General features: G+C 37.2%; 118 protein-coding genes and 1 tRNA gene (2 of these 119 running past the window's edge). 55 read left to right on the top strand and 64 right to left on the bottom strand.

The genetic code is table 11. From position 1 onward, the window contains the following. From dapC to MMY79_RS11290, 6 genes are all read right to left on the bottom strand, one after another. Window positions 1-937, bottom strand: partial view of a succinyldiaminopimelate transaminase gene (gene dapC / locus MMY79_RS11315; protein WP_252613517.1) — the 5' portion only. 233 nt of this gene lie to the left of the window's left edge; only the first 937 of its 1,170 coding nucleotides appear in the window; it begins with the start codon at window positions 935-937; the stop codon falls past the left edge of the window. Between the two features lie 25 nt (window positions 938-962). Then, window positions 963-3,626 (bottom strand): [protein-PII] uridylyltransferase, encoded by a 2,664-nt coding sequence (glnD, locus tag MMY79_RS11310; protein WP_005304499.1) that lies wholly within the window; start codon window positions 3,624-3,626, stop codon window positions 963-965. Between the two features lie 27 nt (window positions 3,627-3,653). Continuing rightward, window positions 3,654-4,871, bottom strand: coding sequence for a formate-dependent phosphoribosylglycinamide formyltransferase (purT, locus tag MMY79_RS11305; RefSeq protein ID WP_252608508.1), 1,218 nt, complete (start codon window positions 4,869-4,871; stop codon window positions 3,654-3,656). 102 nt (window positions 4,872-4,973) lie between these two features. Further along, window positions 4,974-5,363, bottom strand: coding sequence for a tautomerase family protein (locus tag MMY79_RS11300; RefSeq protein ID WP_252608506.1), 390 nt, complete (start codon window positions 5,361-5,363; stop codon window positions 4,974-4,976). A 124-nt stretch (window positions 5,364-5,487) separates the two neighbouring features. Next, the gene (gene ygaH / locus MMY79_RS11295; RefSeq protein WP_252608502.1) at window positions 5,488-5,829 is read right to left on the bottom strand and encodes an L-valine transporter subunit YgaH; all 342 of its coding nucleotides are present in this window, start codon (window positions 5,827-5,829) and stop codon (window positions 5,488-5,490) included. Between the two features lies 1 nt (window position 5,830). Further along, window positions 5,831-6,553 carry an AzlC family ABC transporter permease gene (locus MMY79_RS11290; RefSeq protein ID WP_252613516.1) on the bottom strand — a complete coding sequence of 241 codons (723 nt, stop codon included), beginning with the start codon at window positions 6,551-6,553 and terminating at the stop codon, window positions 5,831-5,833. A 121-nt stretch (window positions 6,554-6,674) separates the two neighbouring features. On the opposite strand from MMY79_RS11290, the gene MMY79_RS11285 reads away from it, so the two are divergent. Beyond that, window positions 6,675-7,145 (top strand): hypothetical protein, encoded by a 471-nt coding sequence (locus MMY79_RS11285; RefSeq protein WP_252608500.1) that lies wholly within the window; start codon window positions 6,675-6,677, stop codon window positions 7,143-7,145. Window positions 7,146-7,219: 74 nt separating this feature from the next. Here the strand turns inward: MMY79_RS11285 and MMY79_RS11280 are convergent, their stop codons facing one another. Together MMY79_RS11280 and MMY79_RS11275 are read right to left on the bottom strand one after the other, a co-directional pair. Further along, entirely contained in the window at window positions 7,220-7,534 is a 315-nt protein-coding gene (locus MMY79_RS11280; protein ID WP_252608498.1) for a hypothetical protein, read from the bottom strand. 171 nt (window positions 7,535-7,705) lie between these two features. After that, the gene (locus MMY79_RS11275; protein ID WP_252608495.1) at window positions 7,706-8,413 is read right to left on the bottom strand and encodes a Crp/Fnr family transcriptional regulator; all 708 of its coding nucleotides are present in this window, start codon (window positions 8,411-8,413) and stop codon (window positions 7,706-7,708) included. A 92-nt stretch (window positions 8,414-8,505) separates the two neighbouring features. On the opposite strand from MMY79_RS11275, the gene MMY79_RS11270 reads away from it, so the two are divergent. Then, the gene (locus MMY79_RS11270) at window positions 8,506-9,027 is read left to right on the top strand and encodes an Mpo1-like protein (protein WP_252608494.1); all 522 of its coding nucleotides are present in this window, start codon (window positions 8,506-8,508) and stop codon (window positions 9,025-9,027) included. Between the two features lie 48 nt (window positions 9,028-9,075). Here MMY79_RS11270 and ychF read toward each other — a convergent pair whose 3' ends face one another. From ychF to MMY79_RS11230, 8 genes are all read right to left on the bottom strand, one after another. Continuing rightward, window positions 9,076-10,167, bottom strand: coding sequence for a redox-regulated ATPase YchF (gene ychF / locus MMY79_RS11265; protein ID WP_252608493.1), 1,092 nt, complete (start codon window positions 10,165-10,167; stop codon window positions 9,076-9,078). Between the two features lie 93 nt (window positions 10,168-10,260). Then, window positions 10,261-10,920: a methionine ABC transporter permease gene (locus MMY79_RS11260; protein WP_252608492.1), complete on the bottom strand. Its 660-nt coding sequence runs from the start codon at window positions 10,918-10,920 to the stop codon at window positions 10,261-10,263. Beyond that, window positions 10,901-11,977 (bottom strand): ATP-binding cassette domain-containing protein, encoded by a 1,077-nt coding sequence (locus tag MMY79_RS11255; protein ID WP_252608491.1) that lies wholly within the window; start codon window positions 11,975-11,977, stop codon window positions 10,901-10,903. The genes MMY79_RS11260 and MMY79_RS11255 overlap by 20 nt, the downstream gene beginning before the upstream one ends. Window positions 11,978-11,982: 5 nt before the next feature. After that, on the bottom strand, window positions 11,983-12,816 hold the full coding sequence (locus MMY79_RS11250; protein WP_252608490.1) for a MetQ/NlpA family ABC transporter substrate-binding protein: 834 nt from the start codon (window positions 12,814-12,816) through the stop codon (window positions 11,983-11,985). 13 nt (window positions 12,817-12,829) lie between these two features. After that, entirely contained in the window at window positions 12,830-13,660 is an 831-nt protein-coding gene (locus MMY79_RS11245; RefSeq protein WP_252608488.1) for a MetQ/NlpA family ABC transporter substrate-binding protein, read from the bottom strand. A gap of 14 nt (window positions 13,661-13,674) precedes the next feature. After that, window positions 13,675-15,087, bottom strand: coding sequence for an LLM class flavin-dependent oxidoreductase (locus MMY79_RS11240; RefSeq protein WP_252608486.1), 1,413 nt, complete (start codon window positions 15,085-15,087; stop codon window positions 13,675-13,677). Continuing rightward, window positions 15,087-16,310, bottom strand: a complete 1,224-nt coding sequence (locus MMY79_RS11235) for an SfnB family sulfur acquisition oxidoreductase (protein WP_252608484.1) — start codon at window positions 16,308-16,310, stop codon at window positions 15,087-15,089. The genes MMY79_RS11240 and MMY79_RS11235 overlap by 1 nt, the downstream gene beginning before the upstream one ends. Window positions 16,311-16,322: 12 nt before the next feature. Continuing rightward, entirely contained in the window at window positions 16,323-17,558 is a 1,236-nt protein-coding gene (locus MMY79_RS11230; RefSeq protein WP_252608481.1) for an SfnB family sulfur acquisition oxidoreductase, read from the bottom strand. Between the two features lie 344 nt (window positions 17,559-17,902). On the opposite strand from MMY79_RS11230, the gene MMY79_RS11225 reads away from it, so the two are divergent. The 5 genes from MMY79_RS11225 to MMY79_RS11205 all read left to right on the top strand — a co-directional run bounded on the left by MMY79_RS11225 (window position 17,903) and on the right by MMY79_RS11205 (window position 22,469). Beyond that, window positions 17,903-18,667, top strand: coding sequence for a glutathione S-transferase family protein (locus MMY79_RS11225; RefSeq protein ID WP_252608477.1), 765 nt, complete (start codon window positions 17,903-17,905; stop codon window positions 18,665-18,667). Window positions 18,668-19,201: 534 nt separating this feature from the next. Next, on the top strand, window positions 19,202-20,095 hold the full coding sequence (locus MMY79_RS11220; RefSeq protein WP_252608475.1) for an amino acid ABC transporter substrate-binding protein: 894 nt from the start codon (window positions 19,202-19,204) through the stop codon (window positions 20,093-20,095). A 94-nt stretch (window positions 20,096-20,189) separates the two neighbouring features. After that, a complete protein-coding gene (locus MMY79_RS11215; RefSeq protein ID WP_252608472.1) occupies window positions 20,190-21,032 on the top strand; it encodes an amino acid ABC transporter permease in 843 nt (280 codons plus the stop codon). A 2-nt stretch (window positions 21,033-21,034) separates the two neighbouring features. Next, on the top strand, window positions 21,035-21,712 hold the full coding sequence (locus tag MMY79_RS11210; RefSeq protein WP_151745161.1) for an amino acid ABC transporter permease: 678 nt from the start codon (window positions 21,035-21,037) through the stop codon (window positions 21,710-21,712). A 13-nt stretch (window positions 21,713-21,725) separates the two neighbouring features. Next, a complete protein-coding gene (locus tag MMY79_RS11205) occupies window positions 21,726-22,469 on the top strand; it encodes an amino acid ABC transporter ATP-binding protein (protein WP_252608470.1) in 744 nt (247 codons plus the stop codon). A gap of 51 nt (window positions 22,470-22,520) precedes the next feature. Here MMY79_RS11205 and MMY79_RS11200 read toward each other — a convergent pair whose 3' ends face one another. Then, on the bottom strand, window positions 22,521-23,834 hold the full coding sequence (locus MMY79_RS11200; RefSeq protein WP_252608469.1) for a DcaP family trimeric outer membrane transporter: 1,314 nt from the start codon (window positions 23,832-23,834) through the stop codon (window positions 22,521-22,523). A 343-nt stretch (window positions 23,835-24,177) separates the two neighbouring features. On the opposite strand from MMY79_RS11200, the gene MMY79_RS11195 reads away from it, so the two are divergent. Further along, a complete protein-coding gene (locus MMY79_RS11195; RefSeq protein WP_252608468.1) occupies window positions 24,178-24,648 on the top strand; it encodes an Lrp/AsnC family transcriptional regulator in 471 nt (156 codons plus the stop codon). A gap of 43 nt (window positions 24,649-24,691) precedes the next feature. Here the strand turns inward: MMY79_RS11195 and MMY79_RS11190 are convergent, their stop codons facing one another. From MMY79_RS11190 to MMY79_RS11180, 3 genes are all read right to left on the bottom strand, one after another. Next, window positions 24,692-25,441 carry a YebC/PmpR family DNA-binding transcriptional regulator gene (locus MMY79_RS11190; protein ID WP_003651352.1) on the bottom strand — a complete coding sequence of 250 codons (750 nt, stop codon included), beginning with the start codon at window positions 25,439-25,441 and terminating at the stop codon, window positions 24,692-24,694. Between the two features lie 161 nt (window positions 25,442-25,602). Then, complete coding sequence (locus MMY79_RS11185) at window positions 25,603-26,148, bottom strand: 1-acyl-sn-glycerol-3-phosphate acyltransferase (RefSeq protein WP_252608467.1); 546 nt, start codon at window positions 26,146-26,148, stop codon at window positions 25,603-25,605. A 177-nt stretch (window positions 26,149-26,325) separates the two neighbouring features. Continuing rightward, entirely contained in the window at window positions 26,326-26,898 is a 573-nt protein-coding gene (locus MMY79_RS11180) for a TetR/AcrR family transcriptional regulator (protein ID WP_252608466.1), read from the bottom strand. A 278-nt stretch (window positions 26,899-27,176) separates the two neighbouring features. Here MMY79_RS11180 and MMY79_RS11175 point away from each other — a divergent pair, with 278 nt between their 5' ends. Further along, a complete protein-coding gene (locus MMY79_RS11175) occupies window positions 27,177-28,040 on the top strand; it encodes an iron-containing redox enzyme family protein (RefSeq protein ID WP_252608465.1) in 864 nt (287 codons plus the stop codon). A gap of 188 nt (window positions 28,041-28,228) precedes the next feature. Here MMY79_RS11175 and MMY79_RS11170 read toward each other — a convergent pair whose 3' ends face one another. The 4 genes from MMY79_RS11170 to MMY79_RS11155 all read right to left on the bottom strand — a co-directional run bounded on the left by MMY79_RS11170 (window position 28,229) and on the right by MMY79_RS11155 (window position 32,936). Further along, on the bottom strand, window positions 28,229-28,945 hold the full coding sequence (locus MMY79_RS11170; protein ID WP_252608463.1) for a LuxR family transcriptional regulator: 717 nt from the start codon (window positions 28,943-28,945) through the stop codon (window positions 28,229-28,231). Between the two features lie 577 nt (window positions 28,946-29,522). Continuing rightward, window positions 29,523-29,930 (bottom strand): hypothetical protein, encoded by a 408-nt coding sequence (locus MMY79_RS11165; protein WP_252608461.1) that lies wholly within the window; start codon window positions 29,928-29,930, stop codon window positions 29,523-29,525. An 837-nt stretch (window positions 29,931-30,767) separates the two neighbouring features. Further along, window positions 30,768-30,844: transfer RNA gene (locus tag MMY79_RS11160), tRNA-Ile, on the bottom strand. Window positions 30,845-32,051: 1,207 nt separating this feature from the next. After that, window positions 32,052-32,936 (bottom strand): LysR family transcriptional regulator, encoded by an 885-nt coding sequence (locus MMY79_RS11155; RefSeq protein WP_252608459.1) that lies wholly within the window; start codon window positions 32,934-32,936, stop codon window positions 32,052-32,054. 89 nt (window positions 32,937-33,025) lie between these two features. On the opposite strand from MMY79_RS11155, the gene MMY79_RS11150 reads away from it, so the two are divergent. Next, window positions 33,026-33,457, top strand: a complete 432-nt coding sequence (locus MMY79_RS11150) for a PACE efflux transporter (RefSeq protein ID WP_252608457.1) — start codon at window positions 33,026-33,028, stop codon at window positions 33,455-33,457. 66 nt (window positions 33,458-33,523) lie between these two features. Here the strand turns inward: MMY79_RS11150 and MMY79_RS11145 are convergent, their stop codons facing one another. The 3 genes from MMY79_RS11145 to MMY79_RS11135 form a co-directional block, all read right to left on the bottom strand. Then, complete coding sequence (locus MMY79_RS11145) at window positions 33,524-34,939, bottom strand: cytosine permease (RefSeq protein WP_252608455.1); 1,416 nt, start codon at window positions 34,937-34,939, stop codon at window positions 33,524-33,526. Window positions 34,940-35,181: 242 nt separating this feature from the next. Continuing rightward, complete coding sequence (locus MMY79_RS11140; RefSeq protein ID WP_252608453.1) at window positions 35,182-35,646, bottom strand: hypothetical protein; 465 nt, start codon at window positions 35,644-35,646, stop codon at window positions 35,182-35,184. Window positions 35,647-35,901: 255 nt separating this feature from the next. Beyond that, window positions 35,902-36,831, bottom strand: a complete 930-nt coding sequence (locus MMY79_RS11135; protein WP_252608451.1) for a DMT family transporter — start codon at window positions 36,829-36,831, stop codon at window positions 35,902-35,904. A 94-nt stretch (window positions 36,832-36,925) separates the two neighbouring features. Here MMY79_RS11135 and MMY79_RS11130 point away from each other — a divergent pair, with 94 nt between their 5' ends. Beyond that, window positions 36,926-37,777 (top strand): LysR family transcriptional regulator, encoded by an 852-nt coding sequence (locus tag MMY79_RS11130; RefSeq protein WP_252608449.1) that lies wholly within the window; start codon window positions 36,926-36,928, stop codon window positions 37,775-37,777. Between the two features lie 57 nt (window positions 37,778-37,834). Here the strand turns inward: MMY79_RS11130 and MMY79_RS11125 are convergent, their stop codons facing one another. The 7 genes from MMY79_RS11125 to MMY79_RS11095 form a co-directional block, all read right to left on the bottom strand. Continuing rightward, the gene (locus tag MMY79_RS11125) at window positions 37,835-38,461 is read right to left on the bottom strand and encodes a sterol desaturase family protein (protein ID WP_252608447.1); all 627 of its coding nucleotides are present in this window, start codon (window positions 38,459-38,461) and stop codon (window positions 37,835-37,837) included. A gap of 103 nt (window positions 38,462-38,564) precedes the next feature. Continuing rightward, window positions 38,565-39,560 (bottom strand): AraC family transcriptional regulator, encoded by a 996-nt coding sequence (locus tag MMY79_RS11120; protein ID WP_252608445.1) that lies wholly within the window; start codon window positions 39,558-39,560, stop codon window positions 38,565-38,567. A gap of 86 nt (window positions 39,561-39,646) precedes the next feature. Then, window positions 39,647-39,826 carry a hypothetical protein gene (locus tag MMY79_RS11115; RefSeq protein ID WP_252608436.1) on the bottom strand — a complete coding sequence of 60 codons (180 nt, stop codon included), beginning with the start codon at window positions 39,824-39,826 and terminating at the stop codon, window positions 39,647-39,649. 561 nt (window positions 39,827-40,387) lie between these two features. Beyond that, the gene (locus MMY79_RS11110) at window positions 40,388-41,407 is read right to left on the bottom strand and encodes a fimbrial protein (protein WP_252608435.1); all 1,020 of its coding nucleotides are present in this window, start codon (window positions 41,405-41,407) and stop codon (window positions 40,388-40,390) included. Next, window positions 41,404-43,860: a fimbria/pilus outer membrane usher protein gene (locus MMY79_RS11105; protein WP_252613514.1), complete on the bottom strand. Its 2,457-nt coding sequence runs from the start codon at window positions 43,858-43,860 to the stop codon at window positions 41,404-41,406. The genes MMY79_RS11110 and MMY79_RS11105 overlap by 4 nt, the downstream gene beginning before the upstream one ends. Before the next feature lie 140 nt (window positions 43,861-44,000). Then, a complete protein-coding gene (locus MMY79_RS11100) occupies window positions 44,001-44,744 on the bottom strand; it encodes a fimbria/pilus periplasmic chaperone (RefSeq protein WP_252608432.1) in 744 nt (247 codons plus the stop codon). A gap of 76 nt (window positions 44,745-44,820) precedes the next feature. Further along, complete coding sequence (locus MMY79_RS11095) at window positions 44,821-45,393, bottom strand: fimbrial protein (protein ID WP_252608430.1); 573 nt, start codon at window positions 45,391-45,393, stop codon at window positions 44,821-44,823. A gap of 412 nt (window positions 45,394-45,805) precedes the next feature. Here MMY79_RS11095 and MMY79_RS11090 point away from each other — a divergent pair, with 412 nt between their 5' ends. Further along, a complete protein-coding gene (locus tag MMY79_RS11090; protein WP_252608428.1) occupies window positions 45,806-46,156 on the top strand; it encodes a hypothetical protein in 351 nt (116 codons plus the stop codon). Window positions 46,157-46,221: 65 nt separating this feature from the next. Continuing rightward, window positions 46,222-46,434 (top strand): hypothetical protein, encoded by a 213-nt coding sequence (locus MMY79_RS11085; RefSeq protein WP_209830644.1) that lies wholly within the window; start codon window positions 46,222-46,224, stop codon window positions 46,432-46,434. A gap of 48 nt (window positions 46,435-46,482) precedes the next feature. Here MMY79_RS11085 and bioB read toward each other — a convergent pair whose 3' ends face one another. After that, window positions 46,483-47,472 (bottom strand): biotin synthase BioB, encoded by a 990-nt coding sequence (gene bioB, locus MMY79_RS11080; protein WP_209733422.1) that lies wholly within the window; start codon window positions 47,470-47,472, stop codon window positions 46,483-46,485. 87 nt (window positions 47,473-47,559) lie between these two features. Further along, on the bottom strand, window positions 47,560-48,660 hold the full coding sequence (queG, locus tag MMY79_RS11075; RefSeq protein ID WP_252608426.1) for a tRNA epoxyqueuosine(34) reductase QueG: 1,101 nt from the start codon (window positions 48,658-48,660) through the stop codon (window positions 47,560-47,562). 26 nt (window positions 48,661-48,686) lie between these two features. On the opposite strand from queG, the gene MMY79_RS11070 reads away from it, so the two are divergent. After that, window positions 48,687-50,144, top strand: a complete 1,458-nt coding sequence (locus tag MMY79_RS11070) for an NAD(P)H-hydrate dehydratase (protein ID WP_252608424.1) — start codon at window positions 48,687-48,689, stop codon at window positions 50,142-50,144. Between the two features lie 7 nt (window positions 50,145-50,151). On the opposite strand, the gene ruvC is transcribed toward MMY79_RS11070, so the two are convergent. Next, a complete protein-coding gene (gene ruvC, locus MMY79_RS11065) occupies window positions 50,152-50,697 on the bottom strand; it encodes a crossover junction endodeoxyribonuclease RuvC (protein ID WP_003651385.1) in 546 nt (181 codons plus the stop codon). Between the two features lie 238 nt (window positions 50,698-50,935). Here ruvC and MMY79_RS11060 point away from each other — a divergent pair, with 238 nt between their 5' ends. Further along, window positions 50,936-51,529, top strand: a complete 594-nt coding sequence (locus MMY79_RS11060) for an XRE family transcriptional regulator (RefSeq protein ID WP_198078649.1) — start codon at window positions 50,936-50,938, stop codon at window positions 51,527-51,529. Beyond that, complete coding sequence (locus MMY79_RS11055; RefSeq protein ID WP_252608422.1) at window positions 51,526-52,071, top strand: GNAT family N-acetyltransferase; 546 nt, start codon at window positions 51,526-51,528, stop codon at window positions 52,069-52,071. Before MMY79_RS11060 ends, MMY79_RS11055 begins: the two co-directional genes overlap by 4 nt. A gap of 66 nt (window positions 52,072-52,137) precedes the next feature. Here the strand turns inward: MMY79_RS11055 and blaOXA are convergent, their stop codons facing one another. Further along, window positions 52,138-52,959, bottom strand: coding sequence for an OXA-213 family carbapenem-hydrolyzing class D beta-lactamase (gene blaOXA / locus MMY79_RS11050; RefSeq protein WP_252608420.1), 822 nt, complete (start codon window positions 52,957-52,959; stop codon window positions 52,138-52,140). A gap of 500 nt (window positions 52,960-53,459) precedes the next feature. Between blaOXA and MMY79_RS11045 the strand changes: the two genes are divergently transcribed. Beyond that, a complete protein-coding gene (locus MMY79_RS11045; RefSeq protein ID WP_252608419.1) occupies window positions 53,460-54,029 on the top strand; it encodes an FxsA family protein in 570 nt (189 codons plus the stop codon). A gap of 65 nt (window positions 54,030-54,094) precedes the next feature. Here MMY79_RS11045 and MMY79_RS11040 read toward each other — a convergent pair whose 3' ends face one another. Next, on the bottom strand, window positions 54,095-54,289 hold the full coding sequence (locus MMY79_RS11040) for a hypothetical protein (protein WP_252608418.1): 195 nt from the start codon (window positions 54,287-54,289) through the stop codon (window positions 54,095-54,097). A 259-nt stretch (window positions 54,290-54,548) separates the two neighbouring features. Between MMY79_RS11040 and MMY79_RS11035 the strand changes: the two genes are divergently transcribed. After that, complete coding sequence (locus tag MMY79_RS11035; RefSeq protein WP_003651396.1) at window positions 54,549-54,797, top strand: hypothetical protein; 249 nt, start codon at window positions 54,549-54,551, stop codon at window positions 54,795-54,797. A 128-nt stretch (window positions 54,798-54,925) separates the two neighbouring features. Here MMY79_RS11035 and metK read toward each other — a convergent pair whose 3' ends face one another. Further along, on the bottom strand, window positions 54,926-56,092 hold the full coding sequence (gene metK / locus MMY79_RS11030) for a methionine adenosyltransferase (RefSeq protein ID WP_252608416.1): 1,167 nt from the start codon (window positions 56,090-56,092) through the stop codon (window positions 54,926-54,928). Window positions 56,093-56,630: 538 nt separating this feature from the next. Between metK and tkt the strand changes: the two genes are divergently transcribed. Continuing rightward, the gene (gene tkt, locus MMY79_RS11025) at window positions 56,631-58,619 is read left to right on the top strand and encodes a transketolase (protein ID WP_252608414.1); all 1,989 of its coding nucleotides are present in this window, start codon (window positions 56,631-56,633) and stop codon (window positions 58,617-58,619) included. A gap of 58 nt (window positions 58,620-58,677) precedes the next feature. Here tkt and MMY79_RS11020 read toward each other — a convergent pair whose 3' ends face one another. After that, complete coding sequence (locus MMY79_RS11020; protein WP_252608412.1) at window positions 58,678-59,085, bottom strand: OsmC family protein; 408 nt, start codon at window positions 59,083-59,085, stop codon at window positions 58,678-58,680. Window positions 59,086-59,303: 218 nt separating this feature from the next. On the opposite strand from MMY79_RS11020, the gene MMY79_RS11015 reads away from it, so the two are divergent. Then, window positions 59,304-59,885 carry a YceI family protein gene (locus MMY79_RS11015; protein WP_005041161.1) on the top strand — a complete coding sequence of 194 codons (582 nt, stop codon included), beginning with the start codon at window positions 59,304-59,306 and terminating at the stop codon, window positions 59,883-59,885. 44 nt (window positions 59,886-59,929) lie between these two features. On the opposite strand, the gene MMY79_RS11010 is transcribed toward MMY79_RS11015, so the two are convergent. Further along, on the bottom strand, window positions 59,930-60,520 hold the full coding sequence (locus MMY79_RS11010; protein WP_016138339.1) for a lecithin retinol acyltransferase family protein: 591 nt from the start codon (window positions 60,518-60,520) through the stop codon (window positions 59,930-59,932). 193 nt (window positions 60,521-60,713) lie between these two features. Between MMY79_RS11010 and MMY79_RS11005 the strand changes: the two genes are divergently transcribed. After that, window positions 60,714-61,460 carry a phosphodiester glycosidase family protein gene (locus tag MMY79_RS11005; protein WP_252608410.1) on the top strand — a complete coding sequence of 249 codons (747 nt, stop codon included), beginning with the start codon at window positions 60,714-60,716 and terminating at the stop codon, window positions 61,458-61,460. 35 nt (window positions 61,461-61,495) lie between these two features. On the opposite strand, the gene MMY79_RS11000 is transcribed toward MMY79_RS11005, so the two are convergent. The 4 genes from MMY79_RS11000 to putA form a co-directional block, all read right to left on the bottom strand. Continuing rightward, window positions 61,496-61,726 carry a hypothetical protein gene (locus MMY79_RS11000; protein ID WP_003651412.1) on the bottom strand — a complete coding sequence of 77 codons (231 nt, stop codon included), beginning with the start codon at window positions 61,724-61,726 and terminating at the stop codon, window positions 61,496-61,498. A 248-nt stretch (window positions 61,727-61,974) separates the two neighbouring features. After that, window positions 61,975-63,060 (bottom strand): tRNA (uridine(54)-C5)-methyltransferase TrmA, encoded by a 1,086-nt coding sequence (trmA, locus tag MMY79_RS10995; protein ID WP_252608408.1) that lies wholly within the window; start codon window positions 63,058-63,060, stop codon window positions 61,975-61,977. A gap of 106 nt (window positions 63,061-63,166) precedes the next feature. Next, a complete protein-coding gene (locus tag MMY79_RS10990; RefSeq protein ID WP_252608405.1) occupies window positions 63,167-63,640 on the bottom strand; it encodes a GrpB family protein in 474 nt (157 codons plus the stop codon). A 105-nt stretch (window positions 63,641-63,745) separates the two neighbouring features. Next, window positions 63,746-67,498: a trifunctional transcriptional regulator/proline dehydrogenase/L-glutamate gamma-semialdehyde dehydrogenase gene (putA, locus tag MMY79_RS10985; RefSeq protein ID WP_252608403.1), complete on the bottom strand. Its 3,753-nt coding sequence runs from the start codon at window positions 67,496-67,498 to the stop codon at window positions 63,746-63,748. Window positions 67,499-67,622: 124 nt separating this feature from the next. Between putA and MMY79_RS10980 the strand changes: the two genes are divergently transcribed. Beyond that, entirely contained in the window at window positions 67,623-68,111 is a 489-nt protein-coding gene (locus MMY79_RS10980) for an Lrp/AsnC ligand binding domain-containing protein (protein ID WP_016138334.1), read from the top strand. Between the two features lie 33 nt (window positions 68,112-68,144). Here MMY79_RS10980 and putP read toward each other — a convergent pair whose 3' ends face one another. The 14 genes from putP to MMY79_RS10910 form a co-directional block, all read right to left on the bottom strand. Beyond that, window positions 68,145-69,635, bottom strand: a complete 1,491-nt coding sequence (gene putP / locus MMY79_RS10975; protein ID WP_252608401.1) for a sodium/proline symporter PutP — start codon at window positions 69,633-69,635, stop codon at window positions 68,145-68,147. A 400-nt stretch (window positions 69,636-70,035) separates the two neighbouring features. Then, on the bottom strand, window positions 70,036-70,743 hold the full coding sequence (locus MMY79_RS10970; protein ID WP_252608399.1) for an NAD-dependent deacylase: 708 nt from the start codon (window positions 70,741-70,743) through the stop codon (window positions 70,036-70,038). Between the two features lie 91 nt (window positions 70,744-70,834). Further along, the gene (gcvH, locus tag MMY79_RS10965; RefSeq protein WP_005069578.1) at window positions 70,835-71,209 is read right to left on the bottom strand and encodes a glycine cleavage system protein GcvH; all 375 of its coding nucleotides are present in this window, start codon (window positions 71,207-71,209) and stop codon (window positions 70,835-70,837) included. A 37-nt stretch (window positions 71,210-71,246) separates the two neighbouring features. Further along, window positions 71,247-72,272: an AraC family transcriptional regulator gene (locus tag MMY79_RS10960; RefSeq protein ID WP_252608397.1), complete on the bottom strand. Its 1,026-nt coding sequence runs from the start codon at window positions 72,270-72,272 to the stop codon at window positions 71,247-71,249. A gap of 107 nt (window positions 72,273-72,379) precedes the next feature. Beyond that, window positions 72,380-72,820 (bottom strand): MaoC family dehydratase, encoded by a 441-nt coding sequence (locus MMY79_RS10955; RefSeq protein ID WP_004792778.1) that lies wholly within the window; start codon window positions 72,818-72,820, stop codon window positions 72,380-72,382. Beyond that, window positions 72,820-74,667, bottom strand: a complete 1,848-nt coding sequence (locus MMY79_RS10950; protein WP_252608395.1) for an ABC transporter ATP-binding protein — start codon at window positions 74,665-74,667, stop codon at window positions 72,820-72,822. Before MMY79_RS10950 ends, MMY79_RS10955 begins: the two co-directional genes overlap by 1 nt. A 366-nt stretch (window positions 74,668-75,033) precedes the next feature. Next, window positions 75,034-75,570: a DUF2058 domain-containing protein gene (locus tag MMY79_RS10945; RefSeq protein ID WP_016138328.1), complete on the bottom strand. Its 537-nt coding sequence runs from the start codon at window positions 75,568-75,570 to the stop codon at window positions 75,034-75,036. A gap of 3 nt (window positions 75,571-75,573) precedes the next feature. After that, the gene (locus MMY79_RS10940; RefSeq protein ID WP_252608393.1) at window positions 75,574-76,254 is read right to left on the bottom strand and encodes a YoaK family protein; all 681 of its coding nucleotides are present in this window, start codon (window positions 76,252-76,254) and stop codon (window positions 75,574-75,576) included. 3 nt (window positions 76,255-76,257) lie between these two features. Beyond that, window positions 76,258-77,460 (bottom strand): serine/threonine transporter SstT, encoded by a 1,203-nt coding sequence (gene sstT / locus MMY79_RS10935; protein WP_252608391.1) that lies wholly within the window; start codon window positions 77,458-77,460, stop codon window positions 76,258-76,260. A 413-nt stretch (window positions 77,461-77,873) separates the two neighbouring features. After that, entirely contained in the window at window positions 77,874-78,185 is a 312-nt protein-coding gene (locus tag MMY79_RS10930; protein ID WP_002121379.1) for a metalloregulator ArsR/SmtB family transcription factor, read from the bottom strand. Window positions 78,186-78,651: 466 nt separating this feature from the next. Next, window positions 78,652-79,215 (bottom strand): TetR/AcrR family transcriptional regulator, encoded by a 564-nt coding sequence (locus tag MMY79_RS10925; RefSeq protein WP_252608389.1) that lies wholly within the window; start codon window positions 79,213-79,215, stop codon window positions 78,652-78,654. A 369-nt stretch (window positions 79,216-79,584) separates the two neighbouring features. Next, window positions 79,585-80,748 carry a cupin domain-containing protein gene (locus MMY79_RS10920; RefSeq protein ID WP_252608387.1) on the bottom strand — a complete coding sequence of 388 codons (1,164 nt, stop codon included), beginning with the start codon at window positions 80,746-80,748 and terminating at the stop codon, window positions 79,585-79,587. Between the two features lie 29 nt (window positions 80,749-80,777). After that, window positions 80,778-81,371 carry a Maf family protein gene (locus MMY79_RS10915; protein WP_252608386.1) on the bottom strand — a complete coding sequence of 198 codons (594 nt, stop codon included), beginning with the start codon at window positions 81,369-81,371 and terminating at the stop codon, window positions 80,778-80,780. After that, window positions 81,371-81,754 carry a DUF2237 domain-containing protein gene (locus MMY79_RS10910; RefSeq protein ID WP_003651438.1) on the bottom strand — a complete coding sequence of 128 codons (384 nt, stop codon included), beginning with the start codon at window positions 81,752-81,754 and terminating at the stop codon, window positions 81,371-81,373. The genes MMY79_RS10915 and MMY79_RS10910 overlap by 1 nt, the downstream gene beginning before the upstream one ends. Before the next feature lie 138 nt (window positions 81,755-81,892). Between MMY79_RS10910 and MMY79_RS10905 the strand changes: the two genes are divergently transcribed. From MMY79_RS10905 to fba, 3 genes are all read left to right on the top strand, one after another. After that, window positions 81,893-83,080, top strand: coding sequence for a phosphoglycerate kinase (locus MMY79_RS10905; protein WP_151768065.1), 1,188 nt, complete (start codon window positions 81,893-81,895; stop codon window positions 83,078-83,080). A gap of 124 nt (window positions 83,081-83,204) precedes the next feature. Continuing rightward, entirely contained in the window at window positions 83,205-83,450 is a 246-nt protein-coding gene (locus MMY79_RS10900) for a hypothetical protein (protein ID WP_252608385.1), read from the top strand. Window positions 83,451-83,571: 121 nt separating this feature from the next. Beyond that, a complete protein-coding gene (gene fba / locus MMY79_RS10895) occupies window positions 83,572-84,609 on the top strand; it encodes a class II fructose-bisphosphate aldolase (protein WP_003651441.1) in 1,038 nt (345 codons plus the stop codon). A 118-nt stretch (window positions 84,610-84,727) separates the two neighbouring features. Here fba and MMY79_RS10890 read toward each other — a convergent pair whose 3' ends face one another. Then, on the bottom strand, window positions 84,728-86,038 hold the full coding sequence (locus MMY79_RS10890) for a peptidylprolyl isomerase (protein ID WP_252608384.1): 1,311 nt from the start codon (window positions 86,036-86,038) through the stop codon (window positions 84,728-84,730). Then, entirely contained in the window at window positions 86,038-88,476 is a 2,439-nt protein-coding gene (locus tag MMY79_RS10885) for an LPS-assembly protein LptD (protein ID WP_252608383.1), read from the bottom strand. The genes MMY79_RS10890 and MMY79_RS10885 overlap by 1 nt, the downstream gene beginning before the upstream one ends. A gap of 120 nt (window positions 88,477-88,596) precedes the next feature. Between MMY79_RS10885 and MMY79_RS10880 the strand changes: the two genes are divergently transcribed. The 28 genes from MMY79_RS10880 (at window position 88,597) to pyrF (ending at window position 110,770) form a co-directional block, all read left to right on the top strand. Continuing rightward, window positions 88,597-89,610, top strand: a complete 1,014-nt coding sequence (locus MMY79_RS10880; RefSeq protein ID WP_252608382.1) for a phosphotransferase — start codon at window positions 88,597-88,599, stop codon at window positions 89,608-89,610. Continuing rightward, on the top strand, window positions 89,610-90,299 hold the full coding sequence (murU, locus tag MMY79_RS10875) for an N-acetylmuramate alpha-1-phosphate uridylyltransferase MurU (RefSeq protein WP_252608381.1): 690 nt from the start codon (window positions 89,610-89,612) through the stop codon (window positions 90,297-90,299). Before MMY79_RS10880 ends, murU begins: the two co-directional genes overlap by 1 nt. 87 nt (window positions 90,300-90,386) lie before the next feature. Then, the gene (rsmG, locus tag MMY79_RS10870; RefSeq protein ID WP_003651451.1) at window positions 90,387-91,019 is read left to right on the top strand and encodes a 16S rRNA (guanine(527)-N(7))-methyltransferase RsmG; all 633 of its coding nucleotides are present in this window, start codon (window positions 90,387-90,389) and stop codon (window positions 91,017-91,019) included. A 21-nt stretch (window positions 91,020-91,040) separates the two neighbouring features. Then, window positions 91,041-91,823, top strand: coding sequence for a ParA family protein (locus tag MMY79_RS10865; protein ID WP_003651453.1), 783 nt, complete (start codon window positions 91,041-91,043; stop codon window positions 91,821-91,823). Then, window positions 91,820-92,707 carry a ParB/RepB/Spo0J family partition protein gene (locus tag MMY79_RS10860; RefSeq protein WP_016138313.1) on the top strand — a complete coding sequence of 296 codons (888 nt, stop codon included), beginning with the start codon at window positions 91,820-91,822 and terminating at the stop codon, window positions 92,705-92,707. Before MMY79_RS10865 ends, MMY79_RS10860 begins: the two co-directional genes overlap by 4 nt. 50 nt (window positions 92,708-92,757) lie before the next feature. Further along, window positions 92,758-93,393: a MotA/TolQ/ExbB proton channel family protein gene (locus tag MMY79_RS10855; RefSeq protein ID WP_013198088.1), complete on the top strand. Its 636-nt coding sequence runs from the start codon at window positions 92,758-92,760 to the stop codon at window positions 93,391-93,393. Between the two features lie 14 nt (window positions 93,394-93,407). Continuing rightward, window positions 93,408-93,836, top strand: a complete 429-nt coding sequence (locus MMY79_RS10850; protein WP_252608380.1) for a biopolymer transporter ExbD — start codon at window positions 93,408-93,410, stop codon at window positions 93,834-93,836. Next, window positions 93,833-95,560: a lipid A export permease/ATP-binding protein MsbA gene (gene msbA, locus MMY79_RS10845; RefSeq protein ID WP_252608378.1), complete on the top strand. Its 1,728-nt coding sequence runs from the start codon at window positions 93,833-93,835 to the stop codon at window positions 95,558-95,560. The genes MMY79_RS10850 and msbA overlap by 4 nt, the downstream gene beginning before the upstream one ends. A 2-nt stretch (window positions 95,561-95,562) precedes the next feature. Then, window positions 95,563-96,573: a tetraacyldisaccharide 4'-kinase gene (lpxK, locus tag MMY79_RS10840; protein ID WP_252608375.1), complete on the top strand. Its 1,011-nt coding sequence runs from the start codon at window positions 95,563-95,565 to the stop codon at window positions 96,571-96,573. A gap of 9 nt (window positions 96,574-96,582) precedes the next feature. Next, window positions 96,583-97,344, top strand: coding sequence for a 3-deoxy-manno-octulosonate cytidylyltransferase (gene kdsB / locus MMY79_RS10835; RefSeq protein WP_252608373.1), 762 nt, complete (start codon window positions 96,583-96,585; stop codon window positions 97,342-97,344). A 13-nt stretch (window positions 97,345-97,357) separates the two neighbouring features. Continuing rightward, window positions 97,358-98,338 (top strand): DNA polymerase III subunit delta', encoded by a 981-nt coding sequence (locus MMY79_RS10830; protein WP_252608371.1) that lies wholly within the window; start codon window positions 97,358-97,360, stop codon window positions 98,336-98,338. Window positions 98,339-98,348: 10 nt separating this feature from the next. Next, window positions 98,349-98,690, top strand: a complete 342-nt coding sequence (locus MMY79_RS10825; RefSeq protein WP_009387057.1) for a PilZ domain-containing protein — start codon at window positions 98,349-98,351, stop codon at window positions 98,688-98,690. Window positions 98,691-98,707: 17 nt separating this feature from the next. Next, window positions 98,708-99,481, top strand: coding sequence for a TatD family hydrolase (locus MMY79_RS10820; protein WP_252608369.1), 774 nt, complete (start codon window positions 98,708-98,710; stop codon window positions 99,479-99,481). 36 nt (window positions 99,482-99,517) lie between these two features. Further along, window positions 99,518-100,126: a TetR/AcrR family transcriptional regulator gene (locus tag MMY79_RS10815; RefSeq protein WP_016138305.1), complete on the top strand. Its 609-nt coding sequence runs from the start codon at window positions 99,518-99,520 to the stop codon at window positions 100,124-100,126. 9 nt (window positions 100,127-100,135) lie between these two features. Continuing rightward, the gene (locus MMY79_RS10810; protein ID WP_252608367.1) at window positions 100,136-100,690 is read left to right on the top strand and encodes a type II secretion system protein; all 555 of its coding nucleotides are present in this window, start codon (window positions 100,136-100,138) and stop codon (window positions 100,688-100,690) included. Beyond that, the gene (gene gspI, locus MMY79_RS10805; RefSeq protein ID WP_004792732.1) at window positions 100,680-101,060 is read left to right on the top strand and encodes a type II secretion system minor pseudopilin GspI; all 381 of its coding nucleotides are present in this window, start codon (window positions 100,680-100,682) and stop codon (window positions 101,058-101,060) included. Before MMY79_RS10810 ends, gspI begins: the two co-directional genes overlap by 11 nt. Further along, complete coding sequence (gene gspJ, locus MMY79_RS10800) at window positions 101,060-101,875, top strand: type II secretion system minor pseudopilin GspJ (protein ID WP_252608365.1); 816 nt, start codon at window positions 101,060-101,062, stop codon at window positions 101,873-101,875. The genes gspI and gspJ overlap by 1 nt, the downstream gene beginning before the upstream one ends. Then, the gene (gspK, locus tag MMY79_RS10795) at window positions 101,875-102,834 is read left to right on the top strand and encodes a type II secretion system minor pseudopilin GspK (RefSeq protein WP_252608363.1); all 960 of its coding nucleotides are present in this window, start codon (window positions 101,875-101,877) and stop codon (window positions 102,832-102,834) included. Before gspJ ends, gspK begins: the two co-directional genes overlap by 1 nt. A gap of 227 nt (window positions 102,835-103,061) precedes the next feature. Next, on the top strand, window positions 103,062-103,658 hold the full coding sequence (locus MMY79_RS10790) for a 6-carboxytetrahydropterin synthase (protein WP_252608361.1): 597 nt from the start codon (window positions 103,062-103,064) through the stop codon (window positions 103,656-103,658). 49 nt (window positions 103,659-103,707) lie between these two features. Then, window positions 103,708-104,421, top strand: coding sequence for a uracil-DNA glycosylase (gene ung / locus MMY79_RS10785; protein ID WP_252608359.1), 714 nt, complete (start codon window positions 103,708-103,710; stop codon window positions 104,419-104,421). Further along, window positions 104,418-105,542, top strand: a complete 1,125-nt coding sequence (locus MMY79_RS10780) for an enoyl-CoA hydratase/isomerase family protein (RefSeq protein WP_252608356.1) — start codon at window positions 104,418-104,420, stop codon at window positions 105,540-105,542. Before ung ends, MMY79_RS10780 begins: the two co-directional genes overlap by 4 nt. A gap of 4 nt (window positions 105,543-105,546) precedes the next feature. Next, window positions 105,547-106,050, top strand: a complete 504-nt coding sequence (gene tadA, locus MMY79_RS10775) for a tRNA adenosine(34) deaminase TadA (RefSeq protein ID WP_252608354.1) — start codon at window positions 105,547-105,549, stop codon at window positions 106,048-106,050. A gap of 69 nt (window positions 106,051-106,119) precedes the next feature. Beyond that, entirely contained in the window at window positions 106,120-106,560 is a 441-nt protein-coding gene (locus MMY79_RS10770; protein WP_252608352.1) for an SRPBCC family protein, read from the top strand. 10 nt (window positions 106,561-106,570) lie between these two features. Continuing rightward, window positions 106,571-107,251 carry a (d)CMP kinase gene (gene cmk, locus MMY79_RS10765; RefSeq protein WP_252608350.1) on the top strand — a complete coding sequence of 227 codons (681 nt, stop codon included), beginning with the start codon at window positions 106,571-106,573 and terminating at the stop codon, window positions 107,249-107,251. Between the two features lie 111 nt (window positions 107,252-107,362). Beyond that, window positions 107,363-109,036 carry a 30S ribosomal protein S1 gene (rpsA, locus tag MMY79_RS10760; protein WP_005041073.1) on the top strand — a complete coding sequence of 558 codons (1,674 nt, stop codon included), beginning with the start codon at window positions 107,363-107,365 and terminating at the stop codon, window positions 109,034-109,036. 156 nt (window positions 109,037-109,192) lie between these two features. Then, window positions 109,193-109,495: an integration host factor subunit beta gene (locus MMY79_RS10755; RefSeq protein WP_003651488.1), complete on the top strand. Its 303-nt coding sequence runs from the start codon at window positions 109,193-109,195 to the stop codon at window positions 109,493-109,495. A 25-nt stretch (window positions 109,496-109,520) separates the two neighbouring features. Beyond that, the gene (locus MMY79_RS10750; protein ID WP_004792713.1) at window positions 109,521-109,886 is read left to right on the top strand and encodes a lipopolysaccharide assembly protein LapA domain-containing protein; all 366 of its coding nucleotides are present in this window, start codon (window positions 109,521-109,523) and stop codon (window positions 109,884-109,886) included. A 185-nt stretch (window positions 109,887-110,071) separates the two neighbouring features. Further along, window positions 110,072-110,770, top strand: a complete 699-nt coding sequence (gene pyrF, locus MMY79_RS10745) for an orotidine-5'-phosphate decarboxylase (protein WP_016138293.1) — start codon at window positions 110,072-110,074, stop codon at window positions 110,768-110,770. On the opposite strand, the gene MMY79_RS10740 is transcribed toward pyrF, so the two are convergent. Both MMY79_RS10740 and MMY79_RS10735 read right to left on the bottom strand, forming a co-directional pair. Then, window positions 110,767-111,678, bottom strand: coding sequence for a lysine exporter LysO family protein (locus tag MMY79_RS10740; RefSeq protein WP_252608348.1), 912 nt, complete (start codon window positions 111,676-111,678; stop codon window positions 110,767-110,769). The two genes, pyrF and MMY79_RS10740, sit on opposite strands and share 4 nt — an antisense overlap. Window positions 111,679-111,727: 49 nt before the next feature. Next, entirely contained in the window at window positions 111,728-113,275 is a 1,548-nt protein-coding gene (locus tag MMY79_RS10735) for an NAD(P)/FAD-dependent oxidoreductase (protein WP_252608347.1), read from the bottom strand. A gap of 121 nt (window positions 113,276-113,396) precedes the next feature. Here MMY79_RS10735 and MMY79_RS10730 point away from each other — a divergent pair, with 121 nt between their 5' ends. Together MMY79_RS10730 and zapE are read left to right on the top strand one after the other, a co-directional pair. After that, complete coding sequence (locus MMY79_RS10730; protein WP_252608345.1) at window positions 113,397-114,419, top strand: AraC family transcriptional regulator; 1,023 nt, start codon at window positions 113,397-113,399, stop codon at window positions 114,417-114,419. Window positions 114,420-114,496: 77 nt separating this feature from the next. Then, window positions 114,497-115,343, top strand: partial view of a cell division protein ZapE gene (zapE, locus tag MMY79_RS10725; protein WP_252608343.1) — the 5' portion only. The gene runs 296 nt beyond the window's last position; only the first 847 of its 1,143 coding nucleotides appear in the window; the start codon lies at window positions 114,497-114,499; its stop codon lies beyond the right edge, outside the window.

Below are 115,343 nucleotides of genomic sequence, written 5' to 3'. Positions count from 1 at the left end.
AGTGATCTAGTTCGTTTTGGAATAAATCAAACTTTGCACGATATTGCTTACGGTTTTCTTCAACATGGTTTTCATCATTCCATGCCGCAATAGATGCAAGCTGATGTTGAACAGGCATTGCTGCACCATGATAGGTACGGTACTGCAAATATGGTTTTAATAATTCTGCATCACCCGCTACAAAACCTGAGCGTAAACCCGGTAAGTTTGAGCGTTTAGAAAGTGAATGAAATACGACACAGTTTTTATAGTCATCTCGACCAAGTTCCGCACAAACTTCTAATAAACCTGTAGGTGCTTGCTCGAACCAAAGTTCTGAATAGCATTCGTCAGAAGCAATAACAAAATTATATTGATCAGATAAGGCAATTAGCTTTTTGAATTGTTCTTTAGAAAGTACCGTGCCAGTTGGATTGCCCGGTGTACATACAAAAAGAAGGGCAGTTTTTTTCCATACTTCTGCGGGTACAGCATCAAAATCACCTAAATAGCCATTTTCTTCGGTGCAATTGATGAAATAAGGTTTTGCACCAGCCAGTAGAGCGGCACCTTCATAAATTTGATAAAACGGATTCGGCATTACCACATACGGTGCGTCTTCACGGTTAATGAGCGCCTGAACAAATGAGAAAATCCCTTCACGCGTACCAGACACTGGCAAAATGTGGTTTTCAGCACTAATGCTATTAAGTTTAAAACGCTTAGTTAGCCACTCTGCAATGCTTTGGCGAAGCTCTGGCAAGCCCTTACTATTTGGGTAAGTTGAGAGGTGATTAAAGTTGTCAATAATTGCCTGTTTAACAAACTCTGGTGCTGGGTGCTTAGGTTCACCAATTGATAGTGGAATCAAGGGAAGATGAGCAGGAGTGATATCCTTAAAAAGTTGGTTTAACTTTTCAAATGGATATGGGTGCAATAACGACAAGCTAGAGTTCATTAAACAGTTACCAGATAGTTGAGTTTCAGTGCTGACAAATTTGATTAGATGCTTCATCTAATGCAGCTTTAAGCTTTTCCGAGAAGAGTTTGACCTCTTCGTTATTTAACGGTTTTCCATCTTTTTTCGTGACAAAGAAAATATCTTCGGCACGTTCACCTAAAGTTGCAATTCTAGCTGAATGGATGTCTAAACCTTGCATCATAAATAAGCCACCTACACGTGCAAGTAGGCCAGGGTGGTCGAGTGTTGAAATTTCAACCATGTTTTGCTGTAACGCTTCATTCAATGTTACGTCGACTGTATTTTCAATATCAAAATGACGTAGTTGACGTGGAATGCGGCGTTGCATGAGTCCTGGGTATTGATCTGGCTGACTAAGCGCCTTCACTAATGCAGTTTTAACTGTTTCTTCGCGTTCAGGGTCGGTTAGCAATGTACCAAAGCGATCAAGCACAACATAGGTGTCTAAGCTAAATGCAGTACTGGCTGTGATAATTTTTGCATCCTGAACGTCTAAGTTCATACGGTCCAAAACTGCTACAGTTGTGGCAAAAAGGTTGGGTTGGTCACGTGTATATATAAAGATTTGTACTGCATCTTGCGCAGCTTTACGGTGAGCACGCAACAGTACTAATGGCTCTGGATTATCGCCGTGTTTCAAAATTGCTTGAGTGTGCCATGCAATTTCATCTGCCGACTCTTTAATGAAGTATTCATCGCCTAGTTCTTGCCATACTTTTTCAACGTCTGCCAATGAGAAGTTATTTACCAGTAATTCACTTGCTGCAAATTTGGTATCTTCAATCAGCATTTGATAGTCAACAGGACGGCTTAAACCTGTACGAATGACATCACGTGCATGCGTATAAAGTTGACGCATAAGCGAGGCACGCCATGTGTTCCACAGTTTTGGATTTGTCGCATTAATATCTGCCACTGTTAAAGTGTATAAATAATCAAGATGTTCCATATCACCAAGTTTTTCGGCAAAATCTTTAACAACATCCGGATCGGAAATATCCTTTTTCTGAGCAGTCAGTGACATGAGCAAATGGTTGTGAATGAGCCATGCAATTAATTTACATTCACGCTCTGTAAAGCCATGCGCCCGTCCAAACTCGATTGCATCTTCTGCACCAAGTTCACTATGGTCTCCACCGCGGCCTTTGGCAATGTCATGAAATAATGCAGCAATAAACACAATATCTTGACGTGCAAGACGTTGGAAAACTGAGCTTACAACAGGGAACTCTTTAGCAAATTCTGGTTCTTTAAAGCGGTTTAAATTTCGCAGTAATAATAATGTGTGTGCATCGACTGTATAGATATGGAATAGGTCATATTGCATAAGACCCATAATTTGACCAAAGGCTGGAATATAGTTTCCTAAAACACCATATCGTTTCATCGCTACCAAAGTATCGTATAGACGATAAGGTGAGCGAATGATTGACATAAATAGGGCTTGATGCTCAGGATTATCTCGAAAATTTTGGTTAATACGTTTTGCAGCAAGAATAAGTAAGCGTAAAGTACGAGCGCGGATTCCTTCAATATCTGGTCGATTAGCCAAAATATAGAATAGTTCTAAAATAGCACTTGGATGTTCTGCAAATATTTTGTGGTGCTGTACGGCAAGTTTATTGTCGACAATCTTAAAGTGGTCATTAACGACTTCAATTTTACGTTCGTAATTTGGTAAACGTGGAGTAATGACCGATTCGCTAAAATAGGCTAACAACATTTCATTGAGCGTTGAAACCTGTTGAGCAGTACGATAGTAGCGTTTCATGAACTGCTCGACACCGTAGTTTACAGGCTGACCTTCTTGGCGAGCGTAACCAAATTGAGCCGCAATTTCTCTTTGATGATCGAACAGAAGGCGGTTTTCATCACGCTTCGCTAAGCGATGTAAATGGTGACGAATTTCCCAAAGAAAGCTTTCAGCTTCTTCTAAAACATTTAATTCGAATTCTGAAATAAAACCTAAATGAACTAAGTCATAAATGCGGTTTACGCGGAAATGACGCTTAGCAATCCAACCAATCTGGTTAATATCACGAATGCCACCAGGCGCATTTTTAATGTCAGGTTCTAAATTGCTTTCAGTGTTGTTGTGTTGGTGGTAACGCTTAGCTTGTTCAGCCATTTTTGCATCAAAAAATGTTTTGTCTGTCCACGTTTGCGAAACAATACGACGCGGCCATTTTGCAAGTTGACTATTGCCCGTAATTAAACGAGCTTCGATGAGTGTAGTTGCAACAGTTAAATCGGTGGCAGCTTGTTCAACACAGCTTTGAATGGTGCGAACGCTAATACCGGGCTTAAAATTGCCAACATCCCATAAAGAGGAAATGAATGTAGAAATACGTTTTTCATTTTCTTCGTTAATTTCATGTTCCGATAAAATCATGATATCAACATCAGAATAGGGCAACATTTCACGGCGCCCATAACCACCCACAGCAAAAAGACCTAGTCCTGTTTGATCAAGTTCGGCATGTTTCCACAAAAAGATCAGTGCTTCGTCAACGAGGTCTGAGCGCGCTTTAATGACTTCCCGAATAGATTGCCCATTTTCATATGAATCCTGCAATTGCTTTTCTACATCCGTTCGCCATTGATTAATGGCTTTAATATCATGATGGCTTGTAACGTAGTTCAGCAATGGCGATGTATTGATCATGAAAATGGGTCTACCAAAAAGTAAATATTAAGAGTTGGTTTTTACGCTTACTTGATCAGCGGTTTCTTTCGCTAAAGTACGAGCAAGATCAGTATTTTCTGCACGAGCAGTTGCCACACCCATACGACGTCGTTTGAAACCTTCTGGTTTACCAAACAGGCGTAGGTCGGTATTTGGGTTGGCTAATGCTGTATTTAAGCCGCTGTAGCTTAAGTTATTGGCATCGACCCCTGCATAAATCACTGCACTAGCAGCAACACTATGGCGAGCTGTGTTCACTGGTAATCCTAAAATTGCACGAGCATGCAGTTCAAATTCGCTTTGAAATTGTGATGCTAGAGTCACTAGGCCAGTATCATGCGGGCGCGGTGAAACTTCACTGAACCAGACCTTGTCGCCTTTAATAAACAGTTCTACACCAAAAATACCACAGCCACCAAGTGCTATTGTCACTTTATTTGCAATACGTTTTGCTTCTTCAAGTGCAGCCGCAGTCATTGGTTGAGGCTGCCAGCTTTCTACATAATCACCAGCATCTTGACGGTGACCAATTGGGTCGCAGTAGTGAGTTTCGATTTCGCCAGTTTCAGGATTTTTAGCACGAACGGTAAGTAATGTAATTTCAAAATCAAAATCAATTTGAGATTCAATGATGACCGTACCTTGGTTAACACGACCACCTTGCATCGCATATTCCCAAGCGGTATCGACTTCATCGAAACTTTTTACACGAGACTGACCTTTACCAGAAGATGACATTACTGGTTTTACAAAGTTTGGATAACCAATATCATCAGAAGCAGCGCGGAAGCTTTCTAGTGAGTCAGCAAAGCGGTAAGCAGAAGTAGGTAAACCAAGTTCTTCAGCCGCAAGACGACGAATGCCTTCACGGTTCATAGTCAGGTTTACAGCTTTAGCAGAAGGAATAACAGTTGCAGTTTGGCTCGCTTCAATTTCAAGCAAAACTTCTGTAGCGATGGCTTCAATTTCTGGAACAATTAAATTCGGTTTAATTTTCTCGATGAGCTGTTTTAACTCAGTTGGGTTAGCCATATTTAACACATAAGAAAAATGTGCAATTTGCATGGCTGGCGCATGATCATAACGGTCGGCTGCATGTACTTCTACACCAAGGCGTTGTAAAGAAATTACAACTTCTTTGCCAAGTTCTCCTGAACCTAACAATAAAACTTTAAATGCAGAAGATTGAAGGGGGGTACCGAGTGTCACGCTCATGCGAATCATCCTGACAAAATTATTTTTTTAAGCATAGCAGAACTTATGGTGTAGTTAAGCCTTATCATGCATAAAAAAGTAATTTTGTCGGACAATTAAGATGTCACTTTTTTAGATATTAACTTGATAATTTAAAAGTAACTCATCTGCATTTTTGCCACGGATACCCCAATTTTCTTTAGGGGTTTCAAAAATCGTAATTTCAATATCTTGAGGTGCTATTTTGCATTGTTCTTCGATATTGCGAAATAACGTTTGAATGAGTTGTTTCTTCGTGGCTGCGCTACGTCCCGAAAACATCGAAAGTTCGATAATAATGTAGTGTTGGCTGCGGTCAGAAGGATAGATAAAATTTCCAGGCTTAAGACTGATAAAACGTTGAAATCTTTTTTCAACAGGATATTTCAATTCTTCAATGAGTGCTTGATGGATTGCATGAGAAAGCAATTCTCGATACTGCATAATCGTTTGTTCATTGGCGTAAATTTTAACTTGTGACATTATTATCTCTATTAAGTAAGGTTATCTTTTTAAACAATTCAAAATTAGTTTTTATGCCAGAAGTTTCAATCTTAAAGGCTTCTGGCTAGGTTTTATTTTATATAAAGAAGATCAGTTTATCTATTTATAAAGGTAAATAAGTATAGATCAGGCCATAAACAATTGCGGCAGTTAACGTTGCCAGAACAATTTTCTTAAATTTAAAATAAAGACCTGCTAAAACCAAAAAACCGATGAGCATAGCTACACTTTTATCTGGATTTTCAAGAAGTGGTGGAAGAGTGGCAACAACAAGCATGGCACTAATTGCAGATATACCAATGCATCCCAAAGCAATTTTTAGCCAGACTGAACCGCGTCTTTGCTGTGTACCTTGTAGTTTTTGTATAACAAAGAAGGGTCCAAAACGTGAGGCGAAATTAGCAATACCAACAATGATGCCGACCAGAATAATCTCTAGATTCATTTTAAACTTCGACCTCTTCTTGTTGTTTTAACACATAATGTTTAAACAAGCCTGCTAAAATGCCTGAAAGAATGCCAATAAAAATAGCCGCAGATAGGTTAATCCAATAGCAGGACAACGCTGAAACGACTAAAGATACAGCGACTACAAGGCTATGTTTGCGTTCAAAAGCAGCCAATAAAAAACTCAAAAATAAAGCAGGTAATAAGAAGTCTAAAGCTGCTTGTAAAAATTTTGGAAGATGAGCGACTTGATCAGCAAATAATCCTCCTAACAATGAGCCAGTTGCCCAAGCTATCCAACTAAATAGACTTAAGCCCAACATCCAAGACTCAGACCATTGTTGTCTGCGCTGTGAAAGTTGGATCATTCCACTGGCAAAAACTTCATCGGTTAAGCCCCAAGCCCACACCGCCGTTTTTTTAAGATTTAATTTGCCTGGAATCAGATTATATAAAGCTGGTCCATAAAGCACATGGCGAATATCGAGTGCAATGACTGTTAATGCAGTTAACCAGATAGATGAACCACTGGCTAAAAGTGCAACAACTAAGAACTGACTGGCACCCGCATACATTGAGCAAGATAGGAAAAAAGCTTCCCACGGTGTAAAACCAAACTGAGATGCAGAAACACCGAAGGCAAAAGAAACGGGTAAATAGGTGAGTACGATAGCTTGACTATCTTTGGCACCTTGCCAAAAAGTTGCCGTTTGATCAGCCATCAATTGTTGTTTGGACACAATACACCTTGGCAATAAACCAAATGATAAAAATACTTGAAAGATTGAGTATTGTAGCCGAATTTAATAGCATAGTGCCGAAATGTTTAATCGGCAGTTTGCTATGTTCAACGCAAAGATTCGTTTAGTTTATATCGCCATGTTGAGTGCAGGTGTTTTTGCATTGCAGGGCTGTGACAATGGTAATCATGAGGCAGAAAAAAAAGTAGAAATTAAGCCAGCACCTAAACTAACCAATGACGCAACTGTTTATGCTCAAAAAGCATGGACTTTAATTAATACGGTTGAGCATTTGGTTTATGAAAAGAAGCTGAGTCAAATCGATGACAACGTTCGTAAACCTTTACGTCAATTGAGCACCGACTGGCGTATTAATGTAAAAATGACGGACTCAGTAACAGAAGGGAAATACGCACTTTGTCGTAAAGCTTTAACGAGTCTAGATGTATGGGCTCGTGAAACACTTGAAAATAATGATTCAGTTGCTAAGAAGCAAGCCGATTATGAGCGAGATAAAGCTCAGTGTAAGGATGCGATCGATACGCCAAACCTTGGAAACACATCTCCAAAATAAAATTTATAAATATAAAAAAGCGAGATGATCAATCTCGCTTTTTTGCTTTTAAAACGATAAGGAGTGAATGTTAATTATGGCTTCGTCGCAGCTTTAGCTGTGTTTGCTGTTTTCACTGCATCATGTTTCATTTGAGTTGCATCGTGCTGAGCATGCATAGATTTCATCATTGCTTCATGCTTTTGTTCAGTCATATCTTTCTTAACATCTTGTTTTGCTTTTACTGCTTCTTTTTTAGCAGTTGCTTTACCATGTGCAGCAACACATTTTCCACCTTTATGATTTGGTCCTGTACCGCCTTGTAATTGAGTTCCTTTTGGACATGCAAATGCCGAAACACTTAACATAGCCAATACGCCTGCTGTAAGAATTGTTGATAATTTTTTCATGTTAATCAGCGCCTTGTTGAGTATTATTGCTCAGCTTGAGTGTAAAATGAAAATATCTGCTTTAAAACATTTATTTTGTGAAATAGAGTTTGAACAATGTGTTGTTTTGCTGCGATATCTATTTTTTTAATTTGGTTTTAAGTTTTTGTCATATAGCTGGTTATGCAAAGACTAGGAATGGGCTTGAGCAAGTACTTTTAATTTCTCAATATCTAAAATTTCAATTTTTCTAAAAGCTATTTTGATGATCTTTTGTTTTTCGAGCAAGCTCAGCTCATGATTAATTGTCTGTCTGGATGTGGTCAGCATATTTGCCAATTGTTCTTGAGAAATATGAATTTGACTATCTTGAATAAGAACATGATTGCCATAACCTTCTAAAATGAATAGAAGACGTTGAGCAAGCCTTTGAGAAATACTGCGTGTTTGGATAGCAATCTGTTCTAAGAAAACGTACCTGAGTTTTTGGCTGGTTAAACGAGCAAAATAATACCAATAATATGGATTGTCTTTGAGTAATTCATTTAAGGGCTTCGCAGGAATATGTAGAACTATACTTTTTTTCAAAGCAATTGCATCGTGCGAACGTGGTTCATGATCAATCAGCGATATTTCACCAAACCACATAATTGGCTCAGCAATAGCAGAAAGTGCTTCATTACCATTTACATCGACATAACCCAAACTAATTGAGCCTTCAAGCACAGTATAAATGCCATCAAACATATCTTGGGCACGGAAAACATAGCTGTTTTTTTCAAAGGTTCTTTGTTTACCATGTTCTAGAATAAAGTTTTGGAATGCTTCTGGAAGCACACTAAACCATGTGTTTTCTTTTAATCGGTTAATATAAATAATGTCCAATATTGGGCCATCCATGAAAAAAATCATCACTTTGTCAAATAGCTGACAACTTTAAGTTTTCCTTATTTGTACAGTATGACTATATGTAGATGAATAGGGAACAACTCATGTCGAATCTGGAGCAACAGCTTAGCAAATATGCGGCTTACCACCTAAATCATAAAAATATTTTGACGCATTTTATTGGTATTCCACTCATCGTGTTTTCAATTCTATGTTTAACAGCGAGAGCAGGAATTGATATTGGCAGTTTTAAATTGACTTTAGCCATGGTGTTGATTGCAGCTAGTACGATTTATTATTTTATTTTGGATAAAGTATTTGGTTTACTCATGCTGATTCTTTTAGTCGCTGTGTATCCACTGGCGAGCCAAATTGCCCAGTTATCTTTAGGAGAATGGTTGGCAGCAAGTATTGGTTTCTTTGTGGTGGGATGGGTCTTTCAGTTTGTTGGGCATTATTTCGAAAAGAAAAAACCAGCTTTTGTTGATGATGTGATTGGACTTGCGATAGGGCCGTTATTTGTATTGGCAGAATTTATTTTTATGCTGGGTTTCAGAAAGCCTTTGCATGCGCGTATTTTACAAGAGGCGCGTAGTAAACGAGAGACGATGGATCTTAGCCATTAACAATAAAAAAAGCCCCAACATAATGGGGCTTTTTTTTAAGCTTTAAACTTAAACGTTGAAACGGAAGTGCATTACATCGCCGTCTTGAACCACGTAAGTTTTACCTTCTAAACGCCATTTACCAGCTTCTTTAGCGCCGTTTTCACCGTTGTATTGTACGAAGTCATCATATGCAACAACTTCAGCACGGATAAAGCCTTTTTCGAAGTCAGTATGAATTACACCAGCTGCTTGAGGAGCGGTTGCACCAACTTTTATTGTCCATGCACGTACTTCTTGTACACCAGCAGTGAAATAAGTCTGTAAACCCAAAAGCGCATAACCTGCACGAATAACCACATTTAAGCCTGGTTCTTCCATGCCCATTGCTTCTAAGAATTCAGCACGGTCTTCATCTTCTAATAATGAAATTTCAGCTTCGATCTGGTTGCAAAGAGGAACAACAATTGCGTTTTCGTCGCTTGCAAGTTTTTTAACTGCTTCTAAATGAGGATTATTTTCAAAACCATCTTCAGCAACGTTTGCAATATACATGGTTGGTTTTAAAGTCATTAAACCAAAACCACGAACTAATTTACGTTCGTCATCAGACAAATCAGCCGCGCGAGCTGGTTTACCTTCGTCAAGTAAAGGTTGGATTTTTTCTAAAACTGCTTTAGTTGCTACAGCTTCTTTGTCACCGCCTTTAGCAACTTTAGTTAAGCGTAAAATTGCTTTAGCAACAGTTTCAAGATCGGCAAGTGCAAGTTCAGTATTAATAGTTGCGATGTCGTCTAATGGATCAATTTTACCATTTACGTGAATTACGTTTTCATCTTCAAAACAACGTACAACATGAGCGATTGCATCAGTTTCACGAATGTTTGCAAGAAATTGGTTACCTAAGCCTTCACCTTTTGATGCACCAGCAACAAGACCTGCAATGTCCACAAATTCCATTGTAGTTGGCAAAATACGCTGTGGTTTAACAATCGCAGCAAGTTTGTCTAAACGTGGATCTGGTACAGGAACAATACCTGTGTTTGGTTCAATGGTACAGAAAGGGAAGTTTTCCGCTGCAATCGCTGCTTTCGTTAATGCATTGAAAAGGGTAGATTTCCCTACGTTTGGCAGACCAACAATACCGCAATTAAAACCCATGAAAACCACTCACAAATGTGTAAATTAAAAATTGTGGCTGATTTTACATGAAAGCCATGACAAAGTCATGGCTAGAGCAGGGTTCTGTTGAGTTTAAACTTTACGTTTATCAAGTTGCTGGGCTAATGCATCACCTGTCGCTTGTATTAACATCACCAAAACAATGAGCACAAAAATCACAGCCAACATAATTTGCATATCAAAACGTTGATAACCATAACGATAAGCAATGTCTCCTAAGCCGCCAGCACCAATAGCACCGGCAATCGCAGAGGAGTTAATCATGGTCACAATAGTCACAGTAAAGCCTGCCACAATACCCGGTAGAGCCTCTGGCAAAAGCACATGCCAAATAATTTGTTTACGGTTACAACCCATTGCTTGAGCCGCTTCGATTAAGCCTTGATCGACTTCGCGTAAGCTGACTTCTGCAATACGGGCAAAGAAAGGAATTGCCGCAATGGTCAATGGAACAATAGCTGCCCAAACGCCATAACTCGTACCCACAATCCAGCGAGTAAGTGGAATGAGTGCAACCATTAAAATAAGAAAAGGCACAGAGCGAGTAATGTTAATGACCCAACCCAAAGCTTGATTAATCTTTTGTGAAGGGTGAATACCATGTTCTGAAGTGCTGACTAAAATGACGGCAATTGGTAAGCCAATTAAAAAAGCAATAAAAGCAGATGCACCTACCATGAGTAAGGTATCTACAGTTCCAGTAATTAATAAATCAATGAGCTGGTCGTGCATAGCCAAGTACCTCAAATTGTGCAATTGCAGTTAATGCATCTTGTCGTATAGATGAAAGATCAATTTCTACATTAGGAATACCGACTAAGAGTGAGCCAATAATATGCCCTTGAATCGTATCGACCTGACTTTGATATAAATTGACAGGCGCTTTAAATCGAGCAAGTAATTCTTGAATATCTGGAACCTGATGAGCTTCAGCTTCATATTTAAGTTTTACGATAATATGAGTCGAATTTTCATCGGGTAGAGGACTGATTTTAAAAGGCAGGGTAATCTGCTCAAGGTTTAGCAATTCTTGAGTAATCTGTTGCTCTGGTCGTGAAAACACAGACCAAACTTGTCCAGCTTCTACAATTTCACCTTGGTCAATCACCACGACTTGATCACAAATTTCTCGAATGACCTGCATTTCATGAGTGATGAGAACAATAGTTAAACCAAGTTCCTGATTAATCTTTTTAAGTAAAGCCAAAATAGTGGCGGTACTCTCTGGATCAAGTGCCGAGGTTGCTTCATCGCAAAGTAAAATTTCAGGGTGGTGAACAAGTGCACGTGCAATACCGACACGTTGCTTTTGCCCACCTGAAAGTTGTGATGGATAATAGCCAGACTTATCTGCAAGACCTACGAGTGCCAGAACTTCATTTACACGTTGGTCGATATCTGTTTTGTTGTAATTGGAAACTTTTAAGGGCAAAGCCACATTTTCCCAAACTGTTTTTGCAGACATTAAATTGAAATGTTGGAAAATCATTCCAATTCGCTGGCGTGTTTGAATAAGCTCGGAATGACTCAATTCAGCAATATTTTGTTGATGAATATGAATACTGCCTGCATTTACTTGCTCTAAGCCATTTAAAGTGCGGAGTAGGGAAGATTTTCCCGCACCACTTTTACCAATAATGCCTAAAATCTTACCTTGAGGAATATCAAGGTTAATCTCTTTTAAAGCATGCAGTTTTTGACCTTGCGATTGGTAAAACTTATTTAAACCACGAATTTTGATATGGGGTAGAGAAAAATCAACTTGTGATCCAAAACTCACCATCGTCATTCTCCTTATTTCCAGCCTTGAAACCACATACCTTTGCCAAAGTCTTTATCCAGAATGTCTTGTGCTTGTTTTGAGTTCTGGAATGCTTTAACAAAGGTTGCAAGTTTTTGGTTCTTATCTTGGTAATCGCGACGGGTCACAAACAAAATTGCATATTTTTTATCGATTGGATCTAAAAATAATGCGCTATGTGGGTCGGTTACCTTTGCCATTTTTAAGTAGTGAGGGAAGCCAAAAATTAAATCGACATCGTTATATGCATGTGCTGTTTGAGGGCCTTCAACCTCAACGAAGCTTAGCTGTCTAGGATTAGCAATAATGTCTTGAGTGGTTGAAAGCTCATTGTTGCTATCTTTCAGCTGAATTAAGCCTGCGCGGTGCAATAAAATTAAAGCGCGAGCTAAATTGACTGGATCATTTGGAATAGCAACACGTGCTTGTGAAGGTAAGTCTTCAAGTGATTTATATTTTTTTGAATATAAACCTACATGACTTCCTGAACCGACGGCAAATGCATGTAAGTCATAGCCTGTTTCCTTAACGGCATTGCGTAAAAATACGCTTTGCTGGAAAAAGTTTGCATCAATATCACCGTTTTGTACGGCAACATTTGGTGCTCGCCAGTCAGAAAATTCAACGAGTTTGACATGAACGCCTTGTTTTTCCACTTCATTGGCAACGCTTTGTAATAGTTCAGCATAAGGCGGGCTAATGCCAATTGTTAACACATCATCGGGTTGCTTATTTTTAATATAACGGTAACCGGCGATACCCAGAACTACGATAACAATCGTAATTCCGAGTAACCAAGGTTTATGCTGTTTGAACTGAATAGCCATAATTTTTCCGTTATTACTTCCAGCCAGGGAACCAAAGTTTTGGCCCAATTTCAGCGTCTAAAACAGCTTTAACTTTTGGCGAATTTTGATAAATCTCAACAAATTTCTTTAATTTGTCGCCTTTATCCTGATAGTCGTCACGCACTACAAACAAAATCGCATAACGTTTATTGGTATTGTCATCCAGTAAAAGCGCGCTTTCAGGATCAGCTGTTTTTGCTAAGCGCAAGTAATGTGGATAGCCAAAAGCTAAGTCAACATCATCAATTGCACGTGCCGTTTGTGGTCCTTCAACCTCGATGAATTGCAAGTTTTTAGGATTTGAAACAACATCTTTGAGTGCAGATAAATGGTTGTTTGAATCTTTAAGTGTAATTAATTTAGCTTGCTGTAAAAGTAGTAGGGCACGACCTTGATTCACTGGGTCATTTGGAATGACTACGCGTGCATTTTGTGGCAATTCATCAAAGCTTTTATATTTCTTTGAATAAAGTCCGACATGTGATGCTGCACCTACTGCAAATGCTTTTAATTTAAAGCCAGTTTCTTTAATTGCATTGTCTAAGAAAGGTTGATGCTGGAAAAAGTTCGCATCAATATCCCCATGATTTAAGGTAATGTTTGGTGTGTTCCAGTCAGAAAATTCGACCAGTTTCACATTTAAACCTTGTTGCTTTGCTTCATCGGCAGCAGCTTGTAAAGTTTTTGCAAATGGTGGGCTAATACCAATTACAAGTTCATTTGAGCCACTTTGACGGTGTTTATTCCAAAAGAATAAAGCAACAAAAAGGACTACAACGACTAAGCCTACGCCTAGCCATTTTTTAGAGGCTGTTTGAGCCATGTCTATCTCCAAATTTAGGCAGTTATTTCTTCAATTTTTGTTAAGTTTTTGCTGTTGTTATAGGGACTACATCGGAACGCTTGAACAGGGTGCTGTTCTGGTAATTGATCGCCGCGATTAAAGATTTTGTTCCGTAGTGAACCCGTTTTATATGCAGTTTTATAGCGACTACGTTGTTGTAGTTCAGGAATGACCAAGCGAATAAAGTCATGGTGAGACTCGGGTGCAACTGTACGTGTCAGATTAAAGCCATCAATATCGGTCTCATCTAAAAGGTGAATTAAGTATTCAGCAACTTCTTCGCCACTACCCACGATGAGCGGATAACGACCACCTAAAACATGCTGAGCTTTTAAATCATTTTTAGTGATTTGCTGTTCTTTAAATTTTTCAGTAATTGAAACAATGCTGTTACTTTTCTGGTAGGGAATTGCTTCATCGTCGGCAAATTTACTTAAGTCGATGCCAGTTGAACTCGCATAATGCGCTAAGCCAGCTTCAGGACTTGCATACTGACGATATTCATTAAGTTTCTGTACAGCCAGATCATGTGTTTCGGCAACAACAACGGTTATGCCGACAAAGACTTTAATGTCATCCGCTGAACGGCCTTGCTGTTCTGCAAGAGCACGAATCTTTTTTACTTGTTCGCGAATTTTTTCGGATTTGTCACCGCCAATAAATACACACTCAGCATGGCGAGTAGCAAACTGTGTACCTTTGGGTGAAGCACCTGCTTGAAACAGTGTTGGGGTGCGTTGCACAGAGGGAGACACCTGAAACACACCTTCACTTTGGTAATATTTTCCGTGATGATGAATAGTGTGAACTTTAGATGGGTCTGTAAAAACACGCTGTACTTTATCTTTTTTTACAGCATCGTTTTCCCATGAACCTTCCCAATATTTGTAGCAAAGCTCTAAAAACTCTTCGGCTTGTTCATAGCGAGCATCGTGGTCTTTTAAACCTTTTTGACCAATCAGGCGTTCTGCACTGTCTAGATAACCTGTAACGATATTCCAGCCAATACGACCTTGAGTTAAATGGTCGAGACTTGCAAAGCGGCGGGCAAATTGATAGGGATGCTCATAACTCAAATTAACAGTGACCCCAAAACTCAAGTTTTGAGTGACTGCTGCCATAGCTGAAATGAGTGTGGATGGGTCATGGCTCGGAAGCTGAATTGACTCTTTTAGAGTCAGATCAATACCATTTTGATAGACATCATACACACCTGTAATATCGGCAATAAACAAGCCATCAAATAGACCACTTTCTAAGGTTTTAGCTTGTTCTGTCCAATAGTTTAGTTCATTAAAACGATGTGATTCATCACGAGGATGTGTCCATAAGCCATGATTGATGTGCCCAACACAGTTCATGTCAAAAGCATTGAGTAAAATTTCTTTCGCTTTGAAATTTGTCATTACAATGTCCCCCGACGAGGTGGTAGAACACCATTAAGAACATAGTTCCCAATAAAGTAATATTTCCATCGTGCAGCATCATGCAACGTATGAACGCGTGCATTACGCCAGAAACGGTCTAGGCCATCTTGTGACTGGCTTCCACGGCTTCCAGCAAGTTCAATCAGCTTTGATGATGCTTTTAGTGCTGTATCACTACTATGAGCACGCACTTTGGCAACATCAATTGATGCTTTAGCAAGATTTTCAGGTGTGGTTTCAATTTTTGCTGCATCAATTGAATGAGCAGCTTGTTTTAATAAGACTTCACTTGCTCGTACATCTACGGCAATGCGGCCTAATTCATAAATTGTCAAAGGATCTTGGTTGGCCGTTGCAACATTTGAATCAATCCATGGACGAGCTTGATGTACTCTTTGCAAGCTTTCTTCAAAGGCCGCACGTGCAATGCCTACCTCAATCGATGCATGCATGATTTGGGCAAAAGGGCCCACTAAGGTTGGTTGTAAAAATGCACTATCAAAAGGAATAACATCATCTGCATCTACAAAAACCTGATCAAATTTAACTGTGCCGCTACCTGTAGTTTTCTGTCCAAAACCAGACCAGTCATCAACAAGTTTCAATCCTTGTGAACCACTTTTTACAAATGCTAGATATTCTCGACCTGCATCGTCTAAAACTAAGGTTGGAATACGGTGCGCAAATAAACTTCCTGTGCAGTAAAACTTTTCACCCTGAATCAAATACCCATTTTCGTGAGGACGGATATTAGTTTGTTTATGGGTTGAAGTTTTAGTTTTAAACTCAGCAAGTGCGTTACCAAAGCGAGTACCATTTAGCACTTCACCATATAAGCGTTGCTTTTGAGCTTCTGTGCCAGTATTGCGCAATACCTCTAAAGCATAAAAATGGTTTTGTGGAATTTGTCCGATTGAACCATCTGCACCACTTAAAAGAGCAATCACTTTAGCAACGGTATGACTTGAAACTTCAGCACCGCCATATTGCTTGGGTACTGTAATTGCCCAAAGACCAGATTGGCTCAATGCATCGATTTCGGTATACGGTAGAATTCGCTTAGAGTCTCGCTCAACTGCGGTTTTTTTAAACTGCTCTGCAAATTGTTTGGCAACGTCTAAAGCTTCAGCATCATTTTGAATAATGTGTGCTTGGCCAGATGCCGAGGTTTGTTTCGTTTGAACCGATTGATATGAAGTCATGACAATTTCTCCTTAAATCCAGGCATGGCGGGCAGGGAAATGACCATTAAGGTAATAATTGCCAATGGCATGTAATTTCCAGCGAACAGGGTCGTGTAAGGTATGCACACGGGCATTTCGCCAATGTTGATCTAAATTGTGTTGACTTAAACTTGAACGGCTACCACCAAGTTCCAACAACTTTTCAGAGATTTGTAGAGCGGCGTCATTGGCATAGACCTTTGCTTCTGCGACTAAAATTGAAGCTTTTGCAGTCTGTTCATCAGTGACATTTTGAAGTTGATCAAGTTCATCTAAATATTCAGCAGCTTCATCAAGTAATAAAACTGCAGCGTCGAGCAAAATATTTAACTTACCTACCTCTTGCAGGGTGTAATGCTCAAAGCTGGCTTTTTCAACATTTGCATCAATAATCGGGCGTGCTTTATGAATGGTCGATAACGTATCTTCGAAAGCAGCTTCTGCAATACCTACATCAATAGCCACTTGTAATAACTGTGAGTAGGCACCTCGATAGGTTGGTGCTTTAGTCAATAAACGTTCATCAAAAATAAGTTCTGGGTTAACTTCAACATTATTTAATTTAACTGTACCACTCGCTGTCGTACGTTGCCCAAAGCCATTCCAGTCATTAATAACTTCAATACCTTGTGCATCTTGATTCACAATCACTAAAACGACATGGCCTTCAGGATGAATCGCTTTAATTGCGAGCCAATGTGCAAAACTGGTTCCCGTCGAATAGAATTTTTCGCCGTTTAAAATATATTTGCCATTTTCAATTGTAAGTGTAGTTTTTAAGGTTTTTGAGTCATGGGTATTACGTTCTGGGCCACCGTTGGCAAGGCGTTTACCTGCTAATATTTCAGAAAAGATAAATTTTTTTTGTTGTTCTGTACCCATAATTTCGATCAGGTTTAAAAGGCTAATCTGATTTTGTGGAATTTGACCAACGTTCGCATCGCCTTTACTTAAAATACGAAAAACGTGCGCTAGTGTTTTATTGGAAACAAAAGCTCCGCCATATTTTTTCGCAATTCGAATTCCACCTAAGCCTTTTTGACTTAAGCTTTCGATTTGCTCATGAGGTAATAAGCGTTGTTGATCACGTGTATTACGACCCTCTAAAGCATAATCCGCCACTTGATAAGCAGCATTAATCGCTTGTTGATCATTTTGAATGATTTGGACGTATGCAGTCGTTTTTGATAGAGAATTAGACATAATGACACCTTGTATTGCTGTCATTACCTTACAAAAGAAATATTTTTCCACTAAACGAGGACTTATGCTCAGCTTATGAAATAAAGTGCAAAGCATTTTTTTTGATTTTTAATGGAGAAATAAAGATATTAAAAATTTATATAAATCAATGTTTTGTTATTTTTATGAGAAAAAAGAATAACAGAATTAGTTTTAATATGAAAAAGAGCAATAAGTACGGTAAAAAAAGATATAAAAAGCTATACCTAAGTGTCAGCAAAAAATGAGCACAATATCCATTGTTTTAAGTAAAAATAGCTTTTAAAGTACCTACTTACCATCGACCATTTTTGTACAAATAGTCAAATAAAAATAAACGTGGAGATTTTATGCGGGTTTTGTATCAGTTTCCTTTGTCCCATTATTGTGAAAAAGCTCGCTGGTTGTTAGACCATAAAGAACTTGATTATGTGGCTCATAACTTAATTCCAGGGTTTCATCGTGCTTTTGCACAACTCAAAACAGGGCAAAATTTACTGCCAATTTTGAAAGATGATCATCAGTGGATTGCTGAATCAACCAAAATTGCACTTTATCTGGATGATACTTACCCAGAACACACGCTGTTGCGTCGTGATGAGCAACTTAGACAACAAACTCTTAAAATTGATAGTTTGGCTGATGAGCTTGGTATACATGTGCGCCGTTGGGCCTTAGCTCACACGTTGGCACAAGGAGACCATGCTCTAGAAATTATGATGGGTGAACAGGGCTATTTACGTCAGTTTGAAAAAATATCGAAGCCATTTCTCAAAACACTCGTAAAGAAGAACTATAAACTTGAAGAGGAATTGGTAAGCAAGTCCAAAGAGAGCATGGACGAACTCATAAATGAACTAAACAACTATTTAATAGAGAATCAAGCGCGCTACATGGTGGGTGATCGCTTAAGTCTTGCTGATATTTCTGTTTGTTCGATGCTTGCACCACTATTAGAGGTGAAAGGTACGCCATGGGAGCATGAAGAAGGAGAGGACGTTTCTGAGGAATGGAGCAACTATCAAAAATATTTACTTGATTTGCCTCTAGGTCAATATGTTTTAAGAATATATCAAACCGAAAGAAATGCACGCGTAGATTGGCGAGGAATTTAAACTTTATAAAATGCCCTGATTTTCTCAGGGCATTTTTGTAATATTTCTAAGTTCACTCATTTATCTAAATATTACTATCAATCTTCTAAATGCTTTTTATTAAAACATTTATATATATTATTTTGATGTAGGAATTTCTTTATTTAGCTCATTATTCAACTTTAGTCTAAATACTTAATAATTTTAATTTTTATGACTTTTCACAAAATACAATTTTTCTAAAAACAGTTTTTAGCTGAAGTTAAGCCACTTTATCGTGCATGTGTTTACATTGTAATCAATAATTGCCACATTTAAGTGTAAATAGATGAGCTTAATAATAGACAGAAGATTAAAACATAGATTAAAGTAGAAACATGTTAGCAGTTTTAAAGGTATTAACTCTGCAAAACAGCTAAATAATAAGTGAAGCAAATGGATGTGTCTGGCTTGGAAAAGTTGGCGCGATAATTGCAATTTAATAATAAATCACTCTATTGCTCTATATGAATGATTCTATAGATAAATAGAGAGAATGATCATCAAGGAGTTCTTATGAAACGTTCTGCAACCTCTCTCATTATTTCAACAGTTATGCTTTGTACGGTTGGCGCTACTTCTCAAATTCAAGCAGCAGATACATTAGCTAAAATTAAAAGTACCGGAAAAATCGTAATTGGCCATCGAGAATCCTCAGACCCAATTTCATATGTTGTTGCAGGTAAACCAGTAGGTTATGCAGTCGATATCTGTAATCAGTTTGCAAATGACATTAAAAAAGAATTGAAAATGCCTGGGCTAAAAGTTGAATACAAGGCAGTCACTTCATCAACACGTATTCCTGAACTTTTAGCAGGCAATATCGATATGGAATGTGGTACGACCACAAACTCTAAGCAACGCCAAGAACAAGTTGGCTTCTCAACAAACTACTATGCGACAGAAGTACGTATGGCAGTTAAAGCGAACTCTGGTATTAAGAGTTTGGCAGATTTAAACGGCAAGGCCGTTGTGACAACTCAAGGTACAACATCTGATAAATACATTAAGATGAATGAGAAGGGTCAGTCAATTAATGTCCAAAATATTTATGGTAAAGATCATGCAGACTCTTTTGCCATGATGGCATCTGGCCGTGCTGCTGCATTTGTAATGGATGATAATATTTTAGCTGGTTTGGTTGCCAAGTCTTCTACACCTAAGGCATTTGCAATTGTAGGGCCAGTACTTTCATCTGAACCTTACGGTATTATGCTTGCTAAAGATGATCCAAAATTTAAAGCAGTTGCAGACCGTACTGTAAATAATTTATGGAAAACTGGTCAAATGGACGCTTTATATAAGAAGTGGTTCCTATCACCAATTCCACCAAAAAACACTAATTTGAACATGCCACAAAGTTCATCTTATAAAAAATTAAAAGCTCACCCAACAGATGCAGGGATCTAACAAGATCTTTTTGTCCTAAATTTCCTTAAGCAAGTGAAAACTCACTTGCTTAAGCGGTCTATTTTTCCTAAAGATATTCATTTAAGGGGCAAACATGTCAGTCGGCTCGCTAAACTGGACTATATTCTGTGCGGAGTCTAATGAATATGGTGTCGATAAAGCCGCATGGGCAGAATCAGTCTGTAGAGTAATTGGTAGCTCAAGTTACAATGCACACGCTGAGGCACCCACATGGTTACAAATGTTAGGTTCAGGCGTCTTTACTATGGTTTGGACAGCTGTTATAGCCTTTCTTATCGCATTTTTATTAGGTTCTCTCCTAGGGGTAATTCGAACATTACCCAACAAACCTCTCGCATTTATTGGCAATTGCTACGTTGAAATCTTCCGTAATATTCCACTTATTGTACAGTTATTCTTCTGGGCATTTGTTTTTCCGGAATTTTTACCGGACAGCTTAAGTGCAGGCAGTGGAGATGTTGTTGCTGGTGGATGGTGGAAAAATCTTTTAAATCATCAACCTGCGGTTATTGGTGTTTTTGCATTAGGCCTCTACACTGCTGCGCGTGTATCTGAGCACATACGTGCAGGTATTAATACTGTCTCTCGCGGACAAAAGTTCGCAGCTTCGGCGATGGGTTTTACTACTGCACAAAGCTATCGTTATGTCATTTTACCGGTTGCATATCGTACCGTATGGCCAACGATTACGTCTGAAGCAATGAACGTTTTCAAAAACTCAGCTGTTTTATATGCATTAAGTGTTTTGAATTTCTTCGCTTATACAAAAACTATGCGGGAAGAAACTTCTCAGGACATCATTATTCTTATTCTCTCTACACCTGTTTATTTGATTATTACTTATAGCATTAAGTTTGTGATGGCATGGATTGAGAAACGAATGGCTGTACCTGGCTTAGGTTCAGGAGGGAAGTAATTATGGATTTTTCTTTATTACACAATCCTGACGTGATCGCGGCACTCAAAGAAGGTTTCGTTTTTACCCTTACCGTGACTGTATTGGCGATGATGGGCGGTATCCTAATCGGAACTCCATTGGCAATGATGCGTTTGTCGAGCAATGCCATCGCAAGTAATTTTGCAAAATTTTATGTTGATCTGTTTCGTGGTATTCCACTGATTCAGGTGATTTTTATCTTTTACTTTTTGTTGCCTAAAATATTTGAGTTTCAATCTGATACCTATTGGGGACCGTTGTTTTCGAGCGTTGTGACTTTTGCCATTTTTGAAGCAGCTTTTTTCTCGGAAATTGTACGTTCAGGAATTCAGTCGATTTCAAGAGGTCAGGTACACGCAGGTTACGCGTTAGGTTTTACCTATGGGCAATCTATGCGCTACGTGGTTTTACCTCAAGCCTTTCGTAACATGCTCCCAGTATTGTTAACTCAAACCATTATTTTATTTCAGGATATCTCATTAGTTTATGTGATTAGTGCACCAGACTTTTTAGGTCGTGCAGATACATTGGCTAATACGTATGGTCCTGAAACGAAAGCAACATTCTATTTAATCGTCGCTGTAGTGTACTTCTGTAGTTCGTTTGTGCTGTCGCAATTAGTCAAACGCTTACAGCAAAAAATTGCCATCATTCGCTAATTGGAGATTTTAAATGCCAATGATAGACATCCAACATATCTCTAAATGGTATGGTGATTTTCAGGTTTTAACAGATTGCACGACGAGTATTGAAAAAGGTGATGTCGTTGTTGTTTGCGGGCCTTCTGGTTCAGGAAAATCAACACTCATTAAAACAGTAAATGCGTTAGAACCATTTCAACAAGGCGATATTATTGTTGATGGAATTTCTTTGAAAGATCCAAAAACAGATCTTGCTAAATTCCGTTCGCGAGTGGGAATGGTCTTCCAACACTTTGAACTTTTTCCGCACATGACTGTTTTGGAAAATTTAACAATTGCTCAAGTTAAAGTATTAAAGCGTTCGGTTGCCGATGCACGTGCAAAAGGCCTAAAATATTTAGAACGTGTAGGTTTACTTGCACATAAAGATAAATTTCCTGGTCAATTGTCTGGTGGACAACAGCAGCGTGTAGCGATTGCGCGCGGCTTGTCTATGGACCCAATCTGTATGTTGTTTGATGAACCAACTTCTGCACTTGATCCAGAAATGGTCGGGGAAGTGCTTGAAGTAATGGTGCAACTTGCACATGAAGGTATGACCATGATGTGTGTTACACATGAAATGGGCTTTGCTAAAAGAGTATCTAATCGTTTAATTTTTATGGATGAAGGTAAGATTTTAGAAGACTGCCCAACCCATGAGTTTTTTGATAATTTAGATGCTCGCCACGAGCGTGCGAAGCTTTTCTTAGAAAAAATTCAAGCCATGCACTAATACTAGTAATAAAAAAGAGCCTTTTGAAAGGCTCTTTTTTACACCCAATTTTTAGAAATTATATTTCGCTAATAAATTGATACGTGAGTAATCACCCTTATCGCCCGCGAAAGTTTCTCGCTGGCCGTAAGTGTATTCTGCACCTAAATCAATATTTTTAACTGGATTCCAGATTAAATTGACCAAGGCATTATAAATTTCTTTGTTATAGCTGGTACTGGTTAAATTGCTATTTGCATAGACACTATCATCTTTATATTGAATACCGCCTATTGCAAAAGTAGAGCGGAGGATAGGGCTCCATTTCCGTTGATAGCCAATCACGGCACTATCAAATTCACCTAAATTAATATCCTGAGTTGTTGTGTCATAGGCATAGGCTGAGTTGCTATAAGATAAATAGCGACCATCTCCTTTTACATGGTAGTAGTTAGCAACCAAGCTATCTTGAGGCGTTAAATCATATTTACCGCCAACCCCAACACCCCAACCAAATTTTTCTTCAGAAGAGCTATCTTTGGGTGCTACACGGTTTTCATGGGCAAGACCATGTAATTGTAATAGGCCTTTATTATCCGTTGTTTTAAAATCATATCGTGTAGTTAAAGCAGGAAAGCGGCTTCCACCAGCAGCATTACTCACTTTTTCAACATCACCGCCTTCGAGGGCAACTAATATTTTTTGCTGAGCATTAATAGGTTGAGTGTAACGAACCTGTACAGTACGAGTGGTTCCTGTTCCGACTGCACCAGTAAAGTCTAGTGTTTCTGGTGATGTATCTGTATTTACAAAAGGTGAAGTCGTTTGACCTGCTAGCCATTTACCTAAAGACATATAAGCATGGCGAACACGGAAGGTACCATTACCGTTATCGCCATTTCCGCCCATGAAATCAGCTTCAATTTTGCCGGTTAAATCTCCGTATTGAGTAGGTCGAGTAATATCCAGCCCAATTCGTGAAGTTGCAGCAGATACATTTAGCGAATCTTGTCTTGGGTCATCTTTATTTAAAGGGTAGTTGGCTGCATTTGAAATGGTACCATTTGAACCTTTAAAGTCATAGGTTGCATCTACTCGGACATTCCCATAAAGCTTAACTTGGGTTTGCCCATCCGCCATTGCCATCCAACCTGGTTTTGATACAGGAGGATTAGAGGTAGCTGGTGCCACGGGAATTGTTGCTGGGGCACTAACTGATAAAGCTGTTTTTTGTTGATCAGATAGTTTCTGGACGAGTTGTTTTAACTCTTTTACTTCATCACGTAAGGCGTTAACTTCAGCATCTGTAGCGGCATGCACAGGCATCGTCACGCTAATTACGCCTAAAGAACTCATTGCTAGCACGAGTGTTTTGATTTTATTCACAGGAACTCCCCGACATGGATAAAAATTTTCCTGCAAATACATAACAATAATAGTGCCAACTTTAAGAATTTAGAAAAATAGTAAAATATCTATGATTATCATTGCTTTATGTTTAAATGATAGTGTGCGTAAAATCTTATATTGAAAAAATAAAAGAGAGCGTGAAATTCACTCTATAAAATGCGCCATATGCTTCATTATTTGCACGGTTAAAATGCACGACTGCAATAAAATGTGTAAAAGAAATAAACGTTTTAGCTATTTTTAAACCTTTGTATTTTAAATGCAGATGAGTTGTATAGGGTATACTGTCCTCACTGTAAAATTCTGGCTGGAGATAACAATGGAGTTAGACCGTTTTGATAAACAAATTCTAGAAATTTTGTCTCATGAAGACTTAAATTTGAATGAACTTTCAGAACGGATCAATCTGTCAGTTAGTTCTGTGCATCGCCGGATTAAGCATCTGATTGAAGCCAATGTTATGGGGCAGCTCAAAAGGGAAATTAATTTTAGTAAACTTGGATTTACCTTACACATTTTATTGCAAGTTTCATTGAGTAAGCACGACACCGAAACATTTGATAAGTTTCTTTCGGAAATAGAAGCAATTCCCGAAGTGACCAATGCATTTCTCGTGACAGGGCAAAGCGCAGATTTTATTTTGGAACTTGTAGCACGTAACATGGATGACTACAGTGAAATTTTATTAAAACGTATTGGAAAAATTGACAATGTTGTTGCGCTGCATTCCAGCTTTGTTATTAAAAAATATAATGTTTTTAACTGCTATAACCTACTCAATAAGCTATAAAAAAACGCACCATTAGGTGCGTTTTTTAATTCAAATGTTTGATTTAGGCATCAAGTTGAGCCAAAACTTCATCTGTGAACTCAACGTTAGTATAAACGTTTTGTACATCATCAAGATCTTCAAACATATCAATCATTTTAAGAATTTGTTTTGCTTGGTCGACATCGGTAATTTCAGCTTTGGTTGATGGACTCATAACCACTTCTGCATTGTCAGATTTTAAACCAGCAGCAGTGAGAGCATCTTGAACTTCACCAAAAGTTTCTGGTGACGTGATTACCAAAATTTCATCTTCAGAAATTTCAATATCTTCAGCGCCAGCTTCTAAAGCAACTTCCATGATTTTGTCTTCTAAAGAAACATCTTCAAAAGTAATTTCACCACGTTTAGTAAATAAATAAGCGACTGAACCCGCAGTTCCTAGGTTACCATTTGTTTTACTAAAACAGTGACGTACATCTGGTACTGTACGGTTTAAGTTATCTGTCATTGTTTCAACAAGAACAGCAACACCGCCAACACCATAACCTTCGTAAGTTACTTCTTTTAAATCATCATTATCTTCACCACCTGCACCACGTTGGATTGCACGGTTGATGGTGTCACGTGTCATATTAACTGAAAGAGCTTTTTCAACTACTGCACGTAGACGAGGGTTACTAGCAGCATCTCCACCGCCAAGTCTGGCAGCAGTCACAATTTCACGAATATATTTAGTAAAAACTTTACCGCGACTTGCATCTTGTTTCGCTTTACGATGCTTAATATTGGCCCATTTAGAATGACCCGCCATGGACGTGAACTCCAAAAAAAGAAAATGCAAAAGTGCTGGAATATTAGCATAGGCTTGGTTTTGTTGAAAACTGTTGCCCTGCGTTTTGTTAGCCAATTGAATAAGAATAATAAGCTTAAGGCCTAATGAATGAGATTAGGCCAAATCAAACCCAATTTGATTTAGTTAATTTTGACGTCTATGTCAAATTGCGCATATAACTCTTTAATCGTTTCCAAATCTTTTTGTAAGTCTGTTGGGTAAATTTTGCCTAGAATCCCGCCTTGCTTGCTTCGAGCGTTGGCATACATGAGTACGATTGGAACATTAGCTGCTTTTGCTATATGCCAAAAACCTGTACGGATAGGTTTACGGTCTGAGCCATCTTTCGCACGAGTAGCTTCAGGAGCAATCACTAAGTTAAAAGTTTCATGAGTTTGAAATTGTTCAACCATTTGAGAAACAATATCTTTACTAGCTTTGCGGTCAACAGGAATGCCGCCAAGTTTTTCTAAAACTGGCTTAAGAGGACCCTTAAAAAGTTCTTTTTTTATTAAAGTATGAATCTTAATGTCTAAAATTTGGAAGAGAGCAATAGAGAGCACAGCATCTAGATTTGATGTATGTTCAAAGCCAATAATAACTTGTTTTTTTTCAAGAATTTCAGGATCTACATTATAGGTCCAACCAGCAGCTTTAAAGATAGAGTTAGCTAGAAATTTTTTCATAGATCAGTGCAAATTGATAAATTTGCAGGATTCTAATATGAGTTTGTAAAAAAGCCTAGAAAAATTATGAAAGCTAACGTAGAGCATTAAAAATGATGATTATCTAAGCTGTGGAAGATTTAAAAAGTTCTTTTTTATTTTTCTTTTAAACTTAATAAACTTAGATAATTTTTTAAATTAAGAGACCGATTGGGGGATCTCTTCATTAATTAAAAATTCAATATATTGCCAAATTTTTTCAGCGTTAATAAGTGTTTTATCTGTTGTTCCATCAATAATCATCCCATCAATAATAGAAATAATGATATGAGTAAGCGGAGTAGGGTTTTCTATACCTAATTGAGTGAGCTGTTCTTGTAATAAATGAGTTAACCACTTCGTATACTCGTAAAATGGTTCACGAATTGAAGTATATTGTTTAGATACTTCAATAAATGCTTTTTTAAATAAACATCCATTAAATGTTTCACTATTGATCCATTCAATATACCAATTAAAAATAATGTGGATTTTCTCAAGCGAGTTAGCATCTTGACGTAAATCTAATTGTTCATTAATTGAATTTTGAATATTTAAATTTCGATGTTGCAAACATTCCATAATTAAATTTTCTTTCGAGGGAAAATATTTATAAAATGTCATTTTTGCAACGTTCGATTCAGCAATAATACGGTCAACACCAGTTGCATTGTAGCCAATCTGATTAAATAAATTTAAAGCAGTATTTATAATATCTTCTTTTTTTGACATTACTATTCCATATAGTTAGAACAAATTATAACTTAATCTAAAAAATTAAAATTTTAATATGAATTATCATAGTAAAAAAAGGGATTGGATACAAGTTTATATTGTGATAATGATTATCATTAACTATATTTTTTTTAAATTTTATATTTGATTTCGTACGATTTTAATTCTAATATGGATTGATGAAGGAATATATTTAAATATTGATTTAAATCATTGTTTTTATAATAAATTATGTAAAAATCGATCGGGCTTCAATAAGTTTAATGAGAGTAGATATGCCTAAGAAATTTGAGAATTTTAATAATCCTAGAAAGAAAGCACTCGCAGGGATGAAGCAAAGCATTTCAGCCGAGCTATGGGAAAAAAATTCAGACTTTTTGACCCGATTAAGAGCAAAAATTGCTAAACATGCAGTTTCACATCATCCTGCAATTGATATTTTAAATAATGGAGAAATTAATAAAGAAAATTTAAAAAAAATACACTTAGAATATCGCCATGCAATTGTACAAACTTTTACTGACGCGTTGCTCATGGCTCAATTTCAAACTAAACAACTAGAGCCAAGATTGCATGCTGGTGCGAAAATGTTTCCACGTTTTCTTTTAAGTTTAAATATTTTTGACGAGTTTGGGTTTCGACCTGGTTTCGACAAAGATGGTTATTATCAGGGGAATCCTGAATATGCTCACTATCCTTTATTTGAAGATGTATTAAATGATTTTGGTATTACGGAACATGATCGTCTGACTTATCAGCCGACTGAAATTGCAGATCAAGTTAGAGTTTTTTTAGAAAATGCTTATGATGACTATAAAGCTGTTTCAGCTTTGTTAGCCGTCGCAGAAGAGGAGGTCATACTTTATAGTCCACCGTTACGCAAAGCGACTAAAGCTGTAGGTTTGGAGGTCGAGGGTGGTGGTTATTATCATGTGCATGGCATTTCTGAGGATGAAAGTGCCGAAGCTGCAGATGATGATCATGAAGAAGACTTATGGTATGTCTTGATGCAAGCTTGTACAGAAGAAGATTATAATTATATCGAAAAATTATGTTTAGAGTATTGTGATTTATGGGAAAAATTTTGGGATGTTCAAATCGAAAACTTAGAGTCAATCCCTAAACAGAGTTTGGCTTAAGAACATGACAAATAAATAACTCAATAATTTAGAACAATCATAGATACTGAAAAGAATGCTCAAAAATATGGGAATAGTAAAAGATCTTTTAAAGTTAAAACGAACAATACAAAATCGGCACACCCTTTATTTTTAACGTGTTGTTTTTATATTAGGTTGCTAATGTCTAAAGGGCTTTCGATGCAGATTTATAATAATCCCAGCATTACTGCGCGAAGGACTGCCGAAATTTTATTATTTACATTGAGTTTTTGCATTACATTCACCACATGGAAAGTCACTGTTCTCTCACTAATAGATAGAATGAGCGCAATTTCTGAAGCAGTTTTTCCTTCAGCACTCCAACGCAATACCTCTTTTTCTCTGCTGGATAACTTAAGATTTAAAACAGCGAACTCTCTGTCATTCACAATTTTGGCAATACTATTATGCAGCATTTGAGCAAGCCAAAACATTTTTGTGGATTGTGATTTTTGTTCCTGTTCAGAAATTGGATCAGCTGATCTGGCAAGTGTGAGCATGCCTTGTGTACCAATTAAATCTCGACATGATTGTGACCAGCCAACACTTAGACCGTATGATTGTGCTTCATCCCAAAAATCTCTTGGTGATTGCTTATTTGCTGTTTGGCTAGACCAAATCATTGGTTTTAATGAGCTTAGGCAATGTCGTACTGTTGGGTCGATAGCAACGTAGTGGCACTCAGTATAACGTTGCTGCCATTCTTCAGGATAATTATTCAGTAAGATTGTTTTGGGTTGAGCAATAGAGAGGGGAATGTGCATACCATAGGCACAATAGTCATATCCTAGTTGTGCGCTAATTGATTTAGCGATATCAAACAGCTGATGGACATCTTTTGCATATAAAGACGCAGAAATCAGATCTTCTTGCCAAATTTCCATGTTTTCCCCTTGTCGTTAATGGATAAAATTTTATTAAAAGTCTTTGATTTTTATGGTCAAGTATTCCCTTGGAAGGGTTTATATAACGGCAAATTTGTGAAATTAATTGATTGATCGGGAAAATGTACGGGTGGTCGTTGGCGTGATGACTTCAGTCTCGTATTCTTATGAGTTCTAAATAAATTATAAACCTTGACGTGCGAACAAGCACTCTATGAGTAGGATTTAAAAGCCCTTTCTTACAACACCTTAGTAACGTAGGTGTATATTTACTCGTTAATAAAGCTTTACTCATCTGATTTACAATATTGGTCGTCTATTGGGGCTAGAAACTTACTGCTCAGTGACCATAAATCAGAGTTTTTATAACTTAATAGCGAAGTCGTGACGGTGATGCTTATACGGTACAGTATTGTGATTTTACTGAGGTTGCGGATAGTAGGAATTAGTAATGTTAGATATAAATGACATATTCATTTGATTTACCTTGAATATAGAATTTAATGTGGGTGACAAAAAGTGTGAATCTGTTGCACTATAAATTTATAGTGCAACAGATTGATATAACTAATTAAATTCAACAAGAACCCCAAACAACACCAGACCAAACAGGGTTGTCATTAAGGTAGAGAGTAATTTTTAAGCCCTTAGGGATACCCCATGATGTACAAACATCACCGCAGACTTTGAGTGTTGCACCAATTGGAATACTGATAGGAGATGGGAAGCAAATTTGCCCAATGATTGGGAAGCTGAAACATATTTTGTTTGTTGTCGGATCGTAAGAAGCTGAAACACAAGCTTGAAGGTTTAGTGCTTGAACTCCAGCTGAATCTAGTTGGCTTTTGAGACCTTCTACAGTTATATTATTTTCAGTTGTTAAGTTGGTATTTTCACTTGCTAAATTAGCGTTTGCAGATTGTTTTTCAAAACCGACTTTTGTGTAGTCAGGAACCACGTCTTTTTCACATTGACATTTGCTCATTTTAATACTTCCTTTTAAATGTTCGTACTCATCTGGCTTTTCCGAAATTCGCCCCATTTATTTTTTGTGGTTTCTGGAATCCACATCCACCCCAATACAGGATGATTTCTTGGAGGTAGATGTATTTCTGCGATCTTTCGATATCAATACATCTGCTTATTCTTTAACCAGAATGTAATGATTTTTTTGAAAGGAAATAACTGTAAGTTCTTACGGTTTTTAAGCAAAATGATGTTTTGAGCTTTGGAGGGTTGAATAACTAAAACTTGTAGAGGGCTTTAAGAATAGGTATATTTCTTAGTATTGTGATGCAATTCACACTCTTATTTTTCTTGATAATTGATACTAGTTACTAAGAAAACTTGCTTTAAAAATAATCAAATTTGAGTCTTAAGCTATAAAAGACATAGCTTTACTAAATAATGAAATAAACTAGCAGATTCATTATGAGTGATTATTTAAAGTGATAAATTCTTGAACTACATTCGGAGGATACGTTGTTAAATTTAGAGTATAGATACTCTTATTACTATCATGTGCCAACAGTTCCAGATAACCTTCTGAAGCCCCTTGTCCTAATAGGAGAAAAGGTCAAATTGCAGAAACTCTAGATTTACCCAATTCTAATTGTTTTTTTATTTTAAGTGTTAACGATTTGGATGATAGAAGATTCATCTTATACTGAGAAGAAAAACAAAGTGCTCAAAAAGTTTAAATGAAGGATAAAGATCAACGGATTATTAAACGGGTGAACTATAAAGTAGATGAAAGCATCTGATAGCCTGAAAAAATATATTAAAAAACCCCATAAACTTTTTAGTTTATGGGGTTTGAATTTGGTGGGCCCACCGTGACTTGAACACGGGACCAACGGATTATGAGTCCGCTGCTCTAACCAACTGAGCTATAGGCCCTATAAGTCAGAAAAGCTTTAAATCTCAAGGCCTTTCAGTGCGTGCAATACTAATCAATTTTTTAATCAAACACAAGTCATTTTCTAAATTAGGCGCATACTAGACCCAAAAAGATTGTGTTATTTTAGTTAAATATTACAAGCGATCATGATTCTAGCGTATGAGTGCTTCACGAGTAAAGTGAAGAAAGTTATTTATCGATCAATTAGATCTTATTCCAGTTTGAAGTTTATAGTGAATGAGATTTAATTGCCTATCCTGTTCAAATTGTTAATTCTTTTAAAACAAATATTGTTTGAATATACAACCAAGTTGAGTGAGGTTAATTGGATACTACTAAAAAATATAAGTTAGATAAAGTGACTCAAACTAGCGAAGTACAAACATAATTTATATATGTGTATTTTATATTTGATTTATAAATATTATTTCAATAATGATTGTAGAGTATTCTAAATTTATTAATAGAATTATTAACTTGTTGTTGTTTTTTTTAATGAAAATTTTTCTTTGATGTTTGATAAAGACTAGAATAAATTTATTGAAGATAAGTATATTTTATAAATTATTCAAATCAGAATAAATAATTTATATTCTAAAAATAAGAATGAAAAATCATAATATTTATGAAATTAATTTTATTTTAGGGTCGGCAAAGGATTTTTACTCTCACTTATAGATATAGGGTTTGGTGGAAATTACTCAGTTAATATTAAAAGCCAAAGTCTTTAACAAGAATTAATCTAACATATACAATGAATAAAGATTTAAGGGTGAAATACAGAAATTAATAAATGAAACTAGAATATATTAACATTAAGAGATTTATCTCAATTTATTAAAAAATAGAATTTTTTAGTGGAGAGAGTAAGAGTTTTTTATTGAAATTTCTTTCTTTTTTAATTTGTTTTTTATATAAAACTTAAAGTGTGACTACTTTCATGTTTTATACAAATTGTTGTATTTTATTGAATTTATTCTTGACTAAAATGCTTGGTTTTAATAAAGTACAAATGTATTTTTCAAAATAAAAAATATTACTTAGTCCTGAAATACAGTAAGAAGCCTGCTTTTTAAAGTAGGCTTCTTGCTTTTTGTAAGATGGAGAAATAGGACAGAGCAATAATCTAAATTATAAAAGTAAGTATATAACTAGAAAATAAAACTATAGAGAGATCATACGTGCTCAGAACTACAGTATAAGAAATTATAAATTCTCTTGAATAATCTGGATGAGTTCTCTAGCTGCTTTAGATAAGGGGCGGTCTTGAAGCCAAATTAAATAAATGGATAGAGGTAAATGATTTCTGGTGTTTTTAAAATCTAAAAGAACTAACTGACCTTGATTGATTTTTTCTTGTACTAATGATAATGGGAAATTTCCCCAACCGAGTCCTGCCTCAACCATATTAATTGCTGTTTGTAGATTATTCGTTTTCCAGTACATTGCACCAATAATTGAACGGGAATCTGTCATTTCATGGTCACTACTCGCCACTACAATTTGTCTAATATTGATTAACTCTTCGATAGAAAACTGCTTTTTTTTTTCTTGTAGAAGACTATGACTAGATGAAATTGTAGCAACGACTGTTTCAGTCATTACCAGTTGCAAGTTTTCACGCATTTTTATATTGAGGTCTGAACCTGCTAAACAAAGACTAATTTCTTCCTTATAAAGTAAATTGACGATGTCATCTTGAGGTGCAGTAATAACCTCGATATTCAGTAAGGGGAATTTATCAGCTAACTTTTTTATTGAATAGAATAATAATTTGGTATTTACATCTGAGACCACGCCAATACGTAATTTACTTTCGAGGCCTAAAGAAAGTTCATGCGCATGAGTACTAAATAGCCTAAGTTGTTCAGAAATAATTCGCGCTTGAGGTTCCAAAGCTAATGCTTTAGCGGTAGGAATGACTTTGCGAGGAGTACGTTCAAATAAGGTGTAATCCAATTCTGCCTCTAGATTAGCAACTGCCATACTGACTGCTGAGGGTACCCGATTTAGTTTGCGGGCGGCTGCTGAGAAAGATCCCGTATCTAGTACAGTAATAAAGAGTTCAATATTTTCGCTGTTAAAATTCATTTTGATATCAGTTGAACTGAAAGCTATTAACTTTATATATGATTTTAACTGAAATTAAAATATAAAGAATTAATTAGAGTTTGCCTATTATGCAAGGTATAAAGCGTCGAATTGTCTATGTTTCTTCATATGAAGTCATCGGAATGATCATTTCATCAGTAGGGTTAGCAATTTTGGCAGGTGATAGTGTGGAACATACTGGTCCTCTTGCTATCATGATTACGACCATCGCTGTAACTTGGAATTTTATCTACAATATTTTATATGAGAAGTGGGAGGCTAGACAAAGCAGTAATGTCCGCACAGTTAAGCGTAGAGTGGGACATGCCATTGGTTTTCAGCTTACTTTGGTTCTGTTTTTGATTCCTCTTATTGCATGGTGGATGGATATTTCTCTGATTGCCTCTTTTTGGTTAGACGTGGCTTTTATTATCATTATTCCTATCTATACTTTTATATTTAATTGGAGCTTTGATAAGTTATTTGGATTGCCTAATTCGGCACAGGCTAAAGCGCTATAAGAATAGTTGCAAAATCAGCTCAATAAGCTATCAAGGTGCGTGACTTTGATAGCTTATCTAGTTTAATTATTTGATTTGATCAATGACTAACGATTTTGAAAACTTGAGTTGAGCTTTCTTGGCGAAAATATAATAAATCACTGCAGTAGAGATCAGTCCTACCAGCCATGATAAATCAATTCCTCCTAACATCTCAGCAATTTGTCCCGTATAAAATTTACTATCAATAAAGGGCAGTTGAATCAAAATACCTAGAAAGTAGCAGGTGATACCAATTCGATTCCAACGGCCATACTTGCCATTTGGATCATAGAGTGCCTCTACATCACATTCTTCTTTAGAGATAAAGTAGTAATCAACCAGATTAATAGCACTCCATGGAATGAAGAAGGTAAGTAAAAACAGAATAAATGCTTTAAAAGCACTTAAGAATGTGTGCTCGCCTATAATTGCAATGAAAGTAGAAATCACAACCATAGCAAGGACAATGAGTAATCTTGTTATTTTTGAAATTTGATTTGTCGATTTAAAACTATTCCAAATCGTAGCAACGCACATAAAACTACCATAAGCATTTAAGGTAGTCAGAGTAACTTTGCCAAAAGCAATACTAAAATATAAAAAGGTTACGACTAGGGCAATTGGATTCATACCCACAACATATTGAACTTCATTTCCAACAAAATTGCCGTTTGCAACCTGAGCGATCAAAACTCCTAAAGTCATGGAAATCTGTGAACCCAATAAAGAGCCTAAGCCAACAGCCCAAAAAACATGAGACGAAGATGTTTTAGTTGGAAGATAGCGGGAGTAGTCTGCAACATAAGGTCCAAAAGAGATTTGCCAAGAAGCAGAAAGTGAAACAGCTAATAAGAATGAAGACCAATTGAAATGACGTACTGCTAAGAGTTCAGAGAAATCAGAAAGCGCTAAGATTTGAGTCAGAATAATGACAAAAGCAATCAGACCAATAATACTGGCTACTTTGCCGACCAAATGAATTAAACGATATCCAATCGTTGCAAATATAATAATTAAACATGCGTAAATTAAGATGCCTGTTGTATTACTGACATGTGCGAGGTGTGCAATTGCTTTACCCGCGAGCACCTCTCCAGTTGCGGTAAACCCAAGATACATGAGGCAGACGAGTATGATTGGAATACAAGCACCATATACTCCAAACTGGACACGACTTGAAATCATTTGGGGAAGGCCTAATTTTGGACCTTGAGCAGCATGTAGAGCCATGACAGCAGCACCAAAACATTGCCCCACAAATAAACCAATAATCGACCAAAAAACATCACCACCTAATACAACTGCTAATGCACCCGTCACAATGGCTGTAATTTGTAAATTGGCACCAAACCAGAGGGTGAATTGAGCAAACACTCCGCCATGTCTTTCATTTTCTGGAATAAAGTCAATGCTTCGGTTTTCAATAAAACTACTATTTGGTTTCTCAGCCGATGAGTCCATTACACTCTCCTTGTCCTTTAAGAGTCCACTCTATTTTTATTAAGTCAGTATTTGTACAAACAAATACAAACATGTATATACAAGTTATTTGAAAAATAATCAAATGTTTTTTGGGTCTTTTGAAGTTAAAAGTAGTTTAAGTATTTAATAAATAATAAAAAAATTTAGTCTGTTTTTATTTTCAATAGGCTTAAATAATGAAAAAATAATATATAAAAAAGCCCTCTATTGAGGGCCATACTTTATACATTAGTGTCTAAGATCGTTTGAAAAAAAGTTGGAAGTTCAGAAAATTGGACGAGTTGGGTTTTATCTTCTTGTTTATAATAATACTGATAGTTTGGAGTTTCTGAATAATTATCTAAATATTGAGTTGCATCGGTAAATTGTGCTTTGGCAACAGGTTTGTCTTTTTTTAATTTGATAATAACAGGGTTTACCGAATTTAATTTTACAGGAACACCATTCTCAAATTTAGCAGTTTCAATCAATAAGGAAATTTTGAAATTTCCAAAATTCACACAAAAATGACCTCCATTTTCTGTTTTAATTTCATACTCAGAGAAAAGATCTTTAAATAAATTCTTTAAAGATTCTCTATGTTTATCTAAAGCCACTTGAAAGTCATGATCTTGTTGCTCTATTTTTTCTTGCTCTTCTTGTAGCAATTTGGCTTGCTTTTCAATGGTTGTGAAATCCAGCTTCATTTTTAATATCTCCGTTGGTTGTTTTAAAACTATATATGGCAATCTTTTATTAATTTTTAAAGAAACATACGTTATTTGTTACAACGGAATAATTAAGAAGAGCTTTTGTTATAAATAATAAAAAATGTAAAAAGATATTTTTAAAATAAATGTTATAAAATTAAATGGTTTAGTAAATAAATAATTTTTCTATTTTGTATTTGAAGATGCTGCTACATGATAAACATAAAATTTTTAAATGTAGCAGCATATTTCCTATTTTGTATAATGTTTGCTTATAAGCGGACTAGTCTTAATTTTTAAAAAACCTCCGCTACTCATTACACCCAGCATGACTAACGCTGTACCTACCAATTGCCAGATATTAAGAGATTGTCCAGTAAGTAAGGCGATCAGCATACTGAACACTGGTACAAAGTTAAAAAAGACGGAAGCACGTCCAGCCCCTAACTTTTGTATGCCATTAAACCAGAATAAATAAGCAATCATTGTTGAGCAAATAACGACATATCCCATGGCTAAATGTGCATTTACAGGTGCAGATGCAATTGCTGACAGAGGGTCTTCAAATATCATACTTAACACACTAAGGGTTATTGCACCGAACATCATAGAAAAAGTTGTTGTTTCTAGCGGAGTGGCATTTTTTACATAGCGGCGAGATAGAACATTAGCTAAGCAAAAACCAAAAGCTCCTAATAATATAAATAGATCTCCAATATCTATTTTCAGGTGAAGTAACGTTGTTATATGGCCCTGACTAATGACCAGCAACACACCACTTAAACCGAATAAAACACCTAAAAATTTACTAGGGGTAAGTTTTTCACCGTCCAAAACAATTGTCATTAATAGAGTCATTAACGGTGTAGTTGCCATAATTAAAGCACCGTTCACGGCAGATGTCGTTTGTAATCCATAAAAACAGCCTATGTTGAATCCTGCAATTCCGATTACCCCAATAACAAGGTAGATAAACAAATTTTGACTTAAGACTGCCCATCTTAGTTTGCCTGTTATTGAAAAGATTAGAAGTAAGCCTAGGCTTGCAATTGAAAATCGTTCAGATGCGGCAGATAGCGGAGGCATATGATGAATGATATAAGACATTGCATTAAATGCTGATCCCCAAAAAAACATCGTTAATACGATACCAGCATAGGCATAAGCCACCGTTCTGTTCATCGACAGGCTCCCACTAAGAAAGGTTTTATTCTGGGCAATTATATAAAGGTGTACAATTCCGTATTAATACACGTCTAATGTGAAAATTTGCACAATGATCGATTGGGAAAATTTACATTACTTTTCAGTTTTTACTGAAGAGAAGTCACTGTCAGCTGCCGCAAGAAAATTGGGTGTAGATCATGCAACTGTATCCAGAAGAATTGCTCAGCTTGAACAAAACTTAAAACTTAAATTGGTTGATCGTAGACCACGGACCTACATTCTTACTCCTGATGGTGAACGTCTTGCACAAGTAGTTGGGCGTATGATGGAAGAAACTTTTTCTATTGAACGTTTAACTCAGGCTGGTCAGCAAGAAGTAATGGGTAGCGTTTCTATTAGTATGCCTCCTTTAACTGCTGCACATCTCATCATGCCTCATCTGGGGGCGTTTTATCGTCATTATCCTCAATTAAAATTGCGTGTACTCGGTGATGTTCATTATGTTTCTTTGCAGCATAGTGAGGCTGATATTGCTGTAAGATTTGGCCGTCCTAAAGATGAAAATTTAGTAGCTCGCAAAGTAGGGGAAATACCTTTTGGAATATATGCAGGCCCAAATTATTTAGCTTCAACAGATCCTGAAAATTATGAATGGATTAGTGTAGAAGTGGGGGGAGTACATGGCCAAAAACAGCAAAAACTAAAAGAAAGATTAAATTATAAAGAACCCATAATGGTTACCAACCATCCTGAGTTACAGTGGAGAGCTGCATGTGGGGAAGCAGGGTTGGCTGTTTTACCTGATTTTTTAGGGGCACTCAGCAGTTTAGAAAGATTGCAGGATGATCATCCTATGAGTGCTGAAATCTGGCTAGTTACACACGAAGATTTACGTCATAGCCCTGCAATTCGAGTAGTGATGGACTTTCTCGTATCTTGTTTTGAGCCTTTGAAAGTTTAGGGGCTATTCATTTGTATAAAAAGCCGCTGAAGTCCGCAGCTTTTTATTTTGATATATTTAAGTCAAATTGACTTCTATTCCATTGCGTAAATTGGATTGATCCTGATTAGAATTTAAATCAATTTTTGTATACGACTTGGAAAGTATCCGTCGAGCAGTAAAATTAATTGGTTTTTCTAAAAACCTTGGTAATTTGATACCTAATGGATTTGTTTCAGTTTGAGATGCTTCGGTAGTGACCCTTGTTCCCATAATATAGTCAAACCAAGGTTTGGTAACACACCAATTAGCATTTTGGTTGCTTGTCATATGATGATCATAGTGCCAAGGAATTCTTTTTTTTGCATATTCTGGATCTAAATGTGATTTTGCATGTACACGCCAATAATTCCATAACCCATAATAAAGCCCAGCTGTAAAAAACGGGGCTACAGGCAAAAAAATTGTAGCAGCGCCAGCTAACCCAATTAATGCTGTTTTTTCATTATAAATTTCTGCATTTTTGAACATCGATTCAGCATAACCTTCATCTTGAAAGCTATTTAAACGAGCGCGTTTATGATGCGCGATATGAGTAAAAAATGGACTATTACGATACTGACTTGGATATTCATGTAACCAAACTTTATGAAAGTACCATTCAAGGCCATTTGCAACAAAAACACCTACGGGAAATCCGAGCATATTCAAAACTTCTTAATTACAATTTAAAGTGATTGTAAAAGAAGAATGTTTTATCCCTTTGACTTAAAAGGCAGCTATATAAGTGTCTTTAGAATCAATTTAACTATTTTTGTTTACGTTGGCGGTAAGCACTAGGAGTTTCACCCGACCAACGTTTAAAAGCTCGTGTAAAGGCAGAGGGCTCAGAAAAACCAGTTAGATAAACGATTTGATCGATGGTTTCTTGTGTGTGAGCAAGTAAACGTCTGGCTATTTTTTCCCGATGCTGATTTAAAATTTTTTCGTAATTTGTATTAATTGCCTGTAAGTCTGCCCGAAGGGTACGGGGATTACGGTTTAATTGTTCAGCAATAAATTTTTGATCAAATTGTCCAGATTCAAGTAATCCATTGCTAAGCAAACTTTCAATAGCATAAACAAGTTGATGCTTTTCTAAAGTTAGTAACTGTTGTCCTGCAAGAGTTTCATGAATTCTTAATAATTCTGGCTCAGCAGCTGGTGAAGCTTTATTTAAAAGTACACTAGGAAAAATGATAGAACCTTCTGTTTGCCCTAAAATCACGGAACAATTCCATATTTCCTCATAAATTTCTACTGATGCACCTTTTTGATATGGCAAGATAATTTGAGTGGGTTTGAACTCATTATTTGTAATATAGTTAAAAAAATTAAGAAAAATACCAATCCCACATTCTAGATAATGTCTTACAGGGTGCTCAAAACCAGACAATATTGCTTTATCGTCTTTAACTGTTAATTTAAGATCAAATACATCTGTAAGTATGGCCTGATATCTAAGAGCCCGCTGCAAACCTTCTCCGAAAGTTGAGCTACTCAAAAATAGATATTCAATTACTAATCCCCTGAAGGGAGGCATTTGCTTTCCTACATGTAGACCAATGTCTGTATCTTGGCTGATTTCTTCAGCTGCTCTCCAAAATCGTTGTTGGGTAGAATTATCTCTACGAATATTTTTATCTGGCGGTTGATTGGGCAAATTCACACTTGCAAAAATAGATGCTGCATCTAAGCCCATCTTTTGCATAGTCTGATAAGTCATCCATAAAAAAATTCCAGCATCTGAAGAACTTTTTGACATATTTAGATCACATATCCCTATAGACTATATGGCGCATTCAACCATGATTTTAGTATGGATGCTATATCCTAGAAATTCATAATATTTTAATTATCAGGGAAGAAACCTGCATCTTCACGTGCTTGCTTTAAAGCTAAGATAAAGGAGGTTAATAAAAGCAAACCTATAAAAAAAAGAAAAAGATCAATGTGACTAATCGCAAAACCTATACTTGTAGCGCCTAGACTTAGTAATAAGATACATAATATTTTCCAAAAAATGAGCATGTTACGTTCTGATAAAAAGTCTAAAGATATTATTTGTAATTGAAGGGGAATTCTAAATTTTTTTATGTTTTTTTTATTATAAATTATGTAATTTAGTAAAATTAAAAAATTTATGATTTTGATTTAACCATATGAAAATAAAATAGATTTTTATTTTATTCGAATTGGAGAGTGAATTTTAATTTTTCTTAAAATTAAGTTTTTATTAATTAATAGAATGATAATTCTTTAGAAACACTATAAAATAGTGTTCATGAATTAAATTTATTTTTTTAATTTATTTAAAACAATGCTTTATGTTATCTATTAGAATCTTTGTTAAAAAAAAGACTTGATCTTTAAGCTATTTTTTGAAATTATACTCATGCAAATTGTGATCTATTTCCCACAATTTGTATTTCAGGTTAAGTGGTTATCACTAATGCTCATTTGCTATTTTTGCTTATGAGCATTTTTTTATGTGATTTTTTAATAGAACTACAAAGTTTGAAAAACATGAGTTTTTTGAGTTCTCTTGATAGCATTAAGCTTATTTATTTTTCGTAATTTTATAGATAGTAGTTAATCATATTGAATCGTAACAGTCGCTGTGGCTTTAACCTCACCTGAGGTTACATTGGTGGCAGTTTGATAATAACGAGCAGTTAAAGGAATATCGTATTCTATAGTTTGGTTGGAACTCACCATACCTATATTTAGTTTGCTTGCTTTTTGAATCGGCTTATTTGCTCCATTCATATTCCATAACAGTTCGACACCCACACCATTAGCTTTGATTGAATTCGCGGCACTGTTGTTAATCACCTGATTATTTGAGGTATCAGAATTATAATCAAAACTTAAACTAATCAGGTTACTTGTGGCAATACCAGAGTTGTTTTCGCCGCCATTACATAAGATTGATAAATTAAAATTCTGTTCCCCTTGGGTTGAACCAATAGTTTTAAAACCTGATTTCATTACGGTTGGAAGTTGAACTGGCGTATCTACACCATTTTGAATTTCACATGATGAAGATGCAATAAGAATAGGGGCATTACTTAATACGGTAGTTGTTAAAAATGGGCGGTTCTGTTGTCCTGATACATAATAGGTGCTGTAACGGCCTGCGACTAGTGCTCCAGAACCTGTTGTCATGGCAGTTTTAATAACCTCCATAACAAAATACCCTGGTGAAAGCGTATATGCTTTATTTGGTGTTAATGTACGTCTATAGGGATAATATCCTGAAAAATCTGAAGCATCAGAAGCTTCACGGTAAAGACGAATACCAATACCGGGAATATTGGTCGCATAAACATTATTACCTATAGGACTAATTGGATAATTTAAGGGGAGAGCTGCAATAATTTGATCACTCGCGCGATTACAAGTTGCAGTCGAATTATTAGGAGAAACTATAAAAGTATTCTTTTGTAAGATCGTTCCTATTGGATCATTTGGTTTTACTACGATTTTACCTATATTCATCGGAATATCGACGGTAGTAAATCCTTTACTTAAATTACAATTTGCATTTGTATTGCTATAAGCAAATAGACTCACTGCCAAAAATCCAATTTTTTTTAAAATATTATTCATTTACAGACTGCCTTTGTCATAATAATTGGTTGGTTGTTATGCTTTATTTGATCCGCTATATCGTATTCAATTTCACATTTTTCAGTACTCGTATTTCCCCATTTCACATATAAATGGTCATGGGTTAAGGGTGTTCGTAAATAAATGCGACTGCCTTGCGCGATAATACCTATTACTTCGTTATTCTGGTTGTATACCTGTGCGGCAAAAGGTAGATGTGAGCCATCTAATGTTGTTGTACTAATAAAAAGTGCATAACCTTTTTTTGTTGAGAATTGAACTTTAGTGATTGAGCCTGCATAGGGGGCAATCCGTAAACTGCTCTCACCAAGTTCAACTTGTGTGGACATGTCTTGTGGGTCAAGACTGATGTCATTCATACGGTAAGGCGTAACATAGGGAATAACGGCATATCCTTTTTTGTTAATACTGAGCCCTGGTGTATTACCGACTTGTGCTCCAGTAGCATCTGGTGCATAGACCAGCACCAGGGTTTGAGCCTGATCTGGCCCAAACAGAATTCCTTGGGAATGTGCAACAATATTGCCACTGAAGTTAAGCATTTCTTGTTGGTATGAATCTGCGTGACTTAATGAAGCACCAAGTGTTGTATAGTTTGTTTTATAGGTGCCATTAATATTCAGGTTGGTTTGACCATGGTCCTGATTAGAAATTGATGCGCCGTAGTTTAAACGACTTCCTGTAAAGCCACTGAAGCTTAAAGTCTGGCTATCCTCACCAATAACACTATTAAAAGTCAGAGAATTTTTCTTAAAATCTAATGGAAAAGATAAAGAAGCAAGGTACTGCGTATCTTGACCTGTGCGAGTGCCACCTTCATCAATCTCGCTGCTAATTGCGGATAAACTATAAGTTAAATCTTTAAATTGATTGCTATAACCTAATTGGAACTGTTTATTGGTCGTGGGTTGATTCCAATAGTTTGTCCATGAACCCACTAAATAAAAATTTCCCCATTGCTTTGGAAGAACTTGATTTAAAGTAATCTGGAATTCACTTTTTTGTTTGCCTACTGAAAAGCTATCAATATTTTGTTGTTGTAAATCTTGAATTAAAATTGCATCACGCAATTTGAGGTAGTTCTCTGTTGAATAGCGATAAGTAGCTAATGTTAAATTAGTATTTGTTGGGGAAAATAATTTGCTGTAACTTAAACGATAACTTTGCCCTGTCATTTTAGATTGATGATCAAACTCAGCTTTTGATTGAGTGGCATCAAAAGAGACAGCTCCAATGGGTGTTGAAAAAGCTGTGCCTAGTAATAACGAGAGATACTGCTGGGTCGCTTGAACCGCACTGTAAGTTGTGAGGTAATTATTAATTCCCCGTTGATACTTACCCTGTATCAGCCATGGAGTTAGGCTAAGGTTTGAATCTCGAAACTGTCCTAAAGTAAAAGAGTATCGACTCATTTGAGGGCGTAGCATTTCGACGACAGAAGCATAGGGAATAGAGAATTTTTGAATTACTCCATTAGATTCAATTACCGAAACTTGTAGCTCACCTCCAAATCCCGTTGGGTAAAGATCATTAATTTCAAAGTTTCCAGGTGGTACCGTTGTCTGATAAATTAAATTGCCTTGTTGCCTAACCTCGACTTTCGCATTGGTTTTTGCATAACCTCTCACTCTGGGAGCGTAACCGAGCATACTGTTTGGAAGCATTCGGTCATCACTTGAAATATTTACTCCGCGATATGGTAAAGAGTCGATAAAATCACTATTGGTAAAATAATCGCCTAAAGTCAGAACGCCATGAATTTTCGGAAATGCTTTTTGTATATATGTATTCGTTGAAGTATAAGAAGAATTATCAGATTGAAAATCAGTATGGTCTTGCCATTTCCATTGTCCATTATGGCGAAATTGCCAACTCGCTAAATTTGCTCCAAGATTCGTCCCCATAAAAGCATATGTACTTTCATGTTGTTCGTTAACTATCCGGTAAGCAGTCGCGTTATATGTCAAAAAAGCTGCATTAATACCTCGATCCCAAAGATGTGGATCGATATTGCCCTGTGCATTTTTTTCTAATGTGACTTGGGGGATAGAAATATCAATTCTTAAACGAGAGCTATCAAATAAATAAAAAGCATTATCTATCCAAGTCCCTAGTGCGTCACAAGAAAGAGAGGATGTATGAGAATGTTGGCTAAGCACGTCAGCTTTTACACCATATTCTAGTAACATGGCTTCCGTAAAACAGGTTTCGGCATTTACGTTAGGAGAGCGAGCATTAAAGCGCATACGTCGTTTACCCAGCCATTGACCATTAATATAGACATCCAAGCTATATTCACCAGCTAAGATGGGGTTTCCATATTTGAAACGACCAATATCAATTTTTTGCGCATTACCTACTAAAAAATTACTATCAAACTCTGCTTTTGAGAAACCTGAAACATCGGTACTATTTTCGGCATATGCAGCCAAAGGCATACATATCGCAATACTTGAGGCCACATAACAAGTAAAAGGGCTTTTTAAACATATATAAGGTATAAACCATTTAGACATAGTTTTAGAGCCTATTCATGATAGGTATTTAGGTTTTCTTAAGTAATACAGTGAGGTTAGAACTTTATTGGGTGCTCAACTCTTCCACCATAATCATTGATATATACAAAGCTCATATCTGCTAATTTTTTATTTTTTATTTTTATTTTATCTTCGGAAAAAGGGGCAACCATTAAACCTTGTTGTAATAAGTCTGTTTTATGGCCTTCACCTCCTTGAAAAATGGAGCTAATAGTTAGGAAAAAGGGTGTCGGGTTCTTTACTACTAGATATTGATCATTTATTTTCCATTGAACTTTCTCACTTAGTTGTTCAATATTTTCTTTTAGATTTATAGGGCGATAAAAAAATTTAATGCGTGAACGAACAGCGAGCTGTAAAAAATTATTAGAAATAGAGGTGGTTTGGTCTTGTTGAGTTTTGCCTTCCGGTTTAGGAGGTATATCTAAAACATTAAGCCAAAAAATAGATTCTTGTTGCTGATTTAATTGAGACGTATTAGGTAGAGCTGTAATTCTTAATGTCTGGCCCTTAGTCGCCTCTACTCGTGAAATCGGGGGAGTAATAATGAAGGGCACATTTGCTTCATCGGGAGTCGACTTTGCATTTCCATCATCGATCCAAGCTTGAACAAGAGAAGGAGCAGTACCGTTATTACTCAGTTGCAAAGTGATCTCACGTGCATTTGAAGGATAAATGACACGAGTTCCATGTAAAACAATTTCAGTATGGCCTGTTGTAGTCAGTGCTACCTGTAGGCAAACTAATCCCCAAAAAAACTTACGACCACGAAAAAGCATGAGTCATATTCTCAATAATTAATAATAGATAGGAGATAGCTTCTATCTCTAAATAGAAGCTTCAATAATTTTAATGTTATTGATAAATAATGGTGTATTTTACTTGCGATGTTACCGTACCCGCAGTAGAAGCACCTGTAGCATAATATTCAGCATAATAGTTAAGGTCAGCATCACCACCTGCTGAAACATTCACCCATTGTGAGTTGGTCTGAGTTCCATTTGTGCTTGTAGCGAGTACAGGGATTACAGCGTTATTACTACCGAGCAACTGGATATTCACGTTTGTTGCCCCGCCCGAAGTTGCTTGGTTTAATAAACGACCAGTATTAAAGTCAACGGTAGCACCAGGCTCAAAATAAGTGGCTACTTTGCCAGCAGAAGAACAGTTCGTTAAATTAATTTGAAATGGGGTACGACCAGCGACATCACCTGCATTTTTTAATGTTTGAGATGAAACTGTAGGCAGATTGATTGTTAAGTTTTTATCTCCAGTATCAATAGTGCAAGTATTATCCGTGACAAGACCATTAATAGTAATTGTGCCATCTGCAGCTTGTGCATTTGCTATATTTAAGAGAGAAACCGCCGCCATAAAAATAAATCTTTTCATAAAACCCCCAGAATAGCCTTTTAAAATAAAATCCATTACTTTTCAGCAAGTTTATTCTGCTTAAGTAAGGCGAGGGAAATATATCACTTTTCAATCAAAAAACAAGGAAAAACATTATATTTATATGTATTTTGATTGGTTTTTTTTATTAATGAATATTTTGGAAATACATTTTTTATCAGTTGGTAAAATAATGTGTGATTCATTATTTAAAATAAAATGAAAAAACTCGTAATATTTAAGTAATTGTATTTTATTTAAATTAATCTAACTTTAAAACATTTAAGATAGGAGTTGTCTATATTTTTGGTATAACTTTATGTTTTTTAACAATAAAATTATTTTTTAATTTATCTTGTGAATATATTTATTTTTTAAGAATTTTTTAAGATTCAATTCCTACTGTTTTAGTTGTAATTCAATAAAAGATAATCTGGAGTTCCGTTCCATGAATAGTATGAAGTATAGCTATAAACCTAATTACTTTTTCTTTGCTCATAAGCTAGTTTTGTTTTTAAAGGATTATCTCATTAAGCACCCAACTGAGCAGCAGACTACGTTTAACTTACAAACAATTTATGACATCTTTAGTCATGATCTTGCCTCAAGTACAACTAATCTTGAGGGTATCTTAAATATTGCAGATGAATACGTCTTTGAAACAGAAGAAGGTTTACTTCCATTGATCAGTAAACACTCTGTTAATCTAAAGAGTCATGTACTTTCTTTGGAGTTTTCACCACAAGCTTTGACAAGCTTATTGTCTGGTCGTTCTTTAGTGAACCCTAAAGCAGCTTAGATTCTCTTTTAAGGTAGAGTTAACTCATATAAAATTCATAAAATTTATTTTTTTAAGAGTGATTTATGAGTAAAGACTTTAAGGCCTTAACTTATATTGTGGATGATAATATAGCAGATACAGTGACTTGGCTTTTACATCATCAGGATGTTTTTGATGCTTTTAATTTTGATGTGTTGAGCCAAGAGTTGTCTGTAACGCATGCAGCAGGAAAAGACATTATTCGAGTAGGGACATTTCTTAATGCTACTTATGGAATTTTAGTTACCTCTGTATAAATAAAAAAGCCCTGAAGAATCAGGGCTTTTTTATTTTACTGTCTTAAGTTATGCACTCATGGCATTTACTGATAAGTCAGCAACTGTTGGTTTTGGTTTTTCTGCAGTTAAGCCTAGTTTATTAAACAACGCTTGGTCTTTACCTTCACCTGCATTTGGTGTGGTAAGTAATTTATCACCAGAGAATAATGAGTTTGCGCCTGCCATAAATGCTAATGCTTGATCTGAATCACTTAATGACTCACGGCCAGCAGATAGACGAATATAGCTATGCGGCATAATAATGCGTGCAACCGCAATAGTGCGGATCCATTCAATTACATCAAGCTTTTCAACATCAGCTAACGGCGTTCCTTCAATTGGAACAAGCATGTTAATTGGTACAGATTCAGGATGGATTGGTAGGGTAGCTAATTCATGTAATAAGCCAACACGGTCTTCACGACTTTCACCTAAACCTACAATGCCGCCGCTACAAACTTTCATGCCAGCTTGGCGAACATAATCTAGGGTATTTAAACGATCATCAAAAGTACGGGTGCTAATGATGTGAGAGTAGTACTCACGAGATGTATCTAGGTTGTGATTGTAATAATCTAAACCAGCAACTTGTAGGCGCTCTGCTTGAGATTGGTTAAGCATGCCTAAAGTCATACAGGTTTCCAAACCTAAAGCTTTTACTTCACGTACCATTTCTAAAACATAAGGCATATCGCGTTCATGTGGGTTACGCCAAGCTGCACCCATACAAAAACGAGAAGAACCTGAATCTTTTGCAGCTTTTGCTTCACTAATCACTTTTTCTACAGCAATACGTTTTTCTGCTTCTAATTTTGATTCGTAATGTGCGGATTGTGAGCAGTATTTGCAATCTTCAGGGCATTTACCTGTTTTAATCGATAAAAGGGTGCTGACCTGAATCGCATTGGCAGTGAAGTGCTCGCGATGTACTTGCTGAGCCTTGAAAACTAAATCCAAAAAAGGTTGTTCATATAAAGCTTGGATTTCTTCACGATTCCAATCATTACGTAGAGTCATTGTCATATCCATGATGATGGCATTAATTCACTACACATAATCATACAGAATTCGTATTAAAGCTATAGGGCAAAAAACATCATTTTTTTAATTTGGTAGCTTAAGTTGATTAAGTTGTTGTTCAATTGCCCAATCAATATGCACGTTGACAATATCATCATGCAAAATTTTGCCATTTTGTAGTTGAGCTACAATTTCTGTTGAATAGGGGGCATTTCCTAAACCGATGGCAATATTACGTTTAAATGATTGATAACCTGTCCTGCGGATTGGGCTACCTTCTGTATTAGCCAAAAAAGTAGCTTCATCCCATTGCCAGATGTCTAGAAGACTGATGTTATCTAAACCATGCCGAGGGTTAAAATCGTTAATAGAAGCAGTTTTGGCAAAACTGTTCCACGGGCAAATTAATTGGCAGTCATCACAACCAAAAATTCGATTACCAATACCAGCACGCAATTCTTCAGCAATGATTCCTTTATATTCGATGGTTAAATATGCGATACAGCGCCGTGCATCAAGCATATAAGGCTCTACAATTGCTTGCGTCGGACAAATATCAATACAAGCACTACATGAACCACAGTGAGGGGTTGTTGGTCCATCAAAAGGTAAATCTAGTGATGTGAATAGTTCACCTAATACAAAAAAAGAACCTGATTTTTTATGGATGAGTAAAGTATGTTTGCCCGTCCAACCCATTCCGGCACTTTCAGCCAACGATTTTTCAAAAATAGGAGCTGAATCAGCAAAAGGGCGTGATTCAAAATCACCCACTTTTTCACGAATTCGTGTAGCTAATGTCTTCAATCTGCCCCGCATGACCTTATGGTAGTCTCGACCACGTGCATATCGAGCAATAATTGCAGAATTAGGTTCAAAAGGTACATAACGTGGTTTTGGTGACTCAACCAGATAATTCATTCGCACACAAATAATGCTTTTTGTACCAGGAACTAATAATGTTGGATCAGCCCGTTTTTCTAGATTTTCCTCTAAATAGGTCATATCTGCATGATAGCCACGTTCAAGATACTCTAAAAAACGTGGCATTTGCTCTTGAGCATCTGGTTTTGCAATGACACAATCAGCAAAACCCAAGTCTAAAGCTTGAGCCTTGATCCATGCTTTTAATTCATGAAGATCAAGTTGTTGCAACGCAATGCGTGATGTATCGGAAGATGTCATAAACCAAAACAGAAGAGGATAATAATATGCAGACGGTAGTTTACCATAGCGATGATATTCAAGCATGGGAGCAACGCTGGTTTGCTGCGCAAAACTCATCATTAGGTTTAATGCAACAAGCGGCTTGGTCAATTGCTCAACAGTTAATTGAACTTTTTAAAGAACAGTCTATTAAAAATATTGCTGTTTGGTGTGGACAAGGGAATAACGCAGGTGATGGTTATTTTATAGCAGCTTATTTAAAGCAAGCGGGCTGGAATGTTGAAATCTTTGCTTCAGAAGTAGGAGCTTCAGCAGATTTACACCAAGCTGTGCAATTTGCAAAAGATCAACGGGTGCAAATTCATCAAGGTTTTGAACTTGCAAAGCGTTTTGATTGTTATATTGATGCTTTATTTGGCATAGGTTTAAATCGAGAATTAAACACTAATTGGCAACAGGCTATTCAACAATTTAATGAACAAACTGGGCTAAAAATTTCTGTTGATATTCCAAGTGGCTTACATGCAAATACAGGTTGTACCTTGCCGTGTGCAATACGGGCTGATCATACATTTACAGTTTTAGGACTTAAAGCCGGATTATTTACAGGTCAAGGTAAAGAATACACAGGCGAGCTTCATTTAATTGATTTAATTCCTATAGACCAAGAGCTGAAACCGTTAGCTTATTTAACATCAACAAATATTAAACTTCCTAAGCGTATGGCATTTGGTCATAAAGGGAGTTATGGGCATGTTTTAGTCGTTGGCGGGCATGAACAAATGGGCGGTGCTGTAATTATGGCTGCCGAGGCTGCTTTTCATGCAGGAGCAGGTAAAGTCACGGTGGTTTGTCATCAAAACCATCATCAGGCTATTTTGTCTCGTTCACCAAATATTATGCTCCGTGATATTAATGGCTTAAATGAAAAGTCTATTAAAGACATTTTATCTCAGGTTGATGCAGTATGTTTTGGGATGGGTTTGGGACGTGATGATTGGGCAAGGCAGATCTACCAACAATGGTTTAATTTGTTAAATCAGAGTACACATCTAGAAATTGTTTTAGATGCGGATGCTTTATGGTTTCTAGCAAAACAACCTCAAAAATTGAATCCGCACATTTATTTAACGCCTCATCCAGGAGAAGCTGCAACATTACTTGAGTGTTCTACTACTCAGATTGAGAATGATCGAATCTCTGCAATTTATGCCTTACAACAAAAATATGCAGGGCAGTGGGTGCTTAAAGGAGCGGGCAGTCTGATTTTAGAAGATGCTCTTTATATTTGTACGCAAGGTAATGCCGGTATGGGAACTGGTGGAATGGGAGATGTACTAGCAGGAATGATTGCAAGTCTAAAGGCCCAATTTCATAAGGCAATTGCGTTACATGAAATGGTTACCCTGCATGCTCAAGCTGGTGACCAACTTGCAAAACAAGGTATGCGAGGTTTACAGGCTTATCAAATGAATGAAGCAATTACTCAAGTAGTGAACTAATAAAACTTTAACGTCTACGACTGCTAGAGCGGCTTCGTCCACGTGCCATACCACCTAAGGCATTAAGGACAGACAGTTTGCTCATACTTCCAGATGCATGAGCATGGCAAATTGCTGCTGCTAGTGCATCTGCTGCATCTGCTTGAGGTTTAATGGTCAGGTTAAGTAATCGCATAACCATCATTTGTACTTGTTCTTTGTCGGCAGCGCCATAACCTACAACAGATTGTTTAATTTGGCGGGCAGTATATTCTGCAACTTGCAAATCTAAATTGACCAAAGCGGCTATCGCTGCGCCACGTGCTTGACCAAGTTTTAGAGCCGAATCGGGGTTTTGGGCCATAAACACTTGCTCAACGGCAGCTTCAGTTGGACCATGAAATTTAACAATACGTTCAATACCAGCAAAGATACGTTTTAAGCGTTCGGGCATTTCCTTAGTTTCTGTTCGGATCGTACCTGCATCGATAAAACGTAATTTGCTTCCATCTTTTTCAATGATTCCATAACCTGTTAAGCGTGAACCAGGGTCAATCCCAATAATCAAAGACATGCGAAGGCTTACATAAATAATTTAAAGGTATTGTTACATACCAAAATATGATCTGCATGAGTTATTTAAGCAAGTCACTTATGAATGGTTATTTTTCGTTTTTAAATAGATTCAATTTTGGTTATTACAAAGAAGAGTTTTGAAGGTTTCCTAAAAGATAAAAATTCTTTAATAATTGACAATATTCTAGTTTAGTGGAATATTTATCTATAATTTTGGAAGCGAAGTTTGTGGGTGTATGGAAGATATTAATATTCGCATTGCACAGCAAGTACGTGAACTGCGTTTAGCTCGTGGATATACCCTGGATGTTCTTGCTACCCGATGTCAGGTGAGTCGTTCTGCAATTTCGTTAATTGAAAGAGGTGAGGCCAGCCCAACAGCGGTTGTTCTTGAAAAGCTAGCAAATGGTTTAGATGTACCTTTGACTCAACTCTTCGCTAACCAGCAAGTTAATCAATCACCTCAGCCCATTGTTCGGCGTAGTCAACAATCAGAATGGAAAGACCCGGAAACTGGCTATATTCGCCGTCAAATTTCACCTCCAAATTGGAAGTCCTCATTTCAAATTGTTGAAATTGAATTTCCCCCTCACTCACGAATTACTTATGAAATTAGTGAAACCTCTAAGGTAGTACAACAGCAACTTTGGGTAGTTGAAGGGAAAATTGATATTCAATTAGGTGAATCTTCTTATGCTTTAAGCACAGGGGATTGTTTGGCAATGCAACTAAACCAGCCCGTTATATATAGTAATAATTCATCTCAAGTCGCTCGCTATATTTTAGTCGTCTCTAGTCAACTCGTCTCTGCTGTTAAGGAATCTTTATGACCTATTCCCTCGATTCTAATTTTCGTTTAATTGATTGTAATGAAGCAGAACATTCAGTAGCTATTTTAGAGATTTTGAATGAAGCAATTATCAACTCTACTGCTCTATATGACTATTTACCGCGCTCCGAAGAGTCGATGAAAAATTGGTTCGCAGTTAAAAGACAAAATGGTTTTCCCGTGATTGGTATTGTTGATGAGACAGACAAATTATTGGGTTTTGCGAGCTGGGGGACCTTCAGGGCTTTTCCTGCCTATAAATATACCGTTGAACATAGTATTTATATTCATCATGAGCATCGTGGTTGTGGACTAAGCAAAATTTTAATGCAAGAGTTGATTCAGCGTGCTCAAGAGGCCGAGTTACATGTATTGATTGGTTGTATTGATGCGACCAATCAGGCAAGCATAGGTTTACATGAAAAAATGGGCTTTATTCATGCAGGCACTTTTAAACAAGTCGGTTTTAAGTTTGGAGAATGGCTCGATGCTGCTTTTTATCAATTAAATTTAAATACACCATTACATCCAGTTGATGGCTAATAAATTAGGTTCAACTTTAAAAATTAAAGAAATAGCCCAATCTATGCTTGGGCTATAGAGTTCAACTTATAAGATACCCAGTTGTTCTAAGCCTTTATAAGCAATTTCCTTGCGAATAGAGCTAGGAGTTCCTTTTTTCATTTCTAAATTAAGTGAGAATGCGACAATTTCTCCTTGTGGTTGAACGACCCAGCCTGTTAACCAACCAACTTGTGGTTCAACATCCCATCCCCAACCACTTTTGGCATAAATTTTACTTCCATTTTTTTCCTCTATGAACACCATTGATTGAACTTGTTCTTGTACATTTTTGCTAAATGGAAGAGTTTTATGGGCTAATTCATAAGCAAACTGGGCTTCTTGATGAGGGGTGATTTTTAGAGGGCCAACAAGCCAAAAATTATCTACTTTTGAACCAATGTTAGCATTACCGAAACCAATACGTTTTACCTCTGTGGACATAAGATCCAGACCAATTCGTCGGGCTAGTTCTTGATAAACTGGAATCGCAGAAGCTTTCATGGCATCGCCCAATGTCATGTCTTTTTCCCAATCAGGAAATAAACGTTTTTGCCCATCCCATTTAAACACTTCAGTTGTAGTTGCCTTATGATGTTCAAGTCCAATTAAAGCATTTAGCATTTTAAAGGTAGAGGCGGGAACATAGGCGGTTGATGCTCTTTTAAGATCATTGCCATAAATTTCTTCTGTTTGCCCTCGGTTAATCACCAAAACACCCGTGGTCTGTGCTTGATCAAACAGTGATTTAATTTCTTCTGAATTTTTATTGGCAGAAATAGAATGTTTTTGATGTTGTTTTGCTGTATTGGAAGAACAGGCGGATAAAAATAGGGCACTTGTTGCAACGAGAAGGGCTTTCTTATACATAATCTGACTAAGTTTAATTTGAAGTATTATTAATTAATTTAACTTGAATAGAACTGTCTTTAGATAGGTGAAATGTAAGCTATCTAGGATAGGTGTTACTATGTAGGTATTACTTTTAAAGCCCCTATAAAGTAAAGCATAAACAAATGAATGTTCCTAACTTTGCTAAGCAAATAAGACTTTATTTGACTAACGACGTTCTTTTTTGAAGAGATTCTCACTCAAATAGAGTAAAAAAATTCAAATCTGATTGAAGTGGCACTTGATAAAGTGGATACAGCACTCATTAATAATAAAGCATGTTTGTTTTTATCGAGTTAAAATCAAATGTACTCCAGTATTGCAGATTCTTATCGATGTAATAGTTTTTGATAATTTTTTAGAAATTAGACAGAACAATCAGAGTTAAGAGGAATGCTTAATCCTTATTTGAAACTTAAATAAGGTTAAGTCAAATAAAACTGCAATGAATTTTCTTTTTGAGATAGATAAAGTTTTACATGAATTTACTTCTTATTGTAGTTCTGGGCGCGATTGTTGAAATTGCCGTATGGATTGGCGTAGCACAGTTCATCAGTGGATGGTATGTGTTCTTTTGGTTCATTATTGCTTTCTTTATTGGTTTGGGGCTTATTCGCAGAAGTACTGCCGGTATTATGCCTCAATTACAGCAAATGCAGATGACAGGCCAGCTAGGTAGTGACCCAACAGTAACTAAAAAGCTTGCTTATGCTTTTGCAGGTTTCTTATTAATGTTGCCAGGCCTTGTATCTGATGTTTTGGCTGTTTTAATTTTGATTCCTGGTGTTCAAACCGCATTTCGTAATATAGCGATGAGAACTCTTGCAAAACGCCAGCAAGCTATGATGAATAAAATGATGGGTGGTATGGGTATGGGCGGTAATGCTTCGGGACAAAACCCATTTGCTGATTTAATGCGTCAAATGCAAGATATGCAGAACCAGCAGGGTGGTGGTCAAGGCCAATACCATGATTCAAACATTATCGATGGTGAAGCGCGAGACGTTACCCCAGACCACAAAAAAATAGAGCATAAAAATAAAGATTAATAAGTAAGTGTGTTATGAAAAAGCTTGAACCTCATGGGTTTAAGCTTTTTTTATTTTTAAAATTATTATTTATTTTGGCAAACTGAAGTAGATGAATCAATATCTTCCATTTCTAATTTAGTTTCGTCTTGTGGTTTTGACTGCGGTTGATATTTATTTGAAGGTAGAGCGGTTTGCTTGTTTTCAGATTGTTGATAACCTCTACTTCGGTTTGCTCTTTCGCGAAAGCCACCCTTATTAATGAGCTGTGTATGTGACATGCATTTGCCTAAAATGTGAGATTATTCGCTTATTTTAGCAAATTTGGCAAAATATCAAAATAAGAAAAATAGTGCCAAAAAAATAATATTTAACTTATCTTATTGTATTTTAATAATGTTTTTTTATTGACTCAATTGTTCATTCAGATTGAATTATCTTTTCATTTCACATAGGATAAATATAAAGGATGTATAAATTAAAAAATGTAGCAAACCTATTAAAACAACAACGGTTGAAATGAGGGAAGGAGGGTTACCTATGCTATATCAATACCATTGTGCGTGTTGCGACAAAGTTGTGGCATCAACTGATAAATCATGTCCACATTGTGGTTCGCAACATATTCGAAGCCCGTATGGTTTGTGGATGTTTTGTGTTATGGCTTGTTTAGCAGTTGTCGTCGTATTTAAAGTTGTCCATATTTATGTCCAGAATCATCAAGATACGCCAATGCAGTCAACATTACTTGATGTGCTAAATCAGGATGATAAAACAACAAGACAATAAATTTTGTTCAGAGCTGCAAATGATATGGCATCAAGGATGGTTGCTAGAAGAGTAAACCCTACATACTATAAAATTTAAACTCTAAATAAAAAAGCCCGCTCATTGGCGGGCTTTTTGATGACTTTATATTAGAGGCCAGCAGCATCTTTAAGGGCATCAACTTTATCAGTTTTTTCCCATGTAAATGCAGTGTCTGATCCTTCGCGACCAAAGTGGCCATAAGCCGCAGTTTGTTTATACATTGGCTGAATAAGATCCAGCATACGAGTAATACCAAACGGTCTTAAATCGAAATGATCACGCACAAGTTGAATAATCAACTCATCAGAAACTTTTGCTGTACCAAATGTATTAATTGAAATTGAAGTAGGTTCTGCTACACCAATTGCGTAACTCACCTGAATTTCACATTTGTCAGCAAGACCCGCAGCTACAATATTCTTTGCAACATAACGACCAGCATATGCAGCAGAACGGTCAACTTTAGATGGATCTTTACCAGAGAAAGCACCACCGCCGTGACGAGCCATGCCACCATAGGTATCTACAATAATTTTACGGCCTGTTAAACCACAGTCACCCACAGGTCCGCCAATAACGAACATACCCGTTGGGTTAATATGGAACTTAGTAGCAGCATGGAACATTTCAGCAGGAATGATCGGCTTGATAATTTCCTCAATGATCGCTTCTTTAAGCTGGCTTTGAGTAATTTCAGGATCATGTTGAGTAGACAAAACGACCGCATCTAGACGTACAGGCTTGCCATTTTCATATGCAAAGGTAACTTGGCTTTTTGCATCTGGGCGTAACCATGGGAGTGCGCCTGAGCGACGAAGTTCAGCCTGACGTTCCATTAAACGGTGAGCATAAGAAATCGGAGCAGGCATTAACACATCTGTTTCACGGCTTGCATAACCGAACATCAAACCTTGGTCACCGGCACCTTGATCTTCAGGTTTTTGACGGTCTACACCTTGTGCAATCTCTGGTGACTGTTTACCAATCATATTGATTACAGCACATGTTGATCCATCAAAGCCAAGATCAGAGTGGTGATATCCAATACCGTTAACGGTATTACGAACAACAGCTTCAACATCAATATTAGCAGTCGTTGTTACTTCACCAGCAAGTACAACAGCGCCTGTTTTTACCAGTGTTTCACAAGCAACACGTGCGTATGGGTCTTCTTTTAAGATTGCATCCAAAATAGCGTCGCTAATTTGGTCGGCCATTTTATCGGGATGACCTTCGCTTACAGATTCCGAGGTAAAAACAGCGTACTCGCGCATGAAAGTCCTATCTTGGTTATTTCAAAAGACATAATATGTTACATCGACTTGAGCTTGAGGACCAGTTCATACTGACCAAAAAGCATGAATTTGTTTCATTTATACTGTGTTTTAATTGATAAGTGTATTAGTAAAATTGATATAAAGAGTTTTTATTTAAAGTATTGGTATTTCAACAACGTGTTGTTAGTGTATTTTTTAGACATATGAATTAACAAAAAGATTATATCTTATAAGTCGGATTTTAAAGAAAAGAAACATGATCGATCTTGATAGAGATTTCACAATATTTTATCTATATATCAAAGTCTAATAGAACTGCCTGTTCGTATAGGGGAGCAGTATTTAAGAAAAGGACCCCTGTTTTGTATAACTTAAAGGTCCAAATGTTTTTTGTGTAACCAAGAAACGGTTAAAAATAAAGAAATATACTATGTTGGGGTTTACCCTCAGCCTTTTTTTTAAGACAATATAGCGGCATTGAATTGTTATTCATCTTCTTCTTTTCATCAATCTATTAAAATTGGATTCTGATCTTATGACGACCCCTTTAAACGAACGTCGTATTGCAAATGCAATTCGTGTATTGGCAATGGATGCTGTGCAACAGGCAAACTCAGGGCATCCTGGTGCTCCAATGGGGATGGCAGATATTGCTGACGTCGTCTGGCGCGAGTTTTTAAATCACAACCCAACTAATCCACAATGGGCAAACCGCGACCGTTTCGTTTTATCAAACGGCCATGGTTCAATGTTGCAATACGCTTTGCTTCATTTAACAGGTTATGATCTTTCAATTGAAGATTTAAAACAGTTCCGTCAATTACATTCTAAAACTCCTGGTCACCCTGAATATGGTTATGCACCAGGTATCGAAACAACAACTGGTCCTTTAGGTCAAGGTATTGCAAATGCTGTTGGTTTTGCTTTAGCAGAAAAGACTTTAGCTGCTCAGTTCAATAAAGATGATTTAAACGTTGTAGACCATTTCACTTACTGTTTCTTGGGTGATGGCTGTTTAATGGAAGGTATTTCTCACGAAGTATGTTCTTTAGCTGGCACATTACAACTTGGTAAGTTGATTGCTTATTATGATGACAATGGCATTTCAATTGATGGTGAAGTAGAAGGCTGGTTCAGCGATGATACAGAAGAGCGTTTTAAAGCCTATGGTTGGCAAGTTCTTCGTGTTGATGGGCATGATGCTGATGCGATTCGTCAAGCGACAATCGAAGCAAAAGCTGAAACTCAAAAACCAACAATCATTATGTGTAAAACAATTATTGGTTTAGGTTCACCAAATAAACAAGGTAAAGAAGACTGTCATGGTGCGCCATTAGGTAAAGATGAGATTACTCTAACTCGTGAAGCATTAGGCTGGAAAGAAGAAGCATTCGTTATTCCTGCTGATGTATATGCTGCATGGGACGCGAAACCAAAAGGTACTGAATCTGAAGCAGCTTGGGATGCGGTATTTGCACAGTATCAAGCAAAATATCCAACTGAAGCAGCTGAGTTACTTCGTCGTATTAGCGGTGACTTACCAGCAGAATTTGCAGCGCAAGCAGATGCATTCATTCGTGAAACAAATGCGAAAGGCGAAACCATCGCAACACGTAAAGCGAGCCAAAACACATTACAAGCATTTGGTCCTTTATTGCCTGAATTACTAGGTGGTTCTGCTGACTTAGCTGGTTCTAACTTAACGCTTTGGAAAGGTTGCCAAGGCATTCAAGAAAACCCAGCTGGTAACTACGTATACTATGGCGTACGTGAGTTCGGTATGACTGCAATTGCGAATGGCGTTGCATTGCATGGTGGTTTTGTTCCTTACGTTGCAACATTCTTAATGTTTATGGAATATGCGCGTAATGCAGTACGTATGTCTGCATTGATGAAACAACGTGTAATTCATGTTTATACACATGACTCAATTGGTTTAGGTGAAGATGGTCCAACTCACCAACCAATCGAACAAATTGCTTCTTTACGTGGTACACCGAACCTAAATACATGGCGTCCTGCTGATACTGTTGAAACTGCTACTGCATGGAAATCTGCTTTAGAGCGTAAAGATGGCCCTACAGCACTTATTTTCTCTCGTCAAAACTTACCATTCCAAACACGTTCTGAAGAACAAATTCAAAATGTTACAAAAGGTGGTTATGTTCTTGCTCAAGAAAAAGGCGAATTGAAAGCAATCATTATTGCAACTGGTTCTGAAATTTCTTTAGCAATGGAAGCTTATGCTCAACTTGATGGTGTGCGTGTAGTTTCTATGCCATGTGCAGAAGAATTTATGAAACAAGACGCTGCATATCGTGAAGCTGTATTACCAGCTCACATTCGTGCACGTGTTGCGGTTGAAGCTGCTCATGTTGACTACTGGTGGAAATTTGTTGGTCTTGATGGCAAAGTAATTGGTATGACAACTTATGGTGAGTCTGCGCCAGCAAAAGATTTGTTCCAATTCTTCGGTATTACAACTGAAGCTGTTGTTGCAGCAGTAAAAGAATTAACTGCTTAAATATTAAAGTAGTGTAAAAAAGCGCTCTTTATGGAGCGCTTTTTTTATATTTGAAAGGTTAAATGCTAAGTTCGGTTTGAATATTGATTTGAGACGTCAGTAATTTATGAATAGGGCAGTTTTCAGCAACTTTTAATAAACGCTTGTGTTGGTCTTCAGTGAATTCACCTTTGAGGGTGATTTTGCGTTCAATATTATTTTGCCCTTTTTCTGGTTCACCATTTGGGTTTAATGCTAAGTCCACTTGAACATGATCAATCTTAATACCTTTAAGATTCGCATACATTTCTAGTGTAATGGTGGTACAAGCCCCTAAAGCAGACAGTAATATTTGAACTGGGTTTGGAGCAGTATCTAGACCACCTTTGTCTGTAGGTTCATCAGCAAACCATTGGTGACCTGAAGGGTCGGTCAGAGTTACTCGATATGGAGTCGAAGTACTTTGTGCTTGAGCAGTATTAGCCATGTTTTACCTTGTTATTGATCAATAAAGTCGAAGTAATAACGAATTAATTTGAGAATCTAAACACGGTACGAAAGTACCTGTACTTTATAATATTGTTTTTAAATAATAACTGTAACGCTTTTATTGTTGCATGGATGAAACATATCGTTTTATAAAGAATAGTGAATTAAATTACTTGATGTATACACTAACGACTATATCAATAAAGGATACGAAAAATGCATCTTAAAACATTAAGCTTCGGTTTGGCAGTAGCATTGGCTAGCTCAGTTACTTTAGCTGCGCCAGTTGACTACAAAATTGATCCTACACATACAGCTACTGTTTTCTCGTGGAATCACTTTGGTTTCTCTACGCCAAGCGCTAACTTCTCGGATATCCAAGGTGTAATTAAAGTTGATAATGCTAAACCAGCAAACTCATCTGTTAATGTGACTATCCCTTTAAGCAGTGTAAATACAAACGTTCCTGCTTTGGATAAAGAGTTCCAAGAAGAAGCTTGGTTTAATGCAGCTAAATATCCAAACATTACTTTTAAAAGTACTAAAGTTGAAACTAAAGACAAAAAGCACTTTAAAATTACTGGTGACTTAACTGTTAAAGGTGTAACTAAGCCTGTAGTGCTTGACGCTGTTTTAAACAAGCAAGGTGAACACCCAATGGCAAAAGTACCAGCGATTGGTTTCAATGCTACAACTTCATTCAAACGCTCTGACTTTGGTCTAGGTAACTACGTTCCAAACGTGGGTGATAAAATCACTGTAAACATTACGACTGAAGCAAAAGTTGATAAAAAATAAGTTTTAAGTTTTTTAAAAAGCCCTCATTTTTGAGGGCTTTTTTATTAAATTGGTTCTTTTTTATCTGGATCTATAAATACTAAAGGGACTGAAGGATCAATATTCCTTTTTTCAGATTTTTCTCTTAGGAATTGGTAAGTAGGGACCTTCATTTTTGCCTGATCGCGTAATTTCTTTTTAATATATAGAACAAGAGCAAAACATGTTGTTGCCACAGTGAGCATCATACCATTCATATAGCTCATGATTGAGCTTACATAGCCAATCGTCGTTAATCGATGCATCATACGTTCAACTTGAGTACTACTTTCTACTCCAGTGATTGCCCAACTACATAAATGTTCACAGTTGTTAATAATTAGGTGGTAGTGGTTTTCATGCATACGTGAACGCATCCGGCGCACGATAGCTTTTCCTTTGTATCGCGGCGTGTCATAAGAGCGAACATGAATTTTTTTGCCATGCGAGAAAGCATCTATTGAAGTGATTTCAATTGGCCGTTTCTTGATGAAATGCGCTAAGCCAGAATAATGGATAACTCGGCCTCTCCCAGCATATATACCATGATGGCTATAGCCGAGATGCTTTACGATGAGATGAGCCCCTAGAGGGTAGCGCTTATTCGGTTGCTGCATGCTTACGCTGATCCAATAAAGTGTAGATGGCTTTTATTGAAAAGCTGCTAACCATTATAACCAATATCAGCAATGCGGAGTGTATTGATTACGTCGAATGAATGAGTTTGATACATACCCAATTTATTTACGTTTATTGTATATAATTTAAAGATTTAATATGAAGGAAAAATGTCATGTCTGGTGGTATTAAATGAAATGGGTGATCTGGTGTTTAACAATATATGGGCTTTTGATTCAGTCTGTCTACGCGATAGAACACCAGCAAATTAAAACCGCAGAAAGTGACCAATATGATGTGCTTTCAATTAGCAATTTAAAACAGTTGCGCTTGTTCCTTAAAAATTCTAATAATCAACAGTATTACAAAAGCTTTAATAATGTTCAGGACCAATTAAAACAATGTGAGCGACTTTCTTTCGCAATGAATGCAGGGATGTTTCATCCCGGATTTTCTCCAGTAGGACTCTATGTTGAACAAGATAAGGTGATTCAACCATTAAATGAAAATAAAGGATTGGGAAATTTCTTTTTACAGCCTAATGGTGTGCTAGCTTGGAATAAAAAACAGGCCTTTATTTTAACAACACAGCAATATAGCCAACGGGATTTTAACGTTGAGTATGCGACACAATCTGGCCCGATGTTAGTAATTAATGGAAAGATAAATTCCCTTTTTTTACCAGATTCTCAATCAAATAAAATTCGTAATGGTGTCGGTATTCGAAATAATAAATTGTATTTTGTAATATCGAAGAATAGCGTGAGTTTCTACAACTTTGCTCAGTTCTTTCAAAGGAATCTTAAGGTAGAGCAGGCTTTATATCTTGATGGTTCTATTTCTAGTTTATATGTTCAAAAGACAAAGCGTAATGATCAACTATTTGAAATGGGCCCAATTGTTGGGTGGGTCGACCAGACAGCTTGTCGATTAAAGTGAAATATAAAAAAGCCAGTACAAGACTGGCTTTTTTATTAGTGAATAGATGGTTTTTGAGTGAGTTCATTTAACTCTTTTCGGCTATAACCACGGGAAATAAGAACTTTTTTGATTCCCTTAATGACATCTTCATCTGTTGCTAGCGCAAGCGCACTTAGAAGTTGTTCATTTGTTTTACATGAGCAGTCATTTTCAACACAAGCAGTTTGGTTTTTATGCTCGTTATGCTGTTGATCTGCTAAGAACAGCTTTTGCCAAAAACTCATAGAGCCTTCATATACAACCTAACATAGCTCGAAATATAGCCAATTTAAAATAAAATACAAGTCTCTATAAGTGATAAATCCACCAATTGAACTCAAGAATTTTCGATAGGAATGCTCGAGTTAAACGAAATTATGACGGACAGATGACTTGATATTTTTTGAAAATTTAAATACTTAACCAATAAATCTTTAAAAAATAAGGAGGTATAAAACCTCCTTATTTAAAAAATTACAATGAAAGATTTTGTTTAAATCTTCTCAAGTAATACACCTGACTCAACATGATGGGTGTATGGGAATTGATCGAACAATGCAAACTTGGTAATACGGTGAGTTAAACCTAATATTTTTAAGTTCTCATGCAGTGTATCTGGGTTGCATGAAATATAAATAATACGCTCAAAGCCTTGTAATAATTTCAAAGTTTCATCATCAATTCCTGCACGTGGGGGATCGACAAATACGGTATCAAAATCATAACTCTGAATATCAATATTCGCTTCTTGTAGGCGGCGGAATTCGCGTTCGCCTTGATAAGCTTGAGTGAATTCTTCAGCTGAAAGACGTGCTACTTGAATGTTATCAATCTGGTTTTGTTCGATATTCCATTGAGCAGCATAAACGGAAGATTTGGCAAGTTCTGTTGCCAAAACGCGTTCAAACTTTAGAGAAAGCGGAAGAGTGAAGTTGCCGTTACCACAGTATAGCTCTAATAAGTGTTTTTTTGATCCTTCTGCCGCATCACATGCCCATTGCAGCATTTTTTTGCAAACCTGTGCATTTGGCTGAGTAAAGCTACTTTCAATTTGTTTGTATTTAAATGAACGGTTTAAAAGTTCGAATTCTTCTACAACAAAGTCATCGCCAATAATAATTTTCTGGCCACGACTGCGGCCCATAATTTTAATGTCTAACTTATCAGCAAGCACTTTAGCCGCTTGTTCCCATTCCTGATCTAGTTTGCGGTGATAGATTAATGTAACTAACATTTCTCCGCTAAGTGTTGCAAGAAAATCAGCTTCAAATATACGGCTAGAAAGCTTTGGTTCCGCTTTAAGTTCTTCCAAAAGTTTCGGCATTAAATTATTAATGCTTTGGTCTGCAATGGGAAACTCATCAATGCGTACAACAGTTTTCTGCTTGTCATCATCGTTACGTTCAAACATAGCATAGAACATGTCATTTTCTGTATGCCAGATACGAAACTCAGCACGCATACGGAAATGTTGTTCAGGTGACTCAAACACTTCTAATGTAGGTGGAGTAAATTCAGAAAATTGGGCAGTAATGCGGTCAATTTTAGTTTGAAGTTGTTGATGATAAGAAGAGGTCATAGACAAAGAAAATTTAGACAGAATCAAATAGTGAATGGTATCAAAAAAAACGAGGTTACAGGAGCCAATTTTAGCTAGATATCAGTAAGGAAAACTATTGTTAAAATTAAGGATGCTTCAAAACACGATTAATAAAATCTGATTTTACTGCTCTATATTGATCGTGGTCTAAATGGCTACACTTTGATTTTAATTGGTTATATTCATTGACTAGAGTTGGAGAAGCCATAAGCTTATTTCTAAATGTTAAGAAAAATGTGAATACTGAATCCGTTACTACAATTTGAAATGCCACATTATCGTTGTTGAGTGATTCGAGCATACAGAGCTCATCTGTTCTTAGCGTATTTTGCTTCTCTACAAAATTAAGTGTTTTTAACTGCGCTATTGCGAATTCAAATTGATCAGGCATAACTTCAACGTAAATATCTAGATCACCTTTTGAAATAGCATTCGGTATGGCAGATGAGCCAATATGCTCAATTTGGGCAAATGGTAGAAGTGTGGAAATATCTTTGTGATATGAATTAAAAAGTTGAGCACATCTTTGTTGATATTGTTCTGGTTCTAAAAAGACCATTATTAGAATCTCGATTTGATAAAATTTATATATTTAAGAATAGATTACCTGATTAAATAAAAAAGCCCAAATACTGAGATTTGGGCTTTTTAGAAAAATTATGGGTTAATCAGACATTGTCATTAAACTTGCGTTACCACCAGCCGCAGCTGTATTCACACTAATTGCACGTTCAATCACTAAACGTTCAAGTGGAATATTCTCATTCGGCTCAACATGTGTAATACCAACAATTGCACCAGAACGCGTAGCAACTTCTTGCTGTAATGAGAAGATTTCTTCACGATTACCATGATGTAAAACTGCATCAAAATCATCAGAACTGATATTTTTGACTGTAGTAATTGCAGCAAGCACATCTTTTGGCAAGGTTTGTTTGTATTTTGCCAATAATGGACTATTTGGCATTACTGCTGCTTGGCTACCAACTGCAAAAATTGCGAGCAATTGATGTAATTGATTTTGTTCAGTGTCTGCAATTGAAAGAACTCGATGACGCGGCAAAATAATATATTGGTTACTTTCCCCAGTAGGGCCTTGTAATTCATAAAACTTACCAACACCAAATGGTTCAATATCACGATTTGCTTGTGGTAAATGCTGTTTCGCCCAATTTTGTAAGCTCTGATAAACCTCACGGTTAAAGTCTTCAAAAGCAGTTTGTTCATTCTTCATAGCAAATGGTGTTGCTAATACTTTGTTTGAACACTGCTGCATTAAGCGATACATGTAAAGCGGACCACCAGCTTTCGGGCCTGTACCAGATAGGCCTTCACCACCGAACGGTTGTACACCAACAACAGCACCAACAATATTACGGTTGATATAAAGGTTACCAACTTCAGCATGTTGAATAACTGTTTGGATGGTTTCATCAATACGGGTATGTAGACCCATTGTTAAACCATAACCTTTGGCATTAATACGTGAGATGAGTTGTTCGAGTTCACCATACTTATAGGTAATGATGTGTAAAACTGGACCAAAAACTTCGCGTTGCAAATCATCAAGATTAGGTAATTCAATTGCTGTTGGTACAACAAATGTTCCTTTATCTAATTCATTTTGGCTTGTCGCACCGAACATCAACTGATGTACAGGGTAGCCTTTAGACTTCATTTTCTGGATATGTTGGTCAATTGTCTGTTTCGCTTCGTTATCAATCACAGGACCAATGTCAGTTTTTAAAATCGCAGGGTTACCTACGATCAACTGCTGCATTGCACCTTTAAGCATTTTAATTACGCTTGTGGCACTGTCTTCCTGCACACATAAAATACGTAAAGCAGAACAACGCTGACCCGCGCTATCAAAGGCAGAACTTACGACATCAAGTACAACTTGTTCAGTTAATGCTGATGAGTCCACAATCATTGCATTTTGACCGCCAGTCTCTGCAATGAGAGGAATAGATTGACCATTATCAGATAAACGTTTCGCAACAGTTTTCTGTAAAATTTTGGCAACTTCAGTCGAGCCAGTAAACATGATGCCATCGATACGATTATCTTGGCTAAGCTGAGCACCTACTGTTTCACCGCGGCCAGGAAGTAGCTGTACAGCACCATGTGGGATACCAGCTTCCCATAAAATCTGAACGGCTTGAGCTGCAATTAAAGGTGTTTGTTCAGCAGGTTTAGCAATAACACAGTTACCGCTGCCTAGTGCTGCTGCAATTTGACCAGAGAAAATGGCAAGAGGGAAGTTCCATGGGCTAATACAAAGTACAGTACCTAAAGGCTGAATTGTCGTATTTGCAGGAAGGTTCTCAACTTGAGTTGCATAGTAACGTAAGAAATCTACAGCTTCGCGAACTTCTGCAATCGCATTTGCATAAGTTTTACCACTTTCACGGCTTAGAAGAACCATAAGCTCTTGCATACGACCTTCCATGAGGTCTGCTGCGCGTTTTAAGTATTGAGCACGCTGATCTTTAGGCGTATTTGACCATTCAGATTGAGCTTGCTCAGCTGCATTAAGTGCAATTTCAACATGCTTAAGATCAGCTTCTTGTATATGCCCAACAATTTCATCATTTTGTGCTGGGTTTGTAATTGCAATAGAATGACCTTGCTCTAATGAATCGTTATTTGCCAATAATGGATGGCTTTGCCAGATACGATTACGGAGCTGTTGAGCTGTGCTATCTAGGACTTCAAGTGGAGCATCATTTGCTAAATCATACCCTTTAGAGTTTTTACGGAGTGATCCGTACATATCTAAAGGTAGTGGAATTGATGGATGTTTTAAACCAACTGAACCTTCGAGTTTAGCTGCTTTGCGAATATCGTAAATTGGAGACTGAATCAGATCTTCAACTTTAAGTGTTTTATCGGCAATACGGTTAACGAATGAGGTATTCGCACCATTTTCAAGTAAACGACGAACTAAATAAGCTAACAACGTTTCATGATTACCAACAGGAGCATAAATACGGCATGGCACACCTAATTTATTTTGCTCACGTGAACCAACGACTTGTTCATAAAGCGGTTCGCCCATGCCATGTAAGCATTGGAATTCATATTGACCTGCATAATATTTGCTCGGATCAGCTAACTGATAGATCGTTGCCAATGTTTGAGCATTATGAGTTGCAAATTGAGGATAGATGAACTCTGGCGCAGCAAGTAATTTTTTAGCACAAGCGATATAAGATAAATCGGTATGTACTTTACGCGTGAAGACAGGGTAGTCATCCATACCTTCGATTTGCGCTTTCTTAATTTCGCTATCCCAATAAGCACCTTTCACAAGGCGGATCATGAGACGTTTTTGGCTGCGTTTCGCAAGATCAATAATATAATCAACCACGAAGAAACAGCGTTTTTGGTAAGCCTGAATAACGAAACCAATACCTTTCCAATCCGCAAGTTCTGGTTCGAAGCAAAGGCGCTCAAGTAACTCAAGGGAAATTTCTAAACGCTCTGACTCTTCTGCATCGATATTTAAACCAATGTTGTAGTGTTTAGCTAAACGAGCGAGTTCAAATACTTTGCCGTAAAGTTCTTGATGAACACGTTCAATTTGCGCACGTTGATAGCGAGGATGTAAAGCAGAAAGCTTAATTGAAATACCAGGGCCATCATAAACGCCTTTACCGTTAGACGCTTTGCCAATTGCATGAATGGCTTGATTATAATCGTTAAAGTAACGTTCAGCATCATGCTCGGTTAAAGCTGCTTCACCCAACATGTCGTACGAATAGCGAAAACCTTTGTCTTCGAGTACTTTCGCATGGTCGACAGCTTCTTCAATGGTTTCACCAGTTACAAACTGTTCCCCCATCATACGCATTGCAACGTCAACAGCTTTACGAATAATGCCACGTCCACTACGTGCTAAAAGGCCAGTAAGTACACTTGAAAGACTGGTTTGCTTTGGTGTTTCCATAAGCTTACCGGTTAACATGAGGCCCCATGCCGCAGCATTTACAAACATTAAGCTGCTTTGGCCAACGTGCTCTTTCCAGTTACCTTGATTAATCTTATCTCGAATAAGCAAATCACGTGTTGCTGAGTCTGGAATACGAAGCAAAGCTTCAGCAAGACACATGAGTGCCACACCTTCTTGTGAAGAAAGAGAGAATTCTTGTAATAACCCTTGAACAATACCTGCTTTACCTGAAGAGGTCTTACGTTCACGTAAATTATTAGCAAGATTAAAAGCAAGGTCATAAATTTTATGATCTAAATCATCAGATACCGCAGCAGCTTGTAATAGCTCTTCTACAGCTTCTGGTTCAGCACGTCGCCAAGCTGTATTGATGCGTTGTTCAAACTCACTTTTATCGTTGAATTCGGTGATATAGCCTTGGTGAGATTTATCCATTTGATGAAAAGTATCCATTGTGTTCATATCTGTTTCCGCCAACCGACTCTCGTACAAAGATCTTGAGTAGAGAGGTTTAGATAATTTATCATTACAGAAGAAACACCGAATAACTCACTATATTTATCCCATTTTTTAGAGGAAAATTCAGATGAATGGCCCATTATTAAGCCTTGATCGCACTGATTTAAAAATTTTGGATATTCTTCAAACAGATGGGCGTATTTCGAACAGTAAATTAGCCGAGCTTGTGAATTTATCTCCTACTGCAGTGATGGCGCGAGTTCAAAAGCTGACAAAAGATGAATTCATCTTAGGATATGAGGCTAAGTTAAACCCTGTTAATTTAAATGCCAATTTTCTAGTGTTTGTTGAAGTATTACTGGATAAAACCACACCTAATGTTCTAGATGAGTTTATTGATGCTGTGGTTCACTATCCGGAAATTGTTGAATGTCATATGGTGAGTGGAGGATTTGATTTTTTAATTAAATTACGAAGTGGCAGTATGGAAGAGTTTAGACGTATTGCGGGGCAGGTGTTATGGCAGTTACCGGGAGTGAAAGAAACTCGGAGTTATCCAGTAATGCAGGTAGTGAAAGATACTTCAAAAATTAAAATTAAAACCAAAAATAAATAAAGGGGTCCAAGCCCCTTTATTTATTTCAATGATTTATACGCTTTCTTTGTAGAGTTTATCTGCTTCTTCAAAGCGTCCAGTTACAGTCGTATTTGGCGCTTTAGTTAAAAGACTCACTACAATGATGCTGATAAATGCAAGGATAAAGCCCGGAATGATTTCGTAAACACCTGTGCTTGCGAAAAGATTTTTCCAGCCAATAACCACAACCGCACCAACGATCATACCTGCTAAGGCACCTTGTAAATTCATACGTTTCCAGAACAATGACAAGATGATAAGCGGACCAAACGCTGCACCGAAGCCAGCCCATGCATAAGCAACAAGGCCAAGAACCTTACTATCTGGGTTCCCTGCAAGAGCAATAGCAAGAACAGCAATGACAAGAACCATTACACGGCCAACCCATACAAGTTCTTTTTGAGATGCATTTTTACGAAGGAAACCTTTGTATAAATCTTCAGTTAAGGCACTTGAACATACTAGAAGTTGACAGCTTAACGTGCTCATAACAGCAGCTAAAATTGCTGCCAAAATGATACCCACAATCCATGGATTGAATAAAATTTTAGTCAATTCCATAAATACAGTTTCAGGGTTTTTGCTAACAACTGCCGCTAATTCAGGATGTTGTTCAAAATAAGCAATACCGAAGAAACCAGCACCCACAGCACCTGCTAAACACAAGATCATCCAAGTCATACCAATACGACGAGCAGCAGGAATAGATTTTACTGAGTCGGCTGCCATGAAACGTACAAGGATGTGTGGTTGACCAAAGTAACCAAGTCCCCATGCCATGGAGGATAAAACTGCTACCACACCAAAATCTGAGATGAGATTAAATGCATGCGGACGTGCAGTTTCAATCAGGGTAACAAAATGAGTTGTGTCCCCGATCGCAAGGTAAGTCACGATTGGTGTTAAGATCAGGGCAAAAATCATCAATCCAGCTTGGAATGTATCAGTCCAGCTAATTGCTAAGAATCCACCGATACAAACATAACTGATGGTTGCAATAGCACTGAGCCAAATAGCTGTGTTGTAAGACATGCCGAATAAATTTTCAAATAAACGGGCACCCGCTACCATGCCTGAAGCACAGTAAATAGCGAAGAAAACCAAGATGATAACAGCAGAGAAAATACGAAGTACTTTTTTCTGGTCATCAAAACGGCTTGTAAAATAATCTGGCAAAGTTAATGCATTGTTTTGAATTTCAGTATGAACGCGTAATCGACCAGCAACCAGTAGCCAGTTAAGCCAAGCACCGATAATAAGACCAATTGCAATCCACGCTTCAGATAGGCCAGAAAGATAAATTGCTCCTGGTAAACCCATGAGTAGCCAACCACTCATGTCTGATGCGCCTGCGGATAACGCAGTAACGAAACTGCCTAAACTACGACCACCGAGAATATAATCTGAGAAGTCGCTTGTAGCACGGTAGGCAAATAAGCCAATAAGTACCATTGCTACGATGTACACCATAAACATGATGAGGGTGGGATCAAAATAACTCATGATGGATGTGTGTCCTTATATCCATAATCCGTGATTGTAACCTAATCCAGGTCGCTGTTTTCTTGTACGGCATTCAAGAGGTTGAGATTCAACCACAAAAGATTTTTTTTGCTCTGTTATTTTTATATTGTACTTTTGTATCTTTGTGTAACTTAAAATAAGTGGATTTTTTAAGTGAAAAATTATAATATTAATCATTAACTTATAATTTTTTAATATTTATTTTTTAAAGATTTTATGAGAAATAAAAATATTTTAAAAAAAATAACTCTAAATCTAATTGTAAAGTGCTTGGAGGATAAAGTTTTTTTGAGCAAAATTAGAACAATGCTAGAAAATTTTATCTAAAAAATAGTAATTTTTATTCAAATTAAATTTATTTGGTCCTTAAAAATAGCGCTTAATGGGTTAAATTCTCAAAAAGTTGATGCATTCCTTGAGTCGCTGACATTATTAACAATTCATATTGTTGAGGAACACGTCCATAATCTGCTTTGGGATCTATATAGTAAGCTTTACATTGATCTGAAATTTCATGTACTAGACCCGCAACTGGATATACGCTTAATGTGGACCCAATGACTATAAAAGTATCTGCACTTTGCACTAATCTAATTGCTTCTTCATAAGCAGGTACGGCTTCGCCAAACCAAACAACATGTGGACGAAGGGGATAACCATCTGGGCAAAGGTCATGTTCTAAATCTAATTCCCAACCGTTAATGTCATAAAACTGAGTTGTAAATTGCGCATTGGGGCCAGAACTTTTTGCTAACCGAATATTGCCATGCAAATGTAAAACGTTGGAACTTCCCGCACGTTCATGCAAATCATCAATATTTTGAGTAATAACATGTACGTCAAAATAATCTTGTAACTTGGCAATATATTGATGAGCTGAATTGGGTTGAGACTCTAAAATATTTTTACGGCGTTCATTGTAAAAGCGTTGAACTAAAGCAGGGTTCTTTTGCCATGCTTCAGGTGTGGCAACTTGTTTGATATCGTAATTTTCCCATAGACCATTATTGTCACGAAAGGTGCTAATTCCACTTTCAGCACTCATACCAGCGCCAGAGAATACAACAAGCTTTGTCATAGAAGTCACCGATTTGTAAAACTGATTTTGAATAGATAAAGAAAAAGCCAGTTTACGACTAAACTGGCTTTTATTAAATATGAAAAGCTATAGCTATCTTTTATAAGCCAGCTTCATATTCTGCATTTGTTAAAAGTTTTTCAACATCTGCAATGTTGTCTGGTTTGATTTTATAAATCCAACCCTTACCATACGGATCATCATTTACAAAATCAGGATCATCTTCAAGGTCAGTATTTACTTCTACTACAGTGCCTGAAACAGGCGCATGGATGTCAGAAGCAGTTTTTACTGACTCAACCACACCAGCTTGTTCGCCAGCAGTAACTTTACTCCCAACTTCTGGAGTTTCAACGTAAACCAAATCGCCAAGTTCATCTTGTGCATGATCAGTAATCCCTGTAATAACAAGATCACCCTCAATCTTTACCCACTCATGTGTACGTGCATACTTCAGTTCCGAAGGATGGTTCATGATAACTCCTTAAGCTTGTGTCCAATATTTTTAAACATTATAAGTATGGGTCTTTACGCCAGTTGCTCGGACTGCGGCCGCTCCAGCGTTTAAAAGCTCGGCTAAAATTTGCAACGTCCGAATAGCCAAGTTCATCTGCAATTTGTTCAAGACTATAATCTGTGCGGGAAAGCAGAGATGTTGCATGTCGATAACGCACTTCATCAACCAAAGTTGAAAAGGAAGTTCCTTCTGCTGCTAGTTGACGCTTGAGTGTGCGATCTGACATATGTAGGTATTCTGCTACATTTTCTATGCTTAAGTAATGTTGTTCAGAATTACTTAAAATATCACGAACTCGCATTGCTAAACGACGGCGTTCACCCAAAGCAGAAAGTTCAGCTTCACATTGGTTAATGGCAACTTGACTTGCGATAGGGTCAGCATTAACTAATTTAAGCCCTAAATACTTTTTATCAAAACTTGAAATTAAATGTGGTTGGTTAAAGCGAATTGTGCTGCTCAGCTTATTTTTATATTTGTCAAAACCTTCTGGTTCTGGGAAATCTAAATCTACATCACCAGCTAAATCTTCAATACCAGTCATCGCTTTCGCCATGCTCATGATACCAATAGTTAAACCTAAAACGATTTCTGTACGTAAAGGTTCTAGTTCAATATCACACTGTAATTGTAAGGTCGCTTTTGGCCCAAAAGTTGAGAAATATAATTGTAAAAAGGGCAAGCGTAGCTGAATAAAGCGGGCTGCAAGAGCAATCGCTTCAGTAATATCTTTGGCTGTCATAATTGCATAGCCAATGAAGCCATGAATTGAGATACGCATTTGAGTACCAAGATGGTAACCCAACGTCGTTTCGCCAGTTAAATTAAGCGCGTGTTTTACCAGTTCATTTGCTACTGGTGTAGAAATACGATAGTCAGGGTCAGCCAGTTGCTCACTGGTAAGATGAAATGGAGCAAATAATGTTTCATCGTTGTATCCCCAACGCGAAACAACATCTAATAGCAATAAGCCATAGACACCCGGAATACCCTGATCTTGACGAGCTGAGGTAATTTTCATATGCGTTCCATTGCTCTCATCAATTTTTCACATGCATTTCTTACACATCTTGTCATGAAATATAATCTGAGTTTATAAAAACTGTTAGACAATCATATCAACCATTTTTAAACATTTTTTTTAAAGACAACAATTTTTGTTGTTGAAATAAGTAAAACATCCCCATGTTGATTTAAGGCTTGTGTAACGTAACTAACAATACCACGATCTAATTTTGTTTTGGATGGTGTGATAGCTGAAATTTCAGCTTCAACATGAATTCTATCACCAGGTCGGGTGGGGCGTGGCCACCGTAGACTAGATTCGGAACCAATTAGACCCCCATGAATAGGCATGCATTCTGTCCATAAACGCATCGTGATGGCTGAGGTGTGCCAACCACTGGCAGCAATCCCCTGAAAAATAGGATCATGCTTAGCTTGCTCTTCATCAGTGTGAAATGTTTGAGGATCATAGGAATTTGCAAATTTTTTGATTTCATCTAAGGTGATTTCATATTCACGACTAATGAAACGATCACCAATTTTCAAATCTTCTAAATAAAGCATTAATCTTGACCCTGTAAAACTTTTTGTTCAAATAGGAAGCCGCCTGTTTGACGTTTCCATAATTGTGCATATATTCCATTTTGAGCAATTAACTCTTCATGTGTTCCTTGCTCAGCAATTCGACCTTCATCAAGAACAATTAAGCGGTCCATTTGTGCAATAGTAGATAATCGGTGTGCAATTGCAATAACAGTTTTATCAACCATAAGGTCATTTAAACTGGATTGAATCGCTGCTTCAACCTCTGAATCCAACGCACTAGTCGCTTCATCTAAAATGAGAATAGGAGCATCTTTTAAGAATACGCGTGCGATAGCAATACGTTGTCTTTGACCCCCAGAAAGTTTTACGCCACGTTCACCTACTTGGGCGTGATATCCATTACGGCCTTTTAAATCAACCAATTGAGGTATAAATTCGGCTGCCTTTGCTTTATTAACAGCATTTTCCATATCGGCATCAGTTGCATCTGGACGCCCATATTTAATGTTTTCAGCCACTGAGCGATGTAATAAAGACGTATCTTGTGTCACTAAGGCAATATTTGCTCTTAGACTATCTTGAGTCACATCTTCAATATTTTGCCCATCAATTAAAATTGCACCTTGCTTAAGATGGTAGAAATGTAAAAGTAACTGGATAAGCGTAGATTTTCCTGCTCCAGAGCGCCCAACAATTCCGATCTTTTCGCCTGCTTTAATATGCAAGTTAAAGTGATCAATTACATTTTTATTGTTATAAGCAAAGCTTACATCTTTAAATACAATTTCACCTTGGGGAACTTTAAGTGTTTTTGCCTCGGCCTTGTCTTGAATATTGATTTTTTTGCCCAATGTTTGCATACCATCTTGAATGGTTCCAACATTTTCAAATAACGCTGACATGTGCCACATCATAAATTCAGCCATACTATTAAGCTTTAAAATCATGGCAGTAGTCGCCGCAATTACACCTAATGCTGCTAAACCTTGAGTCCATAGCCAAACTGAAGTACCAATAACGCCAATAAACAAAACGGCTGATAGCATGTTGATACTTATTTCAAAAAGAGTGCCTAAACGCATCTGCGCATAGACTGTTGTCATAAACTCTTTCATTGATGCTTTTGCATATTGGCTCTCACGTCCCGCATGAGCAAACAATTTAACAGTTTGAATATTGGTATAAGCATCGGTAATGCGGCCAGTCATAACTGCTCGGGCATCGGCTTGTTGCTGTGAAACCTTACTTAAACGGGGAATAAAGAACCATGCACTTAATAGAAATAAAGTTAACCAAACTAAAAGAGGTATTAACAAAATAGGGGAAATAGCCCCAAGGACAATGCTAACGGTAATGAAGTAAATAGCGACGTAAGCTAACATGTCGCCCAAAATAATCCAGAATTCACGGATTGCTAGAGCAGTTTGCATCACTTTTGCAGAAAGTCTTCCAGCAAAGTCGTTATGGAAAAAATCTAAGCTTTGTTTCAATAAAAGATTGTGAAAACGCCAACGCAAACGCATTGGAAAAGTACTATATAAAATCTGGTGTTTAACAATAGATTGAATATTTACGAAAAAGATATTAGCAAATAAAACACCAATTAAAAGCAGTAGATCAGTTGCATGTTGACTGAAAAAACTTTCAGGATGACTTTTACTTAACCAATCTACAAGTTGTCCAATTTTTGAAAAAAGTAAGGCTTCAAAGCTTGCAGCACCTGCTGTAAAAAGAATAAGTAAGAATAAATAAGGGCGTAAGCCTTCCGTCGCTTGCCAGACAAATGGGAAAAAACGAGTTGGTAAAGGTTCATCCAAACCTTTTGTTGGGTAGGGATCTACAAGTTTTTCAAACCACTTCAGCATGAATTACTACCTTTAAGACAAAAGCCACTTAATTAAGTCTTTGCAATTAAATTTACAAAAAGTCAGTCAGATCAATATCACTTAGTTTTCGATCTTTTGAGTATGTGCAAATACACAGAACTGATTACGTTGTGCGTCATTTATTAGTACATGACGTAAAATTTGGATACCTGAAGAAATCTTCAAGAATGTCGCGAAGACTTAAAAAATTATGATTTATTATATCGGGATTAATAGATGAAGTGGTGAAGGAATTTATTCTTTAATTGTTTTTTCTGAATATTTTGAACATTTGTTAAATTAATACTTTTTAAAGTAATTCGAAAAAGGCCTTTATATTATGCATCATAAAGGCCCTTGTCTGTGTTACCACATTAAATCATCAGGAATAACATAGGCTGCATAAGGATCTTCTTCATTTGTGGTTTGTTCATTTGACTCAGCATTGTTCAATAGAATAAAACCTTTCATTTTTTGATCAATTTTTTCAGCTAATGGTTTAGGTAAGTATGCGTATTGATTTTGATCTTTAGCAATGAGCAAACTGCCTGACACAAGGGCATTATATATTTGCTGAGAAATATATACTTTCTTGATCTTACCCTCATCAATAAATTGATAAACACTATCACCATCAGTATTTGAAATCTTATGATGTTTAATCATTTGAATGATGGATGCTTTGAGGGCTTTTTCCTCAAGTTGCTGTTGCTTTTCTAAGTTTAAAGCCTGATCTTTAGCTAACTTTTCTTGTTGAGCTTTTTCAATATTCGCTTTGATTTCAGGTTCATCGCTTTGTCCGATACGCTGTTCGTGGTGAGCTTGTTTTGTTAGTTTTTTTGCTTTTTTATTATCCACTAACCCAGCTTTTAGTAGCTGTGCTTGTAAGGCATTTTTAACCATGACTTAATCCTTATGTGAAGTTGAGGGGCTATACAAGTAAACTACCCAGTAAGAAATACTTAAGACTAAGCTTAAAGTTGCTGGCAATAAAAATGCTTGTAACTTTAAATACGGATGTACCAGCGCAGCGAGAATTCCACCAAGCAGAAAACCCGTAAAAATAAGTAAGTGTAAAACAATACGTCGGTTTTCTACCGGTAAGCCTCTGGCTTTATAACCAAGTGCTAAACCAATATCTGTTAAAACACCAGATAGATGGGTAGTTCGAATAATGGTTCCTTTATAATGGCTTACCATTGCATTTTGTAGCCCCATTGCTGTACAAGCCCATAATAATCCATAGCGTGGAAAATAAGGAAGTAATAGCCAGCAAAGGAAAATGAATAAGGCAACAAGACTCAAAGGTAAACCATAGCGACGACCTAATCGGAAGTGGCTACTGCCTAAAATAAAACCACTATAAAATGAACCGCAAACATAACAAATAATCACCAGAAGCAAGAAAATGATATGTTCTGGTTGCCACTCTACCAAACTCATGGCTAGCATACTAACGTTGCCAGTCATATGTGAAATAGATTGATGCAAAAGGGTAATTAACCCTAATACATTAATCATTCCGGCATTGAATGCCAGTAAAAAGGCTCCGACTTGGAACCAGTTTGGTAGACGTTGAAATGGCATTTTTTAAGAAGCTTGCTTAGAGCGAATATCTACAGCTGCGGTAAATAAAACATCCGTAGAAGAGTTAAGCGCTGTTTCTGTAGAGTCTTGTAATACACTAATGATCATACCAATAGCCACGACTTGCATGGCAATTTCAGTTGAAATACCAAATAAACTACAAGCTACCGGAATCAGAAGTAAAGAACCACCAGCTACACCAGAAGCACCGCATGCTGAAACTGTAGCAACAACTGATAAAATAAGCATTGTTGCAAAATCAACATGAATTCCAAGCGTATGTACAGTTGCTAATGTGAGTACAGTAATTGTTACTGCTGCACCAGCCATATTGATTGTTGCACCTAATGGAATAGACACACTTGCCGTCGATGGATTAACACCTAAGCGTTCTGCTAAATCTAGGTTAACTGGAATGTTGGCTGCTGAACTTCGTGTGAAAAAAGCAGTAATCCCACTTTCTTTAAGACATTTAAACACGAGAGGGTATGGATTCCCACGTATAGTAAGTGCAACAAGAATTGGATTGATAACTAAAGCAACAAAGAACATCGTACCTAACAGTACTATTAATAATTGCGCATAACTTTCAAGGGTTGCGAGACCTGCATCTGCAAAAGTTACTGCAACCAAACCGAAAATACCGACAGGTGCAAAAGCAATTACTTTATGAATAATAGCGCTGACAGCATGTGCAACATCTTGCATTACTTCTTTTGTGGTGTCTGAGCTATGGCGCATCGCTAAACCTAAGCCAATTGCCCAAGCTAAAATACCGATAAAGTTTGCTTCACTAATTGCTTGAACTGGATTAGCAATAAAGCTTAAAAGCAGATTTTTTAAAATGTCAGCTAAACTTCCTGGTGCTTGCAAATCATTGTGCGAAACAGTGTTAAGGAACAAAGTACTAGGAAAAGAAAGACTAACAATCACAGCTGTGAAAGCAGCAAGCAACATACCGACTACGTATAAAATCATGATTGGACGTAAATTTGCACTATGACCCACTTGAAAGTTGGCGATAGAAGAAAGTACCAATACAAAAACTAAAATAGGCGCAACAGATTTTAATGCTTTAATAAAAAGCTCACCAAACAAACTTAAATATGGCGTAAAGTCTGGAAATAATAATGCAACGCCAATACCTAAAATAATGGCGAAAATAATCTTGGCTACCAAGCTTAATCGAGAAAGGAATTCAAGCATATAAAGACCTTATTAACCTATTCATGGCTAAAGGTTGAACAAGCGGAGTATTTTATACTTAAGTTAAGTGAATCTTAAGCTTTTTTATACCAACTAGAGTTTTTTATAATGAATGGTAATATTAAGTTTTTGTTTTAATTTAGTTTTTAATTTAAATTCAACATTTTTGATTGGTGGCTTTGCTTGTTAATTGTTCGTTGGAAAAATGAATTATTTCAAAAACTGTAAAAGTCCCGTATGACTACACTGATATAAATTAATAGAACGGTAAACGGAGTAAATGAAACTTTGGAAAAACTACGCGAATTTTCAAAACTTTGTGCTTGGACTAAACTCTAAGCTTTCAAGCTGAAAAATCGCATATTTCAGGAAATTACTAATATTATTATAAATTTATAATTTAAAGATATTGTTTATTTACTTGCACAGTACAGTTGGTGAAGCGTATTTAAAATTGAATGCATATTGTCATCCTTAATAGAGTAAAAAATTTGCTTACCATCACGACGAGTTGATACAACATCACTTTTACGTAACATCATAAGCTGTTGTGAAAGAGTGGGCTGTGTAATTTGGGTCTTCTCTTCAATTTGCGAGACATTTAGCTCTTCATAAGCTAAGTGACATAAAATTAATAACCGATCTGTATTAGCCAAAGATTTGAGAATTCCAACGACCGAATCAGCCGCATTTTTCATTTCTTCAATTTGGAGTCCATCTTTCATACTTTATACCTATATCAATATAGCGGGCATAGTATAGATTGATCTTGCGGAAATGAATGTAGCAAAACTAATCAATCCAATTGTTTTTGTTGAAAAGCAATATAAGGGGAACTGATAAATAAATAGTATTTTTAATTAAAAACAGTTGTTTGTATTTCTTTTGTGTCTGAAGTGTTGCATTGTGTTATAAGTTTAATTGTTAAGTATAATTGAATTGAAGCTAATGTGAAATAAGTGCTATTTCACTCAGATAAATAGTTAAATCTAATTTATCTCTAAATGAAATATAAAAAATGATTGAGTTTTTATTTTTTAAATATATAATCTGTTCTGTACAGACAGGTCTGTATATTTTGGTTCGGTAGGGTCGAAAAAAACGTCTAATTTTGAACCAAAATGACTTTCAGACGCAGCGTGATAGAGAAGAAGAATATTAATATAAGAAGAATAATATCGCGCTTTATTTTTAAGCAGCTCTTTCAAAGTCGATTAACTTTTCAACTCGATTCCAATAATCATAAATTTTTATTGAACCATGTTCGACTTGAGCTTGAATAGTCATACCTTCCAATATATTAACGAGTAATAAAGATAAAGGGCCTGGTTCTTTTACATCATATTGGTTAAGAAGATTTTGCATCAGTTGAGTTAACCAAGCTTTATACAACGTAGCAGGTTGATGCGTTGACGGATATTGTTTTAAAACTTCTTCCAAAGCTTTTTGAAACATACAGCCATTAAAATCTTCGCTATTAAACCAGTTGGAATACCATAAAAATACTGCTTTAATTCTCGCAAGAGGGTCTAACTCATCATGTTCTGATAAGGCAGCAGTAAGAGAGTTTTGTAAAAGCGTATTCCGTAGAAGTAGGCATTCTTCAATTAACTTTTCTTTCGATGGAAAATGCTTATAAAAAGTCATTTTTGCAACGCCAGATTCATTAATGATGCGATCTACACCTATAGAATTATAGCTATATGAGTTAAAAAGTCTTAATGCGGTGTTAATAATGTCATCTTTCTTCGACATATTTTTTAGCCTCTCACAAATGAATTGCTATTCGCTTGAACTGTGATCTGTATTAATGAGAATCTGGATTTTTAATTTTACAAGGTATTGTTTGTTATTGATAGAAAAAAGATATTATTTTTTTAAACGGTATCGTTTAAATTTTAAGGAAAAAGTAAGTAAGAGCTATGCCATTTCTTTAATAATCAGGTTTTCTATTTTAAATTTTTTGTTCAACATTTCTTAAGTTTAATAACCTTAGTTACGTGTTGTTTAAGGAGTTGTAGATAAATTTAATAAGTAATAATGGAATGTATCTGTGCGTTTGGTTGTTCCTTTTAAAAGTAGACTTTTCCACTTTCATGAAAAAATCTACTTTTATTAAGACATTTATTCTGAAGGAGGTAAAAGCATAAGAATAGATTCATTTAACAAGTGAGCAACGTTCTCTAGTGTTTCATCATCATTAAATTGGCTATCGAATGGCAGGCTCTCTCCATTGGCAATCGCTTTTAATTTTTGCCCAAAAGACTCAGTTATAAAGAGTGCTTCGCCATTTCCCCAAAAGTTTAGGGTTCCGTCTTGTTCTGTATAAAGTAGTCGAGAAGCTGGCTCTAAAAGAACCTCGTATCCTTCTTGTAGGATTTCTTTCAAGTCATCGGCTTCGATTTCATCAGCTTCTGGAATATTATCAGGATATTTAGGTTCACTCATATAAGACATGATCGCGGCATCAAGTGCTGCTGAGTCTTGTAATTGAGCTAATACTAAGTCTTTGAGGTGACCCAGTTCGGTTGCGTTAATTTCACCAATTTGACTCATTTGCTTGCGTGCAATGTCTAAAACCGGATTTTGCAACAAAGTATTAGCTGAAAACTGGTCGCTAATACGCTCCATCATTCCTGCAATGTTTGGCATGCGAAAGCCAAATGAGAATGTTAGGCAATTGTCTTCAGCAACGCCATAATGTGCCATTCCAGGTGGAACATATAGTAAATCGCCAGGCGCTAAAATCTCATCAAATTCCACATCTATTTCAGGCAGAAGTTTTAATGGTTGATTGGGTAAAAATGTCGTATTTGTATCGCACATTTGTCCTAACTGCCAACGACGGTGTCCGTGACCCTGAACTAGAAACACATCATAAAAATCAAAATGCTTTCCAACTGAACCACCTTTGGGAGCGTAAGAGACCATAATGTCATCGCGGCGCCATTGGGGAATAAATGGAAATTTTTTCCAAAGTTCAGAAAGGTCAAATGAATAGTGATCTACAGCTTGTACTAAAAGCGTCCATAGTTTTGGCAGCTTTTGAAAGTCACCCTTAGTTAAAGGTGAAGACTTGACGTGCCATTCATTTGGATTTTTATCTTTTTGGCGAATGAGTCGGGCACTCGCATGTTCTTCCAACGCAAGTTCTTGCACATCTTGGGGTTCTAAAAGACCGACAATCTCTGGTAACCCGTTACGTACTAGTAAAGGTTTTTTCTGCCAATATTCTGCTAAAAATTGTTCGGCAGTAATACCGCCTAAAACTGCTAAAGGTTCTGTCATGGAAATAACCTATTTAATAATATCTAAAATTAAGGAATCTGTAGACCAAGCTGCCTTAAAATATGGCAAAGTTGAATCATTGGTAAACCCATAAGAGTCGTCTGATCTTGGCCTGTCATTTTTTCGAACAAACTAATTCCTAAACTTTCACACTTAAAGCTACCAGCACAATGGAGTGGTTGGTCTAATGCAATATATCGTTCAATTTCAGCTTGAGTTAGGGTTCGGAATTTAACTTGATAATGTTCAACAAGCGTTTGCTCAAAATTCCCATCAACCCATTGAACACTGAGTGCAGTACTAAAAAAGACAGTTTGCCCTGAGTTTTCTGCTAACTGAACTTTGGCATTTTCAATGGTCATTGGTTTACCAATAAAGTCATTAGGGGCGTGCTCTCGCCATGCGACTTGATCGGAACCAATAATAATTGCATGTGGGTTTTGTGCAGCAATCACTTGAGCTTTTGTGAAGGCTAATCTTTTTGCAAGTTCATCAGCATGGGTTTCCTTGCGAGGGCTCTCATCAATATCTGGGCTCACACAGATATAGTTAATCCCTAGGCGATCCATTAAGGCTTTACGCGTTTGACTGCTTGATGCCAAAATAATTTGTGGCTGAACCATTACACTGCAAATTCCATTAAAACATCTAAAGGCACATAGCTTAATACAGCTTGGTGACATGCATGTATTTTGATGGGAGGGGCTTGACCCGCTTGATAAGCTTCTACCCAACGAGTTACACAGATACACCAGAAATCACCAGGCTTCAGGCCGGGGAAATCTACCTCTGGTAAAGGGGTAATAAGATCATTACCTATTTTTTGTGAAAAATTTAAGAAATCAGAGGTCATTTGCGCACATACGGTATGCTGACCAAGGTCTGTTACTGCTGTGTGGCAGAAGCCATTTCTAAAATAGCCAGTAATAGGGTCGAAACAACAGCTTGCTAAAGGTTCCCCTAAAACATTTAAACGATTGATTTGTGGATCTGGATGAATAGACATAATGGATGAAATATCAAATGACTATCTCTATCATAATCAAAACTCAGGCTTTCTACAGCTTTTATGCAAAAAAACTAACCTTTTTTGATGTAATCATTTAAAATTGGCGCGTTTTTAAAATCATAAAGAGAGCTTTACATGAATTTTCAGCGTATGACTGACCTTAACTTAACAGGTAAACGCGTCCTTATTCGTGAAGATTTAAACGTTCCTGTCAAAAATGGTGTGATTACTAGTGATGCTCGCTTACGTGCAGCATTACCAACTATCAAGGGTGCTTTAGAAAAAGGCGCAGCAGTGATGGTATTTTCACATTTAGGTCGTCCTGTTGAAGGTGAACCAAAGCCAGAACAATCACTTGCACCAGTCGCTGCTTATTTAACAGAAGTATTGGGTCAAGAAGTTAAATTGTTAACTGATTACCTAGATGGCGTAGAAGTTGAAGCTGGTCAAGTTGTATTGCTTGAGAATGTACGCTTTAACCATGGCGAAAAGAAAAATAATCCAGAGCTTGCTCAAAAATATGCTGCATTATGCGATGTATTTGTAATGGATGCATTTGGTACCGCTCACCGTGCAGAAGCGTCTACTGAAGGTGTAGCTCGTTTTGCTCCTGTAGCAGCAGCTGGCCCTTTATTGGCAGCTGAGTTAGATGCACTGGGCCGTGCAATGCAAACTCCTGAAAAACCAATGGTTGCAATTGTTGCAGGTTCTAAAGTTTCAACTAAACTTGATGTTCTAAACTCACTATCTAGTATTTGTGATCAACTTATCGTTGGTGGTGGTATTGCAAATACATTCTTGGCAGCTGCTGGTTTCAATGTTGGTAAGTCACTATACGAAGCTGACTTGGTTGAAACTGCAAAACAAATTGCAGCTAAAGTAAGTGTTCCACTTCCTACTGATGTGGTAGTTGCGGATGCTTCGCAAATTAACTTTGAAGATTTCTTGGGTTCTTTAGCAGCAGCGCAAGCAGTTGTGAAGAAAGTAGAAGATGTAACATCAAATGACATGATTTTAGATGTTGGCCCGGAAACAGCTAAAGCATTTGCAAATATTTTAACAACGTCAAAAACGATTCTTTGGAATGGTCCTGTAGGCGTATTTGAAGTTGATCAGTTTGGTGAAGGTACGAAAGCGCTTTCGCTTGCTGTTGCTGAATCTGCTGGTTTCTCTATTGCTGGTGGTGGAGATACTTTAGCTGCGATTGATAAATATAACGTTGCTGATCAAATTGGTTATATTTCTACAGGTGGCGGCGCCTTCCTTGAGTTTGTTGAAGGAAAGACTTTGCCAGCAGTTGCAGTTTTACTTGAGCGTGCTTAATACTGTTATCTAAAAACAAGAAGGGATTGGGTTACCAGTCCCTTTTTTCATGGATAGGTCATTAAACTGTCATATATCTGCAATAAAATAGTGAGCATTAAATCACCAACTGTGGACAATAGTGATGAATTTAAAGCTTACATTTGCTGCTCTGTTAATTGTACCGATGATGTTAACTGCTTGTGCTAAGAAAGACGAAGCATCTCAGGCTGGACAAGAATCGGCAGCTTCTACCGCTGTTTCTGAAAAAGTAACACCTGAGCAACAAGCAGCAATTGATGCGATTGATAAGCCAGTTTTAGATGAAAAGAATACCGATGTGGTTGAAGGTAGTGCATCAAGTGAGGCTGCTGCTTCAGAAACACATTAATTTGTTGTTTTTTGTTAAAAAATCCCTGCATATGCGGGGATTTTTTTTGAAATACTGTGATTTGTTGCTGAATTGAAATAAATGAAAGGGTAGAATAACCCGCACTACCTGGGAGGATATTATGGCACTCATTTCAATGCGCCAGCTCTTGGATCACGCTGCTGAACATAACTACGGCGTACCAGCATTTAACGTAAATAACTTAGAACAAATGCGCGCAATCATGCTTGCCGCGGATGCAACCAATTCACCTGTAATTGTTCAAGCATCAGCTGGAGCTCGCAAATATGCAGGCGCTCCATTCTTACGCCATCTTATTTTGGCTGCAATTGAAGAATGGCCACATATTCCAGTGGTAATGCACCAAGACCATGGTACAAGCCCTGATATCTGTCAGCGTTCAATTCAGCTTGGTTTTAGCTCAGTAATGATGGACGGTTCATTAGGTGTAGACGGTAAAACACCTACATCTTACGAGTACAACGTTGATGTAACTCGTAATGTAGTTGCTTTAGCACATGCATGTGGTGTTTCTGTCGAAGGTGAGATTGGCTGTTTAGGTAGCCTTGAAACTGGTATGGCTGGTGAAGAAGATGGTGTTGGTGCAGAAGGTGTACTTGACCATTCACAACTTTTAACTTCTGTTGAAGAAGCGACTCAGTTCGTTGCTGATACAAATGTTGATGCACTAGCAATTGCAGTTGGTACTTCACACGGTGCGTATAAATTTACGCGTCCACCTACAGGCGATATCTTGGCAATTGACCGTATTAAAGAAATTCATGCGGCATTACCAAATACTCACCTTGTAATGCATGGTTCGAGTTCTGTTCCACAAGAATGGTTAAAGGTAATCAATGAGTTCGGCGGTAATATCGGCGAAACTTATGGTGTACCTGTTGAGCAGCTTGTAGAAGCGATTAAACATGGTGTACGTAAAATCAACATTGATACTGATTTACGTTTAGCTTCAACTGGTGCAATTCGTCAGTTTATGGCAGAGAATCCATCTGAGTTTGATCCACGCAAATACTTTGCTAAAACAGTTGATACAATGAAGCAAATTTGTATCGATCGTTATGAAGCATTTGGTACAGCTGGAAATGCTGACAAGATTCGTCCAATTTCTTTAGAGAAAATGGTTGATCGTTATAAATAATTCCCATTAGGGTTTAATTTAAAAAAACCGGTTATTTATATAGCCGGTTTTTTTATTAAGTAAATTTTATTCATAAAAAAACCTGCGATGAACGCAGGTTTTAATGAAGACAAAAGACTTACTTTTGTAAGTTCTTTTTGTCTAGACTTGGATCTTTAATTTCTACATAAGCATTCGCACGCACTTCACGCAGCCAACTGTCGATTTCGGTATTAAATTGACGTTCACCTAAGATTTGACGTGCCATACGTTCTTGATATTCATGAGTCATATCTTTTTCACGTTTTTCAGTTACTTGTAAGATATGCCACCCGAATTGAGTCTGGAATGGTTCGCTGATTTCACCTACAGGAATTTCCTGCATTTTTTTGTCAAATTCAGGCACCATCATGCCTGGAGTTACCCAGCCTAAACTGCCGCCATCACGCGCAGAGCCGGTATCATTTGAATAGGTCGCTGCAAGAGTTGCAAAATCATCGCCAGCTTTTAAGCGTTTATAGATGTTATCAATAATTTGCTTGGCATTTTCAAGGCTAACCACTTCAGATGGTTGAATGAGAATGTGGCGAGTTTGATATTGAGGTACTAAAGCTTTTTGCTCATTTTGTTTGCGTTCAATAAGCTTTAAGACATGCACACCATCACGTACTGAAATTAAGTCGGTTGTTTGACCTTCTTGTAATGGAGTAATACGTGCTGCAAGTTCGGCAGGAATATCTGAAAGTGGGCGGAATCCCATGTCAGCCCCATCAACTTTTGCATTTGCAGTTGAAAGCTTTTTCAATGCGTTTATATCATTACTTTGTGCAAGCTTCGAACGTACTTCTTGAGCTACAGATTGAACTTCCTGCGGATTATCACCAGTAATACGCATATGAATTACGTGTGCTTGGTTGCCTAAAGCAGCTTGTCCCTGAGGTGATTTCAAGAAGTTTTCTACGTCTTGGTCACTAATTTTAATACGGGACATGACTTGTTGTTGGCGCAAACGGCTAATCGCTAAATCCTCAGCGATTCGGCCACGTAAACTTTCATAAGTTCCTGGTGCCATAGCATCCAACTTTTGCTGGAAAGCTTCTAAACTTTTACTTCCAGATTGACTGGCTACTTTTAAGACTGCTTCATTTAAGCTTTTTTCATCAGGTTTGATGCCATATTTTTTAACCTGTTCAAGTTGTGCCTCACGCAAGATGAGTTGATCTAACACCTGAAATTGTAAATATTGCTGAGGTGGAACCTCTTTTTTTTGTGCTTGTAGTTCGTGAGCGGCTTCAGCCATCCCTTGTTGAAGATCACTTTTTAAAATTACGCTATTGTCCACAATTGCCACAACTTCATCAGCGGGTTGGGCAAAACTATGCATTGATGAAGAGATTAGGGCAGCAAGGGTAGTTGCTTTAAAAAACTGTTTAAGATGCTTTGTCTTCATTAACGTTGTGTCCAAGATTGATTAATTTTGTTAAAACCTAAAACGCGATTTTCAAGTAAAGACGCGAGTTTATTGTTTAAACCACCTAAACCTTTTAGTGTAATTTCGGCCATAATGGCACGTTTTTCACTAACATCTGGAGATTTTGGATCATCTAGATCGTTATAGTATGAGCGACCATAGACAGAAATGCCCCAGCAACATGACTCATAGTTAACCCCTAATAAGATTTCGCGGGCAACATCATTGTCCATGTCATATTGTACGTGGCCCATAATACGCCAATTGTCTTTAACTGGTTGTATAAACGATGCAACAACCTGATCGTAGGTGTCTTGACGTCCTGCAATATCTTTACGATAGAAATAGCCTAAGTTATAAAGATTTCCTTTATCTCCAGTATAATAAACTTGGAAATCACGCTGAGCGTTATCACCATTAGACATCCATGCTGAGTTGGCTGCGATTGTGAAATTTTGGTTTAATTGGCTTGTTAAACTTACAACTGGACCAGTATTGCTTTCGGTATCAATCTCGTCTTGTTGTTTTAATGTCACACGGCGATCTTCAAAATAATAACTTTGACCAACACTCGCACGTAAACGTTCTAAGCCTACTGTGTCAAAAAGGCTATAACTTACGCCAAGTGATAGAAAGTTGTTGTCTTCCAGACGGTCATGTCCATAGAAACGGTAAGGGTTAAATAATTGATCGTAACTTACTGATGCTGAAGTTGAGTCAAAGTTTGGATAGCTGCTTTGGTCTTTGTATGGAGCATAGGCATAAAATGCGCGAGGGGTAAGCGTTTGTAAATACTTGCCTTCACGTTCAAAATTAAGCCCAGTGTCCAGTGTAAATTGAGGTACAACGACTGATTTATTCTCTGAACCACCATCTAGACCTTGAGATGCAATACTGTCCTTATCATAGAATGTTTGAATAGAGCGTACAGAAACTTCAGGTATTACAAATGCTGCTGGTGTGCGGTAATTGTAGCGTGTTGCAAACTGGTTGTAGATACGTGTACCACTACTTTCTTGAGCAGAATCATCATTAATTGATTTCTTGAAGTATGCGGTATCGTTATTGAATTCGTATTGTAAGCCTAATGGATTACCCGTCACATAATTCAATAAGAATTGTGGCAAACGTGCATAAGGCTTATCAACATCGGCAATATCAGGGTCAAGTGTCTGGAAATCTTCGACTTTAAGCTGAGCTTTTAAACCCGGAATACCATGTTGGTAGTTTAGTTCCCATGCTCTACGTAAGTTTAAGTCTGTTTTAGAGTTAGGACTGCTATCTAAGTCTGAGAAATAGTCTTTATCTGAAGCATAGTTATATTCTAGATTAGTCGACCATTGATCGTTGATATTCCAGTTATGTAAGAAATGGAAATCTTTACGATCTTTATCATCATATTCTTTGTCAGATGGCAACATGCCACCCCACATTTCACCCGCACCAAAACCATCGGTTAAATATCTAAAGTCACCTTTTAACATTGCACCGCGGTCTGCTAAATAGCGCGGAGTAAGTGTCAGATCATAGTTAGGTGCAAGGTTTAAATAAACCGGAACAGAAAGCTCAACACCACCATCGTTTGAGAAACCAAACTGAGGATTGAGAATACCTGTAGTTCGGCGATCATCAATTGGGAAGTTAAAGTAGGGAATTGCTAGAACTGGAACATCTTTAACATATAGTTTTGTTCCGTGGGTTGTACCACGTCCAGTTTCCTGATTTAACTCGATTTTATTTGCCTGAATTTTCCAACCTGGTTTTTGACCCGGTGGACAAGTCGAGTAGGTAGCATCGTTAAGAACCATGACATTTGGTGATGTCCTTTCGATTTTCCCTGCGTGACCATGAGCATGTTGTTGTTCAGAAATATAAAAACTATTTTCTAAATGACCAGTCTGGTTTTTTAGGTTGTAATTAATTTCGTCACTCTGTGAAAGTAACCCGCCTTGAGCGAGTTGTACTCGGCCTTGTGCGTGTGCGAAGGTTTGGGTCTTATCAATCGTAACCTTGTCAGCACGAACTGTACGTCCTTCCTGATCAATAACGACGTCGCCTTCTAAAACAGAGTCACCAGCAGGATTATAATGTCCGTAATTAGCCGTAACGACAGAAGTCGTCTTATCGGCATCTAAGGCTTTGGTCTCTGGGTTAATCGGTGTAACCCAAGTACCTTGGCAAAATGCCGAGCTTAAATATTTATTGTCACGAAGCTGTGCCTCAGGTGCAGATTTATCAACATAATACTGTTGAAAGAATTCTTGACCTGGGTAGGCTTCTTTGATGCTCGCTTTAAGTTGATTATTGTCTATATTGGAGACAACATCAGCTGACTCAGCATAACTTGATTGTATGGAGCCACATAAGAGCGTAAAAATAGCTGTCGCTAAAGGATTAAATTTAAACTGATGCTTCATTGTCTCATTAACCAAGTATGCTAATTCACAATTAATTATTGTCGCATGATAGAGAAAAAGTTTATAAGTGGCTACACTTAACCCTTCAAAAATCTCAGCTTGTTTTAGATTTTATTGCAAATGAATACACAACGTGAACAATTGATATATACATGGCTTACATCTGTTCTTGAAAGTGATCAATTTAAGATCGCTTTTTTAGCAGGTGATGCAAGCTTCCGCCGTTATGCGCGTATCCAGTTACAAAATAAAACGTATATGCTCATGGATGCCCCTCCAGAAAAAGAAGACTGTGTTCCGTTTGTGACCATTGACGAATTTTTTGCAGGCCATGGCGTACGCGTACCGCAGATCGTCGCGAAAGATTTGGCTCAAGGTTTTCTGTTATTGGAAGATTTTGGTGATGTGCTGTTGTCTACATTATTAAATGATGAAACAGTTGATAAATACTATGAACAAAGTTTTAAACAACTTATTCAATTGCAATCTATTGATGGCACTAATCAGTTTCCAGCTTATTCTTACGAAAAATTAATGTCGGAAATGCAGTTGCTTACAGACTGGATGTTGCCATCACTTGCTATTCAGCCGACTGCTGAGCAGAAAAAAACGATTGATGATGCATTTGATTTCTTGGCTCGTACCGCAGTAGCCCAACCACAAGTGATTGTACATCGAGATTTTCACAGTCGTAATCTGATGAAAATTGAAAATGAACTAGAGCTTGGAGTAATCGACTTCCAAGATGCTGTTATTGGTGCTGATACATATGACTTAATTTCGATTACTCGTGATGCATATGTTCAATGGAATGCAGAGCATGTTTACCAATGGTTTAGAGTCTTTTATGACTTATTGCCTGAGTCTGCCAAACAAAACCGTAGTTTTGAACAGTTCAAGCGTGATGCAGATTTAATGGCTATTCAACGCCATATTAAAATTCTTGGCATTTTTGTGCGTCTGTTTGAGCGCGATGGTAAATCAGGTTATTTAAAAGATTTACCACGTGTCATGTGGTATTTACTCGAAGAAAGTCGTGGTTATGCTGAACTTGATGAGTTTATGGTATTTATAAATGACATAGTGATGCCTAAATTTATCGAGAAATATGGTAACTACGAGGTAGTAGCATAATGAAGGCAATGATTCTTGCTGCTGGTTTGGGCAATCGTATGCGTCCACTTACGCTATATACACCAAAGCCTCTGCTTGAAGTAGGTGGTAAGCCGCTTATTGTGTGGCATATTGAAAAACTTAAGAAAATTGGTGTGACCGAAATCGTCATCAATTCTGCATGGTTGGCCGATAAACTCATCAGTAGCTTAGGCGATGGTTCTCAATTTGGTGTGGATATCCGTTGGACACGAGAAGATGAAGGTTTAGAAACAGCGGGTGGAATTATTAATGCTTTACCACTGCTTGGAACAGATCCGTTTATTCTGGTGAATGGGGATGTGTGGACCACAATGGATTTTGAAGGTCTACGCCATATTAAGTTAAATGACGATTTAGCACATCTTGTGTTGGTTGATAACCCTAAACAGCATCCTGAAGGTGACTTTACATTATTCGATGGGCGCGCTTTTACATTTGATCAAGATGTAACGGGTGAGAACCTCACTTTTAGTGGGGTATCTGTTATCCATCCTAAGCTTTTTGATGGATTGGAATCTGGCAAACGTCCTTTAGCCCCACTATTGAAGCAAGCGATGCATAATCAAAAAATATCTGGTGAAAAACTTAAAGGTGCATGGGTAGATGTGGGAACACCTGGGCGCTTAATGGAGCTAGATTTGCAAATTCGTGAAGGCTTCTACGATTAAGTGTGTAATCCCTAATCGTTAACTAGTGTTCCACGATGCATAAATGGGTATACTTTGTTTTAAATTTTACTTAGATGTTATCTGTTTATGCATCCGTTTTTTCAAGAGTTACAACAGGGTAGTCAAAAATTAGGTTTATCGCTTAGCGATGAAGCTTTGGCATTATTGTTAAAATATCAAGATGCTTTGGTACTTTGGAATAAAGCATATAATCTGACAGCAATTCGTGATCCGAAAGAAATGTTAGTGAAGCATTTGTTGGATAGTCTAAGTATTTTAAATGACTTACCTGAAGGTAGACTACTTGATGTGGGTACAGGTGGTGGTATGCCTGGCATGATTATTGCTCTTTGTCAGCCTCAACGCCAATGTGTTCTTTTAGATTCTAATGGTAAAAAAATTCGTTTTTTGAAGCAATTTATTGCTGATCTTAAATTGAGTAATGTTGTGGCAGTACAAACACGTGTTGAGAATCAAGATACAATTGATGAGCTTGGCCAGTTTGACGTCATAACAAGTCGAGCTTTTGCTTCTTTAACGGACTTTGTAGATGCAGCTCAGCCATATCTTCATCAGAGCAGTATAATCGCAGCGATGAAAGGTGTAGTGCCAGTTGAGGAAATTGAGCAGCTCAAGCAGGACTTTTCATGTAAAGTGATTGAACTGCGCGTACCAAGACTTGATGAACAACGTCATTTACTTTTACTTCAACGTATCTAAATAAAAAGTATTAAGGTTACCATGGCTCAAATTATTGCGATTGCAAACCAAAAGGGTGGTGTTGGTAAAACAACGACTGCAGTAAATCTTGCAGCGTCTCTAGCTGTATTAAAAAAACGTGTATTACTTGTAGATATGGACTCACAAGGTAATGCTACGATGGGGTCTGGTATTCAAAAGAACGATCTTTTGTATTCAATTACAGATGTTCTTCTTGGCGAAGTTCCAATTGAAACAGCCATTCAAAAAGCAGAAGTTGGATATAAAGTTCTAGGCTCCAATCGTGAGCTTTCAGGTGTAGAGCTCGCTATAGCAGAGCAGGAAGGTCGTGAATTCATTCTAAAGAACGCTTTGAATGAAATCAGGAACTCATTTGACTATATCATTGTGGATTGTGCTCCAAGTTTGAGTTTGATTACTGTCAATGCTTTGGCGGCTGTAGATAGTGTCATTATTCCAATGCAATGTGAATATTATGCGCTAGAGGGTTTGGCTGATTTAACTCAGACTATTGATCGTATTCAAAAAGCACTCAATCCTGATTTAGAAATTATTGGTGTATTACGTACGATGTACGATGCACGAAATGCTTTAACACGCGATGTGTCAGCAGAACTAGAGCAATATTTCGGCAAAAAACTTTATGATACTGTTGTTCCACGAAATGTTCGCTTAGCAGAAGCACCAGCACACGGGTTACCTGTTATCTATTTCGAAAAAAGTTCTAAAGGTGCGGTTGCATACTTAAATCTTGCAGCTGAGATGTTAAAGAGAAGTAAAGTGAAGAAAGGAAGTAAAGTATGAGCATCAAAAAACGCGGATTGGCTAAAGGACGTGGTTTAGATGCATTACTTGGTTCAATTCAAAAAGAAAAACTACAACTGGAAGCACAGGCGTTAGACCACGGACAGTTAAAGCAAGTTGATGTGAATTTACTGAAACGTGGTGAATATCAACCACGTCGTTTTATTCATGAGCATGATTTACAAGAGTTAGCATCTTCTATTGAAAAACATGGCGTGATGCAGCCTATTGTCATCCGTCCAGTTGATGATGAAGCTCATCCATTTGAAATCATTGCGGGTGAACGTCGTTGGCGTGCAGCACAAATTGCGGGCTTAACTGAAATTCCAGCAATTGTTCGTGATTTAAATGATCAGGTTGCAATTGCATTAGCCTTAATTGAAAACATTCAGCGTCAAGATTTAAATCCGATTGATCAAGCAATAGCTCTACAGCGCTTTCATGATGAATTTGGTTTAAGCCATCAGGAAATTGCCGACACGGTTGGTAAAGCACGTACTACTGTCAGTAATCTGTTGCGGTTGTTGAGTTTGGCTGATGATATTAAAGATTTCATGCAGCAAGGCCAGCTTGATATGGGGCACGCTCGAGCAATTTTGACATTGAAAGGTAAAGATCAATTAGAAGTTGCTAAAATTGTAATTGAGAAAGGATTGTCCGTTCGTCAAACAGAGCAATTGGTGCGTGATAGAAGTGAGCCTAAGCAGGAAAAGGAAAAAGCGCCTGTAGCACCAGATATTGAGCAATTGACACAAAAACTATCAGAGCGTTTTGGCGCTAATGTAAAAATTGATCATAACCAAAAAGGTAAGGGTAAACTTGTTATTCATTATCATACCTTGGATGAGTTAGATGGCATTTTAAATATTTGCTTGCCAGAATAATTTGCAGTTGGGTCATGTATTTCTAATTTTATATTCTTGGGGAAGAACATATGTGGGAACTTGTGAGAGCGGGTGGCTGGTTGATGCTGCCTTTAATTCTATGCTCAATTTTAACTGTTGCGATCAGTATTGAACGTTTTGTTCGGTTAAGACGTTCACAAGTTCTACCCGAAGCATTAAGCGGTAAGAGCTCTTTAAGAGCTGAAGATATAGTGGAAAGTTTAGAACAAAATGTAGAAGTGCAAAATAGTGCATTGGGACATATTTTAAAAGCAGGCTTTGAGCATCGCGAACATGGTGAGCAATTTGCTCGCGCGCAAATGGAAGTTGCAGCTTCTCAAGAAATTTCCTATTTAGAAAAAAATATTAATTTCTTGGGTACTTTAAGTGCTGTAGCGCCGCTTTTAGGGTTGCTTGGTACTGTAGTGGGAATTATTGAGTCATTTCTTGTGATTGATTTTGGATCGGCTGGTAGTCCAAGTTTAATGATACCAGGTATCTCTAAAGCATTAATTACCACTGCTGTGGGAATGTTAATTGCAATTCCTGCTTTAATTGCTTATCGCTACTTTCAAAGAGTGGTGCAAGATTATATTGCTGAATTAGAGCAGCAATCGACCTTATTTCATGCCTCATTGTTTTATAAGCGTTCTTCGTCTGTAGCTGAACATCGCCGTGTTGGTTAAGAGGTGGACGCCAGATGAAATTTAAACGTTCTCAGGTTGAAGACATTCATATCAATTTAACGCCTATGATTGACTGTTTGCTATTCATTTTGGTTTTTTTATTGCTGTCGACCACTTTTAATCAGCCAAGTCGGATCAATTTAACATTACCAGATGCACAAGGTGTTCCACCAAAACAGTACGATCATAAAATTGAAGTCGTGGTAGACTCTGCTGGTCATTATGCTGTGAATGGTCAAGCGCTTTCATCTAAAGAGGTTGCTGATCTGAGTACTGTAATTAAGCAAGTTGCTCAAGAGCACCGTGACTTTATGTTCATCATTGCTGCGGATGCCAAAGCGTCTCATCAGGATGTAATTCGCGTTATGGATGTGGCAGGACAACTCGGTTTTGTTAACATCAATATTAGTACCAAAGTTCCTTCTAGAGGTTTTTCTGAGTGAATCAAGATTTTAAGGTTTATACGCGTCTCTTAGCCTATTTAAAACCTTATTGGGGCGTGGCCTTATTAGTACTTATCGGGTTCGGTATTAACTCAGCAACAGAAGTTTCCGTTGCTAAATTGATTAAATTTATTATTGATGCAATCCAAAACAGTAGTAGAGCAGATTTGGATTGGTTCCCATTATTAATTATTTTATTAGTATTCTTCCGCGGCTTAGGCCTATTTATGGGCGGCTACTATACTGCGGTGATTTCCCGTAGTTTAGTTTTTAGTATTCGTCAGGAAGTTTATGCGAAACTTTTAAGACTCCCAGCACAATATTACTTAGATAATTCATCTGGTCATATTACTGCCAAAATTATGTATAACGTTGAACAGCTAACAGCTGCTTCTTCGGAATCATTAAGAACCATTGTTAGGGATGGGATGATTACTATTGGACTATTAGGCTATCTGTTCTATACCAATTGGCGTCTTACCTTATGCGTTTTTGTGTTTTTACCAGTAATTGGTGTATTGGTACGTAAAGCTTCGAAACGTATGCGAAAGCTTTCGTTACAAGTTCAAGATACGATGGGTGATGTGAACCATGTTGTCCAAGAAAGTATTAATGGTAATGCTGTAGTAAAGACTTTTGCTGGTGAAGAATCTGAACAAAAACGTTTCTATAAGTCATCGGAAGAGAACTTAAAACGTGGTTTAAAAATGGTGATTGTACAAAACCTGAATAGTCCAGTTGTTCAGGTGGTAATGGCTTGTGCTATGGCGCTTATCGTATGGCTAGCTTTACGACCTCAAATTTTAGGCACTACAAGTGCTGGTGAATTTGTAGCCTACCTTACAGCGGCTGGGCTGTTAGCAAAACCAGTTAAAAGCTTGACTGATGTAAATGAAAAGTTACAACGTGGTTTAGCAGCAGCTCATTCTGTTTTTGAATTACTAGATTTACCTGAAGAGCAAAACAATGGCCAATTGAAGCCTAAATTAAATGGTGCAATTCGTTTTGATCATGTGACATTAAATTATGCTGATGGTGTATCAGCTATTAAAGATTTTTCTTTGGATATTCTTCCAGGTCAAACTGTGGCATTGGTTGGTCGTTCAGGGGCGGGTAAAAGTTCATTAGTTAACATGTTGGTACGTTTTCAAGAAGTATCGAGTGGACAAATTTATTTAGATGATTTGCCAATTAATGATATTGAGCTTTCTAGTCTGCGTACGCAAATTGCAATGGTAAATCAACAGGTTATATTGTTTAACCGTACCGTTCGTGAAAATATTGCATATGGTCAGTTGGAAGGCGCATCAGATGAAAAAATCTATGCAGCAGCAAAAGCAGCCTATGCACATGACTTCATTATGAATTTGCCAAATGGTTATGACACTGTTTTGGGTGCGCAAGGTCTAAACCTATCAGGTGGTCAGCGTCAGCGAATTGCAATTGCTCGAGCAATTTTAAAGAATGCTCCAATTCTAATTTTAGATGAAGCTACAAGTGCTCTCGATAATGAATCTGAACATTTTATCCAGCAGGCATTTGATGAAGCGATGCAAGACCGTACAACGATCGTTATTGCACACCGGTTATCAACAATTGAAAATGCTGATCGTATTGTAGTGATGGATCAAGGGAAAATTGTTGAGCAAGGTACACATAAAGAGCTTCTTGAAAAACATGGTGCTTATTATCAATTACATCAGCGTAATTTTGAGGATAACTAAGCATGTCATTGGCCCAGCTGATCCAGAATGCATGGAATAAGCAATCGAGTTGGTTGATTGCCTTACGCCCATTATCTTGTTTGTATCGTGCTGGGTTTCTATTAAATCGTAATTTTTATACTGCGGGTTTAAAAAAAGTTTATAAGGCACCTGTACCTGTCATGGTGATTGGTAATATTACTGTGGGTGGAAGTGGAAAAACTCCATTATTAATACAACTGGTGAATTATCTACAACAGCATAATGTCAAAGTTGGGGTCATTAGCCGTGGGTATGGTGGTACAGGTCCTTTTCCAATGTTGGTTACTTCGGGTGCTCAAGCAACTCAGGTTGGAGATGAACCTGCATTAATTGTTCAATCGACAAGTGTACCAATGGCAGTAGGTCCTAATAGGCAGGCTGCAATAGAACTCTTATTAGCATCAACATCCGTAGATTTAATTATTAGTGATGATGGTTTGCAGCATTGGGCACTGGGACGACAAATCGAGTGGATTGTACTCGACCAAAATCGTGGCTTAGGAAATAAAAAACTATTACCTGAAGGATATCTTAGGGAGCCAGTTGAGCGTTTAGAGGCTGGGACAGTAATTGAACATGCGTATAAACCAACTACAGAATTAAATATGCATCTTGAGACTGGACAGCCATATTTACTCAATCCTTCGCCAAGGTTCGAACACAGTTTTAATCCTCAAAGTAATTATCATGCTGTGGTGGGTATTGGCTTTCCGCAGCGTTTTTATCAAACACTTAAAGATTTAGGCTTGAAACAATTTCAAGAACATGCGTTTCGTGACCATCATGATTACTCAATCGATGATTTAATTTTTAATGATGAACTGCCACTTATTACAACTGAAAAAGATGCGGTTAAATTATTACCATTGCTTGAAAAAAATCCGGAATTTAAACAGCCTATTTGGGTTGTTCCTGTTAAAGCTATCCTGTCTGTAAAGTGTTATCAGGTTTTAACGCAGCAACTGCAACAACTTGATATCCAATTATCTTAGGAAGAAAAAATGAAACACATCGTCATTCCAGCACGCTTCTCAAGTTCGCGTTTGCCAGGTAAACCATTGTTGCTTATTCATGACCGTCCTATGATTTTACGTGTAGTGGATCAAGCCAAAAAAGTCGAAGGTTTTGATGATCTATGTGTGGCAACAGATGATGAACGTATTGCTGAGATTTGTCGTGCAGATGGTGTAGATGTTGTTCTCACGAGTCCTGATCATCCATCAGGAACAGACCGATTAAGCGAAGTTGCGCGCATTAAAGGTTGGGATGCTAATGACATTATTGTAAATGTTCAGGGAGATGAACCTTTATTGCCGGCCCAACTTGTTAAGCAAGTTGCAAAACTTTTGGTTGATAAACCAAATTGTTCAATGTCGACGTTGTGTGAGCCTATTCATACCTTAGATGAATTTCAGCGCGATAGCATTGTAAAAGTAGTCATGTCTAAACAAAATGAAGCTTTATATTTTAGCCGGGCAACTATCCCTTACGATCGGGATGGGGCGAAGCATGATGAACCGACTTTACATGCACAAGCATTTCGTCATTTAGGTTTATATGCGTATCGAGTGAGCTTATTGCAAGAATATGTGACCTGGGATATGGGTAAGCTTGAAAAGTTAGAAAGTCTTGAACAATTGCGTGTTTTAGAAAATGGACATCGTATTGCGATTGCTGTTGCTCAAGCAAATTTACCACCTGGTGTGGACACTCAAGCTGATCTCGATCGCTTAAATAATATGCCTGTCGAATCTTTTGAATAAGCGTTAATTTTTAATGAATCCGAATGTAACCTCAAAGGTTTATCCTTGGCAGAAAACAACATGGGATACCTTAACAACAAGGTTTCCCAATATTGGACATGGCCTATTATTTTATGGCAAGCAAGGCTGTGGGAAACATGCTTTTGCTAAGCATTTTTTGGCATGGGTGCTTTGTCTTAATAAGCAGTCTCATGGCGCTTGTGGTGAGTGTAGCAGCTGTCAATGGTTAAAATCAGACACCCATCCCAATTATGTCCATATCACAACAGATGAAGAAAATAAAAAGCAAAATGCAAAAATAAAAATCGAAAAGATTCGAGATTTACTGCCTTTCGTGCAACAAACTGGAGAGGGCTGGAGAGTTATTCTTATTGAGCCTGCTGAAGCTCTTAACTTAGCATCCTCAAATGCATTATTAAAAACCTTAGAAGAACCAGGTGAGCGTGTTGTTTTAATTTTATTGGCTGATCACTACCTTAAATTACCAGCCACTATTCGTAGCCGATTGCAGCACTTTGCTTTAGATCGCATTTCATATGAACAGGCTACTTCATATTTGAATGAGCATTTATCTGAAATTGCAGAAGTACAACCTGATTTATTGCTTGGTCTATCTAATGATATGCCTTTACAAGCAATAGAAATTGCAAAAAGTGATTGGTTTACTAAACGACAGATTTTCTTAAATGACTGGCTAAAAATTGTAGCTCAAAAAAATATGCCTTTATTTTTCTCGGGAAAATGGCAAAAAGAATTAAGTTTTAGCGATTTTATCGTACTTTTTGAGTACTTGTTGGGAGATTTAATTTGTGTCAAGCTAAATCAACCACAAAAAAATACGGATTTAGATTTTGATCAATTGAGTCCATATTACGACTTAGAAAGCTTATTTAATATTTATAGTGAAATACAACAAGCGAAAAAGCTTGTTGAGCAAAATGTACAAAGTCAACTTATTATAGATCAATTGTTTATAACGTTAATGAATATTTAAGGGGAAGATTATGCAGCCGCAAATGGGGGGGATTATTCAGGTAAATATTCCTGATAGAGCTACTTTGCAAGCAAGCTATATGGGATATGTACAAGGTGGAGGCCTATTTGTACCCTCAAAACAAAAAGTAAAAATGGGACAAGAAATTTTCATTTTAGCTACTTTGCCTGAGCAATCTCAAAAAATTCCTCTTACTGGTAAGGTGATTTGGATATCACACAAACAGAGCGGATTTAAACCCCAAGGTTTTGCTATTCAATTAAGTGGAGATAAGGGAGTTTACTATAAAGCTGAGGCAGAAAGAGTTTTGGCTGGTAGTATGTCTCTAGACCGTCCAAGTTATACTATGTAATCAAATAGGATATAAAAGTGTTTGTTGATACGCATTGCCATTTAACGATGTTAGATTTAACGCCCTACAACGGTGATCTGGACCTTGCGCTCGCTGCAGCACGAGCTGAAGGCGTGTCTAAATTTATGGCAATATCCGTTGATCTTGATGACCATATTGCATTAGCAGAAATTGCAAAGAGGCATGAAGATGTTGGATATACGGTAGGGGTGCATCCTTGTGAGGATGTGGATACGATGGCACGTGCAACAACTGAACATTTGATCGAGTTAGCTCGATCAGAAAAAGTATGGGCTCTGGGTGAAACTGGATTGGATTATTATCACAGTATAGATTTTATTGAAGAGCAAAAGGCATGTTTTGCCAGACATATCCAAGCTTCGAAAACTGTAAAAAAACCAGTCGTTGTTCATACACGTTCAGCAAAGCATGATACGGTAGATATTATTCGCGCTGAAAACTCTACTCATGGAATTTTGCATTGTTTTACTGAGGATTGGGAAACTGCTAAAGCTGTGCTGGATTGTGGTTATTACATTTCTTTTTCAGGTATTGTGTCATTTAAAAATGCACAAGACTTGCGTGATGTAGCTAAACAAGTTCCACTAGATCGACTTTTAATTGAAACAGATAGTCCTTATTTAGCACCTGTGCCATATCGCGGTAAAACAAATGAGCCAAAATATGTGCCTTATGTAGCCAAAGCGCTCAGCGATGTATATGATAAATCGGTTGAGGAAATTGCAATGATCACCTCACAAAATTTTGAGAACTTGCTAAAAGCGATTTAAGTTATAGAAACTATATAAGAGAGTAATTGCGTGAAGATGGATCGTCAGGCTCAGTTCCGAGCAAGAGAAGTATTAATATTTCAGGTTGCGGAGCAATTATTGCTAGAAAATGGCGAAGCTGGAATGACACTTGATGTCTTGGCTGCTGAGCTTGATTTAGCAAAAGGAACTTTGTACAAACATTTTCAAAGTAAAGATGAATTGTACATGCTATTGATTATTCGTAATGAACGTATGTTACTCGAAATGGTTCAAGATACTGAAAAAGCCTTTCCAGAACATTTGGCCTTTTTTATGCTGCATCATTTACACCATCCTGAACGGACAGTTTTATTTCATCAAATTGAGGAAAAACTTTCGATTACAGCTCAAGGTGTGCATCACCTTTTTAATGAGCTTTATCAAGTGCGTAAACAGCGATTACGAATTATCATTCGCATGACTGATCACTATTTAGAATCGATTCAAAGCAATATGACAACTCGAGATTATCTGGCATCTATTTGGTCGTTAACTCATGGTGCAGCAGCTATTCTCAACTCAAGCTTTTACCAACGCTATTTAGGTTCAAGAGATACTTTAAGAGTGGCTTATATTGATCAGGCATTAGCCTTACCTAAACAAAGTGTTGAACAATATGCTTAATAGGTCGATATGAAATTTCAATCACTGCCTAAATCACAAAAAGGTTTTACCCTCATTGAAGTGATGGTGGTGATTGTTATTATGACGATTATGACCTCTCTTGTTGTACTCAATATAGGTGGCGTTGACCAGAAGAAAGCGATGCAAGCAAGAGAGTTGTTTTTGCTTGATGCACATAAAATCGGTAAAGAGTCACTTGACCAGTCTCGTGTTTTAGCTCTATCTACTATGAGTGAAACTGATGTTTCTCCATTTTCTTATGAGCTGTATGAATACCACGATCAGAGTAAACTACAGGTTCAAGATTTAAAAAACCGTTGGCAGAAATACCCAGAATTTACTACGCGCCAATTGCCTAAACATGTATCGTTTACAGTACAACCTCTAGATGGTCAAACTTATTCAAAAGCTACGAATACAGATTTAATTGGCGGGCAGGCTCCGCAGTTAATCTGGTTTGGAAATGGTGAAGCTAAAACAGTTAAAATACAGTTTTACTTTGAACAAAAACCAATTGGTTCAGAAATACAAATTGATCATTTGGGTAAAATAAATGAAATCTAAAGGCTTTACTCTATTAGAAGTAATGGTAGCTTTAGCAATTTTTGCGGTAGCTGCCGTCGCGTTAACTAAAGTGGCCATGCAATATACTCAATCTACCTCAAATGCAATTCTTAGAACAAAAGCTCAGTTTGTGGCTATGAATGAAGTTGCTTTAATGGAGATAAATCAAGAATGGCTTCAAGGTACTCAAAGTAAGCAAGTTACTTCTCAAGGTGAAACCTGGCAGATTGATAAATCTGCTGAATCTACAGTCAGCCCGAATGTTCAGAAAGTGGATTTGCAAATTAGCTTATATGATTCTGATAAAGGGAAAGTTCAAAATGGTATTACCCACTTGGTATTTTTTAATTATCCAATGAAAGCAAAATAATGATAAAAAATAAATATCTTCGTTCAAGAAGTCCAGCTTCTCATCTTGCTGCACGATCGGAGCAGATGATGAGGGGTTACTCCGAGCAAAGCTCTTCGTCTTGCGCTCAGACAAAGCGTGGCTTTAATGACTCTCACATTCGAAACACAGTTTCTCGTCTTACGGCACGATCGAGCAGTGCTCGATTAACTCCTGCCTCAGGATTTACTTTAGTTGAGCTTTTAGTCGCAATTGCAATTTTTGCTGTTCTATCTTTGTTGGGTTGGAAGATTTTTGATTATTTATTAAAAGTCCGTGATCGTAATGCACAACACGAAGTACAGTTATTTGAATTACAAGATGCTTATCAACAAGTTTTGCGAGATACATTGCAAATTATACCTTTATCGGCTAATCAAGGCGGGCAATTACGTCCAGCCTTAGAGCTTGATAACCAAGTTCTTCGCTTTAGTAAGGCTGGTGTTACGGATCCCTTAAAGCAAGGATTATCACCTTTTGAGCGTATTGAATATCGATATGATCCTGATCAAAAAAAGCTTTATCGTCTTAAATATAGTAATTTGAATACTTCAAATAGAGAGCAGCCATTATCAAGTACGCTGTTGAGCCAAGTTGAGCAATTTCAAATTATGGTACTCACGCCACAAGAAGTGACAAAGTGGCCAGAAATTAATATTGACCCCACAAAACCTGAAGAATTTAGAAAGCTGCCGAAAGGAATAAAAATACAACTCACAGTTGCCGGTGTAAGTTATGAGTGGATTTATAGTTTAAATCAAGGTGATTTATCGCTCTCCAAGCAAGGAGTGCAATAATGTTATTCTATAAAAAAAATCAGCAAGGTATAGCTTTGCTAACCATTCTAATTATGGTTGCTTTGGCTACAATTTTAGCTGCTTCTATTGCAAAGCATCAAACTAATACGATGGCAAATACTGGCTATTTGATGCGTCAAAATCAGTCACTACTTTATGCTAAAAGTGCAGAGGCCTTTTTTTCTGAATTATTAATTCAAGATGCAAACAATGCTGGTGGCGTTGATCATTTAAAAGAAACGTGGGCACAGCCGATGCCACCTTTTCCTATAGAAGATGGATCAGTGTCAGGGCGTTTACTAGATGAGTCAGGCAAATTTAACCTAAACAATTTAACGACGAATGAAGGCAAGGTAAACGAAGCTGCTAAAAATTGGTTTGAGCGATTACTTGTACGTGTAGGCTTGCCAGCAGAATTAAGTCAAGCAGTCATCGATTGGCAAGATCCAGATGACGAACCATCTGGGCCTATGGGTGCAGAAAGTAGTTATTATGAGGGGCTTGATCCTAGCTATTTAACTTCAAATGCCAAATTTCACAGTATTGAAGAGTTGAAGTTAGTAAGAGGTTTTGACGGGAAGAAATATGATTTAATTGCTCCCTATATTTCTGCTTTACCCGAAAATACAAAAGTGAATATTAATACGGCTTCTCCATTAGTTTTAGCGAGTATGGATCAAAAATTAGATTTAGGAGCGATAGAAAAAGAACTTCAGATGCGCCAACAAAATTTAAAATTCTTTCAAAATGTTGATGAATTATGGCAACTGAATGCTTTTTCAACAGTTGATACTCAAAATAGAACTGAGGTGAATAGCCTGTTAGATGTAAAGTCGAGTTTTTTTCAAGCACAAATTGAGGTTGTGCTAAATAATAGGAAAAGACAATTTACAAGTGCGCTAATGCGTAATGATAAGCAGGTTTATGTTTATTCTAGAAATATGTCGCCATTTAACTAGTTGAAAAATTTTGATTTATTTTTTTTGATTATTTATTAAAAAGTCATGGGTAGAAATTTCTCTCTTGACTAAATAGAATAAAGATAAATTTTCTATATATTTATCTTCAATATTTCTTCACAAGTCTTATCATACTTTTCGCTAATTGTTTCTAATTGAAAAGTGGTGCGAAGTTTTCATCTTTTGCTTTATAATAATGTTCCTAGAAGGAATGATCGATTTGGCACATGTTAATTCGCAAGTTATTTAAGTTTGAAAATGCACATGTTGTACGTAACTGTACATCGGATCGTTGTAAGCGATCAATTCATGGACATAGTTATAAAGTCGAATTATTGCTTAAAGCTTCGAAATTAGATCATGGACAAATGGTTTATGATTTTGGGCTTTTAAAAGGGGTAATAAAAGATCTTATCGACAGCTTTGATCATGCAATCTGTTTTTGGGAAAAAGATGATTCTCAATATATTGATGCTTGTCAAACTTTTAGTGCTCGCTGGATTTCTTTACCTGTTTCACCCTCGGCTGAACAATTCTCTCGTATTTTCTTTTATCTAGCTCAGCAAGTTTTACAATCAACAATCACTCAAAATGGGGAAGGTGATGTTGAGGTTTATTCAGTTATTGTTCATGAGACTGATACTGGATATGCTCAAAGCTTTATTGAAGATATTCAAAACGAACAAATGGGGATTTTAAGTCTTGATGGAATTGTTTTTTCAGAACAAATTCAGATAGAGTGGGTAAATCCGCAAATGTATGAAGACTTGAAAAAAGGGATGAAATTTAATAATCCTCAAGTTGATTTACAAGTCGAAGTGTAAATCGAATTACTGTATTTGTAGAATTGAAAATTGATCTAGGATGACATTAATGCAATTAACTGAGCAACAGCAAGATAAACTCAGTAAAGTTCAATTAGAAGAAAGCTGGAAAATATCTTTAGCATCTTTTTTGTTAAGCCCCCAAATGGATAATTTGCGCGATTTCTTATTTCAAGAGAAGCAAGCACAAAAAATAATATATCCGCCGAGTAAACAAATCTTTAGTGCTCTAAATACGACACCTTTGGCTGAGGTGAAAGTCGTTATTTTGGGACAAGATCCATATCATGGACCGAACCAAGCGAACGGATTAAGTTTCTCTGTTCAAAAAGGTATTGCATTACCACCATCTTTGCGTAATATTTTTCATGAATTGCATACAGATTTGGGTATTCCAGCCCCTCGCCATGGTGACTTAACGAAATGGGCTAACCAAGGGGTGCTTTTACTGAACAGCGTGCTTACCGTTGAGGCTGGACAGCCAACTTCACATCAAAAGCAGGGTTGGGAAGCATTTACGGATGAAGTTATTGATGTCCTGAATGAGCAAAGAGAACATGTCGTATTTATTTTGTGGGGTGCTTATGCACAGCGCAAAGGACAACGTATAAATAGAGATAAACACTTGGTTTTAACCGCTGCACATCCATCGCCCCTCGCTGCAAACAGAGGTGGTTTTTTTGGATGCAAAGTGTTCTCAAAAACAAATCAATATTTGAAACAACATGGCATTGAGCCCATAGACTGGCAATTGGACGCATGATGAACTCTCCCAATCTAAATAACTATCACCCGGACTTGGTGGTTGAAGAAGCAAAAAACGGCTGGCGTATAGTACGTTTGAATCGTCCTAAATCATTGCATGCTTTAGATGAATCAATCGTAACGGCATTATTACGGGTATTTGAAGATTTCCGTGATAATGAGAGCGTTAAAGCAATTTGGTTAGACTCAACTACGCCGAAAGCTTTTTGTGCAGGCGGTGATGTTAGAAAATTACGTCAACTTGTTATTAATCAAGAAGTAGATACTGCGAATAAGTTTTTTCAGCAAGAATATGCTTTAGACTTACTCTTACATAATTACGCTAAACCCGTGGTTGTTTGGGGCGAAGGCTACGTTATGGGCGGTGGTTTGGGCCTGTTCATGGCAGCACCATTCCGTCTAGTGACCCCATATTCTCGTTTAGCAATGCCTGAGATTAATATTGGTTTATATCCAGATGTTGGGGCGAGTCGTTTCCTAGCAGATCGTGGCCCAGTAGGTTTGTTTACTGGTTTAACTGGTTCGATCATGACAGCTGCTGGAGCGTATAGTATTGGCTGGGCAACACATATTTGTGAAGCACAGCGTGATAATGTTTTGCAGAAAGTTTTAAATATTAATTGGGCTCATTATCCTGCTGGGGATTTCCGCGCAATTGATGATACTTTAAATAGTTTGCATCGCCCAGTTGCGGCAGGTCCATTGCAAAACTCGCTAGACGTGATTCATAGCGTTTGCCGCGGTTTTAATTTTGAACAAGATTATCAAGCTATTGTGAGCTTACGTGATGCGAGCAGTGATTGGTTGCGCCAAGCGAGTGAGAACTTGCAAAAAGGATCTCCTAGTACTGCTGCCATTACTTGGTTGTTGTGGCAATGGGGTAAGCAAATACATTCTTGGGACGAAGTCTTTGATCTAGAAGCTCAGATTTCTGAGTGGAAAATTCGTCATCCTGACTTTGTAGAAGGTGTCCGTGCACGTTTGGTTGATAAAGATTTATCACCAGAATGGAAACCATGTGAAGACTTAAGCTTAAGAGGAATATTAGCTGATAGTCCACCAGTCACTTCAATAGATAGCTGGAATGCATTACTTAGACAGCATGGTGTGATCACCTAAATAAATGACTGAATATAGTGATGAATATTGGATGCAGCTTGCTTACGAGCAAGCTGAATTAGCCGCTCAGCAGGGTGAGATCCCAGTTGGAGCGGTTGTGGTGAGCCAAAATCGAGTGATTGGATCGGGCTATAATGCTCCCATTAGTTTGTTTGATCCAACCGCACATGCAGAAATTCAAGCTATTCGTGCAGCATGCTTATCATTAGATAATTATCGCTTACCTGAAGATGCAACTTTATATGTCACTCTTGAGCCATGCACAATGTGTGTAGGCGCATTAGTACATGCAAGAATCAAACATGTGGTTTTTGGGACGACAGAACCTAAAGCGGGTTCATTGGTAAGTGCTCGTCAGCTACTACAGCATGGTTATTACAATCACAGATTTACCTTTGAACAAGGTTGTTTACAAGAAAAATGTGCCCAACAACTCAGTCATTTTTTTAAACAAAGACGCGAGCAAAAGAAACAAGAAAAACAACAGAAAACGTCCTTAAATGATTAAAAAGTAACACGAGCTTATGGCAAACTAACGCGATTTTACTGCCATGATTTTTTTAATAAGGAATATTCAATGCGTAATGTAATGACCGTAAAAAAAGAATTTAATGCTCCTCTTAGTGATGTATTTAACTTGCTCTCGAAACACGCAACTTACAATACTGCTTTTGCACCTTTACAAGTTGTACGTGTGAAAGACTCAGCAGATTCTAAAAGACCTGATGGTTTAGGCTCAGTTCGTCGTATGGGATTTGGTCCAATCAAGCCCCTTAAAGAAGAAATTACATTGCTTGAAGAAAATAAAAGTATTGAATATAAATTAATAGATAATCCTTTGATTAAACATCATTTAGGTCGAATCGAGTTTTCTGAAATTACCCCATATATAACTTTAGTTACATACCGCATCGAGTTAACGGCAAAAGCTCCAGTGGTAAGTAAATTAATCCTTGCACAGCTAAAACTAGCCATTACACTAGGCTTTTCGAGATTAGCTAAAACAATTGCTTCTTAGTGAGAGTTCAATGACAGTTCAAATTATTACTATTGATGGTCCGAGTGGTTCGGGTAAAGGAACATTGGCTGCAAAACTTGCAGCACATTATCAATATCATTTACTCGATTCTGGTGCCTTATATCGTTTATTGGGGTTGTCATTACATAAACATGATTTATTAGAGAAATTAGACAGTCAGCTCGATGAATGTATTCAATATGCACGTCAACTCGATATTAAATTTGAAACTTCCGCAGCAGGTATTCTGGTTTTTCTAGATGGTGAAGATGTATCTCAAACAATTCGTACAGAGCGGGTTGGTGAATATGCATCGAAAGTTGCAGCAATTCCAGAGCTTAGACAGGCATTATTTGAGCGCCAAAGAGCTTTTGCGCAAAATCCTGGCTTAGTTGCAGATGGCCGTGATATGGCAACAGCTATTTTCCCAGAAGCAAATGCAAAAATTTATCTAACGGCTTCAGCTGAGTCGCGTGCCGAGCGAAGAGTAAAACAGTTGCAGGGCATGGGCCTAGATGCTAAAATAAACGACATTTTAGCTAATATACAGGCGCGTGACAAAAGAGATATGGAGCGAGAAGTTGCTCCACTCAAGCCAGCCAAAGACGCTTATATCATTGATAGTTCGGAATTAACGATCGATCAGGTATTTAAGTTAATGGTTGAGTATGTCAATAGCCGTACCATTTAGCAAATAGAATTATCAGTTGACGCATAGCTTGATCAGTCTATAAAGACTATGTTGATACTTAACTAAACCGGCCTTGTCTGATCCAAGACCGCGGAATTTATCAGGTATATCATGACCGAATCTTTTGCAGCCCTCTTTGAAGAAAGTGAATTAAACCTCAACGTTGAAAAGGGTGCAGTCATCCAAGGTGTTGTTGTAAACATCGATAGCGACTGGGTAACTGTTGACACTGGCCTAAAGTCTGAAGGCATTGTTGACCGTGCTGAATTTTTAAATGAACAACGTGAACTTGAAGTTCAGGTTGGTGATACTGTTGACGTAGTTGTTGAAGCTCTTGACAACGGTATGGGTCAAACAGTTTTATCACGTGAAAAAGCTAAGCGTGCTGAAACTTGGACTAAACTTGAAAAAATCTTTGAAGATGGCGAAATCGTTACTGGTGTTATCTCTGGTAAAGTTAAAGGCGGTTTCACTGTTGACATCGGTCCTGTTCGTGCATTCTTACCAGGTTCATTAGTTGACACTCGTCCTATCCGTGACACTACTCACCTTGAAGGTAAAGAGTTAGAGTTTAAAGTAATCAAACTTGATGCTAAACGTAATAACGTTGTTGTATCTCGTCGTGCTGTTATGGAAGCTGAATCTTCTGCTGACCGTGAAGCATTACTTGCTCAGCTTGAAGAAGGTCAAACAGTTACAGGTACAATCAAGAACCTTACTGATTACGGCGCATTCGTTGATCTTGGCGGTATTGATGGTCTTCTCCATATCACAGATATGGCTTGGAAGCGTATCAAGCACCCTTCAGAAGTTGTTGAAGTTGGTCAAGAAGTTACTGTTAAAGTACTTAAATTTGACCGTGAGCGTAACCGCGTATCTTTAGGCCTTAAGCAATTAGGCGAAGATCCATGGTTAGCGATCATGAGCCGTTACCCTAAAGGTTCTATCGTTAAAGCTCGTGTAACTAACTTAACTGACTACGGTTGTTTCGCTGAAATCGCTGAAGGTGTTGAAGGTTTAGTTCACGTTTCTGAAATGGACCACACTAACAAAAACATCCACCCATCTAAAGTTGTTCAGATTGGTGATGAAGTTGATGTTATGGTTCTTGAAGTTGACGAAGAACGTCGTCGTATCAGCCTTGGTATCAAACAAACTCGTGCTAACCCATGGGAAGAGTTTGCTAAAGCTCATGAGAAAGGCGAAAAAGTATCTGGTACTATCAAGTCTATCACTGACTTTGGTATCTTCATCGGCTTGAACGGTGGTATCGACGGTTTAGTACACTTGTCTGATATTTCTTGGAACGAGCAAGGCGAAGAAGCTATTCGTCGTTACAAGAAAGGTGACACTGTTGAAGCTGTTATCTTGTCTGTAGACGCTGAAGGTAACCGTATCAGCCTTGGTATCAAGCAATTGAACAGCGATCCGTTCAATGATTTCTTAGCTGCTAACGAACGCGGTGCTTTAGTTAAAGGTACTGTAACTGCAGTTGATGCTCGTGGCGCAACTGTTAAGTTAGCTGACGAAGTAGAAGCTACTCTTAAAGCTTCTGAAATCAATCGCGACCGCGTTGAAGATGCAACTAAATTCTTAGAAGTTGGTCAAGAAGTTGAAGCGAAAATCATCAACGTTGATCGTAAATCTCGCTCTATCAACTTGTCTGTTAAAGCAAAAGACGAAGCTGAAGAGAAAGAAGCAGTTGCTACTTTACGTACAGCAACAACAAGTCAAGAAAATGGTCCTAAGACTATTGGTGACTTGATTAAAGCACAAATGAAGTAATAGGTTAACAAAGTACAGTTTCATGTAACGGAATTGTACTTTTTATACAAATTACTGTAAACGGTAGCCTAGTATTCAACATACTGCGCTACCGTTTTGTATTTAAACAGGTTATTATCAGACGACATAGAGTAGCAATAAATAACGAGGTCGTAGATGACTACTGAAGCTCTTAATAAGTCTGATTTAATTGAACGCATTGCGCTAAAAAACCCACACTTAGCTGAACCTTTGGTGGAAGAAGCGGTTAAAATTATGATTGATCAAATGATAGAGGCCCTATCAACTGATAATCGAATTGAAATCCGTGGTTTTGGTAGCTTTGCTTTACACCACCGTGATCCAAGAGTTGGTCGTAATCCTAAAACAGGAAGATCAGTAGAAGTGGCAGCTAAAGCTGTTCCACATTTCAAACCCGGTAAAGCACTGCGTGATGCAGTCAACGAATCCGGGAAATAAATAAAAATTTATAAGCGGGGTGCCTATGCGTTATATTTTAATTGCATTGCTTATTGTTGTATTTGGTTATTCTTTAGCACTTGTATTGCAAAATCCAACAGAGCTTTCTGTTGATTTGTTATTTACCCAAGTTCCAGCTATGCGATTAGGCTTGTTATTGCTACTCACATTGGTACTTGGAACGGTGGTTGGTCTTTTGTTAGGTGTGCAAGTTTTCAGAGTATTTCAAAAAGGCTGGGAAATTAAACGTCTTCGCAAAGATATTGACCATTTGAGAAAAGAACAGATTCAAAGTGCTCAATTAGCAGCAGCAGAAGCCGCTGCAAATGTAAGACATGAAAAAACTGTTTTAGATGTTTATCCCCAAGATAAAAACTCTACTCCGTTATAATTCGAACACTACTCTTTATTCACGGGTAAAGAGTAGTATATTCCTTAATTTATTAGTTTGTTCTTCTTTGTATTTTTCTAAAAAATAAGTCCCCATAGCATTTTGTCTCTAAATTTGAAAGCCTTCCTTATACATTCCTTTATTACTTGATGACTTGTCTATTATAATGATGCTGATTTTATATGATGGAAGAAAGTCTCTTGAGTATCATTGTTGCGTTAGATGCAAAAAGCCAATATGACGCTTTAAAAATTGTTGAACAACTTGATCCTACTTTATGTCGTGTAAAAGTGGGTAAAGAGCTTTTTACTCATGAAGGCCCATCTGTTGTAAAAAAACTTCAAGAACAAAACTTTGAAGTTTTTCTTGATCTTAAATTTCATGATATTCCAAATACTACCGCTCAGGCTGTTTGTGCAGCAGCTGATTTGGGAGTGTGGATGGTAAATGTCCATGCTTCAGGTGGCCGTAAAATGATGGAAACTTGTGTAGAGCGTTTAAAAGCAGGTAACTATCAAACTCAGTTGATTGCGGTCACTGTATTGACCTCAATGGGACGTGAAGATTTAAAAGATATTGGTTTAGATGTTGAACCAGTGGAGCATGTAAAGCGCTTAGCTAAACTCACTAAAGAAAGTGGTTTGGATGGTGTGGTTTGTTCTGCACAAGAAGCTAAAATTCTTCGTGAATTGATTGGACAAGACTTCTCTTTAGTAACACCTGGTATTCGCCCAGAAGGGTCAAATGCGGACGACCAAAAACGTATTGTGACTCCGAAGCAAGCTATGCTTGATGGTTCTACACATTTGGTCATTGGTCGACCGATTACTAAAGCAGAAAATCCAACAGAAATGTTGAAGTCTATTCTTGCTTCAATTGCTTAAAAATTTAGAAATAAGCTAATTAATAGCGGGGCGAGTAGGCTTAATAATAAGCCGCTCATCATGGCGTGTGGTACGTAATGCGTGCCACATGACTGTTTTACCATAGCTAATGTAACATCCATTGAAGTTGCACCAGCACTTGAGATAGCAGGGCGTGGAAAGCGCCATCCCATTGTATACATTAAAAATATAGCAACAATTTCTCTAAATAAATCAGTTAATAATGCGATACCACCTAGTTCTGCCGAGTGCAATTGCGTAAATAAAATCCCTGACATTGAGTACCAGCCATAACCTTGTGCTAATGCTAACGTCTCATTCAGTGCAAAATGTTTGTTAAGCAAAAAGTAGTTGATGAAGCCTGCGATACATGAGCCTATAAAAGCGGCTAAAGGTACAATTAAAATTTTCCAGCTTAACCACGTACGGTTAAAGTGGGTGAATGCCAGTTCAATACCAATTAAGAAAATAAATAGTAATAATAAATACCAACTATTAAAGGCCATATGTGAATTGAATTGAGTGGCAATAGCTCCTAATAGAACACCGACACCTAAGGCGAGAAAAGCTTTTGCAATATTCTTTAGAGCATTTACAAAGAGTTGAAGCGAGATTTTTCCTTTTACACTTTGTTTATCAAAAATTGTATAAGCCAATAAACATGTAAAAAAAGAACCAAAAGAGGTGGTAAGTGCAATGATTATAGCTGGTGGAATTATGGCAGAAGGATTCTCAATTTGATCAAGTGCTAGCGTTAATTCTAAAGCTACACTTGCTAAGAGAATATAAGAAAAATAGGGCAGTATTTTAAATATAAACTTTTGGATATTTAAAGATAGTTTGGGTGCTAGAAAATAGCCGGAAGCAAGTGCTAAAAAAATTTGAATGATGAGATAAAAAGATTGCATATAATAATAGGTGGATTGTTTTTAACCCACCTATTATGTCTTGAACATTTTAGGCTGCATAGCTCTGTGAGCTTTTATTTAATAGTAAGTAATCTTTAGGATTAACTTTTCGTGTTTCTAACCAATACTTCCATGTATAGGTTGGCCATAGTGAAAAGTTTTTTCCGTCGGCAGATTGATACCAGCTACTACAGCCCCCAGCTTGCCACACAGTCCCTTGAAGCTGAGTTTGAACCCGCTCGTTAAAAGCATCTTGAACTTCTGGTTTGATCTCAATTGCTTTTTGCCCAGACTTTTCTACGAGTTGAATGAGTTGTAAAATGTAATTTACTTGAGATTCAATCATAAAAATAACCGAATTATGACCTAATACTGTATTAGGGCCGACTAATTGGAAGAGATTGGGAAAGTTTTTAGTCATAATGCCATAATAACTTTCTGCACCATCTTTCCACGCCTGTTTTAACTCGACTTGATTACGTCCAATACAAGTGAAGTGTTTCAAGTAAATACGTGGGTCAGTAATAAAACCTGTACCATAAATTAAACAATCAATAGGTCGTTCTTTACCGTCTTTCGTAACAATACTATTTTCTTTAATTTCTTGAATACCATTCGTTACGAGCTCAACATTTTTACGGTTAAATGTAGGGAAGTATTTATTTGAAATAAGAATACGTTTACATCCCATCACAAAGTCTGGTGTGAGTTTTTTGGCTACTTCTTTATCTTTCACTTGGAAGCGAATGAAAGCTTCTGCCAATTTTTGACCATATTTCATAATTTGGGGTTGAACAATGGGTACAACGCGCGACTCATTACTCCAGTAAAGACGACTACGATGAATTTGGCGATAAAGATTAGAAGATTTGAATAATGTTTTACTCAAACGAGAGTATTTGCGTTCATCTCGTGGTATTACCCAAGCTGCCGTTCTTTGGAATACATAGAGCTGTTTAACATCTCCAGCTATTTCTGGAATATATTGAATTGCACTACCACCAGTACCAATAGATGCGACTGATTTACCGTTTAGGTTATAGTCATGTTCCCAGTGTGAAGAGTGAAAAACTTTTCCTTTGAATTTTTCGATACCTTGAATATGAGGGATTTGTGGGATATGCAACGGGCCTGATGCAAAAACTACAAATTGAGCTTCCATCGAAGGTTGATTTTTAAAATCTAAAGTCCACACGTGACGCATTTCATCATATTGGACATGAGTTACATCATGATTAAACTTACAGTAATTTTTAATTTTATATTGTTCTGTAATATCTTGAATATATTGAAAAATCTCTGGTGCTTCAGCATAGCGTTTTGACCAGTCAGTTTTGGGTGCAAAAGAGAGGGAGTACATATGAGATTGAACATCACATGCCGCACCTGGATAGCGATTTTCTCGCCAAGTTCCACCAACATCATTTGATTTTTCTAAAATAACAAAGTCTTGCTGTTGATTTTGCAGTAAACGGATAGCCATTGCTAGGCCACCAAATCCAGCACCAATAATAGCGATTTTAGTTTTTTGAATAGCATCTTGCTTTGCGTTTAGCATTGGAAACCCTGCATAAGCTGAAAAGAGGATTGCATGCAAGACTAACGTTTTTTGATCAGTTTAAACATGATTGGATCGACGTGAAAATTGATAGATTCGGCAATTAATTTTCTTTCTTCTTTATAGTAAAACATTTGAGTCTAGGGAAATTGATAGAAGAATGAAACGGTCGATACTTGGTTTAATGTATTTAATTCAAGGAATGCGCAATGCAGGCATTGATGTCGACTCACGTTTGGCTGGTATAGGAATTAAGTTTGATGCTTTAGATCCGAGTTCCACAATTCATGATCGGCTAGAATGGGATATTCAACAAATTATTAGTGAAAATGTTGAGCCTGAAAAGGGTCTATTTATTGGACAGCATTATGCTTTAGCTGGTTACGGACCATTACTTATGTTGCTTGTAACGAGTAGGGATGTTCAAACTGCATTAAGTAAAGGAATACAATATCAAAGACTTACCCATTTATTTGGGGCTTTAGGTCTATATGAGACTGATGAACGCACCATTTTAAATTATTTGCCTGTTGATTTGAAAACGCAAGTTGGACAGTTACGGGCACAATGTGAAGTTTCAGGGACTTATAAATTTATTCAAGATATTTATACGATGATGGGGCTACAAATGCCTGCTATGCGTATAGAACTTCCATTTGAAAAACCAACGGACTCGGATACTTTATCTCGCTATTTTGCATACTATGGTGATGATGTGCACTTTAATGGTAAATATGCAGCATTTAGCCTAAGCAAGGATGTGCTTGAAATCCAAATCCCTTCTGCGGATATCATTACACATCGTATTTATGAATCAAAATGCATTACAGAAATAACAAGATTAAATCAACAAGATCACCAAACTCCACATATCATACAATGTGTGCAAGATTATCTTGAGTTGCAACAAGGAATTATCCCGAGCATGGCGGAAACTGCTTTTGCATTGAAAATGCCTGAAAGGACATTAAGGCATCAATTGCAACAGTTAAATACGAGTTATAAGCAAATTCGTGAACAAATTATCAAGAATAAGGCATTAAAGCTTATGGAATATAGAGAATACTCAATAGAGGTTATTGCCGAATTGCTTGGTTATTCTGAACCAGCGGCATTTAATCATGCATTTAAACGATGGTTTGGACAGAGTCCTCGACAATATGGCAAAGAGTCATCGTCGTAATTCTTGATGCTAAAAGCTAATGTGGTTGAACAAAATGTTCGCTATACTCCTATCAGTTAAAATTGAAATAAAACGATATGTTAAATTTAAAATCTTCTCATAGTACTGCATTCTCACCTTCTTCCCCAGCAGAACGCTATGCTGAGGCTTTAGCTTCAGGCCAGTTTATGGCAGATGAAGCGCAAGCACAGGCAGTGCAAGAACTAGATCGCGTATGGAAAGAACTTTTAAACCGTTATAAAGCCTCTAAAAAAGCTTTCCGTCGTTTTCGCCGCCAAACTTCACCTAAAGGTGTCTATATGTGGGGTGGAGTAGGCCGCGGAAAAACTTGGCTTATGGATCAATTTTATGAGTCAGTGCCATTTCGCCGTAAAACACGTATGCATTTTCACCATTTCATGCAACATGTTCATAAAGAGTTAAATAAGCTTTCAGGCCAACGCAATCCACTTGAAATTGTGGCTGACCAAATTTATAAAGATGCAGTCGTTATTTGTTTTGATGAGTTCTTTGTGTCAAATGTAACTGATGCAATGATTCTAAGTGATTTATTTCAAAAATTATTTGTTCGTGGTGTGACATTAATTGCAACATCAAATATTGCACCAGATGGCTTATATAAAAACGGTATTCATCGTGATCGCTTTTTACCAACAATTGAAATGGTTAAAAAGAATTGCGCTGTGTTAAATGTTGATGCAGGTGTGGATTATCGTTTGCGTGTATTAAAACAAGCTCAATTATTTAAATCGCCATTAAGTAATGAAGTCCAAAACTGGATGTCGGAACGTTTTAGTGCTTTAACGCATACACAAGCTCATTCTCAAGAGCCAATTGTAATCAATAATCGTATTGTTGAGACTTTAGGGCATACAGAAGATGTCTTGTGGTGTGAGTTTTCTGAACTTTGCTTTAAACCACGTA

The sequence above is a fragment of the Acinetobacter sp. XS-4 genome (genome assembly GCF_023920705.1).
Taxonomy (GTDB): domain Bacteria; phylum Pseudomonadota; class Gammaproteobacteria; order Pseudomonadales; family Moraxellaceae; genus Acinetobacter.
Note: the sequence above shows the minus strand (reverse complement) of the source record. Positions and strands in the feature narration are given on the sequence as shown.

Excerpts from the sequence above, each read along its gene's own strand:
- glnD (WP_005304499.1), bottom strand. The coding sequence starts at position 3,626 with ATGATCAATACATCGCCATTGCTGAACTACGTTACAAGCCATCATGAT.
- purT (WP_252608508.1), bottom strand. The coding sequence starts at position 4,871 with ATGATTCGCATGAGCGTGACACTCGGTACCCCCCTTCAATCTTCTGCA.
- MMY79_RS11300 (WP_252608506.1), bottom strand. The coding sequence starts at position 5,363 with ATGTCACAAGTTAAAATTTACGCCAATGAACAAACGATTATGCAGTAT.
- ygaH (WP_252608502.1), bottom strand. The coding sequence starts at position 5,829 with ATGAATCTAGAGATTATTCTGGTCGGCATCATTGTTGGTATTGCTAAT.
- MMY79_RS11290 (WP_252613516.1), bottom strand. The coding sequence starts at position 6,553 with ATGGCTGATCAAACGGCAACTTTTTGGCAAGGTGCCAAAGATAGTCAA.
- MMY79_RS11285 (WP_252608500.1), top strand. The coding sequence starts at position 6,675 with ATGTTCAACGCAAAGATTCGTTTAGTTTATATCGCCATGTTGAGTGCA.
- MMY79_RS11280 (WP_252608498.1), bottom strand. The coding sequence starts at position 7,534 with ATGAAAAAATTATCAACAATTCTTACAGCAGGCGTATTGGCTATGTTA.
- MMY79_RS11275 (WP_252608495.1), bottom strand. The coding sequence starts at position 8,413 with ATGGATGGCCCAATATTGGACATTATTTATATTAACCGATTAAAAGAA.
- MMY79_RS11270 (WP_252608494.1), top strand. The coding sequence starts at position 8,506 with ATGTCGAATCTGGAGCAACAGCTTAGCAAATATGCGGCTTACCACCTA.
- ychF (WP_252608493.1), bottom strand. The coding sequence starts at position 10,167 with ATGGGTTTTAATTGCGGTATTGTTGGTCTGCCAAACGTAGGGAAATCT.
- MMY79_RS11260 (WP_252608492.1), bottom strand. The coding sequence starts at position 10,920 with ATGCACGACCAGCTCATTGATTTATTAATTACTGGAACTGTAGATACC.
- MMY79_RS11255 (WP_252608491.1), bottom strand. The coding sequence starts at position 11,977 with ATGACGATGGTGAGTTTTGGATCACAAGTTGATTTTTCTCTACCCCAT.
- MMY79_RS11250 (WP_252608490.1), bottom strand. The coding sequence starts at position 12,816 with ATGGCTATTCAGTTCAAACAGCATAAACCTTGGTTACTCGGAATTACG.
- MMY79_RS11245 (WP_252608488.1), bottom strand. The coding sequence starts at position 13,660 with ATGGCTCAAACAGCCTCTAAAAAATGGCTAGGCGTAGGCTTAGTCGTT.
- MMY79_RS11240 (WP_252608486.1), bottom strand. The coding sequence starts at position 15,087 with ATGACAAATTTCAAAGCGAAAGAAATTTTACTCAATGCTTTTGACATG.
- MMY79_RS11235 (WP_252608484.1), bottom strand. The coding sequence starts at position 16,310 with ATGACTTCATATCAATCGGTTCAAACGAAACAAACCTCGGCATCTGGC.
- MMY79_RS11230 (WP_252608481.1), bottom strand. The coding sequence starts at position 17,558 with ATGACAGCAATACAAGGTGTCATTATGTCTAATTCTCTATCAAAAACG.
- MMY79_RS11225 (WP_252608477.1), top strand. The coding sequence starts at position 17,903 with ATGCGGGTTTTGTATCAGTTTCCTTTGTCCCATTATTGTGAAAAAGCT.
- MMY79_RS11220 (WP_252608475.1), top strand. The coding sequence starts at position 19,202 with ATGAAACGTTCTGCAACCTCTCTCATTATTTCAACAGTTATGCTTTGT.
- MMY79_RS11215 (WP_252608472.1), top strand. The coding sequence starts at position 20,190 with ATGTCAGTCGGCTCGCTAAACTGGACTATATTCTGTGCGGAGTCTAAT.
- MMY79_RS11210 (WP_151745161.1), top strand. The coding sequence starts at position 21,035 with ATGGATTTTTCTTTATTACACAATCCTGACGTGATCGCGGCACTCAAA.
- MMY79_RS11205 (WP_252608470.1), top strand. The coding sequence starts at position 21,726 with ATGCCAATGATAGACATCCAACATATCTCTAAATGGTATGGTGATTTT.
- MMY79_RS11195 (WP_252608468.1), top strand. The coding sequence starts at position 24,178 with ATGGAGTTAGACCGTTTTGATAAACAAATTCTAGAAATTTTGTCTCAT.
- MMY79_RS11190 (WP_003651352.1), bottom strand. The coding sequence starts at position 25,441 with ATGGCGGGTCATTCTAAATGGGCCAATATTAAGCATCGTAAAGCGAAA.
- MMY79_RS11185 (WP_252608467.1), bottom strand. The coding sequence starts at position 26,148 with ATGAAAAAATTTCTAGCTAACTCTATCTTTAAAGCTGCTGGTTGGACC.
- MMY79_RS11180 (WP_252608466.1), bottom strand. The coding sequence starts at position 26,898 with ATGTCAAAAAAAGAAGATATTATAAATACTGCTTTAAATTTATTTAAT.
- MMY79_RS11175 (WP_252608465.1), top strand. The coding sequence starts at position 27,177 with ATGCCTAAGAAATTTGAGAATTTTAATAATCCTAGAAAGAAAGCACTC.
- MMY79_RS11170 (WP_252608463.1), bottom strand. The coding sequence starts at position 28,945 with ATGGAAATTTGGCAAGAAGATCTGATTTCTGCGTCTTTATATGCAAAA.
- MMY79_RS11165 (WP_252608461.1), bottom strand. The coding sequence starts at position 29,930 with ATGAGCAAATGTCAATGTGAAAAAGACGTGGTTCCTGACTACACAAAA.
- MMY79_RS11155 (WP_252608459.1), bottom strand. The coding sequence starts at position 32,936 with ATGAATTTTAACAGCGAAAATATTGAACTCTTTATTACTGTACTAGAT.
- MMY79_RS11150 (WP_252608457.1), top strand. The coding sequence starts at position 33,026 with ATGCAAGGTATAAAGCGTCGAATTGTCTATGTTTCTTCATATGAAGTC.
- MMY79_RS11145 (WP_252608455.1), bottom strand. The coding sequence starts at position 34,939 with ATGGACTCATCGGCTGAGAAACCAAATAGTAGTTTTATTGAAAACCGA.
- MMY79_RS11140 (WP_252608453.1), bottom strand. The coding sequence starts at position 35,646 with ATGAAGCTGGATTTCACAACCATTGAAAAGCAAGCCAAATTGCTACAA.
- MMY79_RS11135 (WP_252608451.1), bottom strand. The coding sequence starts at position 36,831 with ATGAACAGAACGGTGGCTTATGCCTATGCTGGTATCGTATTAACGATG.
- MMY79_RS11130 (WP_252608449.1), top strand. The coding sequence starts at position 36,926 with ATGATCGATTGGGAAAATTTACATTACTTTTCAGTTTTTACTGAAGAG.
- MMY79_RS11125 (WP_252608447.1), bottom strand. The coding sequence starts at position 38,461 with ATGCTCGGATTTCCCGTAGGTGTTTTTGTTGCAAATGGCCTTGAATGG.
- MMY79_RS11120 (WP_252608445.1), bottom strand. The coding sequence starts at position 39,560 with ATGTCAAAAAGTTCTTCAGATGCTGGAATTTTTTTATGGATGACTTAT.
- MMY79_RS11115 (WP_252608436.1), bottom strand. The coding sequence starts at position 39,826 with ATGCTCATTTTTTGGAAAATATTATGTATCTTATTACTAAGTCTAGGC.
- MMY79_RS11110 (WP_252608435.1), bottom strand. The coding sequence starts at position 41,407 with ATGAATAATATTTTAAAAAAAATTGGATTTTTGGCAGTGAGTCTATTT.
- MMY79_RS11100 (WP_252608432.1), bottom strand. The coding sequence starts at position 44,744 with ATGCTTTTTCGTGGTCGTAAGTTTTTTTGGGGATTAGTTTGCCTACAG.
- MMY79_RS11095 (WP_252608430.1), bottom strand. The coding sequence starts at position 45,393 with ATGGATTTTATTTTAAAAGGCTATTCTGGGGGTTTTATGAAAAGATTT.
- MMY79_RS11090 (WP_252608428.1), top strand. The coding sequence starts at position 45,806 with ATGAATAGTATGAAGTATAGCTATAAACCTAATTACTTTTTCTTTGCT.
- MMY79_RS11085 (WP_209830644.1), top strand. The coding sequence starts at position 46,222 with ATGAGTAAAGACTTTAAGGCCTTAACTTATATTGTGGATGATAATATA.
- bioB (WP_209733422.1), bottom strand. The coding sequence starts at position 47,472 with ATGACTCTACGTAATGATTGGAATCGTGAAGAAATCCAAGCTTTATAT.
- queG (WP_252608426.1), bottom strand. The coding sequence starts at position 48,660 with ATGACATCTTCCGATACATCACGCATTGCGTTGCAACAACTTGATCTT.
- MMY79_RS11070 (WP_252608424.1), top strand. The coding sequence starts at position 48,687 with ATGCAGACGGTAGTTTACCATAGCGATGATATTCAAGCATGGGAGCAA.
- ruvC (WP_003651385.1), bottom strand. The coding sequence starts at position 50,697 with ATGTCTTTGATTATTGGGATTGACCCTGGTTCACGCTTAACAGGTTAT.
- MMY79_RS11060 (WP_198078649.1), top strand. The coding sequence starts at position 50,936 with ATGGAAGATATTAATATTCGCATTGCACAGCAAGTACGTGAACTGCGT.
- MMY79_RS11055 (WP_252608422.1), top strand. The coding sequence starts at position 51,526 with ATGACCTATTCCCTCGATTCTAATTTTCGTTTAATTGATTGTAATGAA.
- blaOXA (WP_252608420.1), bottom strand. The coding sequence starts at position 52,959 with ATGTATAAGAAAGCCCTTCTCGTTGCAACAAGTGCCCTATTTTTATCC.
- MMY79_RS11045 (WP_252608419.1), top strand. The coding sequence starts at position 53,460 with ATGAATTTACTTCTTATTGTAGTTCTGGGCGCGATTGTTGAAATTGCC.
- MMY79_RS11040 (WP_252608418.1), bottom strand. The coding sequence starts at position 54,289 with ATGTCACATACACAGCTCATTAATAAGGGTGGCTTTCGCGAAAGAGCA.
- MMY79_RS11035 (WP_003651396.1), top strand. The coding sequence starts at position 54,549 with ATGCTATATCAATACCATTGTGCGTGTTGCGACAAAGTTGTGGCATCA.
- metK (WP_252608416.1), bottom strand. The coding sequence starts at position 56,092 with ATGCGCGAGTACGCTGTTTTTACCTCGGAATCTGTAAGCGAAGGTCAT.
- tkt (WP_252608414.1), top strand. The coding sequence starts at position 56,631 with ATGACGACCCCTTTAAACGAACGTCGTATTGCAAATGCAATTCGTGTA.
- MMY79_RS11020 (WP_252608412.1), bottom strand. The coding sequence starts at position 59,085 with ATGGCTAATACTGCTCAAGCACAAAGTACTTCGACTCCATATCGAGTA.
- MMY79_RS11015 (WP_005041161.1), top strand. The coding sequence starts at position 59,304 with ATGCATCTTAAAACATTAAGCTTCGGTTTGGCAGTAGCATTGGCTAGC.
- MMY79_RS11010 (WP_016138339.1), bottom strand. The coding sequence starts at position 60,520 with ATGCAGCAACCGAATAAGCGCTACCCTCTAGGGGCTCATCTCATCGTA.
- MMY79_RS11005 (WP_252608410.1), top strand. The coding sequence starts at position 60,714 with ATGAAATGGGTGATCTGGTGTTTAACAATATATGGGCTTTTGATTCAG.
- MMY79_RS11000 (WP_003651412.1), bottom strand. The coding sequence starts at position 61,726 with ATGAGTTTTTGGCAAAAGCTGTTCTTAGCAGATCAACAGCATAACGAG.
- trmA (WP_252608408.1), bottom strand. The coding sequence starts at position 63,060 with ATGACCTCTTCTTATCATCAACAACTTCAAACTAAAATTGACCGCATT.
- MMY79_RS10990 (WP_252608405.1), bottom strand. The coding sequence starts at position 63,640 with ATGGTCTTTTTAGAACCAGAACAATATCAACAAAGATGTGCTCAACTT.
- putA (WP_252608403.1), bottom strand. The coding sequence starts at position 67,498 with ATGAACACAATGGATACTTTTCATCAAATGGATAAATCTCACCAAGGC.
- MMY79_RS10980 (WP_016138334.1), top strand. The coding sequence starts at position 67,623 with ATGAATGGCCCATTATTAAGCCTTGATCGCACTGATTTAAAAATTTTG.
- putP (WP_252608401.1), bottom strand. The coding sequence starts at position 69,635 with ATGAGTTATTTTGATCCCACCCTCATCATGTTTATGGTGTACATCGTA.
- gcvH (WP_005069578.1), bottom strand. The coding sequence starts at position 71,209 with ATGAACCATCCTTCGGAACTGAAGTATGCACGTACACATGAGTGGGTA.
- MMY79_RS10960 (WP_252608397.1), bottom strand. The coding sequence starts at position 72,272 with ATGAAAATTACCTCAGCTCGTCAAGATCAGGGTATTCCGGGTGTCTAT.
- MMY79_RS10955 (WP_004792778.1), bottom strand. The coding sequence starts at position 72,820 with ATGCTTTATTTAGAAGATTTGAAAATTGGTGATCGTTTCATTAGTCGT.
- MMY79_RS10950 (WP_252608395.1), bottom strand. The coding sequence starts at position 74,667 with ATGCTGAAGTGGTTTGAAAAACTTGTAGATCCCTACCCAACAAAAGGT.
- MMY79_RS10945 (WP_016138328.1), bottom strand. The coding sequence starts at position 75,570 with ATGGTTAAAAATGCCTTACAAGCACAGCTACTAAAAGCTGGGTTAGTG.
- MMY79_RS10940 (WP_252608393.1), bottom strand. The coding sequence starts at position 76,254 with ATGCCATTTCAACGTCTACCAAACTGGTTCCAAGTCGGAGCCTTTTTA.
- sstT (WP_252608391.1), bottom strand. The coding sequence starts at position 77,460 with ATGCTTGAATTCCTTTCTCGATTAAGCTTGGTAGCCAAGATTATTTTC.
- MMY79_RS10930 (WP_002121379.1), bottom strand. The coding sequence starts at position 78,185 with ATGAAAGATGGACTCCAAATTGAAGAAATGAAAAATGCGGCTGATTCG.
- MMY79_RS10925 (WP_252608389.1), bottom strand. The coding sequence starts at position 79,215 with ATGTCGAAGAAAGATGACATTATTAACACCGCATTAAGACTTTTTAAC.
- MMY79_RS10920 (WP_252608387.1), bottom strand. The coding sequence starts at position 80,748 with ATGACAGAACCTTTAGCAGTTTTAGGCGGTATTACTGCCGAACAATTT.
- MMY79_RS10915 (WP_252608386.1), bottom strand. The coding sequence starts at position 81,371 with ATGGTTCAGCCACAAATTATTTTGGCATCAAGCAGTCAAACGCGTAAA.
- MMY79_RS10910 (WP_003651438.1), bottom strand. The coding sequence starts at position 81,754 with ATGTCTATTCATCCAGATCCACAAATCAATCGTTTAAATGTTTTAGGG.
- MMY79_RS10905 (WP_151768065.1), top strand. The coding sequence starts at position 81,893 with ATGAATTTTCAGCGTATGACTGACCTTAACTTAACAGGTAAACGCGTC.
- MMY79_RS10900 (WP_252608385.1), top strand. The coding sequence starts at position 83,205 with ATGAATTTAAAGCTTACATTTGCTGCTCTGTTAATTGTACCGATGATG.
- fba (WP_003651441.1), top strand. The coding sequence starts at position 83,572 with ATGGCACTCATTTCAATGCGCCAGCTCTTGGATCACGCTGCTGAACAT.
- MMY79_RS10890 (WP_252608384.1), bottom strand. The coding sequence starts at position 86,038 with ATGAAGACAAAGCATCTTAAACAGTTTTTTAAAGCAACTACCCTTGCT.
- MMY79_RS10885 (WP_252608383.1), bottom strand. The coding sequence starts at position 88,476 with ATGAAGCATCAGTTTAAATTTAATCCTTTAGCGACAGCTATTTTTACG.
- MMY79_RS10880 (WP_252608382.1), top strand. The coding sequence starts at position 88,597 with ATGAATACACAACGTGAACAATTGATATATACATGGCTTACATCTGTT.
- murU (WP_252608381.1), top strand. The coding sequence starts at position 89,610 with ATGAAGGCAATGATTCTTGCTGCTGGTTTGGGCAATCGTATGCGTCCA.
- rsmG (WP_003651451.1), top strand. The coding sequence starts at position 90,387 with ATGCATCCGTTTTTTCAAGAGTTACAACAGGGTAGTCAAAAATTAGGT.
- MMY79_RS10865 (WP_003651453.1), top strand. The coding sequence starts at position 91,041 with ATGGCTCAAATTATTGCGATTGCAAACCAAAAGGGTGGTGTTGGTAAA.
- MMY79_RS10860 (WP_016138313.1), top strand. The coding sequence starts at position 91,820 with ATGAGCATCAAAAAACGCGGATTGGCTAAAGGACGTGGTTTAGATGCA.
- MMY79_RS10855 (WP_013198088.1), top strand. The coding sequence starts at position 92,758 with ATGTGGGAACTTGTGAGAGCGGGTGGCTGGTTGATGCTGCCTTTAATT.
- MMY79_RS10850 (WP_252608380.1), top strand. The coding sequence starts at position 93,408 with ATGAAATTTAAACGTTCTCAGGTTGAAGACATTCATATCAATTTAACG.
- lpxK (WP_252608375.1), top strand. The coding sequence starts at position 95,563 with ATGTCATTGGCCCAGCTGATCCAGAATGCATGGAATAAGCAATCGAGT.
- kdsB (WP_252608373.1), top strand. The coding sequence starts at position 96,583 with ATGAAACACATCGTCATTCCAGCACGCTTCTCAAGTTCGCGTTTGCCA.
- MMY79_RS10830 (WP_252608371.1), top strand. The coding sequence starts at position 97,358 with ATGAATCCGAATGTAACCTCAAAGGTTTATCCTTGGCAGAAAACAACA.
- MMY79_RS10825 (WP_009387057.1), top strand. The coding sequence starts at position 98,349 with ATGCAGCCGCAAATGGGGGGGATTATTCAGGTAAATATTCCTGATAGA.
- MMY79_RS10815 (WP_016138305.1), top strand. The coding sequence starts at position 99,518 with ATGGATCGTCAGGCTCAGTTCCGAGCAAGAGAAGTATTAATATTTCAG.
- MMY79_RS10810 (WP_252608367.1), top strand. The coding sequence starts at position 100,136 with ATGAAATTTCAATCACTGCCTAAATCACAAAAAGGTTTTACCCTCATT.
- gspI (WP_004792732.1), top strand. The coding sequence starts at position 100,680 with ATGAAATCTAAAGGCTTTACTCTATTAGAAGTAATGGTAGCTTTAGCA.
- gspJ (WP_252608365.1), top strand. The coding sequence starts at position 101,060 with ATGATAAAAAATAAATATCTTCGTTCAAGAAGTCCAGCTTCTCATCTT.
- gspK (WP_252608363.1), top strand. The coding sequence starts at position 101,875 with ATGTTATTCTATAAAAAAAATCAGCAAGGTATAGCTTTGCTAACCATT.
- MMY79_RS10790 (WP_252608361.1), top strand. The coding sequence starts at position 103,062 with ATGTTAATTCGCAAGTTATTTAAGTTTGAAAATGCACATGTTGTACGT.
- ung (WP_252608359.1), top strand. The coding sequence starts at position 103,708 with ATGCAATTAACTGAGCAACAGCAAGATAAACTCAGTAAAGTTCAATTA.
- MMY79_RS10780 (WP_252608356.1), top strand. The coding sequence starts at position 104,418 with ATGATGAACTCTCCCAATCTAAATAACTATCACCCGGACTTGGTGGTT.
- tadA (WP_252608354.1), top strand. The coding sequence starts at position 105,547 with ATGACTGAATATAGTGATGAATATTGGATGCAGCTTGCTTACGAGCAA.
- MMY79_RS10770 (WP_252608352.1), top strand. The coding sequence starts at position 106,120 with ATGCGTAATGTAATGACCGTAAAAAAAGAATTTAATGCTCCTCTTAGT.
- cmk (WP_252608350.1), top strand. The coding sequence starts at position 106,571 with ATGACAGTTCAAATTATTACTATTGATGGTCCGAGTGGTTCGGGTAAA.
- rpsA (WP_005041073.1), top strand. The coding sequence starts at position 107,363 with ATGACCGAATCTTTTGCAGCCCTCTTTGAAGAAAGTGAATTAAACCTC.
- MMY79_RS10755 (WP_003651488.1), top strand. The coding sequence starts at position 109,193 with ATGACTACTGAAGCTCTTAATAAGTCTGATTTAATTGAACGCATTGCG.
- MMY79_RS10750 (WP_004792713.1), top strand. The coding sequence starts at position 109,521 with ATGCGTTATATTTTAATTGCATTGCTTATTGTTGTATTTGGTTATTCT.
- pyrF (WP_016138293.1), top strand. The coding sequence starts at position 110,072 with ATGGAAGAAAGTCTCTTGAGTATCATTGTTGCGTTAGATGCAAAAAGC.
- MMY79_RS10740 (WP_252608348.1), bottom strand. The coding sequence starts at position 111,678 with ATGCAATCTTTTTATCTCATCATTCAAATTTTTTTAGCACTTGCTTCC.
- MMY79_RS10730 (WP_252608345.1), top strand. The coding sequence starts at position 113,397 with ATGAAACGGTCGATACTTGGTTTAATGTATTTAATTCAAGGAATGCGC.